88 protein-coding genes, 3 tRNA genes and 1 pseudogene are annotated in these 88,818 nt (G+C 62.9%); 55 read left to right on the plus strand and 37 right to left on the minus strand.

Annotated features, from left to right (window positions below; translation table 11 throughout):
* The 8 genes from AB7F49_RS09320 to trxA all read left to right on the plus strand — a co-directional run.
* On the plus strand, nucleotides 1-230 hold a 230-nt coding region (locus tag AB7F49_RS09320; RefSeq protein ID WP_428521576.1), incomplete at its 5' end, for a dUTP diphosphatase.
* Between the two features lie 62 nt (nucleotides 231-292).
* Nucleotides 293-706, plus strand: coding sequence for an RrF2 family transcriptional regulator (locus tag AB7F49_RS09325; protein ID WP_428521578.1), 414 nt, complete (start codon nucleotides 293-295; stop codon nucleotides 704-706).
* 178 nt (nucleotides 707-884) lie between these two features.
* Nucleotides 885-3,392, plus strand: coding sequence for an ATP-binding protein (locus AB7F49_RS09330; RefSeq protein WP_428521580.1), 2,508 nt, complete (start codon nucleotides 885-887; stop codon nucleotides 3,390-3,392).
* Between the two features lie 40 nt (nucleotides 3,393-3,432).
* Nucleotides 3,433-4,965, plus strand: a complete 1,533-nt coding sequence (gene tsaE, locus AB7F49_RS09335) for a tRNA (adenosine(37)-N6)-threonylcarbamoyltransferase complex ATPase subunit type 1 TsaE (protein WP_428521582.1) — start codon at nucleotides 3,433-3,435, stop codon at nucleotides 4,963-4,965.
* Between the two features lie 31 nt (nucleotides 4,966-4,996).
* Nucleotides 4,997-5,722, plus strand: a complete 726-nt coding sequence (locus tag AB7F49_RS09340; protein ID WP_428521584.1) for a nucleotidyltransferase family protein — start codon at nucleotides 4,997-4,999, stop codon at nucleotides 5,720-5,722.
* Nucleotides 5,723-5,812: 90 nt separating this feature from the next.
* Nucleotides 5,813-8,932, plus strand: a complete 3,120-nt coding sequence (gene addB, locus AB7F49_RS09345; RefSeq protein ID WP_428521586.1) for a double-strand break repair protein AddB — start codon at nucleotides 5,813-5,815, stop codon at nucleotides 8,930-8,932.
* Nucleotides 8,929-12,366: a double-strand break repair helicase AddA gene (gene addA, locus AB7F49_RS09350; protein ID WP_428521588.1), complete on the plus strand. Its 3,438-nt coding sequence runs from the start codon at nucleotides 8,929-8,931 to the stop codon at nucleotides 12,364-12,366. The genes addB and addA overlap by 4 nt, the downstream gene beginning before the upstream one ends.
* Nucleotides 12,367-12,481: 115 nt before the next feature.
* Entirely contained in the window at nucleotides 12,482-12,802 is a 321-nt protein-coding gene (gene trxA, locus AB7F49_RS09355) for a thioredoxin (RefSeq protein ID WP_428521590.1), read from the plus strand.
* A 74-nt stretch (nucleotides 12,803-12,876) separates the two neighbouring features.
* Here trxA and AB7F49_RS09360 read toward each other — a convergent pair whose 3' ends face one another.
* From AB7F49_RS09360 to aroA, 13 genes are all read right to left on the minus strand, one after another.
* Complete coding sequence (locus tag AB7F49_RS09360; RefSeq protein ID WP_428521592.1) at nucleotides 12,877-14,193, minus strand: bifunctional folylpolyglutamate synthase/dihydrofolate synthase; 1,317 nt, start codon at nucleotides 14,191-14,193, stop codon at nucleotides 12,877-12,879.
* An 86-nt stretch (nucleotides 14,194-14,279) separates the two neighbouring features.
* Nucleotides 14,280-15,182, minus strand: coding sequence for an acetyl-CoA carboxylase, carboxyltransferase subunit beta (gene accD / locus AB7F49_RS09365; protein ID WP_428521594.1), 903 nt, complete (start codon nucleotides 15,180-15,182; stop codon nucleotides 14,280-14,282).
* Nucleotides 15,183-15,234: 52 nt separating this feature from the next.
* Nucleotides 15,235-16,218, minus strand: coding sequence for a Bug family tripartite tricarboxylate transporter substrate binding protein (locus tag AB7F49_RS09370; RefSeq protein ID WP_428521595.1), 984 nt, complete (start codon nucleotides 16,216-16,218; stop codon nucleotides 15,235-15,237).
* 40 nt (nucleotides 16,219-16,258) lie between these two features.
* On the minus strand, nucleotides 16,259-17,098 hold the full coding sequence (gene trpA, locus AB7F49_RS09375; RefSeq protein ID WP_428521597.1) for a tryptophan synthase subunit alpha: 840 nt from the start codon (nucleotides 17,096-17,098) through the stop codon (nucleotides 16,259-16,261).
* Nucleotides 17,098-18,315, minus strand: a complete 1,218-nt coding sequence (trpB, locus tag AB7F49_RS09380) for a tryptophan synthase subunit beta (protein WP_428521599.1) — start codon at nucleotides 18,313-18,315, stop codon at nucleotides 17,098-17,100. Before trpB ends, trpA begins: the two co-directional genes overlap by 1 nt.
* Nucleotides 18,312-18,986 (minus strand): phosphoribosylanthranilate isomerase, encoded by a 675-nt coding sequence (locus tag AB7F49_RS09385; protein WP_428521601.1) that lies wholly within the window; start codon nucleotides 18,984-18,986, stop codon nucleotides 18,312-18,314. The genes trpB and AB7F49_RS09385 overlap by 4 nt, the downstream gene beginning before the upstream one ends.
* A gap of 41 nt (nucleotides 18,987-19,027) precedes the next feature.
* Nucleotides 19,028-19,972, minus strand: a complete 945-nt coding sequence (locus tag AB7F49_RS09390; protein WP_428521602.1) for an ornithine cyclodeaminase family protein — start codon at nucleotides 19,970-19,972, stop codon at nucleotides 19,028-19,030.
* Between the two features lie 9 nt (nucleotides 19,973-19,981).
* Nucleotides 19,982-20,353 carry a LapA family protein gene (locus AB7F49_RS09395; protein WP_428521604.1) on the minus strand — a complete coding sequence of 124 codons (372 nt, stop codon included), beginning with the start codon at nucleotides 20,351-20,353 and terminating at the stop codon, nucleotides 19,982-19,984.
* 135 nt (nucleotides 20,354-20,488) lie between these two features.
* The gene (locus AB7F49_RS09400; RefSeq protein ID WP_428521606.1) at nucleotides 20,489-20,779 is read right to left on the minus strand and encodes an integration host factor subunit beta; all 291 of its coding nucleotides are present in this window, start codon (nucleotides 20,777-20,779) and stop codon (nucleotides 20,489-20,491) included.
* Between the two features lie 61 nt (nucleotides 20,780-20,840).
* A complete protein-coding gene (gene sppA / locus AB7F49_RS09405; RefSeq protein ID WP_428521608.1) occupies nucleotides 20,841-21,833 on the minus strand; it encodes a signal peptide peptidase SppA in 993 nt (330 codons plus the stop codon).
* A gap of 165 nt (nucleotides 21,834-21,998) precedes the next feature.
* On the minus strand, nucleotides 21,999-23,717 hold the full coding sequence (gene rpsA, locus AB7F49_RS09410) for a 30S ribosomal protein S1 (RefSeq protein WP_428521610.1): 1,719 nt from the start codon (nucleotides 23,715-23,717) through the stop codon (nucleotides 21,999-22,001).
* 208 nt (nucleotides 23,718-23,925) lie between these two features.
* Nucleotides 23,926-24,561 carry a (d)CMP kinase gene (locus AB7F49_RS09415; RefSeq protein WP_428521612.1) on the minus strand — a complete coding sequence of 212 codons (636 nt, stop codon included), beginning with the start codon at nucleotides 24,559-24,561 and terminating at the stop codon, nucleotides 23,926-23,928.
* The gene (gene aroA / locus AB7F49_RS09420) at nucleotides 24,558-25,874 is read right to left on the minus strand and encodes a 3-phosphoshikimate 1-carboxyvinyltransferase (RefSeq protein ID WP_428521734.1); all 1,317 of its coding nucleotides are present in this window, start codon (nucleotides 25,872-25,874) and stop codon (nucleotides 24,558-24,560) included. Before aroA ends, AB7F49_RS09415 begins: the two co-directional genes overlap by 4 nt.
* Nucleotides 25,875-26,069: 195 nt before the next feature.
* On the opposite strand from aroA, the gene AB7F49_RS09425 reads away from it, so the two are divergent.
* The 5 genes from AB7F49_RS09425 to AB7F49_RS09445 all read left to right on the plus strand — a co-directional run bounded on the left by AB7F49_RS09425 (nucleotide 26,070) and on the right by AB7F49_RS09445 (nucleotide 28,172).
* Complete coding sequence (locus tag AB7F49_RS09425; RefSeq protein WP_428521614.1) at nucleotides 26,070-26,468, plus strand: TIGR02300 family protein; 399 nt, start codon at nucleotides 26,070-26,072, stop codon at nucleotides 26,466-26,468.
* Nucleotides 26,469-26,524: 56 nt separating this feature from the next.
* Nucleotides 26,525-26,600: transfer RNA gene (locus tag AB7F49_RS09430), tRNA-Ala, on the plus strand.
* Between the two features lie 274 nt (nucleotides 26,601-26,874).
* Nucleotides 26,875-27,300 (plus strand): Hsp20 family protein, encoded by a 426-nt coding sequence (locus AB7F49_RS09435; protein ID WP_428521616.1) that lies wholly within the window; start codon nucleotides 26,875-26,877, stop codon nucleotides 27,298-27,300.
* 91 nt (nucleotides 27,301-27,391) lie between these two features.
* Nucleotides 27,392-27,652, plus strand: a complete 261-nt coding sequence (locus tag AB7F49_RS09440) for a DUF1150 family protein (protein ID WP_428521617.1) — start codon at nucleotides 27,392-27,394, stop codon at nucleotides 27,650-27,652.
* Between the two features lie 250 nt (nucleotides 27,653-27,902).
* The gene (locus tag AB7F49_RS09445) at nucleotides 27,903-28,172 is read left to right on the plus strand and encodes a DUF1150 family protein (RefSeq protein WP_428521619.1); all 270 of its coding nucleotides are present in this window, start codon (nucleotides 27,903-27,905) and stop codon (nucleotides 28,170-28,172) included.
* Between the two features lie 30 nt (nucleotides 28,173-28,202).
* Here AB7F49_RS09445 and ptsN read toward each other — a convergent pair whose 3' ends face one another.
* The 7 genes from ptsN to AB7F49_RS09480 form a co-directional block, all read right to left on the minus strand.
* On the minus strand, nucleotides 28,203-28,664 hold the full coding sequence (gene ptsN / locus AB7F49_RS09450) for a PTS IIA-like nitrogen regulatory protein PtsN (protein ID WP_428521621.1): 462 nt from the start codon (nucleotides 28,662-28,664) through the stop codon (nucleotides 28,203-28,205).
* A 192-nt stretch (nucleotides 28,665-28,856) separates the two neighbouring features.
* Nucleotides 28,857-30,395 carry an RNA polymerase factor sigma-54 gene (gene rpoN, locus AB7F49_RS09455; protein ID WP_428521622.1) on the minus strand — a complete coding sequence of 513 codons (1,539 nt, stop codon included), beginning with the start codon at nucleotides 30,393-30,395 and terminating at the stop codon, nucleotides 28,857-28,859.
* A gap of 138 nt (nucleotides 30,396-30,533) precedes the next feature.
* Complete coding sequence (gene lptB / locus AB7F49_RS09460; protein ID WP_428521624.1) at nucleotides 30,534-31,733, minus strand: LPS export ABC transporter ATP-binding protein; 1,200 nt, start codon at nucleotides 31,731-31,733, stop codon at nucleotides 30,534-30,536.
* Between the two features lie 83 nt (nucleotides 31,734-31,816).
* A complete protein-coding gene (locus AB7F49_RS09465) occupies nucleotides 31,817-32,530 on the minus strand; it encodes an LptA/OstA family protein (RefSeq protein WP_428521626.1) in 714 nt (237 codons plus the stop codon).
* Nucleotides 32,527-33,243, minus strand: a complete 717-nt coding sequence (gene lptC / locus AB7F49_RS09470) for an LPS export ABC transporter periplasmic protein LptC (RefSeq protein WP_428521628.1) — start codon at nucleotides 33,241-33,243, stop codon at nucleotides 32,527-32,529. The genes AB7F49_RS09465 and lptC overlap by 4 nt, the downstream gene beginning before the upstream one ends.
* Before the next feature lie 102 nt (nucleotides 33,244-33,345).
* The gene (locus AB7F49_RS09475; protein WP_428521630.1) at nucleotides 33,346-33,960 is read right to left on the minus strand and encodes a ribonuclease D; all 615 of its coding nucleotides are present in this window, start codon (nucleotides 33,958-33,960) and stop codon (nucleotides 33,346-33,348) included.
* A gap of 168 nt (nucleotides 33,961-34,128) precedes the next feature.
* Complete coding sequence (locus AB7F49_RS09480) at nucleotides 34,129-37,533, minus strand: caspase family protein (protein WP_428521632.1); 3,405 nt, start codon at nucleotides 37,531-37,533, stop codon at nucleotides 34,129-34,131.
* 372 nt (nucleotides 37,534-37,905) lie between these two features.
* On the opposite strand from AB7F49_RS09480, the gene AB7F49_RS09485 reads away from it, so the two are divergent.
* The 19 genes and pseudogenes from AB7F49_RS09485 to AB7F49_RS09575 all read left to right on the plus strand — a co-directional run bounded on the left by AB7F49_RS09485 (nucleotide 37,906) and on the right by AB7F49_RS09575 (nucleotide 55,990).
* Entirely contained in the window at nucleotides 37,906-38,961 is a 1,056-nt protein-coding gene (locus tag AB7F49_RS09485) for a sensor histidine kinase (protein WP_428521634.1), read from the plus strand.
* A gap of 1,976 nt (nucleotides 38,962-40,937) precedes the next feature.
* Nucleotides 40,938-42,908, plus strand: coding sequence for a phage tail tape measure C-terminal domain-containing protein (locus AB7F49_RS09490; protein WP_428521636.1), 1,971 nt, complete (start codon nucleotides 40,938-40,940; stop codon nucleotides 42,906-42,908).
* Between the two features lie 36 nt (nucleotides 42,909-42,944).
* Entirely contained in the window at nucleotides 42,945-43,205 is a 261-nt protein-coding gene (locus tag AB7F49_RS09495; RefSeq protein ID WP_428521638.1) for a hypothetical protein, read from the plus strand.
* 116 nt (nucleotides 43,206-43,321) lie between these two features.
* Entirely contained in the window at nucleotides 43,322-43,474 is a 153-nt protein-coding gene (locus AB7F49_RS09500) for a hypothetical protein (protein ID WP_428521640.1), read from the plus strand.
* 507 nt (nucleotides 43,475-43,981) lie between these two features.
* Nucleotides 43,982-44,413, plus strand: a complete 432-nt coding sequence (locus tag AB7F49_RS09505) for a hypothetical protein (protein ID WP_428521642.1) — start codon at nucleotides 43,982-43,984, stop codon at nucleotides 44,411-44,413.
* A 353-nt stretch (nucleotides 44,414-44,766) separates the two neighbouring features.
* Nucleotides 44,767-44,916 (plus strand): hypothetical protein, encoded by a 150-nt coding sequence (locus AB7F49_RS09510; RefSeq protein ID WP_428521644.1) that lies wholly within the window; start codon nucleotides 44,767-44,769, stop codon nucleotides 44,914-44,916.
* Nucleotides 44,917-44,953: 37 nt separating this feature from the next.
* Entirely contained in the window at nucleotides 44,954-45,280 is a 327-nt protein-coding gene (locus tag AB7F49_RS09515; protein ID WP_428521646.1) for a hypothetical protein, read from the plus strand.
* A gap of 196 nt (nucleotides 45,281-45,476) precedes the next feature.
* A complete protein-coding gene (locus AB7F49_RS09520; protein WP_428521648.1) occupies nucleotides 45,477-45,674 on the plus strand; it encodes a hypothetical protein in 198 nt (65 codons plus the stop codon).
* Between the two features lie 191 nt (nucleotides 45,675-45,865).
* Nucleotides 45,866-47,260 carry an Eco57I restriction-modification methylase domain-containing protein gene (locus AB7F49_RS09525; protein WP_428521649.1) on the plus strand — a complete coding sequence of 465 codons (1,395 nt, stop codon included), beginning with the start codon at nucleotides 45,866-45,868 and terminating at the stop codon, nucleotides 47,258-47,260.
* Nucleotides 47,261-47,352: 92 nt separating this feature from the next.
* A pseudogene (locus tag AB7F49_RS09530) lies at nucleotides 47,353-47,655 on the plus strand (ATP-binding protein); the annotation flags it as partial.
* Nucleotides 47,656-47,784: 129 nt separating this feature from the next.
* The gene (locus tag AB7F49_RS09535) at nucleotides 47,785-49,506 is read left to right on the plus strand and encodes a sensor histidine kinase (RefSeq protein ID WP_428521736.1); all 1,722 of its coding nucleotides are present in this window, start codon (nucleotides 47,785-47,787) and stop codon (nucleotides 49,504-49,506) included.
* Nucleotides 49,507-49,522: 16 nt separating this feature from the next.
* Complete coding sequence (locus AB7F49_RS09540; protein WP_428521651.1) at nucleotides 49,523-50,626, plus strand: hypothetical protein; 1,104 nt, start codon at nucleotides 49,523-49,525, stop codon at nucleotides 50,624-50,626.
* A 4-nt stretch (nucleotides 50,627-50,630) separates the two neighbouring features.
* The gene (locus AB7F49_RS09545) at nucleotides 50,631-51,380 is read left to right on the plus strand and encodes a hypothetical protein (protein ID WP_428521653.1); all 750 of its coding nucleotides are present in this window, start codon (nucleotides 50,631-50,633) and stop codon (nucleotides 51,378-51,380) included.
* 575 nt (nucleotides 51,381-51,955) lie between these two features.
* Entirely contained in the window at nucleotides 51,956-52,654 is a 699-nt protein-coding gene (locus tag AB7F49_RS09550; protein WP_428521655.1) for a hypothetical protein, read from the plus strand.
* Between the two features lie 91 nt (nucleotides 52,655-52,745).
* Nucleotides 52,746-53,357, plus strand: coding sequence for a hypothetical protein (locus AB7F49_RS09555; protein ID WP_428521657.1), 612 nt, complete (start codon nucleotides 52,746-52,748; stop codon nucleotides 53,355-53,357).
* 42 nt (nucleotides 53,358-53,399) lie between these two features.
* On the plus strand, nucleotides 53,400-53,762 hold the full coding sequence (locus AB7F49_RS09560) for a hypothetical protein (RefSeq protein ID WP_428521659.1): 363 nt from the start codon (nucleotides 53,400-53,402) through the stop codon (nucleotides 53,760-53,762).
* 408 nt (nucleotides 53,763-54,170) lie between these two features.
* Nucleotides 54,171-54,515 (plus strand): hypothetical protein, encoded by a 345-nt coding sequence (locus tag AB7F49_RS09565; protein WP_428521661.1) that lies wholly within the window; start codon nucleotides 54,171-54,173, stop codon nucleotides 54,513-54,515.
* A 214-nt stretch (nucleotides 54,516-54,729) separates the two neighbouring features.
* On the plus strand, nucleotides 54,730-54,876 hold the full coding sequence (locus AB7F49_RS09570) for a hypothetical protein (protein WP_428521663.1): 147 nt from the start codon (nucleotides 54,730-54,732) through the stop codon (nucleotides 54,874-54,876).
* A 7-nt stretch (nucleotides 54,877-54,883) separates the two neighbouring features.
* A complete protein-coding gene (locus tag AB7F49_RS09575) occupies nucleotides 54,884-55,990 on the plus strand; it encodes a tyrosine-type recombinase/integrase (RefSeq protein WP_428521664.1) in 1,107 nt (368 codons plus the stop codon).
* Nucleotides 55,991-55,998: 8 nt separating this feature from the next.
* Here AB7F49_RS09575 and AB7F49_RS09580 read toward each other — a convergent pair.
* Nucleotides 55,999-56,085: transfer RNA gene (locus tag AB7F49_RS09580), tRNA-Leu, on the minus strand.
* Between the two features lie 120 nt (nucleotides 56,086-56,205).
* Here AB7F49_RS09580 and AB7F49_RS09585 point away from each other — a divergent pair.
* Entirely contained in the window at nucleotides 56,206-57,180 is a 975-nt protein-coding gene (locus tag AB7F49_RS09585; protein WP_428521666.1) for a complex I NDUFA9 subunit family protein, read from the plus strand.
* A gap of 8 nt (nucleotides 57,181-57,188) precedes the next feature.
* Here the strand turns inward: AB7F49_RS09585 and AB7F49_RS09590 are convergent, their stop codons facing one another.
* Nucleotides 57,189-57,992 (minus strand): undecaprenyl-diphosphate phosphatase, encoded by an 804-nt coding sequence (locus AB7F49_RS09590; protein ID WP_428521668.1) that lies wholly within the window; start codon nucleotides 57,990-57,992, stop codon nucleotides 57,189-57,191.
* Between the two features lie 155 nt (nucleotides 57,993-58,147).
* On the opposite strand from AB7F49_RS09590, the gene AB7F49_RS09595 reads away from it, so the two are divergent.
* On the plus strand, nucleotides 58,148-58,849 hold the full coding sequence (locus AB7F49_RS09595; protein ID WP_428521670.1) for a glutathione S-transferase family protein: 702 nt from the start codon (nucleotides 58,148-58,150) through the stop codon (nucleotides 58,847-58,849).
* Nucleotides 58,850-58,866: 17 nt separating this feature from the next.
* Here the strand turns inward: AB7F49_RS09595 and AB7F49_RS09600 are convergent, their stop codons facing one another.
* Complete coding sequence (locus AB7F49_RS09600) at nucleotides 58,867-59,043, minus strand: hypothetical protein (protein ID WP_428521671.1); 177 nt, start codon at nucleotides 59,041-59,043, stop codon at nucleotides 58,867-58,869.
* A gap of 166 nt (nucleotides 59,044-59,209) precedes the next feature.
* Here AB7F49_RS09600 and AB7F49_RS09605 point away from each other — a divergent pair, with 166 nt between their 5' ends.
* Complete coding sequence (locus tag AB7F49_RS09605; RefSeq protein ID WP_428521673.1) at nucleotides 59,210-60,808, plus strand: sulfatase family protein; 1,599 nt, start codon at nucleotides 59,210-59,212, stop codon at nucleotides 60,806-60,808.
* A 172-nt stretch (nucleotides 60,809-60,980) separates the two neighbouring features.
* Here AB7F49_RS09605 and AB7F49_RS09610 read toward each other — a convergent pair whose 3' ends face one another.
* The 5 genes from AB7F49_RS09610 to AB7F49_RS09630 all read right to left on the minus strand — a co-directional run bounded on the left by AB7F49_RS09610 (nucleotide 60,981) and on the right by AB7F49_RS09630 (nucleotide 64,224).
* Nucleotides 60,981-61,808: a Bug family tripartite tricarboxylate transporter substrate binding protein gene (locus AB7F49_RS09610; RefSeq protein ID WP_428521738.1), complete on the minus strand. Its 828-nt coding sequence runs from the start codon at nucleotides 61,806-61,808 to the stop codon at nucleotides 60,981-60,983.
* Nucleotides 61,809-61,814: 6 nt separating this feature from the next.
* Nucleotides 61,815-61,961, minus strand: a complete 147-nt coding sequence (locus AB7F49_RS09615; RefSeq protein ID WP_428521674.1) for a hypothetical protein — start codon at nucleotides 61,959-61,961, stop codon at nucleotides 61,815-61,817.
* Between the two features lie 141 nt (nucleotides 61,962-62,102).
* Nucleotides 62,103-62,552: a DUF2948 family protein gene (locus tag AB7F49_RS09620; protein WP_428521676.1), complete on the minus strand. Its 450-nt coding sequence runs from the start codon at nucleotides 62,550-62,552 to the stop codon at nucleotides 62,103-62,105.
* Nucleotides 62,553-62,688: 136 nt separating this feature from the next.
* Entirely contained in the window at nucleotides 62,689-63,981 is a 1,293-nt protein-coding gene (gene murA / locus AB7F49_RS09625; RefSeq protein ID WP_428521678.1) for a UDP-N-acetylglucosamine 1-carboxyvinyltransferase, read from the minus strand.
* Nucleotides 63,982-64,068: 87 nt separating this feature from the next.
* Nucleotides 64,069-64,224 (minus strand): hypothetical protein, encoded by a 156-nt coding sequence (locus AB7F49_RS09630; protein ID WP_428521679.1) that lies wholly within the window; start codon nucleotides 64,222-64,224, stop codon nucleotides 64,069-64,071.
* Nucleotides 64,225-64,313: 89 nt separating this feature from the next.
* Here AB7F49_RS09630 and AB7F49_RS09635 point away from each other — a divergent pair, with 89 nt between their 5' ends.
* The 4 genes from AB7F49_RS09635 (at nucleotide 64,314) to AB7F49_RS09650 (ending at nucleotide 66,647) form a co-directional block, all read left to right on the plus strand.
* The gene (locus tag AB7F49_RS09635; RefSeq protein WP_428521681.1) at nucleotides 64,314-64,517 is read left to right on the plus strand and encodes a hypothetical protein; all 204 of its coding nucleotides are present in this window, start codon (nucleotides 64,314-64,316) and stop codon (nucleotides 64,515-64,517) included.
* A 114-nt stretch (nucleotides 64,518-64,631) separates the two neighbouring features.
* The gene (locus tag AB7F49_RS09640) at nucleotides 64,632-64,853 is read left to right on the plus strand and encodes a hypothetical protein (RefSeq protein WP_428521683.1); all 222 of its coding nucleotides are present in this window, start codon (nucleotides 64,632-64,634) and stop codon (nucleotides 64,851-64,853) included.
* Between the two features lie 158 nt (nucleotides 64,854-65,011).
* Nucleotides 65,012-65,086: transfer RNA gene (locus AB7F49_RS09645), tRNA-Thr, on the plus strand.
* 124 nt (nucleotides 65,087-65,210) lie between these two features.
* Entirely contained in the window at nucleotides 65,211-66,647 is a 1,437-nt protein-coding gene (locus AB7F49_RS09650) for a methyl-accepting chemotaxis protein (protein WP_428521685.1), read from the plus strand.
* Between the two features lie 81 nt (nucleotides 66,648-66,728).
* On the opposite strand, the gene AB7F49_RS09655 is transcribed toward AB7F49_RS09650, so the two are convergent.
* Entirely contained in the window at nucleotides 66,729-67,124 is a 396-nt protein-coding gene (locus AB7F49_RS09655; protein ID WP_428521686.1) for a DUF6481 family protein, read from the minus strand.
* 260 nt (nucleotides 67,125-67,384) lie between these two features.
* Here AB7F49_RS09655 and AB7F49_RS09660 point away from each other — a divergent pair, with 260 nt between their 5' ends.
* From AB7F49_RS09660 to hemA, 3 genes are all read left to right on the plus strand, one after another.
* A complete protein-coding gene (locus tag AB7F49_RS09660; RefSeq protein WP_428521688.1) occupies nucleotides 67,385-67,969 on the plus strand; it encodes an isochorismatase family protein in 585 nt (194 codons plus the stop codon).
* Complete coding sequence (locus tag AB7F49_RS09665) at nucleotides 67,966-68,562, plus strand: DedA family protein (protein WP_428521690.1); 597 nt, start codon at nucleotides 67,966-67,968, stop codon at nucleotides 68,560-68,562. Before AB7F49_RS09660 ends, AB7F49_RS09665 begins: the two co-directional genes overlap by 4 nt.
* 439 nt (nucleotides 68,563-69,001) lie before the next feature.
* Entirely contained in the window at nucleotides 69,002-70,228 is a 1,227-nt protein-coding gene (hemA, locus tag AB7F49_RS09670; RefSeq protein ID WP_428521692.1) for a 5-aminolevulinate synthase, read from the plus strand.
* A gap of 60 nt (nucleotides 70,229-70,288) precedes the next feature.
* Here hemA and AB7F49_RS09675 read toward each other — a convergent pair whose 3' ends face one another.
* Nucleotides 70,289-71,383: an AbrB family transcriptional regulator gene (locus AB7F49_RS09675; RefSeq protein WP_428521694.1), complete on the minus strand. Its 1,095-nt coding sequence runs from the start codon at nucleotides 71,381-71,383 to the stop codon at nucleotides 70,289-70,291.
* A 125-nt stretch (nucleotides 71,384-71,508) separates the two neighbouring features.
* Between AB7F49_RS09675 and AB7F49_RS09680 the strand changes: the two genes are divergently transcribed.
* Genes AB7F49_RS09680 through AB7F49_RS09690 form a run of 3 tightly spaced genes read left to right on the plus strand, consistent with a single transcriptional unit; the run spans nucleotide 71,509 to nucleotide 74,242 of the window.
* Nucleotides 71,509-72,879, plus strand: coding sequence for a glutamate--cysteine ligase (locus AB7F49_RS09680; RefSeq protein ID WP_428521696.1), 1,371 nt, complete (start codon nucleotides 71,509-71,511; stop codon nucleotides 72,877-72,879).
* The gene (gene ybaK / locus AB7F49_RS09685; protein WP_428521698.1) at nucleotides 72,879-73,349 is read left to right on the plus strand and encodes a Cys-tRNA(Pro) deacylase; all 471 of its coding nucleotides are present in this window, start codon (nucleotides 72,879-72,881) and stop codon (nucleotides 73,347-73,349) included. Before AB7F49_RS09680 ends, ybaK begins: the two co-directional genes overlap by 1 nt.
* The gene (locus tag AB7F49_RS09690; protein ID WP_428521700.1) at nucleotides 73,343-74,242 is read left to right on the plus strand and encodes a DMT family transporter; all 900 of its coding nucleotides are present in this window, start codon (nucleotides 73,343-73,345) and stop codon (nucleotides 74,240-74,242) included. The genes ybaK and AB7F49_RS09690 overlap by 7 nt, the downstream gene beginning before the upstream one ends.
* Before the next feature lie 24 nt (nucleotides 74,243-74,266).
* On the opposite strand, the gene AB7F49_RS09695 is transcribed toward AB7F49_RS09690, so the two are convergent.
* Entirely contained in the window at nucleotides 74,267-75,148 is an 882-nt protein-coding gene (locus AB7F49_RS09695) for a LysR substrate-binding domain-containing protein (RefSeq protein ID WP_428521702.1), read from the minus strand.
* 194 nt (nucleotides 75,149-75,342) lie between these two features.
* Here AB7F49_RS09695 and AB7F49_RS09700 point away from each other — a divergent pair, with 194 nt between their 5' ends.
* Entirely contained in the window at nucleotides 75,343-75,714 is a 372-nt protein-coding gene (locus tag AB7F49_RS09700) for a DUF1127 domain-containing protein (protein ID WP_428521704.1), read from the plus strand.
* A 101-nt stretch (nucleotides 75,715-75,815) separates the two neighbouring features.
* Here the strand turns inward: AB7F49_RS09700 and AB7F49_RS09705 are convergent, their stop codons facing one another.
* Nucleotides 75,816-77,438: a glycosyltransferase family 39 protein gene (locus AB7F49_RS09705; RefSeq protein WP_428521706.1), complete on the minus strand. Its 1,623-nt coding sequence runs from the start codon at nucleotides 77,436-77,438 to the stop codon at nucleotides 75,816-75,818.
* Between the two features lie 176 nt (nucleotides 77,439-77,614).
* Here AB7F49_RS09705 and AB7F49_RS09710 point away from each other — a divergent pair, with 176 nt between their 5' ends.
* The 3 genes from AB7F49_RS09710 to AB7F49_RS09720 are packed head-to-tail and all read left to right on the plus strand — an operon-like array spanning nucleotide 77,615 to nucleotide 79,025.
* A complete protein-coding gene (locus AB7F49_RS09710) occupies nucleotides 77,615-78,157 on the plus strand; it encodes a PAN domain-containing protein (protein ID WP_428521708.1) in 543 nt (180 codons plus the stop codon).
* Between the two features lie 29 nt (nucleotides 78,158-78,186).
* Complete coding sequence (locus AB7F49_RS09715; protein ID WP_428521710.1) at nucleotides 78,187-78,534, plus strand: DUF6152 family protein; 348 nt, start codon at nucleotides 78,187-78,189, stop codon at nucleotides 78,532-78,534.
* Complete coding sequence (locus AB7F49_RS09720; RefSeq protein ID WP_428521712.1) at nucleotides 78,534-79,025, plus strand: DUF6644 family protein; 492 nt, start codon at nucleotides 78,534-78,536, stop codon at nucleotides 79,023-79,025. The genes AB7F49_RS09715 and AB7F49_RS09720 overlap by 1 nt, the downstream gene beginning before the upstream one ends.
* Nucleotides 79,026-79,078: 53 nt before the next feature.
* On the opposite strand, the gene tldD is transcribed toward AB7F49_RS09720, so the two are convergent.
* Nucleotides 79,079-80,506 carry a metalloprotease TldD gene (gene tldD, locus AB7F49_RS09725; RefSeq protein ID WP_428521714.1) on the minus strand — a complete coding sequence of 476 codons (1,428 nt, stop codon included), beginning with the start codon at nucleotides 80,504-80,506 and terminating at the stop codon, nucleotides 79,079-79,081.
* Nucleotides 80,507-80,700: 194 nt separating this feature from the next.
* On the minus strand, nucleotides 80,701-81,384 hold the full coding sequence (locus tag AB7F49_RS09730; protein WP_428521716.1) for a hypothetical protein: 684 nt from the start codon (nucleotides 81,382-81,384) through the stop codon (nucleotides 80,701-80,703).
* A gap of 172 nt (nucleotides 81,385-81,556) precedes the next feature.
* Here AB7F49_RS09730 and AB7F49_RS09735 point away from each other — a divergent pair, with 172 nt between their 5' ends.
* The gene (locus AB7F49_RS09735; protein WP_428521718.1) at nucleotides 81,557-81,997 is read left to right on the plus strand and encodes a helix-turn-helix domain-containing protein; all 441 of its coding nucleotides are present in this window, start codon (nucleotides 81,557-81,559) and stop codon (nucleotides 81,995-81,997) included.
* Entirely contained in the window at nucleotides 81,993-82,568 is a 576-nt protein-coding gene (locus AB7F49_RS09740) for a PIN domain-containing protein (protein ID WP_428521740.1), read from the plus strand. The genes AB7F49_RS09735 and AB7F49_RS09740 overlap by 5 nt, the downstream gene beginning before the upstream one ends.
* A gap of 52 nt (nucleotides 82,569-82,620) precedes the next feature.
* On the opposite strand, the gene AB7F49_RS09745 is transcribed toward AB7F49_RS09740, so the two are convergent.
* Both AB7F49_RS09745 and AB7F49_RS09750 read right to left on the minus strand, forming a co-directional pair.
* Nucleotides 82,621-83,535, minus strand: a complete 915-nt coding sequence (locus AB7F49_RS09745) for a hypothetical protein (RefSeq protein WP_428521720.1) — start codon at nucleotides 83,533-83,535, stop codon at nucleotides 82,621-82,623.
* A gap of 132 nt (nucleotides 83,536-83,667) precedes the next feature.
* Nucleotides 83,668-83,901 carry a HigA family addiction module antitoxin gene (locus AB7F49_RS09750; RefSeq protein WP_428521722.1) on the minus strand — a complete coding sequence of 78 codons (234 nt, stop codon included), beginning with the start codon at nucleotides 83,899-83,901 and terminating at the stop codon, nucleotides 83,668-83,670.
* Between the two features lie 73 nt (nucleotides 83,902-83,974).
* Here AB7F49_RS09750 and AB7F49_RS09755 point away from each other — a divergent pair, with 73 nt between their 5' ends.
* Entirely contained in the window at nucleotides 83,975-84,574 is a 600-nt protein-coding gene (locus AB7F49_RS09755; RefSeq protein WP_428521724.1) for a TlpA disulfide reductase family protein, read from the plus strand.
* Between the two features lie 96 nt (nucleotides 84,575-84,670).
* Here AB7F49_RS09755 and AB7F49_RS09760 read toward each other — a convergent pair whose 3' ends face one another.
* Nucleotides 84,671-85,228 (minus strand): invasion associated locus B family protein, encoded by a 558-nt coding sequence (locus tag AB7F49_RS09760; RefSeq protein ID WP_428521726.1) that lies wholly within the window; start codon nucleotides 85,226-85,228, stop codon nucleotides 84,671-84,673.
* A gap of 399 nt (nucleotides 85,229-85,627) precedes the next feature.
* Between AB7F49_RS09760 and coxB the strand changes: the two genes are divergently transcribed.
* The 3 genes from coxB to cyoE form a co-directional block, all read left to right on the plus strand.
* The gene (gene coxB, locus AB7F49_RS09765; RefSeq protein WP_428521728.1) at nucleotides 85,628-86,476 is read left to right on the plus strand and encodes a cytochrome c oxidase subunit II; all 849 of its coding nucleotides are present in this window, start codon (nucleotides 85,628-85,630) and stop codon (nucleotides 86,474-86,476) included.
* Nucleotides 86,477-86,561: 85 nt separating this feature from the next.
* Nucleotides 86,562-88,184, plus strand: coding sequence for a cytochrome c oxidase subunit I (gene ctaD, locus AB7F49_RS09770; protein WP_428521731.1), 1,623 nt, complete (start codon nucleotides 86,562-86,564; stop codon nucleotides 88,182-88,184).
* A gap of 35 nt (nucleotides 88,185-88,219) precedes the next feature.
* A partial coding sequence (cyoE, locus tag AB7F49_RS09775; protein ID WP_428521732.1) for a heme o synthase occupies nucleotides 88,220-88,818 on the plus strand: 599 nt, incomplete at its 3' end.

Here is an 88,818-nt window from a genome sequence, read left to right on the forward strand (position 1 = left end):
CACCCGGGACCATCGCTGCGGATTATCGCGGTGAGGTCGCGGTTCTGCTCATCAATCACGGCACCCAACCGTTCTCCATCGAACGCGGGATGCGAATCGCGCAACTCGTGATCGCGCCGGTTGTGCGCGCGCATATCCGTCCGGTTGAGAAGTTGAGTGAAACGGCGCGCGGCGACGCCGGATTCGGTTCCACAGGTACGAAAAGTGTCAATACCGCGATGGAGGGGTAGACACGGTCCTGTAATTTACTACCGTTATGCATCATAAACACAATGACGGTGAGTAAATTGGAATGCCGTTGCTGTCCCGGAAAGGCATCTTGGCCATTGCAGCGGTCATCGACGTCGCGCTGAATTCGCACGCCAGGCCGGTCTCGGCCAAAGCTCTTGCATCGCGGCACGGGCTGCCTCCGCGACACCTTGAACCCGTATTGCAGGCCCTGGTGCATGAGGGCATCCTGCGCGGCGTGCGGGGACCGCGCGGCGGGTATGAACTCGGGCGCAAGACTGAAAGCATCACCGCAAACGAAATCCTTCGCGCTGCGGGAACGGTTGAGGATCCGGTCGCGCCCCGCCTGCCCGGATCACGGATGGTCAGCGACGTGGTCCTGCCTTCGCTCGCCCAGGCGGAACGGGCGTTTTCGATCGCATTGTCCACGATCCACCTGGACGAACTCGTAAAGCAGGCGGCGAAGTCATTATCCTGATCCTGGCCGTCGCGCCCGTTCACGGTCTGGACTCTTACCGCGCGACTCCCCTTGAGGGTAAAGTCAAATGATTCGGTCCGCAGCCGCGGTCCGTTTCGTTTTGCGTCCATGACAATACGGGGTTCGCGCCGGACTACCGCCGGCAGCCGGCCGTATTGGGGGCAATGGGTATGCGGGAATGATTCGGTCGACCGGCGGCGTCCGCAGCGCCGATCCGCGGCGCGGCGGATGGCTCGCCGCGCTCGGCACGCTGTGGACGACTTCCGAATCGAGCGCCGCAACGATCCGGGACTCGATGCCGGTCGACCTTTATCTGAGTGCCTTCGCGAGCCTCGATAGCCATGAACTGGCGGCACTCGCCCTGACACTGGGCGTCGTGCTTTTCGCGGTGGTGACCTCGATCATGCTGGTGCGGATGCGCCAGCGCGCGGCTGCTGCCGACGCGGAATCGCGTCGGGACATCGATTCGCTCACCGCCGAAGTCGACCGCGTCAATGCGCTGCTTCTGTCGGAGCCGCAGATCGTCGTCGCCTGGGCGGCCGGGTCCGACGAACCCGACATCACCGGAGACGTGACGATCGTCACGCAAGCCACCATGCCGCAACGGGTGCTGGCGTTCGGATCATGGCTTCCCGCCGATCAGGCACAGCTCATCGAGGCATCGGTCGCGACGCTGCGGGAGCAGGGCGAAGGCTTCGCAATGACGCTGACGACGCTTGGCGGAAAATCGGTGGAGGCGGAAGGCCGCGCCATCGGAGGCCGCGCGGTGATGCGTTTGCGTGACGTCAGCGGCCTCAAGGGTGAATTGCTGGCCCTGACGCTGCGCCACGATCGCCTGGTCGGCGACATGATGGCGCTTCGCACGCTGATCGATGCGCTGCCGTTCCCGGTCTGGGCGCGCGATCACGAAGGTCGGCTCGATTTCGTGAACGCGGCCTATGCCGGCGCGGTCGAGACCCGTGATCCGACCGAAGCGGTCGAACGCAATCTCGAGCTGCTCGACAAGTCGGCGCGCGACGAGGCCGCGCGCATGCGCCAAGACGGCAGCCCGTATCGCGGCCGGGTCCCCGCCGTGATCGCCGGGGCGCGGCGGATGTTCGACGTGGTCGAAGTGCCGACACCGGCCGGGAGCGCCGCCGTTGGTATCGACGCGACCGAAATCGAGACGATTCGCGCCGAAATGACGCGCATGGTCGAGGCGCATCGGCGCACGCTCGATCAGCTCGCAACCGGCGTCGCCATCTTCGGCGCCGACCACACGCTGCGCTTCCACAACGAGGCCTATCGCGCGCTGTGGGACCTCGACGTGTCGTATCTGGATCATGGCCCGACCGACTCCGCCATCCTCGACCGGCTGCGTGCTGCCCGAAAACTCCCGGAGCAGCAGGACTTCCGCATCTGGAAGAGCCAGCTGCACGAAGCCTATCGCAATCTCGAAGCGCGCGAGGAGCTTTGGCACCTACCGGACGGGCGCACATTGCGTGTGGTAACGACTCCCAATACCGAGGGCGGAGTCACCTATCTGTTCGATGACGTGACCGAACGGCTCGACCTCGAACGCCGCTATGATGCGCTGATCCGCGTCCAGGGCGAGACCCTCGACAATCTTGCCGAGGCAGTCGCCGTCTTTGCAAGCGACGGCCGGTTGCGGCTGCACAATCCGGCATTTCAGCAGATGTGGAAATTGCCGGAGGAAGCGCTCGCCGAACGGCCGCATATCGAGGCGGTCATCGCATGGTGCGCGCCGCTGCAGGCGGAGGACCAGACCTTGCGTTCGCTGCGCACCGCGGTCACCTCGATCGGCCAGCGCGACGCCATCAAGGGCCGGCTCGAGCGACGCGACGGCAGTGTGGTCGATCTGGCCACGCTGCCGCTCCCGGACGGCGCGACGCTCGTGACATTCCAGGACGTCACGGACACCGTCAATGTCGAGCGGGCGTTGCGCGAGCGCAATGAGGCATTGGAGACCGCAGACCAGATCAAGATCGATTTCCTGCACCACGTGTCGTACGAATTGCGCTCGCCGCTGACCAATATCATCGGGTTCGCGCATTTCCTCGGCGATCCGGCGACCGGACCGCTCACCGATCGCCAGTCGGAATATCTGGGCTACATCACCGTCTCGACCAACGCATTGCTTGCGCTCATCAACGACATTCTCGACCTCGCCACCATCGACGCCGGCGCCATGACCCTCAATCTCGGACCGGTGGACATCTGCAAGACCATGGAGGGCGCGGCCGAAGGCATTCGCGACCGGCTGGTGAAGGACAACATCACGCTCGAGATCAAGGCCGAACCGGCCGACATCGGCACCTTCTCGGCCGATGAGCGGCGGATCAGGCAAGTGCTCTTCAATCTTCTGTCCAATGCGGTCGGCTTCTCGCCGAAAAACGGCATGGTTCGGCTGCGCGCGGAACGGCACGACGATTCAATCGCCTTTTCCGTCACCGATGAGGGGCCCGGCATTCCGCCCGAGATGAAGGACCGGATTTTCGACTGGTTCGAGAGCCATCCGCTCGGCTCACAGCATCGCGGTGCGGGACTTGGCCTTTCGATCGTTCGTTCCTTCGTGCAATTGCACGGCGGCGCTGTAGACATCGAGTCCGCGGTCGGGCAAGGAACGACGGTGACTTGCACCTTCCCGATCCGGCCTCCGACGCAGCAGCAGATCGCTGCGGCCTGACGCCCGATGCAGACCGCGTCGCTCCGGCTCATCCCCACCGATGGCACCATCCGCTGAATCGCGTTTCACCGTTGCGCTCGAAGACGAGCAGGCGACACAGCACTTTGCCTGCGAAATTGCCAATGCACTCGAAACCGGAGACCTGGTGACGCTGTCCGGCGATCTCGGCGCGGGCAAGACAGCCTTTGCGCGCGCCCTGATCCAGCACCTCGCCGGCGACCCCGCAATGGCGGTTCCGAGCCCGACCTTTACCCTGATGCAGGTCTACGAGACGCCGCGCTTCGCGGTTGCGCATGCCGACCTGTACCGCCTTTCCAGCCCCGACGAACTGACCGAGCTCGGCTTCGAGGAGATCGCTGCAAGCGGCATCGGCCTGCTGGAATGGCCGGATCGTGGCGGCGACCGGCTTCCGCGGGACCGGATCGACATCGCCTTCACGCTGTCGCCTGCACGCGGCGACAATTATCGTGACGCTCGTGTCACCGGCTATGGCAGGCTGGCAGCGCGCGTAGCCCGACTGGACGCCCTGCGCACATTCCTGCACCGGGCCGACTACGCGAGAGCGGCGCGCCACCGGATGCAGGGCGACGCTTCGACCCGCGTCTATGAACGCGTCGTCCGCGACGGACAGCGAGCCATCCTGATGAACGCCCCGCGCCGGCCCGACGGTCCTCCGGTCCGGGATGGCAAGTCCTACAGCGCGATCGCTCATCTCGCGGAAGATGTGCGGCCGTTCGTGGCGATGGCGGACGGATTGCGCAGGCTCGGATTCTCGGCGCCGGAAATCTATGCCGCCGATCTCGAAAACGGCTTTCTGTTGCTCGAGGATTTCGGCATCGAGCCGTTCGTTGCCGGTGCGCCACCCGCGCCGATCGAAGAGCGATATCTCGCCGCCACCGAACTCCTGGCAGCGCTGCACGACCGGCAGATCACGCCGACGCTGCCGTTGCCCGACGGCACGACCTATGCTTTGCCCGGCTACGACAGGGGCGCATTTCTGATCGAGGCCGAGCTGCTGCTGGACTGGTACGTCCCGCATCGCGGGCTGGCCGTCGATGACGCCGCACGCGACGAATTCCGGCAGCTTTGGCTTTCCGCACTCGGGCCCGCACTGTCCGGGCAGCAAACCTTCGTGCTGCGCGACTACCATTCGCCCAATCTGATCTGGCTGCCGGATCGAACAGGATACCGGCGCGTCGGCCTGCTCGACTTCCAGGATGCGGTGATCGGCCCTGCCGGCTATGACGTGGCCTCGCTCCTGCAGGATGCGCGCGTCGACGTGCCCGACCAGCTCGAGCGGGAATTATTCACGCGCTACGTGCGAAAGCGAGGCGAAAGCGATTCCAGCTTCGACCGTGCCGCTTTTGCGAATGTCTACGCCGTGATGGCCGCTCAGCGCGCCACCAAGATTCTCGGCATCTTCGCGCGCCTCGACCGGCGCGACGGCAAACCGCAATATCTGCGTCACATGCCGCGGGTATGGCGCAATCTGCAACGCGCTCTTGGACATCCGGCGCTTTCCGATCTTGCCGCCTGGTACGATACCAACGTCCCGGCTTTCGACCGGCTATGATACAGAAGCAGGCGTTGGAGGGATGATTCGCATGGTGCAAGGCGTTCCGCAAACGGCGATGGTGCTCGCGGCTGGATATGGCGAGCGCATGCGACCGCTGACCGACACGATGCCCAAGCCGCTGGTGAAGGTTTCGGGCCGCGCGCTGCTCGATTACGTACTGGACAAGCTCGCTGCGGCCGGTGTCGCCACTGCCGTAATCAACGTGCACTATCTTGCCGATCAGATCGAAAAGCATGTCGCCGGGCGCAGGGCACCGCGGATATCGATCTCGGACGAGCGAAGCCAGTTGCTCGATACCGGGGGTGGCGTGGTCAAGGCATTGCCCCTGCTTGGCAGCGCCCCGTTTTTCCTCATCAACTCCGACAGCATCTGGCTCGATGGCACGCGCGGCAATCTGGAGCGGCTCGCGGCCGCGTTTGACCCGGCGCACATGGATGCGCTGCTTCTGCTGGCGCCCGCCGCGACCAGCATCGGCTATGCCGGACGCGGCGACTTTGCGATGGCACCGGACGGGCGGCTGCAACCGCGGGCCGAGCGCGAGGTAACCCCCTTCGTCTATGCCGGCGCGGCAATTTTTTCTCCGGCGCTGTTTCAGGACGCGCCGCAGGAACCGTTTTCTCTGAACCGCCTGTTCGTAAAGGCTGCGGAAGCCGAGCGCCTGTTCGGCCTGCGGCTCGACGGCATCTGGATGCATGTCGGCACGCCGGATGCGATCGCGCTTGCGGAACACGCGATTTTGCAGAGCGCGGCGTAACGGTTCGTCCGGACACGGTGGTTTCCGGCGCCGCAATCCACGAACGAGATGCTCGCATTGGCGTGACCGATTGCGCTAGGCTTCCGTGCAATGGCCAGCCGCGAACCCCGCCTGTTCACGCTTCCATCGTCCGTTCCGTTTCTGCCGGCGCTGATAGAGGCGCTGCTCGCGGGACGACTTGTCGACGGCTTCCCGGGCTCGCGCGATCCGATGACGCTCGCACAGGCCACGCTGTATTTGCCGACACGGCGTGCCTGCCGGCTCGCGCGGGATGTCTTCCTGTCTGCAGGCGGCGGTGATGCCGCAATCCTGCCGCGTCTGGTGCCGATCGGCGATATCGACGAAGACGAGATCATTTTCGCCGAATTCGCAGGCGGCCCATTGGCGCCGGAACGGCTGCGGCTTGCGCGCGCGATGGACCCGTTCGATCGCAAGGCGCTGCTGACGCAGATGATCCTGAAATGGGCGGCGGCGCAAAAGCGGGGCGGGGAAGCTTCGCTGATCGCGAATTCGCCGACCTCGGCTTTCGCCATGGCCGGCGAACTGGCGCGGCTGCACGACGACATGATCACCCGCGGCATGGACGGATCGGCACTTGACATGCTGGTGCCGCGCGAAATGGATGAATATTTCAGCTCGACACTCGATTTTCTGAGGATCGTGCGCGAGCACTGGCCAAAGCTGCTCGAAGAACAGGGGCTGATGGACGCGACGGCGCGGCGCGACGCATTGATCGATGCGGAGGCCGCGCGGCTCGCGCGTGACGGCGCGGGGCCGGTGATCGCGGCAGGCTCAACCGCGTCGATGCCATCCACCGCCAAGTTGCTCGCGGCGATCGCGCGACTGCCGAACGGCGCGGTCGTGCTGCCTGGCCTCGACACCGGACTTGATGAGCCTTCCTGGGAAGCGATCGGCGGGACCAAGACGGCCAATCCGGCGCCGGGGCACCCGCAATTTTCCATGCAAGGTTTCCTGCGCGGACTCGGCGTGAAGCGGGATCGGGTCGAGGTTCTCGTGGCCTCCGCCGCCCACGGCCGCGAGCGCCTCGCATCGGAGGCGATGCGTCCGGCGGAAGCGACCGATCGCTGGCGCGACACCCTGACCGATCCCGCATTTGAACAAGACAAGGCCACAGCCCTTGCTGGTCTGTCGCTGATCGAAGCCGCCATCACCGAAGAGGAGGCGATCGCGGTGGCGCTGGCATTGCGCGAGGGTGTCGCCGACGGAAGCCCCGAGTGCGAAGGCCGCACCGCCGCTCTCATTACCCCCGACCGCGCACTGGCGCGGCGTGTGCGCGTCGCACTGGAGCGCTGGGACGTTCCGGTCGACGATTCGGGCGGCGATCCGCTTTCAGAGACACCGGCTGGAGTCTTCGCGCGGCTCGCAGCGGAGGCCGCGCTGAACGGCTGCGAGCCGGTGACCGTTCTGGCCTTGCTCAAGCATCCGCTTTGCCGGCTCGGTCAGCATCAATCCGCGCACCGGCCTGCGATTGCGCTTCTGGAACGGGCGATCCTGCGCGGGCCCCGGCCGCGCGCGGGCGCCGAGGGGCTTGAGCATGCATTGCAAAACCTGCGTGCGGAGCGGGAGACCCTGCATGCGCGAGACCCGCGGCGCCGGCTCTCCGACCGCGACCTCAGCCGCGCCATCGAATTGGTCGGAAAACTGAAACCCGCGCTCGAACCGCTGGCGGCGTTGCGCACGGCGGTTCCGCTTCGCGAGGTCGCGGTCCGCCATCACGCCGTGGTTGCGGCGCTGTCGCTCGATCAGAAGGGACAAGCGGCGGCGTTGATGGAACGCGATGGCAGCGGGCTTGCCGATACCTTTCAGACAATCATCGACAGCGGCCAGGCCGCAGCTTTTTTGGTCGATATGCATGACTACGCTGACCTGTTCCGCGTGATCGCCTCCGATCGCGTCGTGCGCAGGCCCGGCGCCCCCGGGGCGCGCGTGCGCATCTATGGACCCCTGGAGGCGCGGCTGCAGCAGGCGGATCGGGTCGTTCTCGCTGGCCTCGTCGAAGGTGTCTGGCCGCCGGAGCCGCACAACGACGCATGGCTGAACCGGCCGATGCGGCAGGAACTCGGGCTCGACCTTCCGGAGCGCCGCATTGGATTATCGGCCCATGATTTCACCCAGGCTTTGGGCGCTCGAGAGGTAATCCTGTCGCATGCCGCCAAGAGAGAGGGCTCCCCCACCGTGGAGTCGCGCTTTGTCCGGCGACTGGCGGCGGTCGCCGGACCGGAGGCCTGGGACACCGTGAAGCAGCGCGGCGCGAAATATCTTGACTGGGCCCGGGCACTCGACCGCCCGGCCGAGGTGAAGGCGGCGGAGCGGCCAGAACCGCGGCCGCCGGTCGCGGTGCGGCCCAAGCGGTTGCCGGTCACAGACATCGAACATTGGCTGCGCGACCCTTACACGATCTACGCCAAACACATCCTGCGCCTGCAGGCGCTCGACCCGATCGATACCCCGCCGGGCGCCCGCGACCGCGGCACGGTCATTCACAAGGCGATCGGTGACTTCACGGCGCGGTTTGCGGATCGCCTCCCGGACGAACCGCTCGAGGAACTGATGGCGCTCGGACGCGACGCCTTCGCGCCGCTGAACGATTTTCCGGAGGCGAAAGCGTTCTGGTGGCCGCGCTTCGCGCGCATCGCCCGCTGGTTCGTCGACTGGGAGATCGAGCGGCGCAAGACCGTTCAATCCGTCTATGCCGAAGTGCAGGGCAAATTGCAGGTCACCGATGATTTCCTGCTCACTGCACGCGCCGACCGGATCGAGATGCTGAAGGACGGCAGCTTCGCCGTGCTGGATTACAAGACCGGACAGCCGCCGACTCAGAGTCAGGTTGAAAGCGGGCTCGCGCCCCAGCTCACTCTTCAGGCAACGATCGTGCAGCATGGCCAGTTCGAAGGCGTACCAAAAAGCGGGCTGGTTTCAGAACTCATGTATCTGCGCCTCAAAGGCGGCGATCCGAGCGGCGAAAGCATCCCACGCGGATTCAAGAACATGAGCGTCGATCAAGCGGCGGACCGCGCGCTGACAAAATTGCATGAACTGGTCACGAAATTCGCGCTGGAAGAGACGGCCTATCTTTCATTCTGGCGCCCGATGTGGGTGGGACGCACCTATGGCGATTTCGATCATCTCGCGCGCGTGCGCGAGTGGTCGGCGACCGGCGGCGAAGAAGACCCGGATATCCCGACATGAGCGCGCGCAACCCGAGGCGCGAGCTTCCGCAGCGCGTTCTGAAGCCGCAACACGACGCCTCCGACCCCGCGGTATCCGCCTGGGCGTCCGCCAATGCCGGCTCGGGCAAGACGCACGTGCTGACCCAGCGCGTGATCAAGCTTCTGCTGCGCGGCGAGGATCCGGCGAAGATATTGTGTATCACCTTCACCAAGGCCGCGGCCGCGACCATGGCGTCGCGCGTGTTCAACACGCTGTCGGCATGGACCGCGCTCGACGATGAGGAACTGGACCAGGCAATCCGCGAGATCGGAATCACGCCCGACGAAAGGCTACGAACGCGCGCGCGGCGGCTGTTTGCTCTGGCGCTGGAAACGCCGGGCGGGCTCAAGGTCCAGACCATCCACGCCTTCTGCACGCGCCTGCTGCATCAATTTCCGTTCGAGGCCGATGCCGGCGCGGGCTTCGAGGTACTGGACGATGCCACCCAGTCCCAGATGCTGGACAAGCTCACGCTCGCGGTGATGCTGGAAGGCGCCGCGAGGCCGCACTCGCCGATCGGCCAGGCGCTGGCGGATGCGATCAAGGCCGCGGCCGACCAGACCTTCAAGGAGCTGATCGCCGAAGCGGTCCGTGAGCGAGACAGGATCGAGGCATGGGTCGCACGCACAGGATCGGTCGAGGCCGCGGTCACGGAATTGTCGGCGGCGCTGGGCATCGATCCGGGGGATAGCGCGCAACAGATTGAGGACCGCGTATTGGCGGAAGCCGCGTTCGGTATTGCTTGCTGGAACGAATTGTCCGCAACTCTGACGGCTGGCGGCAAAAGCTACGTGGAGCGCGCTAGCGCACTCGCGTCCGCGCTGAATTCATCAAGAGGAACGCAGTTCGACGCGTATGTGCAGATATTCTGCACCGGAAAGCTCGAACCGCGCAAAAACCTCGTGAGCAAGGCGTTGCGTAACAATGACCCGGGATGCGCCGAGCAGCTTGAGCATGAGCAGGAACGCGTCTGCGCGCTTCTCAGCAAATTGCGTGCGGTGGAATGCCGCGACCGCACGAGAGCGCTGATCACCGTCGCCCATGAAGTCATCGTCCGTTACCGGCGCGACAAGGCACGGCGCGGCCTGCTCGACTATGACGACCTGATCGACCGCACCCTGGCGCTGTTCGGCCGCACATCCGCCGCCTGGGTGCTCTACAAGCTTGATCTCGGGATCAATCATCTGCTGCTCGACGAAGCGCAGGATACGAGCCCGAAGCAATGGGAAATCATCCACACGCTGGTATCGGAATTCACCGCCGGCGAAGGCGCGCGCGGCGCGAGGCGCACGATGTTCGCGGTCGGCGACGACAAGCAGTCGATCTTCTCCTTCCAGGGCGCCGCGCCCGAGAAGTTCGGTGAGATGAAGGAGGGCTTCGAGCGCGACTTCAAGGCGGCGAAGCTGGAGTGGCGGAACGTGAAGCTCCTGACCTCGTTCCGGTCTGGCGAGGTCATCCTGCAGGCCGTCGATTCCGTGTTCGCGCAGCCGACAGCCTATGAGGCGCTGTCGTCCGACAAGACACGGACCGTCCACGAGGCCCTGCCCGGCAAGCTGCCCGGACACGTCGACATCTGGCCGCTGGTGCTGCCGGACGAAAAGACCAGCATCGAAGGCTGGGACGCGCCGTTCGACACGATGAGCGAACACAGTACTCAAGTTCGGCTCGCGAAAAAAATCGCGGCCCATGTGAAGCTGTGGCAAAGGGCCGGCACCAGGCCCGGTGACGTTCTCATCCTCGTGCGGCAGCGCGGCCCGCTGTTCGAGGCGATCATCCGTGCCCTGAAGACAGCGGGCATCCAGGTCGCCGGCGCCGACCGCATGGTGCTGCTCAACCATATCGCGGTGATGGACCTCGTGGCGCTCGCCGACGCGCTCCTGCTTCCGGAAGACGATCTCGCGCTCGCCTCGGTTCTGCGCAGTCCCCTGTTCGGAATGAGCGAGGAAGATTTGTTCAGGATCGCCCATGACCGCGGCTTCCTTCCGCTCCGGGCGGCCCTGTTTGGCAAGGCGGGAGAGTTTCCGGAGGCTGCCGGCCGTCTGAAGGATATGACCGACGCCGCATTCCGCGACAGCCCCTTCACCTTTTATGCGCGGCTCCTCGGGCCGGGCGGCGGCCGCAAGCGCATCCTCGCCCGGCTCGGACCCGAGGCGAACGATGCGCTGGACGAATTCCTCAATCTCGCGCTCGAATATGAGCGACGCGAGACGGCGTCGCTGCAGGGCTTTGTTTCCTGGCTGCGCGCCGCCAATGCCGAGGTCAAGCGCGACATGGAGGTCACCCGCGACGAGGTTCGCGTCATGACCGTGCATGGCGCGAAAGGGCTGGAAGCCCATACCGTCATCCTGGCCGACACCACCACACGGCCGCAGGGTTACAAGCCTCCCCGGCTCCTGGACGTTCCGCTCACCGGTGGAGACGGTGTGGTCTGGGCGAAGGCGCAAGATACCGATCCGCCGCTTGTTGCGAGCGCCCGCGGGCTGGCGCGAGAGGAGAGTATCGCCGAGTACAAACGCCTATTGTATGTTGCGATGACGCGGGCCGAACAGCGGCTCATCATTTGCGGGACGACACCCAAGAGCGACGGTGCGCTCGGGATCGATCCGCAATGCTGGTATCGCCTGATCGAAAGCGCGCTGTTGAGCGGCGATACCGCACCCACAATCGAGATACCATCCGAAGATGGCGACGGGCTTGTCTGGCGGCTGCGCAAGGATGTCTTCGACTTTCCGCAACCGGCTCCGAAGGCCAACACGCGCACACCTGTTGCTCTGCCAGCCTGGATCAACAAGGCGGTTCCGGCCGAGCCGTGGCGAACGGTCGCGATTGCGCCCTCGGATGCGGACGGCAGCGAATGGAACCATGGGAGCGGCGAACTCGATCGCGCCCATGCGCTGGAGCGCGGGCGCCTGCTGCATCGCCTGATCCAGTCGCTGCCTGACCTCGCGCCTGATCTCCGCGCCGAGGCCGCGGAGGATTTCCTCGACCGCAATCGCAGAATGCTGTCGCCGGAGGATTGCAGGGTAATCGCAATTCAGGCACACGCGATTCTCAACGAGGCGCGGTTCGCCCCCTTGTTCGGGCCGGGCAGCCGGGCCGAAGTTGCGATTGCCGGAATTTTGCCGCGAGACGGACATCCGTCCTACTCCGTCACCGGACAGATCGATCGGCTGGCCGTCACGGATACCGAGGTATTGATCGCGGACTACAAGACCAACCGGCCGGCGCCCACCGCGCTGGAAGGGGTTCCCCGTACCTATTGCCGGCAGCTTGCGCTTTATCGCGCATTGCTGCAGCGGATCTACCCCGGCAAGATGGTTCGCGCGGCCCTGGTCTGGACCGACAACGCGACGCTGATGGAAATCCCGCAAGATGCACTCGATTCAGCCGTTGCAACCCTCGCCGGCGCATGACGGCGCCCCACCCTTGCGGATCACGCGGCGGTGACGCGGGCTTGACCGGGGCGGAGGCCATTCTTAGGTTCGACCATCGGAATTTCAGCCGGTATTGCGATTCGGAAGGTGTGACATGGCCGTTGGAAAGGTATCGGACGCGACATTCGAGAGCGAAGTCTTGAAGGCCAGCGGTCCCGTGGTCGTCGATTTCTGGGCGGAATGGTGTGGCCCATGCCGCATGATCGCGCCCGCGCTCGACGAAATCCAGAATGCGCTGGGCGAAAAGGTCAAGATCGTGAAGCTGAATGTCGATGAAAATCCCGGGATTGCGTCGAAATACGGCATCATGTCGATCCCGACGCTGATGATCTTCAAGAATGGTGAACTCGCCTCGCGTCAGGTCGGCGCTGCGCCCAAGGCGAAGCTCGAACAATGGATCAACGCGGCGGTGTGATCCGGCCCAGCAGTGATCGACTGGAGATCGCCAGGGCCAACACCCTGGCGATTGTGATTCACGCTCTGCCCGCGCTATTCCGGTGGCGTGCCGTTCCTCCTGAGGACATCGCCGGCAAGGTAGAGCGAGCCGCCGATCAGAATGCGGGGCGGCACTTCGAGCGACAGCGCCTTCACGGCAGAAAGCGCGGCTTCGACGCCGCTTGCGACCTCGGCCGGGATGCCGATCCGGATCGCCGCATCTGCGATCTGCGCCGGTGAAAGGCTGCGCTCCGCACCTGGCACCGGCACCGCGTACAGACGGCGTGCAAGCCCGGTGAAGCAGCGCAGATAGCCTTCGAAATCCTTGGTACCGAGCATGCCGACGATCAAGACGAGCGGCTTCGGCGCGCGTTCTTCAATATCGGCAAGTGAAACCGCGATCGCACGGCCGCCGTCCGGATTGTGGCCGCCATCGAGCCAGATTTCGCTGCCCGTGGGCGCCAACGGCACGAGATGTCCGTTTGTGAGGCGCTGCATGCGCGCGGGCCAGTCCGCCTTGACGATTCCGGCCTCGTAGGCGCTCGCTGGAATTTTCAGCCCCGAAGCCCGCAAGGCCGCGACCGCGAGACCCGCGTTCACGAACTGATGGCGGCCGATCAGCTTTGGCCCCGGCAGATCGAGCAGGCCGTCATCATCCTGGTAAACCAGCCGGCGATGCTCCTCGCTGGCATTCCAGTGCTCGCCTGCGACCCGCATCGGCGCGCGCACGCGCTCCGCTGCGCGCTCGATCGTGGACAGGGCCTCCGGTGTCTGCGGCCCGATCACCGCGCGTACGCCGCGTTTGAGAATTCCCGCCTTCTCCGCCGCGACGCTCTCGATCCTGTCTCCGAGATAGTCGGCATGATCGAGCGACACCGGTGTGATGACGCTCAGCAACGGCGCATCCACCACATTGGTGGCATCGAGCCGGCCGCCGAGTCCGACTTCAAGGAGCAGCACGTCCGCGGGATGCCGTGAGAACAGGACGAGACCGGCCGCAGTGGTGATCTCGAATACGGTGATGGGGTCGCCGGCATTTGCGCGCTCGCATTCCTCCACCACAGCCCTCAGTTCGTCGTCACCGACAAGTTGTCCGCCACCTTCGCCTGCGATCCGAAACCTTTCGTTGAAACGCACCAGATGCGGCGACGTGTAGACATGCACATGATGGCCGGCATTTTCCAGGATCGCGCGCATGAACGCGATCGTCGAGCCCTTGCCGTTGGTCCCGGCGACATGAATGACGGGCGGCAGCCTGCGTTCAGGATGATCCAGGCGCGCCAGGAGTCGCCACATCCGTTCGAGCGACAGATCGATGAGTTTCGGATGCAGCGCCAGCAGGCGCGTCAGCGTGTGGTCGAGAGCGGACATGCAGTTCTGACTATCACGGACCGCTTGTCCACGCGAAACCTGTCGCGTCGGAAAGCGCCGGACTCATGCCTGGGCGGGAATGGCACTCAGGCCGGCGCCGCAGCGCCATTGGTCGCGGGAAGCGCCGCGCGCCCCGCATTGGGCGAAGCCTTTGTCAGAAGCCGACAGATGCGCCCCAGCGTCGACCGCATTTCGTGCCGATGCACGACCATATCGACCATGCCGTGCTCCTTCAGATATTCGGCGCGCTGAAAGCCTGGCGGCAGCTTCTCGCGGATGGTCTGCTCAATCACGCGCGGACCGGCAAAGCCGATCAGCGCTCCCGGCTCCGCAATGTGAACATCGCCCAGCATTGCATAGGAGGCGGTGACTCCGCCGGTGGTCGGATTGGTGAGCACGACGATGTAGGGCTTCTTCGCCTCGCGCAGCATCTCGACGGCAACCGTGGTGCGTGGCATCTGCATCAGCGAGAGGATGCCCTCCTGCATGCGCGCGCCGCCGGAGGCCGCGAACAGGATGAAAGGCGTTGCCCGCTCAATCGCCGTCTCAAGTCCCTTGATAATCGCCTCGCCCGCGGCCATGCCGAGCGAACCGCCCATGAAGTCGAAATCCTGGACGCCGATCACGACCGGCGTACCCTCGAGCCGGCCGAAGCCGAGCTTGATCGCGTCGTTCATGCCGGTCTTGGTCCGCGCATCCTTCAGCCGGTCTGCATAACGGCGCTGGTCCCGGAACCTGAGCGGATCGACCGGCACCTCGGGTACGCCCACATCCAGCCAGGTCTCGCCGTCGAAGACCGATTTCAGGCGCGCGGTCGCGCCCATGCGCATGTGGTAGTTCGAGCCCGGAATAACGAACTGGTTCGCTTCCACATCCTTGAAGAAGACGAGCTGCCCCGTTTCCGGACACTTGATCCAGAGATTTTCCGGGGTCTCGCGCTTCAGGAACGACCGGATCTTCGGCCGGACGACGTTGGAAATCCAGTTCATGCCAGTTCGCTATCTATGTGCATGCTCGCGCTCTTGCCACATGCCTCATGCGTCAATCCGCAACGAAACCCGAGGCCTTCACCACAGGGCCCCAGCGCGCAATATCATCCTTGACGGTAGCGGCGAACTCGGCGGGCGTCTTGTAATCGGGCTCGTTGCCAAGCGCGGAAAGCTTTTGCATCACGTCGGGCGCACTGAACGCGTCCTTGATGACCAGATTCAGCTTCGACACGATTTCCGCCGGTGTCTTCGACGGCACCAATGCGCCGAGCCAGGCTTCGATCACCACGTCGTAGCCGGATTCCTTCATCGTCGGAACATCCGGCAGGAAGGCCGACCGCTTCGCGCTGGTCACAGCGAGCACGCGAATCTTTCCGGTTTTCGCGAAGGGCAGCACCTCTCCAACCGGGTTGACGCTGGACGACACATGTCCGCCGATCAGGTCCTGCAGGGCCGGCGCGCCACCCTTGTAGTGAACCGGGGTCATTTCAACCTTGGACGCCTGCGATAGCATCAGGCCGGCGAAATGCGGCGTACCGCCGGCCGCGGTGGTGGCATGGGTTGCGTTCTTCGGGTTCGCCTTGCACCAGGCGACAAAGTCCGACAGCGTCTTGACCTCTGCCGGAACAGCCGGGCCGACGCTCATGCAGAGCGCCGATTTCGCGACCGTAGCGACCGGTGTAAAATCGCGCAGGGGATCGTAGTTCAGCGACCGGAAGCTGTGCGGATACACCGTCATCAGGAAATCCGGTGTGAACAGCATCACGCTGCCGTCGGCTTCGGCATTCTTCACATATTCGACCGCGATGCGTCCGGCCGCGCCGACCTTGTTTTCAACAATCGTCGTCGGTGCATAAACGCCCTTCAGCTTGTCGGCGAGGATGCGGGCGAGCGTGTCCGTACTGCCGCCGGCCGGGAACGGGATGACCACGCGCGTGGTTTGCTGGATGACCTGCGCACGGGCAGCCGCGAAGGGCAATTGCGTCGCGGCCAGTCCGGCCGCAGCTCCGCTCATCAATGTCCGGCGTGACAGCATGGGTTGTATCTCTCCCTGAAGATTGCGGCTTTTTTGACTGCTATTGCGCAGCGACCCGCCGAACCGAGCGCACGCCGTCGGCGAGTTCCGAAGCAAGCGCGGTCACTGCTTGAACCGTACCGGAGGTCGCCCGGCCCTTGTCATCGAGACTATCGCGCAGCCGGTCGATCAGCGCCGACCCGACCACGACCGCGTCCGCATCCTGCGCGATGTCGCGTGCGTTCTGCGCCGTCCTGACACCGAATCCGACCGCGACCGGCAATCCCGTATGGCGCTTGATGCGTCGTACCGCATCGGAGACGCGCGATGCGTTCGGGGTCGCCGACCCGGTGATGCCGGTGATCGAGACGTAATAGACAAAGCCCGACGTGTTCGTGAGCACCGCGGGCAGGCGCTCATCGTCGGTCGTTGGCGTCGCGAGCCGGATGAAGTTGAGTCCGGCCTTCAGCGCGGGAACGCACAATTCGCCGTCTTCTTCCGGCGGCAGGTCGACGACGATGAGACCGTCCACACCGGCGGCAATCGCGTCGGCCAGAAAGCTTTCGACCCCGTATATGTAGACTGGATTGTAATATCCCATCAGGACGACCGGAGTATCCGGATCGGACATGCGGAATTCGCGCACGAGCTGCAGCGTCTTCTTCAGCGTCTGCCCGGCCTTGAGCGCGCGCAGACCCGCAGCCTGGATCGCGGGCCCGTCCGCCATCGGGTCGGTGAATGGCATGCCGATCTCGATCACGTCGGCACCGGCCTTGGGCAGCGCGCGGACGATCGCAAGCGAGGTGTCGTAGTCAGGATCACCGGCCATCACGAAGGTGACAAGGCCGGCGCGCCCCTCGCGCGCCAGATCGGCAAAGCGGCGGTCGATCCGCGTGGTCATCAGATCGACGTCCCCAGATGTTCGGCGATGCTGGCGAGGTCCTTGTCACCCCGTCCGGAGACATTGACCACCATCAGGTGATCCTTCGGTTTCGCCGGCGCAAGGTCCTTCAGCCTGGCGAGCGCATGAGCCGGCTCGAGCGCCGGAATGATGCCCTCGAGCTTCGAGCACAGCTGCAGCGCCTCGACCGCCTCGTCGTCGGTTGCCGAGAGAAACGTCACGCGGCCCATATCGGCAAGCCATGCATGCTCGGGCCCGATACCGGGATAATCGAGGCCGGCCGAAATCGAATGCGCCTCGTTGATCTGGCCGTCTTCGTCCATCAGGAGATAGGTGCGGTTGCCATGCAGCACACCCGGGCGTCCGCCCGTGACAGACGCGGCATGCCGGCCGGACGGAATGCCGTGGCCCGCGGCTTCCACACCGTAAATCTCGACGTCCTTGTCGTCCAGGAAGGGATGAAACAGCCCCATCGCATTGGAGCCGCCGCCGATGCAGGCGATGAGGGAATTCGGCAGTCTGCCCTCGGCTTCCATCATCTGTGCACGCGTCTCGTTGCCGATCACGCACTGGAAGTCGCGCACCATCATCGGATAGGGATGCGGGCCTGCGACCGTGCCTATGCAATAGAACGTATCGCCGACATTCGTGACCCAGTCGCGCAGTGCCTCGTTCATCGCGTCCTTCAGGGTCTTCGAGCCGGACTGCACCGGCACGACTTCGGCGCCCAGCATCTTCATGCGGAAGACATTCGGCTTCTGCCGCTCGACATCGACCGCGCCCATGTAAACGATGCAGGGCAATCCAAAGCGCGCGCACAGGGTCGCGGTCGCAACGCCATGCATGCCGGCTCCGGTTTCCGCGATGACGCGGGTCTTGCCCATGCGGCGAGCCAGCATGATCTGGCCAAGCACGTTGTTCACTTTGTGCGCGCCGGTATGGTTCAGTTCCTCGCGCTTGAAGTATATTTTCGCACCGCCGAAATGCCCGGTGAGGCGCTCGGCGAAATACAGCGGAGACGGCCGCCCCACATAATGGGCGAGGTAGTAATCCATTTCCTTCTGGAACGCGGGATCATCCTTCGCCTCGGCGTAAGCCCGCTCCAGATCGAGGATGAGCGGCATCAGCGTCTCGGCGACAAAGCGGCCGCCATAGATGCCGAAATGCCCGGTCTCGTCGGGCCCGGTGCGGAAGGAATTCGGCTGCTGGATGGTCATCGGCTGCTCGCAACATTCGCTCGAGCCGCATCCGCATCGCGCACCGCGCGGATGAAAGCCCTGATCTTGGAGGGGTCCTTGACGCCGGGTCCAGCCTCCACCCCGGACGAGACATCGACCGCCTTCGCGCCTGTGATTTCAAGCGCGCGACCGACATTACCCGGATCGAGACCTCCGGAAAGCATGAAGGGCAGTCCCGGATCAAGCGCTTTCAGCAGGGTCCAGTCGAACGGCCTGCCGAGCCCCCCCGGACGGGTCGCGTCCTTCGGGGCGCGGGCATCGAACAGAACGCAATCCGCAGCGCCTTTGTAGGCGGCCACGGCGTCGAGGTCGGCCCTCGCCTCAACCGGAAGCGCCTTCATGACCGGAAGGCGAAAGCGCGCCTTCAGCTCGACGATGCGCGCCGGCGTCTCGTGGCCGTGAAGCTGAAGCAATTCAGGCGCCAGCGCCTCCACGATCGCCGCATGCAGGGCATCGTCGGCATCGACGCTGAGCGCCACCTTGCACGCCCGGCCGCGCACCCGCGCGCCGAGTTCTCGCGCCTGGGCGATCGATATGTTGCGTGGTGACGGCGGAAAGAACACAAAGCCGACGAAGTCGGCGCCCGCATTCAGAGCGGCGTCGAGCGCGTCCAGACTGGTCAGGCCGCAGATCTTGGTCTGGGTGGTCATGATCGGCGCGTTCTAGCGCGCCGGGCCTGCTTTGTCTGCCCTCAGGCCGAGAGCGACTTCCACACCAGCATTGCCGCGGCGAGGTCCTCGATCGCCGTGCCAACCGATTTGAACAGCGTGATCTGGCTCGCGGAGGTACGACCCTTCACCTTCCCCCGGCAGAGATCGAACAGATCTCCCTTGATCGCCTTCGCGTCGATGATCTTCTTCTTCAGCGGAACCACGATGTCGCCCGCCTCCTTGGCGGCACCAGCGCGGGTATCGACGAAGATGCGCGCACGCTTCACCGCCTGGTCATCGGCCTCTCGCATCTTTGGCGTGAACCCGCCGACCAGATCGAGATGCGCACCCTTTTTCAGCCAGGCCCCCCGGATCAGGGGTTGCGCCGCGAGCGTCGCGCAGGAAATGATGTCGGCCTCGCGGACCGCTTCTTCCGCCGTCTCCGCAATATCAACTTCGATGCCGGCAACCGCGATGCCGAAGCCGAGCGACACCGCGCGTGCGCGTGTGCGGTTCCACAGCGTCACCCGCCTGATCGGCCGTACGCTGAGATGCGCGCGGATGAGATGGGGCGCCAGCGCACCGGCGCCCACCATCGCAAGATGCGCGGCGTCCTCGCGCGCGAGATAGCGCGCGGCGAGAGCCGAGGCGCAGGCCGTGCGCCAGGCCGTGAGCGCACGTCCCTCCATCATCGCAAGCGGCTCGCCGGTCTCGCCCGACAGAAGAAGATATTGCCCATAGACCGACGGCCGCTGGATTTTCGCGTTGTCGGGAAAGACGGTGACGATCTTGCACCCGATATACCGCTCGCCGTCCTCCTTCCAGGCCGGCATCACGAGAAGCGTGGCATCGGCGCCTTCGGTGTCGATGGTGTGGTGGTGCCGCACCGGGACGGCGAAATCGGCCCGGAATGCCTCGTCCAGCGCATCGATCAACGCCCGATAGGTCAGGACGCTCTGAATATCATCCGCGGAAACGATACGCATGACGCCCGCCTAACCATGCGCTGGCGGACGATAGGCGAGCCGCGCCGTCGCTTCCGGTGCCGGCGGATCAAACCCTGCTTCGAGCTTCGCGTTGAGGGTTTCGATCTCGCGCCGCAAGGCCGCGACATCTGCGTCATGTCTTCGTGCGACCCGCCGATAGCCGGACTGCCGCAGCCAGGCTGCGACGCCGCCAATGATCACGCCAAGGATCACCAGCACGAAGATCAGAACAAACAGCGGCACACTGATCGAGGCCGCAGGGGCGCTCGCGTTGAAGGGATCGAACGACACCGTCACGATTTCACGGTTCGCGACCGCGAACATGACGATCACGATCGCGAGCGGCACCAAAATCAACCAGAATACGAGTTTGCGGAGCATTTGACCTTGTCCGAATTGACGATGGTCGTTCCGGGGCGCGCGACGAACGCGCGAACCCGGAATCCAGATGCGAGCGAGACTGTAACCGGATTCCGGGCTCACGACCTTCGGTCACGACCCGGAATGACCAATAGCTCAGACCGCGTCGTCGCGGTTCAAACGCTCGCGCATTTCCTTGCCGGTCTTGAAGAATGGGACCGACTTCTCCTCGACCGAGACATGCTCGCCGGTGCGCGGGTTGCGGCCGGTGCGTGCGGGGCGATGCTTGACCGAAAACGCCCCGAAACCGCGCAACTCCACACGGTCGCCGCGCGCCAGCGCCGCCGTGATCTCGTTCAGGATGGCGTTGACGATATTCTCGACGTCCCGCTGGTACAGATGCGGGTTCTGTGCCGCGATCTTCGTAACCAAATCCGACTTGATCATCCACGCCGCCCGGTATGCGCGTCGGTGTTCCCGGCCGCGCCAGGCTGGCCCCGTCCGCCGCTCAATTGACCGGCGAAGGGTGCCAAAGCGCCAGCAGACCGTCAAGATTAAGCCGCTCCACCGCCGCAAAGGCGCCCGACTGTTCCAGACTGCGCGCAAACCCGTCGAGACCCACCGCATGGAGCATCGAGACGGCGGTCAGATGCAGGAACGAGAAGTCCGACAGCCGCGAACGCAGACTGTAGTTGCGGACAGGGGTCTTCGGGTCGATTCCCTTTTCCTTGGCGAGCCAGGCTATTGCGGTCTGCTCGTTGCCGAGCTGATCGATCAGCTTCAGATCCAGCGCCTGGCGGCCGGTGAAGACGCGTCCGTCCGCGACCTTGGCGAGCGGCTCGCCCTCCAGGTTGCGGCGCTTGGAGACGAGTTCCTTGAACCAGTCGTAGGAGTCCATGACAATCGAGGCCAGTGCCGCGCGCGCTTCCGGAGAAGTCGGCTCGAAACCGTTGGGGGCAGCCTTGAGCGGCGAGGATTTGACGTCCTCGACCTTGACGCCGACGGTCTTCAGCAGATCCGTGAAATTCGGAAACTGGATCAGCACGCCGATCGAACCCACGAGCGAGGCGCTCTGCGCAATGATGTGATCGGAGGCCAGGGCCGCGATATAGCCGCCGGAGGCGCACAATCCGTCAACCACGACCACCATTGGCTTCTTGGCCTTCAGGCGCAGCAGCGAGTCATAAAGCTGCTCGGAACCCGCCGTGGTGCCACCCGGGCTGTCGATGTGAACGATCACGGCCTTGGCACTGGAATTGGCCAGCCGTTCGAGCGCCTGAACGCGCTCCTGATTGCCCCTGATCAGCCCGGAAATGGTGACACGCGCGATCTGGCCGGAGGCAACGCCGGTCAGCGAGCCTTGCCGCGACACCGCGGCGACGGTCCCGATGGCGGCGAGGACGACAAGAACCGTCAGCACCCGCCAGAAAGTCAGTTTCCGCCGCAGCCGGCGGCGATCCACGATCTGGTCCGCGTCAAGCGGCCGAGAATCGAGCGACATGGCTTCGCTCCCATTTGATTCGAAAGAGGGTCAATTCTATTGCGCAGGCGCGCATTTGACCCGGGCAATCATTCACATTTCGCAAATCGCTGCGGCGAAATGATGAACCCCGCGGAAACATCCGCGGGGTTCGTTTGAGTCAGGCGTTGCTCGATCCGTCGCCGCCTAGTCGGCTTTTTCCTTGTCGCCGGCGCGCTTCAGCGCCGTGCCGAGAATGTCGCCCAGCGTCGCACCCGAATCGGACGAGCCATAGGCCGCGATGGCCTCCTTCTCTTCCTGCATCTCGAGCGCCTTGATCGACACCTGGACCTTGCGGGCCTTCCGGTCGAACTGGGTCACGCGAGCGTCGACCTTCTGGCCGACCTGGAACCGCTCCGTACGCTGGTCGCCGCGATCGCGGGCGAGATCGGCGCGTCGAATGAAGGTTTCCAGGTCGGTGCCGGCGATCTTCACATCGAGGCCGCCTTCCTTCACGTCGGTGACCTCGCAGGTCACGACATCGCCCTTCTTCAGGTCACCGGCCGCCCCCTCTTCCATCGGGTCGGTGGCGAGTTGCTTGATGCCGAGCGAGATGCGCTCCTTCTCGACGTCCACATCGAGAACGGTCGCCTTCACGATGTCGCCCTTCTTGTAGTCGTCGATCACCTGCTCGCCCGCACGCTTCCAGTCGAGGTCGGACAGGTGAACCATGCCGTCCACGTCGCCATCGAGACCGAGGAACAGCCCGAACTCGGTCTTGTTCTTGACTTCGCCTTCGACGATCGATCCGGGCGGATGCTTCTCGACGAAAACCTCCCACGGATTGCGCATGGTCTGCTTGAGGCCGAGCGAAATCCGGCGCTTGACCGGATCAACTTCCAGAATCTGCACCTCGACCTCCTGTGAGGTCGAGACGATCTTGCCCGGATGCACGTTCTTCTTGGTCCAGGACATCTCCGACACGTGGATCAGGCCTTCGATGCCCGGTTCCAGTTCCACGAATGCGCCGTAATCGGTGATGTTGGTGACGCGGCCGGTGAAGCGGCCGTTGAGCGGATACTTGGCCTCGATGCCCTGCCAGGGATCGTCGAGCAGCTGCTTCATGCCAAGCGAGATGCGGTGGGTCTCGTGATTGATCTTGATGATCTTCACCTTCACCGACTGTCCGATATTGAGCACCTCGGTCGGGTGATTGACGCGACGCCACGCGATGTCGGTGACGTGCAGCAGGCCGTCGATGCCGCCCAGATCGACGAAGGCGCCGTAATCGGTGATGTTCTTCACCACGCCGTCGATGACCTGACCCTCTTCGAGGTTCTGCACCAGTTCCTGGCGCTGCTCCGCGCGGGTCTCTTCCAGCACGGTGCGGCGGGAGACGACGATGTTGCCGCGGCGGCGATCCATCTTCAGGATCTGGAATTGCTGCGGTACGTTCATCAGCGGGGTCACGTCGCGGATCGGACGGATGTCGACCTGCGAGCGCGGCAGGAAGGCAACGGCACCATCCAGATCGACGGTGAAGCCGCCCTTGACCTGATTGAAGATGATGCCCTGAACCTTTTCCTGGTTCTTGAACGCGGTCTCGAGCTTGCCCCAGCTCTCTTCGCGACGCGCCTTGTCGCGCGACAGGACCGCCTCACCGAGCGCGTTCTCCACACGCTCCAGGTAAACCTCGACCTCGTCGCCGATCTTGATCTCGTTGCCGCGGCCGGGTCCGGTGAATTCGCGAAGCTGGACGCGGCCTTCGGTCTTCAGTCCGACGTCGATGATGGCGACGTCCTTTTCGATCCCTACGACAATTCCCTTGATAACCGATCCTTCATGCAGGTTTCCCTGGGTGAAGGACTCTTCAAGCATCGCGGCGAAATCCTCGCGCGATGGTGTGGCGGTGGCAGTCTGGGCCATGAAATCTCCTGCTGGCGAGCGCCGATTGGAATAACGATGTTCCGGACGCACGGGCCAGAGGTCCCGCAAGACCAATGGCACCGCCACGGAGAGGCGGGCCGGCGCGTTGAGCCGTTCGACCGGAACGATGATTGCTTGTCCAAAAGGACGTGTCCAAGGCCTCCGGACGAGGCGGCGGAGCGGGCGTTCCTCCAACGACGAAGGGCGGTTAGGCCGGCCTTCGGCCCGCTCGGACGGCCTCGACAATGTCGATGGCGGCCCGGACCGCGCTGGATATATCCAAATGCGTCGTATCCAGCAAGACCGCATCCTCCGCCTGCCGGAGAGGAGCCACCGCGCGGTTCCGGTCGCGATCGTCGCGCGCTTCGATGTCGGCCAGAACGGCAGCCTCGTCGACGGTCCCGCCCCTGCCGCGGAGTTCGAGAATGCGGCGTCGCACACGCTCCTGCGGCGTTGCGGTAACGAAAATCTTGACCTCGGCGTCCGGCGCGATGACGGTTCCGATATCCCGTCCGTCGATCACCACGCCCGGTTTGGACCGCGCAAATTCATGTTGCAGCGCGATTAGCGCAGAGCGCACCTCCGGGATGGCGGCCACGATCGAGGCGGCCTGAGCGACCTCATCCGACTTCAGCTCCTCCTCGGGAAACCGTGCAGGGTCATAGGATCGCGCCGCCGCAATGGCGGTGGCGCGCTCACCGAGCGTGCCCGCCTGCAGCACCGTGAACCCAACGCCGCGGTATAGAAGTCCGCTGTCGAGATGACGGTAGCCGTAATGCTGAGCCAGACGCCTGGCGATGGTGCCCTTGCCGGATGCGGCCGGGCCGTCGATGGCAATGATCACGAGAAGTCCGCTCCCAGCCCGCGCATCCGTTCAACGAACCCCGGGAAACTCGTCGCGATGAAAGCGGCATCGTCGACGGCAACGGACTTGTTGCTGGCCAGGCCCATGACCAACGCCGACATGGCCAGCCGGTGGTCCATATGGGTGACGACGACACCGCCGCCGGGCACCGTCCCCTTGCCATGAACGATCAGGTCATCATCCTCGATCTCGACCGCAACACCGTTGACGCGCAGCATGTCGGCGGTCGCTGCAAGGCGATCGGATTCCTTCACCCGCAATTCGGCGAGACCCCGCATGCGCGTCGTTCCCTGCGCGAAGGATGCCAGCACGGCGAGGATCGGATATTCGTCGATCATCGAAGGCGCGCGCGGCGCCGGCACATCGACACCGCGCAAGTCCGACGCTCTGACGCGCAGATCGGCTACCTGCTCTCCCCCGTCATTCTTCGTCGACAGCGTCTCGATGTCGGCACCCATCTCCCGCAAGGTGAGAAACAGGCCGGTACGCAACGGGTTCATCATCACGCCTTCGAGCACGATTTCCGAGCCGGGCACGATCAGCGCGGCGGCCAGCGGAAATGCAGCGGACGACGGATCGGCCGGTACCTGCAGCGGCGCAGGAGAAAGCTCCGGTCGCCCGATCAGGGTAATGCGCCGGCCGTGCCCTCCCAGAGCCTCGACGCGAACCTCGGCACCGAAATGGGTCAGCATCCTCTCGGTGTGATCGCGCGTCGCTTCCTTCTCGATCACGATCGTTTCACCCGGCGCCGCGAGCCCGGCCAGCAGTACGGCGGACTTCAATTGAGCGGAAGCAACCGGAGGCGCGTATTCGATCGGGATCGGATCGCGCGCGCCCTGCAAGGTGAGCGGCAGCCGGCCTCCGTCCGCCATTTCGAGCGCTTGCGCGCCGATGCGGGTCAGCGGATCCAGCACGCGCTTCATCGGACGCTTGCGCAGCGACGCATCGCCGTCGAACAAGGCTGTCACCGGACAACCCGCGACCGCGCCCATGACGAGACGGCAGCCGGTGCCGGAATTGCCGAAATCGAGCGGACCGTCTGGCTGGGCGAACCCCGCGACGCCCACGCCCCGCACCGACCAGGCGCCCTCGCCCGTGCGCTCCACGGTCGCACCGAGCGCCCGCATCACCTTGGCGGTGTTGATCACGTCCTCGCCTTCCAGGAGCCCAGCGATCCGGGTCTCGCCCACGGTCATCGCCGACAGGATCAGCGCCCGATGCGAGATCGACTTGTCGCCCGGCACGCGCAGACGCCCCGTCATTGCGGGGGAGCGGCGCGCGGTCAGCGGCATGGCGGGCGACGAATGGCTCACAGCGGTCGATCCGATAGTCAAGGAGGGGGTCGTCCTAGCATGCGGGTGTTTCCCGCGTCATCCGACCCCCGGCGCAATAGCCGCGAAAACGCATACAATCGGTATTGACAGCGGTCGCCCGAGCCGCCAATTCAGCCGCTCATTCGCAAAGCCTCTTCAGGGAACCCCCAGACCGTGGCAAAGCCAGAGCTCGGTACCAAGCGCGTCTGTCCGGTGACCGGCCGCAAATTCTATGACTTGAACAAGAATCCGGTGATCTCGCCCTATACCGGGGAGGTTGTGCCGATCGCGCCGGTTGCGGCCTCACGCAGCCGTCCCGACACCAAGGTCACCGAAACCGCCGAACCCGAGGTCGAGACGGCGGAAGCGGGTGCCGAGTTCGTATCGCTGGAGGATGCGGACGCCGAGGCCCAGGGCAAGAAGGCGGAGCTGCCGGACGCCGTCGACGACGACATCGAAGTCGAGGACGATCCGGGCGACGACGATTCCACCTTCATCGAAGAAGATGAAGAGGGCGACGATGACGTGACCGACATCATCGGCGACGGCATCGAGAAGGACGAGGAGACTTGATCCTCCGCACCATGTAGGATATCCGCCCGCATCCCGCGCGGGCGGACGAAGGTCACGGGGCCATAGCTCAGCTGGGAGAGCGCTTGCATGGCATGCAAGAGGTCGGCGGTTCGATCCCGCCTGGCTCCACCAACCTCGGCGGTCATCCACGAGGCCATCGAGGTCCGACCGACCGGCCATTTGGCGAAGATGCGCTGGGTGATGCGGTACGGCGCGGCAAACAGGTACTGAGCCAGTTCGAGAGGGCGAGCCGGTAGAGCGGCGCGCCTGTTCGGGTTCCATCCGCAGCTTGCGCGGGTCAAATTCCTGCCCATATATCGTTCAGCATCCCGGCGGGTTCGCCGGGCGGCTATTCAGGGGGTGCCTCTTTGGGCCCCGTGTCAAAGTCGCTGGAAAGGACTTTGAGATGTCCCGAATGCCTTCGTTGTCCAGCCCGTTCCTTCTGGGTTTCGACGAGATCGAGCGCGTGCTCGACCGTGTCACCAAGGCGGCGGACGGATATCCCCCCTACAATATCGAGCGTATTGCGCGCGACGACCGCAACCCCGAGCGTCTGCGCATCACGCTTGCCGTGGCCGGCTTCACGCTCGACCAGCTCGAGGTCAGCGTAGAAGAAAGTCAGCTCGTCATCCGAGGTCGCCAGACCGACGACAAGACGCGGCAGTTCATCCATCGCGGCATCGCCGCCCGCCAATTCCAGCGCACCTTCGTGCTGGCCGACGGGATGGAGGTGCTTCGCGCGGATCTCAAGAACGGCCTGTTGTCGATCGATCTTGCGCGACCGGAACCGGCGCGCGTTGTGCGGACCATCTCGATTACACCGCACGAGTAACTATATCCGGTATGTGACCCGGATATGCGACGATCGGCGAACGGAACCGATGGACCATAGGGGCAGTTGAACTGACGAAGGAGTAGCGGACATGACCAACGAACATATCGAAAAGCCGATCATGTCGCCTCAGGCTTTCGCCGTCCTGGGCGGGGGCAAGATCGCGTATGTGAAGCCGATCAAATCCGAGAACGTGCATGAGCTTTATCCGCAGGCGCCGGAAATGCAGCCGGGCATGCAGCTCTTCGCACTCCACGCCGCTGACGGAACGCCGATCCTGGTGACGGATACGCGCGAAGCCGCCGTCGCGAATGCTTGGAACAACGAACTGGAGGCCGTGAGCGTCCACTGACGCTGTCGGGCTGCACCAGGCCGATACGGGCCACGGCCGGCGCCACCGGTCGTGGCCTTGCTGTTTTGGCTCCCGCTCCCGTCCGGAAGCGCTGCTAATCGCCGGAGGGCGGGCCGATCGGGCAATTCCGCGACAGGCACCGCAAGCATGAACGCGAAGCCAGTCCATCGATGGGCATCACTGCGATGTGAGACTCGCAGTCGAACCGCGGTTCCCGGCCGGGCGTCCCAGTAACAAAGGGAGCCTTGTCATGTCCGCGTCCGCCAGCCGCACGATCGCCGCCGCTTCGATGTCCGCCCGCGACCTTGCGACGCTCGCCTGGCGCAACCTCGCCTATGTGCGCGTGGCACGCTCGGAGGACGTTGGTTTCTTCTGCCCGGAAGCGCCATTGCTGGCGCCGGGTCGCGATGTGTTCGTGCTGTACGCCGCCGACGGGACGCCGATCCTTGTCACCGACTCACGGGAAGCGGCGGTCGCCAATGCCGAGCGCGAAGAACTCGAAGCGGTCAGCGTGCATTGACCGGCAGAGAGCAGCCCCGCCGGATGGGAATCAAGCCGCCTGCGATGGAGTCATCGTCAGTACGGCATAGAGCGCATCGGCGTCGCGCGACTCTCGCAGTTTGTTGGCGGTATCCGAATCGCGCAGAAGACGTGCAACCCGCGCCAGCGCCTTCAGGTGATCGGCACCGGCCCCTTCCGGCGCAAGCAGCAGGAAAATCAGGTCCACCGGCTGGCCATCGAGCGATTCGAAATCGATCGGCCGGTCGAGGCGCGCGAACAGCCCGAACAGCCGCTCGAGCTTCGGCAACTTGCCGTGCGGAATCGCAATGCCATGACCGATTCCGGTGGAACCGAGCTTCTCGCGCTGCAACAGCGTTTCGAAAATCGTGCGCTCGCTGAGCCCACTGAGCTCGGCTGCACGCGCCGCGATTTCCTGAATCGCCTGCTTCTTGCCGTTGACCTTGAGTGCCGGGATTACGGCATTCAGTGCCACGATATCGTTAAGCGCCATTGGAAACGGTCCGCGAATCCGCCGGTGAATGAGACGAGTTGAAGTTGTCGGGGCTGAAGAGCGCCGGACCATAAGGATGGCCCACCGCCCCGTCAATGGCTAACGACGGCCATCTGGAATACTGCATGCATCACGGCTCCGGCCCCAAAAGACGAGGTTTTTCAGTGCGCTGCTGGATGCCGGCAGGCCGGGCTAGCGTCCGATCGAGGCACTTTGCTTCTCGCGGCGCCGCTGCACCGAAGAAGCGATGCGCATGCCCTCGCGATACTTTGCGACGGTACGGCGCGCGATATCGATGCCTGCATCGCGCAGCTTATCGACGATCGTGTCATCGGACAGGATATCATTGGGCGTCTCCGCATCGATCAGATGCTTGATACGATGGCGCACGGCTTCGGCCGAGTGCGCCTCGCCGCCATTGGCTGCCGCGATAGCCGAGGTGAAAAAGTATTTCAGCTCGAACATGCCGCGCGCGGTGGCCATATATTTGTTGGCGGTAACCCGCGATACGGTGGATTCGTGCATCGAGATCGCGTCCGCGATGGTCTTGAGATTGAGCGGGCGCAGGTGCTGGACGCCGTGCAGGAAGAAGGCATCCTGCTGCTTCACGATCTCGGCCGACACTTTCAGGATGGTGCGCGCGCGCTGATCGAGCGCGCGGATAAGCCAGGTCGCCGATTGCAGCTTCTCGGCGAGATAGGCCTTGTCGGTCGGATTGGCCGCATTCTTCCAGACGCGCGCGTGATAGGTCTGGTTCAGAAGGATTTTCGGCAGGGTGTCGGAATTCAGCTCGACATGGAAAGAACCATCGGGCGCCGCGCGCACGAATACATCCGGGACGATCGGTTGCACCGTCGTCGATCCGAAGGCTAGGCCCGGTTTCGGATTGAGCCGCTTGATCTCGGCGACCATGTCGACGAGATCCTCGTCGCCGACGCCGCACAGCTTGCGCAAGGTCGCAAAATCCCGCTTCGCCAGCAGATCGAGACGCGACAGCAGCGCCTCCATTGCGGGATCGTAGCGGTTGCACTCCTTCAGCTGGATCGCAAGGCACTCGGTCAGATTGCGGGCACAGACCCCGGAAGGATCGAAGCCCTGCAGCGTCGCGAGCACGGCCTCGACCTCGGCCAACCCGCAACCAAGCTTGTCGGCAATCACCTGCAGATCGCCCGACAGGTAACCCGCTTCATCGACGAGATCGATCAGATGCTGTCCGATCATCCGCCTGACCGGATCACTGATCGAGAGCGAAAGCTGTTCGGCGAGATGGTCGGCAAGCGTACGCTCGGCCGAGACAAAGGCCTCGAGATTGTAATCGCTGTCCTCGCGGCCGCCCGACCCGACGCTCGCCCATTCGGCATGCGCCGCCGTTGCGTCGTCCGCGCGCGCAGAACTCGCGGCAGTTCCGCCGTCCTCGGGAAACACGTTGTCGAGGCGGGTACCGAGGTCATCCTCGATCGTGTTCCGGCTGGTAGCGAGATCCTCACCCAGCCATTCCTTCACCCCTTCGCCGTCTGCGAAGGAGCTGCCCGCTTCCACGGCTTCCCCAAGAAGCGGAGGCGATTCGTCGTCGTTCACCCGTTCGAGCAGCGGATTTTTTTCGAGTTCCTCCTCGACATAGGCCATCAGATCGAGATTGGAGAGCTGCAGCAGCTTGATGGCCTGCATCAGCTGCGGCGTCATCACGAGCGCCTGGCTCTGGCGGAATTCGAGGCGGGTGGTCAATGCCATGGCGGATTCCTAGCCCACCGGCACGATTTATGCATGTGGAAATTAGGCGCACTCCGTTTGTATGGCGAAGTACCGTTCATAAGGCCATTCGAACGGAACATGCCCTAAAATTGGGCACAGCGACCCAGGATCGCTCGTTTAGAGGCGGAACTCCTCGCCCAAATACAGGCGCCGCACGTCCGGGTTATTCACAATATCTTCGGCGCGCCCCTCCATCAGGACCTCGCCCGAATAGATGATATAGGCGCGGTCGGTGAGGCCGAGCGTCTCGCGGACGTTGTGGTCGGTGATCAGCACGCCGATTCCGCGATAGGTCAGGTGCCGGACCAGGGCCTGAATGTCGCCGACCGCGATCGGGTCGATGCCCGCAAACGGTTCGTCGAGCAGCATGTAGCTCGGCCGGCTTGCGAGAGCGCGCGCAATTTCAACGCGCCGCCGCTCGCCGCCGGACAGCGCAATCGAGGGCGACTTGCGCAGGCGCCCGATATTGAACTCCTCAAGCAACGCGTCCAGGTCGCGCGCGCGGCGTTTTGCATCCGGTTCGACGACTTCGAGCACCGAGCGGATATTCTCTTCCACATTGAGACCGCGAAAGATCGAGGCTTCCTGCGGCAGATAACCGATGCCGAGGCGGGCGCGCTGGTACATCGGGAGCGGAGTCACATCGTTTCCGTCAAGCTCGATCTTGCCCTTGTCCGCTTTGATCAGGCCCGTGATCATGTAGAAAATCGTCGTCTTGCCGGCGCCGTTGGGACCGAGCAGGCCGACCGCCTCGCCTCTCCGCACGAACAGGCTCGCGCCCCGCACCACCTTGCGCGCGCCGAAACTTTTCTCGACGCTATGCGCGGCGAGATAGCCATGCGGGACCTGTGCAGGATTTTGCGCCGGCCCCTGCCGCCGCGGTCGCGGTGGCACAAATCGCGGCTCGGCGGCCCGTGGCGGCGCTTCGGTTTGTGCCGCGGCGGAGGCATGTCTTGCCTCGCGTCCCGGCGCTGCACGACGTGAAGGCGAAGACCTTAAGGTTTCGGGATGCAGCGGGTGCTGCCAGAGCGGATTCTGACGCCCCGGATCGCTGACCAGAAATTCGTCGCGGAGCGGCTCGATCTTGAGAGCGTCCGGGAGGGGCGGCTGCAGGACAGGCGGCGGCGCCAGGGCACCGCGTCTTGGGGGGGACTTTGAGCCTGCGGCGGGCTTTGTGCCGGGAGCGGGCTTCGCGTCTGCGCTCTTGCCGACAAGACCGCCGATCTTTTCCAGTTCGACCCGCCAGGTGCCGGTCGATTTGCGCTTTCGCGGCTTCCCGGGCCGCCGGCGGCGGAATATCGACAGGAAATCGAACACCAAGGTCCCTTCAGGCTGAACGGCCGCCCGTTACCGACATAGTCCGACGGAATCGCGGTTGCAACGGAGCAAAGGGACGCCGGTCAGTTGGTCACGGCCTGCGGCGGGGGCGGCAGGGCCGTCGGTTTGTTCCTGACGGCGGGCTTCTGGCCGTCCTTTGACCCACCGAGCAGTCCGACTCCCGGCTTGTCGTCCTTGCCCCCGGTCGCGAACAGGCCCTGCACGCGCCCGCCCTCGACCTTCGCAAAGTTCGTGGTCAGGTCGACCACAAGGCGCTCACCCTTGAGGACGTTGGCGCCCTGCGTGATGACCACGCCGCCCGACAGGGTCACCGTGTTGGTCTTCATCTCAAAAATGCCGGTCGCACCGGTCGCGGTCTGGTCTTTCGAGGTTACGATCACGCCGCCGCGGGCTTCCAGCCTGCGGATGCTCTGCCGCCCGCCGGGACCCGGCTGCGCGGCCTTCATGCTGCCCTTGGCGGCTCCCTTGGCGCCCGCTTTTGGATCGTCCTGGTCGTAGAATACGCGCAGTTCCTTGCACTTCATCACCGTATCGCCCTGCGTGACGACCACGTTGCCGATGAAGACGGCCATCTTGTCCTTGTCGCGCACTTCGAGCGCGGCTGCCTCGATCTGGACCGGCTCATCCTTGTTCTTGGAGAAGCCCTGCAGCGCGTTCGGCACGCCGGTTTCCTGCGGCTTGGGCTTGGGCTGCGACTGTGCCGACACGATCCCCGCGACGAGGACCGCGATGGCGAAAGCGGCCAGCCGGCCGGCTGAAACGCTGCGCGCCATCATTGCGCGTTCGCCTGATTGGCGGTTTGTGACTGCACCCCGCGATTGACCGCTTCCGGAGTCAGCATCATCACGACGCCGCCTTCGAACCGTATCACGGCGCCGGTCTCCGTCACTTCCATGCGATTGGCGTCGAGCGTGCCCTGCGGCATTTTCATCTGCACCGGCTTTTCCGAAACGATACGACCCTTCTTCACCTCGACCTGCGCTTCGGTCAAACGGCCCTGATAGCCGGCGGTCGATATGATGAGGATTTCCTGGTTCAGCTTCAGCAGATCCGCCTTCGTGTCGTACACGCCTTCGACAGCGCTGAGCGTGACCCTGCTCTTGTCCACCATGTCGATGCGGCCGTTGATCTCCTTCATCTCGACGATGGTCGGATTTCTGGTGTCCTGCGACGCGGACGTGGCGGTCACCTCGTATTCGCGTTTGTCCCTGGTGAAGCCGGCAAGCCGGGGCGCCTCCATGGTGATCTTCGATCCCGATATCACGAGCGTACCGAACTCGGTCGGCACCCGGAGCCAGCGCGCTGGATTGAGATAATTCGCAAGCACCAGCCCGCCGAGCGACAGCAGGAGAACCGCCGGGACCGCGATGCGCAGAATCCGTACACGGCGGCTATGACGGCGCGCGCCGGTAATGACCGCCTTCGGCCGTCCCGCGGTCGGTTGGCCTGGCTGGCCCCAGTCCTCCGGTCCGGCAAGCATGCGGTTCATGGGAGCGTCGTCCTGCCCGGATTCGATGGTCACCCGAAGGCCATTCTAGCCCGGGGCCGCAGGAAAATCGCCCGCGAATATGGCCCAGGCACGGCGGCCGGCTCAGGAATGGGAGAAAATGTCCTCCTCCGCCCATCCCAGCAGGTCGAGCCTCGCCCGGTGCGGCAAGAACCGGAAACAGGCCTCGGCCAGTTCGGTCCGGCCCTCCCGCGCAAGCATGGCGTCAAGCTTGTCCTTCACCGCATGGAGGTGCAGGACATCGGAGGCCGCATAGGCGATCTGGGGCTCGGTCAGCACCTCGGCACCCCAATCCGAGGATTGCTGCTGCTTCGACAGGTCGACGCCGAGAAGCTCGCGCACCAGATCCTTGAGTCCGTGCCGGTCGGTATAGGTTCGGGTCAGCCGCGATGCGATCTTGGTGCAATAGAGCGGCGTGGGCCACACCCGAAAAGCATTGGACAGAGCGGCGACGTCGAAGCGCGCGTAGTGAAAGATCTTGAGAACAGCCGGATCGGCGAGAAGCTGCTTCAGATTCGGCGCATCGGCACCTCCTGCCGGGATCTGCACCACGTCCGCCGAGCCGTCCCCCGGAGAAAGTTGCACAACACAGAGTCGGTCCCGATGCGGATTGAGGCCGAGCGTCTCGGTGTCGATGGCAACGGATTGCGTGTAGCGCGACAGGTCGGGCAAATCTCCGCGGTGGAGCCGGATGGTCATTCAGTTCTCGCCATGAGTTCTTGGCCGATTACTAGGGTGAACCGCAGAGCCGTGCAAGAATGTCGCGGGAAGCACCTGCGACCTCCGGGCGCAGGCGGTCCGATGCAACTGACGGATGGAACGGTCCGTGCGCCATGGATGACCACCGAACGCGGAGCCAGGCCGCCGCTAGCGCAGGGGCTCCAGATCGCGCGTGGCGACATAGCCTACCGGACGACCGTCGCGAGCAATGAGCGCCCATCCGGCTTCGCTGCGCACCGCCGTCACCGGTGTCTTTGCCGGCAGCTTGCGAACCCTCCGCGAATCGGGCGACGGCAGCACCAGCAGTTCGGCCTCGCCGACCATGTGGGTCGGCGCGCGGGATATCAGAATGTCGGATGTCGCGTCGGCAACAATCCTGGTCGATCGCCCCAACGTATAATTGCCGGTCATGCGCACCTGCGGCACCTGGCGACGGTTGAACACCTTCTCGCTGAGCAAGGTGACCTGAGCATGGACGTAGGCCGCCAATTCGGAGAGTTCTATCGTCCCGTTCAGGTCGCTGTCGGCTGCTCCCAGCGCTTCCAGAATATTGTAGGTGAACAAGCCGTGCCCCCGATATCCCTCGAAGGCGTCCGCTTTGTCGCTCGTGGCCGTCAGCACGGTTCGGCCCGTCGCGCGGACGAGTCTGTCGTTGGCGGCGCCGCGTTCCAGCGCGCGTGTCTGAGAGGTGTCATCCGTCAACGACCCGCTCTCGCATGTGTCGAAAAGCAGCACGCTTCTCCTCGCCGGTATCGCAGCAAACCAGCGCTGCCACTGCTCCTGCGAAATGCCCTGCTTCAAGACCGAGGCAAGGCCATCAGAGCGGAAATTCTGCGGAATGAAGTAATATCGCCCGTCGATGGTCTTGCCGTGCCCGGCGATGAAGAACACGAACAGGTCGCTCGGCTGTATCTCGGCTGAAAGCTTCCGGAATATTTCGTCAAGGCGCACCTGCCTGACGTCCGCGTCTCGCACAACGGTGAGATTTACCGATTCAAACAGGCCGGCGGCAGCTTTGCGCACCGCTTCAGAGATCGCAATCGCGTCAGGTACGGCATATTTCAGCCGGATATCCGCTTCCTCATATTCGTTCAGACCCACCGCGAGGAGGAACAGGCGCGACCGCGCAGAGGCGCCCCCAACCGACGCCGTGACCGTCGTTCGCGCCGGCACCGAGGCGACGAGGTTCTCGCGGTTGTAGGCAGCGACCTCGATCTCGTTGTCGCCTTCGTCCAGTGCCAGCGTCCGGGTTAGACGAAACGACTGGTTTCCGGGCTGCGGCTGATCAATGCCGACCGTCACACCGTTGACGCGCCATTCGATGCGGCCGGCTCCGGCTGCGCCCGGCAATACGTCAATCACCGCATCGATCGTTCGGGAATTGACCCGCGCTCCATCTCGTGGCGACGCCACGGCGACCGAAGGCGCCTTGCCGCTGGCGATCACCTTCTCCAGATCGAGCCTCGCCGCGGCACCTCGGACCAGGCCCCGGGGATCACCGGACATCTTCTCCTGTACGAGGTCCGGACGGTAGAGAGCCTGATAGAACTGATCGATGGAATACCATTCGGCGCCCTGCACCAATGTCAGGGCCTCCGCCGCCCGCGGGGAGGAAACATCGAAATAGCCCTCAGGCGTAATGACGACCCATTCGCCATTGGCGAAGCTCGCTATTGTGAGAAGCGGCTCGCCATTTTCCGTGCTCCAAATCTTGACCGTGCCGTCGTCGCTCGCGGTGACGACCTGGTGCCCGGAGTTCGAAAAACTGGCGGAACCGACCCGATCGGAATGTCCCTCCAACACGCTGAGGACGGCAAGTGACGCGGCGTCCCAAAGCTTGACCTGTCGGTCCGAGCCAGCAGTAAGAAGCTTGCGTCCGGCGGGATCATAGGCGACCGAATTGACCGCATCCTCGTGCGCGCGAACAGAGCGCAATTGACGGCCAGCATTGACGTCCCAAATCTTCAGCGTCCTGTCGCCTCCGACCGATGCAAGCAACGCGCCGTCCGGTGAAAATGCAACCGAAGCGACATGCTCGGAATGTCCATTGAGGGTGCGGACAAGCTTTCCGGTCTCCATATCCCAGATCTTGATCCACCTTCCGGCCGAGCCGATGGCAATTCTCTTGCCGTCGGGTGAAATGGCAACGCACTGAATCTTCTCCTGGTCTCGGATCGTTCGGACAATCCGATTTGTCTCGAGATTCAGTATCTTTATTGTTTGCGCGTATGTGGCCGCGGTGACGAGATACTTGCCTGCGGGAGAAAAGGCGATCGAGCTGATCTCTCCGTCGTGTCCCATCGCAATGTTCCGGAGAAGCTTGCCCGAGGCCGCATCCCATATCTTGAGGACATCAATTGCGCCGGACGCGACGCGATCGTTGTCCGGAGAAATCGCCACGGGTTCGAGCCATGTCGCGTGCCCGATCAGCGCATGAAGCAGCCTGCCATTGGCCGCGTCCCAGATCTTGACGGTCTTCTGTGGTGTCGCGGTCTTGACCCGTCCCGATGAAAGACCGGAATAGCCGGTCAGCAACAGCTTGCCGTCGGGAGAGAAGTGCGCCGCCAGAGCGTCGCCTCCGTGTCCGGTCAGGCTCCGTACATTCTCCCGGTCCGAAAAGTCGACGACGCGGATGTCGGCGCCGCCGTCGCCGACAAGCATCCGGGTGCCGTCCGGCGACAGACTGATCGAGCCGATATAACCGGACGCGGCGAGCTTGACATTGTCGCGGCTGCCGCTGGCGGCATCCCATACGATGACAGACTTGTCGTCGCTCCCCGTGACGATCCGGCCTCCGTCCCGGGAAATCGCAATTGCGGTCACGTATTTCTGTGCGGAGAAGGAACGTAGGAGTTTGCCGCTTTCCGTGTCGTACAGACGGACGACGGCATTCTTGTTCAGCGACGACTCTTCCAGCGCAAGTCTTCGTCCGTCGGCCGAGAAAACGGCGTGTTCGGCGCCGTCCGGGATCGCTATCTTCGTCGTTCGTTCGACTGTCCCGCTCTGAACATCCCAGAGCTTGATGGTCCTGTCCGCTCCGACCGACATAACCTTTGCGTCTTCATGAAATCTCGCGGCAACGATATGCCTGCCATGACCCGTGAAGGCTCGCACCAGCCGGCCGCTGCCGGCTTCCCAGACATGGATCTTGTCTCCGATCGACAAAAGCAGGCTTGAGTCCGGCGAAAATGCCACGCCTTCCGTGGCGTAATCGCTCGGGGGCAGCTGGATTTCGCGGACCAACTTTCCGCTTTGCACCGCCCAGATACCAAATTTCCGGTTTTCAAGCGGACCCGCAACCCACTCATTGTTGGGCGACACCGCAAGCGCCGAACTGCCCGCCGCCTTTTGAAAGGTGCGCAGCAAACGCCCGGTCGCCTGATCCCAGAGCTTGATCACACCGGAGCCATCTCTCGAGATCACCAACCTGCCGCCATACAGGAATTGAACATTGTCGACCGGCTCCCGGTGTCCGATCGCGATTGTGATGGCAGGTTTTCCTGCATCGGCCCCAGGCTGCGCCCCTGCCGGTCGCACCAAGGCGCCGACCATGACCAAACAGCAAATCGACAGGATGATAACTGGGATTGACCGCCATACCGAAAGCATTGCCGGCTCGTTCCTGAAAATCGGCCGCAGGAATAGTCGATCGACGAATTCCGGCGAGCCTTGCGGCCATATTGGCGGCGTCCTCCCAAAAGGGAAAGCACTTGGGAAAGCACTTGGGCACAGCACTTGGGCACAGCCCGAACGCAGTCGGGCGCCGCCCTGAATCACGCCACCACGTTTCTGGGCAATCCGAAAAACCCTCCAGCCGTTGTCCTGTCGGCGCGAGTATGGTCTGTGGATAGCCGAAGCGACCGGGAACGACGGCTGGCGTCGCCCGAGGGTCATCCGCGGGGCTGAAGCGTGTCCGAACAGCACATGTCTCAGGGCGCACTTGATTTTGCGCATTCGGAACGGGAGCGGCTGATCGCCGCCCTCAAGGCTTCCCGCGCGGGCACCTGGCGGTGGAACATCGCCGAAGACATCGTCGAGTGGGACGATGCCCTGTGTGAAGTCTATGGGATCCCGCCGGAACAGTCGCCCCGGACGTCCCGGGATTTCCTGGCCCTGATCCATCCGGACGACCGCGACATGGCCTGGCGCAGCGTCAGCAATTGCATCGAGACCGGCACCGATGCCGACTATCAGTTCAGGGCGATCGTCGGCGACACGGTGCGATGGATTTACGATCGCAGCGCCATCGTCAGGAATCCGGATGGCAGTCCCGCCTACATGCTCGGTGCGTGCCTCGACGTAACCGCGCAGCGTCGTGTTCAGGAAGAACGGGACGAGGCTTTGAAAAGGCAGACGCTGCTCCTCAACGAGCTCAGTCACAGGGTGAAGAATCACCTCGCGATGATCGTCGGTCTGCTCCGCCTGAAGGGTGCGCGACAGCAGGACCCGCAGGCAAAGGAGGATTTCGCCCGGGCGATCGACCGGGTGTCAACGATCGCCCATCTCCACGAACAGCTCTATCGGGCCGAGGATGTCACGCTGGTCGACGTTCCCTCCTATCTGGGAGAGATCTGCGACAGCCTCCGACGATCGATGCTGACCGACACCAGCATCGTTCTCGAACAAAAGCTCGAATCCGCGTTCCTGCATATCGATCAGGCGGTACCGGTGGGCCTCATCGTCAATGAGCTGGTGACGAACGCCATCAAATACGCCTTCGAGCCCCACGGCCCGGGCCGTATTGTCGTGCGCTTCCGCGTGGTAGGCGAGATTGCAACCCTGACCATCAGCGACAATGGCCGCGGGCTGGGCCTTCCCGCTCCGCGTCAGGGTGTCGGGTCGCGGCTGGTGCGGGATCTCGCAATGCAGATCGGCGCCAGGCTTCGGGTGATGGCGCGGCGCGGGGTGACGTGCTCGTTTCGCTTCAAGCTGCCGCTTGTCGGTGAGGCGGCGAAGCATCAGGCCCGACCGGGAGGCTGATCGGCCGACGCCGATACCGCATGTCGAGAGATGGTGCCCAGGAAAGGGTAGCTGATACCAGCGCCAACTCAAAGACTTCGCTTCAGGTGCGGGCAGATTCGCCCTCATTGAGCCGACAAGAGAATGTTCTGAGCCTCCCGGACCCGCTCATCTTCGCAGAGTGGGAGGCAAAGAACGTCCATGAGTAAACAAAGGGTTACGTCAAAATCGCCAACTGAAAAGCGCCTACGCCGGGCTCGCATCCGGCGCAAGCTCGCGCCGTCGCCGCTGATGCAGGAGTGGCGAACGGCGGGCCGATCCGCGCGTGACCAACTGCTTCGCCACATCTTCGGAGAATTGGTCGGCTCCGCTGTCATAGCGATGAGAAGCGCCGCCAAGGCTCGGGTTGAACCTGCTCGATCTCGAGTGCCTTCGGAAGACGAATCTCAGGCGCATCCGGTCGACGAGTTCTTGGTGACATGCGTGCAGCGGCAGGCAGGCGCGGAGGTCAACGCAGACCGTTTGCATCGCTTGTACTGCGCATTTGCCGCAGCAAGGCAATTGCCGCCCTTTTCCATCATCCGGTTTTCCCGTGAGCTTCAGGCCCGCGGCTTTCGGCGGCGGCGTTCGAACGTCGTATATTGGGTGGGATTGCGGCCGAGAATTTCGGAGGTGGAACGATCATGATCGTTCCATTTCAACTCGCGTGGATACGAGCGTCGGAATTGAGCGGCGGCAGGTTCGCGCAGATTTGCCGCTCACGCAGCGGGCGACTCACTTGCGAACGCGACCTGTCAAGACCGCGGCGCTGTCAACTCTCCCAACCCTCCCATTCTTGGGAGGGTTGGCGATTTTGTAAGTCATTGATTTCGACTGCTTTGGGAGGGTTCGGGGAAGTTGGGAGGGTTTTTGCGCCCTCGGACTCATATGCGCGCGCATGTGCGCGCGCACGTGTAGCGGTCATATACAAAAACCCTCCCAACCCTCCCAACCCTCCCATTTGTTTTTTCTTTCCCTTTGTTTATGGGCATTTCCGATCGAGCGTTGCGTTTGCTGCAACCCTCCCGACCCTCCCAACCCTCCCATTTTGGAATTCTGACTTCTCAGCGGTGGCCAACCCAAAAATCAGCCATCGAGGAGTCCGAGTCAGCCAAACTGAAGCGCACCGCGCTTGCCCGCGCTGGCGTTCGACGAAGTTCCTTGTGAGTCGCAGATCGGCTTTTCGGTCGCCTATCCTCCCATCCTCCCATTTTCGGGAGGATGGCCGCTTCGGCAAGCTATTGATTGCATTGGCATCGGGAGCTTGCGGGTGGAACGGGAGCTTATTTGCACCATCGGACTCACGTGTGCGCGTGTGCGTGCGCGCACGTGAGTCCTCATTGCAAATAAGCTCCCGTTCCTCCCATCCTCCCATTCTTGATCATCTTGCGCCTTATTATCTGCCTTTCGCGATGAGCCTTGCGCATTTTACAATCCTCCCGTTCTTCCCGTTTTTCCAGCTATCCTCCCGTTTTCGATTTCTGCGCCGAGCCGTTCCCCGAGGGTTCGTCGCGCCGCACGCCAAGGGAACGCCGAGCGCAGGTCGCCGCGCGATCTTCGAACAGACCATCTTTGTTCGCTTGTGGGGAAATTCCCCACAAGCTGCGCACGGCAAGTGCGGCAGCGACCCGCTTGAGCCGCGACTATCAGCCCCTCCCGTCCGACATCACTTTCCAACATGGAGTTAGGTCATGAGCAATCGAAGCGCCGGCGATGTAACTTTGAGATTTTCGACTGAGAAGGCCGAGACAGTGCGCAATGCGTTTTCCGAAATCGCGCGTCACGGGGCAAGCGCGGCACGCCAGCTCGTGGACAGCAATTTATTGGTTTCCACGTCGGCCCGCGCAGCGGGGGTCGCCCTGCAGGCGACGGGCCTTGCGGCCCGAGGGGCTTATGCGGCGATAAACACAGCTCCAGGACATGCGGTTTCGGCTGTGGTCGCGCGAGTCCTGGCGCAAGTGGCAGCTTATAAGCTGTTGTCGTCTGCGATTGGAGTGACCCGAGAACAATTGCAGGAGATGGTCGCAATTTCCGACAAGGCTACCGATCGCGGCGTTAGCGGCAATTTCTTTCAGCGCTTTGTTGCCGAGTCCAATCGGCTCAAGGTGAGTGCGAGCGATCTCGAAAACGCGCTGTCTCATGCGTTCGAGGCCACGAAGGAAAAGTCGCCGATTGATCTGTCGGAATGGCAGACCGGCAAGGAAAAAATCACTGAGGTTGAAAAGGCGTTGCGGGTTTTCAACGCAACCGGAACGCAACTGCAGGGCCTGGTGCTGTTCCGCGACGCGCAAAATCAGGACCAAAAGTTCACGGCGATCCTGACCGCCGTGAAAGAGTTGGATGCAGCCGGTCGCAAGCTTGAATCCCTGCAGCTCGCAGAACTCGGGCTTGGCAAGGTGTTGGCCGACCATATCCGCCTCGGAAAAACCAGCGCCGATCAGATGCTCGAAACCCTGCGCCTGACCGGCCAGGCGGCGACTGGGATTTTCTCCGATGAGATGATCAGCCGCGCCAAGGAGATCGATAACCGTCTGTTGGCGGCGCAGGGCACGCTGTCGCGGGAAATGCGCCCGAGCATGGATGTCTTCGCCAAACAGTTGCTCGATATCAAAAACTATTGGGCCGAAATCGTCGAATACATGGCGGCGGCGTTCCGGTTCGGCAATCAGATCGACCTTGCCGTCAAGCGCGATGAGCTGTCGCGGGTCAATCGCGCTATCGAGACCGGGGACAGTCTGATTCCGGGCGTTCCGCGGGTGCCGGAAAGTGTTCGTGCCGCGCTCGGCAAGACCACCACGATCCAGTGGGACCTGATCGAGCGCCGCGATCGTCTGGCCGCGGAGATCGAACATCTGGAAGGCCGGCGGCGTCCTCGAATTGTCGTCAATAGCGGTTCGCGCGGCGCGGGTGCGGCGCCGACGCGCAACACCGACGAGGCGGGCGCGGCCAGCCGGACCCGTTTCGATGGCGCCGTCGACTCGGCCGAGAAACGCATCGCGACGCTGTCGGCGGAAACCGCGGCAATCGATCTTGGCACCGTTGCGCGCGAGCGGGCGAAACTGGTGGCCGAGCTTGAGACCGCGGCCAAACAGGCCAACGCGGCGGCCGGCAAGGACAACACCGCCGTGACCGCGGAACAGGCCGAGGTGATCCAGCACCTGGCCGATCTCTACGGCGCGGCTGCGCAAGCGGCCGAAGCCGCCAAGGGGCCGCTCGCAAGCTACGCCCGCGAGGCGCGCGACCTGAACCGGCAATTGCAGGACGGCGCGGTGAGCGGACTTCGTTCGCTGGAAGACGGGTTGATCGCGGTGACCATGCGTACGGCGAAATTCTCTGATGCCGTCAGGCAGATGGCGAATTCGGTCCTGTCCGACCTGTTGCGGATCGGCATGCGCGGGGCCGTCACCGGACCGCTGGCGGGCGTTGTCGCGGGCATCACCGGCGGCGCCGGTGGCGGCGGTGTTGCCGGTGGGCTGTTCGGCGGTGGCACCGGCTATCTGCACACGCCCGGCGGCTATTCCGGCGCGTTTCCGCAGCCGTTTGCAAAGGGCGGCGTGTTCACCAATCGCATCGTCAACGGGCCGACACTGTTCCGCTTCGCCGATGGCGGCGGCTTTGGCCTCGGCCAGATGGGCGAGGCCGGACCGGAAGCCGTTATGCCGCTGCGGCACATGCGCGGCGGGCGGCTCGGCATCGATGCGACCGGCATGGGCCAGCCCGTAAATGTCATCGTGAAGGTTGAGAATCATGCTCCGAGCGCGCAACCTTCCGTGCGATCGGTGCGTCGTGGAAGGGACGGTCATGTCGAGGTGATCATGATGATCAATCAAGCTGTGCGCGATGTGATCGGCGAGGACTTGTCCCGCAACGGCGAGATTTCGCAAAAGATGGCAAACCGTTTCGGGCTCGATCCGACACGGGGCATGTGATGTATTATTCTGATCCTATACAAGGGGATGCGAGCGATGACCGAAGACAAAATAGTCCCGCCTGGTGGCTATCTTCTACGAGAGAGCCTGCCGCCCGGCTCCACGCTAAGCTACAAGAATGAGATGGCACGGGACCTTGGCATATCCATCGATTTCCAGGACGGCGGATCACTTTACTTCGAACTGCCTATCGGCAGAAGTTTCGAGCACAAGTTGGGTAATGTCAGCGCGTCAATAGCAATCACCCATCTCTCTGATCCTGCTCAGGACAATGAAAAGGATGTACATTTACACTAAATCCCGCGCGCTCCTGTGAGCCGTTTCCCCGTTTGGGCGATGGCCTCCCTGCGGGCGATCCACGATGCACATGACGAAGCGGCCGGAAAAAATGGTTCGGGCTGGACCAACGCATCATGAATAGCGAATCCAGTGAAACAGAAGCACTCCCTCCCGAACTGGTCGCTATCGTAGAAGCCATGGCGCGGCGCGACGCGCGGCGCGATCATGAAGCGGAGCACCGCGCGCGGGCCGCGCTCGAAGCCATTAGCGATCGATCTTCCGAATGAGTATCGCCCGAGCCCCTTCCCCTAGCTCGGTTGGCGCCCGGAAGCGCGCGGCGCAACGTCGGATTGACCCGCACACCTTCCGGGAAATTCCCGGAAGGTGTGCTTCCTCCCCGGTCCCGACAACCGACCGGTTATGGGAATTTCCCATAACCGGTCGCCTCGCTTTGCAATGAGGTCCCTCTTCCCCCTGAAGGGGAATGACTTGCATCAAATTTGCAAATCAGCCTTAATGTCCGAGGGCTTGGAAACCCGGACTCAAGATTGGCGGACCCGGTTGGCGCCGGATGTCTGCCAACTCGCAGGAAGCCATTTGAGCTTGCTGCCCTGGTCGCGCCTTGGCGGGCGCGCCGACCTGGCCATTGTGGCCGGGAGCGGCGTGCCATGTCCAGAGCGAAAGCTTAAAAGCGCGCCGGCCCGTCTCTTGAGCGGGTTTCCAACTCCCGGCTGCCCGGTCCGTGTTCCGGGCGCGGCCTTGGAAAGCCGATCTCAAGAGGAAAAAATTTAGTCATGGATATGCGATCTGGAATGCGCGCCAATCGGCGTGATCCCAACTTCCGCGCGTTGACTCCGTTTACGAGGCTGCCCAGCAATGCTTGCACTTTCTCGGTTGAGAATGATGCTTCGGCTCCTCATCTGTTGAAAGGCGAGTTTGCCGTTGTTGATACTGACGACTGTGAACTGCAGCATGGCGAACTGTACGTCATTCAATACATGAGCGGCCGTCGTGAGGTCGTCCAGGCACGCACGGACCGCACTTTCTGGTGGGTAGGTGATTTGCGAGGCTATAGGCAAACTGGTCTGATCAGCGGCATTCCAGTGTTCGAGGGTCTCGTCGATGGACCTTACGAGCGCGAACACCTCCAATCAAAGCTTGTCGGTCGAATTATCGGATTTGCCTCTATGCCGCTTGGGGCGGTGCTTTCCTCTTATCGGCAATAGGTCGGACTTATCGGGTGCGCGCGTTGTGTGTTCAGCGCGCGCCCGTTCTAGTTCTCGTCGGACTACATCGCGAGCGATAGCGCGCGCGAGTGCTTTCAATGGTTCCGGTGACGAGCGCTGCGTCGTGTCCTCGCCGTCATCTTGCACCATGAAACCTCTCCGGTTTTCACGATATAAATCCTAACCTGTGGCGGCGAAGGTCAGCAAGGGCGGCGGCCCGCGCGGCGTGGGCATCGCACGGGTCCTTCCAGGCTTTGAAAGCAATGTGGTGGCGCAAAGCGCGGGGTTTCGCTAGTCGGACCTGAAAAAAATAAGGTTAAGCCGGTTAAGCCGGTTAATCGCGCCGTTAAACGATGGCACCGAAAACCGCACATTTGCAGGTCGAATACCGGTTAAGCGCCGAGCTTAATCCCTATATCGCCAACGCGCGTCTGCATTCCAACGCGCAGGTCCGCAAGATCGCGGCCTCGATCGAGCGTTCGGCTTCAACAATCCGATCCTGATCGATGCCGGCGACACCATCGTGGCCACGGCCGGTTGATGGCGGCGAAGCTCTTAGGGTTGGCCGAGGTCCCGGTGATCCAGATTGGCCATCTCACCGACGCCGAGCGCCGCGCCTATACGATCGCCGACAACCGCATTGCCGAGGATGCGAAATGGGACATGGCGCTGCTGGAGCGGGAATTGCGCGCCGTCGTCGCCGAAGGCATCGATGCGGTGCAAGTCGTCCCCGCTCTTTTATCGGGACCAAGGCCACTTAGGTCTGGCGATTTGTGGCGGGTGGGAGGCCCCGCCCATTGTGCGGCGATTCCACCGCCGCTGCGGGAGCGCCGCCGGGCGAAGCCTGATCCAGTCACCCTGCCCTAGCGAATTATAGCGGATGAAAGGCGCCCGCCCTTTGTGCCGCGCATCCACCGCCGCTGCGGATGCGCGCGTCGTGGAGCGAGGATTGCGCGCCCTTGTGGCTCTGGGAGGTGGAGGCGCGCCAATCCTCACTTTCAGCGTCTTCAAGAAGCCAGTATAGAGGGCTAGATATCTCGCTATCTCGATAGGGGCAGACTGGATGGCCAAGTTGGCAAAGGAGACAATTGCCCCGTCGAGGCCGGACGGACGGCGGGCGATGCTCGTTTACATGGCTCCCAACACGATCCGAGCGCTTAAGAAGGCTGCCCTGGATGAGGAGCGCAATGCCTACGAGATCGTCGAGGAGAGCGTCACACAATGGCTGACCGCTCGCCGGAAGAAGGTTAAGCAAGCGTGAACAGGCGAAGGCGCGGCCACCGCAGCAAGTCAAGCATCGTAGAAACCGACACGTCGACGTCCATAGGGTTGGGCAATGGGGTTTATTAAATCTCTGGATTTATTGTGTTTCCTTGATCGCGACTATTCCAACAGATTCGCTCGATTTGGGATCAAATCCAAGAGCGGTGGGCTGACGGGGGAGAGGCTCGCATGAAGAGCATCGTCTCTTCCCGAAGCGGTATCAAAAATCTGCGAGAGCTGACCCGCGATTGGGGGGCACGAGAAAAGGTCTCCCATTATCTTGACCGGTGCCAGGTCGACACGCCCTCGGACGTAGTCGAAGCTACATGGCGGCACGTCATTCAGCTTCGCAAGTCGGTCGGTAAGGTTGTGGATTTCGGCGCCGGCGATGGTCGATTCTGTCGCACAGGTAGGTATGCATCCTACATAGGCTACGAAATCGACAGCCGACGATCTCACGGAACAAAGCTTCCAAAATCTGCTAAGATTATCCATCGGTGCGCCTTCTCAGATACGATTTCGGATGCCGACATTTGCATTGGCAATCCGCCGTTTGTCCGAAACCAAGACCTTCCTCTCGGCTGGCGAGAGCGTGTGTCTGCGATCATGCAAGCGCGTACAGGCGTGGCGCTGTCTGGTCTTGCCAACGCCTGGCAGTACTTCTTTCTCTTATCGCTGGTGAGCGCAAAAGCGGACGGTCTTGTGGCGCTTGTTATCCCTTACGAGTGGGTTTCTCGGCCGGCATCACGATTGCTCCGTGAGTATATTGAGGAGCAGCGTTGGGATGTGAGTGTCTATCGCTTGGTTGACACAACGTTCGACAGCGTGCTGACCACCTCGTCAATCACGATTGTCGACAAATCGAAGCGCAACGGCGTCTGGCGGTACTTCGAAGAAAACGCCAGCGGGAAGTTTGCGCAGCTCGCTTCGCCCAGCGGGGCAACAAACGGCGTTATCCCGTATCTTCCCAGGTCGCAAGTCAATAAGCAAGGACCGCGCGCGGTGCGCGGTCTCAGTCCGGGAACGCAAAAGGTCCTGACGCTCACAGAGGGCGAGAGAGTTCGGTTCGGTTTGAAGATCCGTACCGACGTGGTACCTTGCATCACGACGCTCCGAATGCTGCCACAGGACGTTAAACGGCTCAACGATGCGATCTTCCGCGAGTTCTACCGGTTCGCCGGCCAGAAGTGCTGGCTAATCCGCACCGACAGGAAGCCGAGCCGCGCATTGCGCGCTTATCTTAACGCTGTACCCAAGGCCGACTATCAGACCAGCACATGCCTCGAACGCAAGGAATGGTGGAAGTTCAAGATGCCCCCTATTCCATCGCTTCTGATGTCGATGAGCTTCCGCGGGCGTTTTCCGAAGGGAGTGCGCAACGATATTTCGGCACGGGCTGTCGGTGGAGTCTGCGGCATTTTTAACATCACCGCGGCCAACGGCACCGAACTGGTCAACGGGCTTAAAGGAGTCGACATCCGGAGTCGAATAGTCGCCCATTCGAATGGGCTGCGTAAGATCGAGATCAACCAGCTCAACTCGCTTATCGCTACCGCTTCCGGTCGGGGCCGCGCCAAGCAATAGGGATCGACGTGCCCGCTCCTTCCGTTCTCGACAAAGGAACGTTTTCATTCACGATCGAGAGCCGCATTCTTCGCGAGCTTGGTGAACGGCTCGTGAAGCAACCCGAGGTCGCGCTTCTCGAACTTATCAAGAATTCGTACGACGCCGACGCGACCGCATGCACGATCGCTTACAGCCCCGCTCAGTCGATATCCGTAGTGGATGACGGTCTGGGCATGACGCTTCGCCGGTTCCAGAATGGCTGGATGCGGATTGGGACCAGCTCTAAGGCGGGTGATAGCGGCAGCGAGAAATACTCTCGGCTTATCACCGGCGAGAAGGGCATCGGCAGATTCGCTGTTCGATTTCTTGGGCGCCGACTGCACCTGGAATCGGTCGCGGACGACCCTCATTTCAAATGCCGCACGCGACTTGTAGCTGATTTCGATTGGCCCAAGATCGATGAGCACGAGGACCTTGGACGCGTACGAGTCCCATATACCGTCGAGCGAGTCGAGCGTGACGTTCCTACCGGAACCAGGTTGGTGGTGACCAGGCTGCGCGCCGAGATGGAGAGGCTTGACCTGAAGGCGGTGCGAACCGGATCGTTAGGAGTTCTCACCCCTCTGAGGTCGCTGTTCCCGTCCCGCAACGAACGGGAGGAGGATGATTTTGACAACTCCGATGCAGAAGATCCCGGGTTTGTTCTGAACATCCAGCAGGAGGGTATGGAGGAGGAGACTGACGTAGCGGCGACAATCCTCAGCAACTACGTCATTAGGGTGAGACTGCAGGTCCGCGGGGATCGAGTCAGGCTGAGCGTATTTCGCCGCGGCGACGACAAACCGTATATTCGCATCAATGACAGGTTTCCCAACCATCTTGAAAAGGTGTTCGCTGACATTCGGTTTTTTCCGAGACGAGCGGGCACCTTCACTAAAATGCCCGTGAACGGCAAGGTCGCACAAAGGTGGGTCGCTGATAATTCCGGCGTTGCGGTGTTCGATCGCAACTTTCGGGTCAGGCCTTATGGGACCGCGTCCGACGATTGGCTGCAGCTGCAGGCGGACGCGGCCAGGAACCGCAGAGAGCCTAGGTCTCCGCTTGCCATGAAGCACTTTCAAATGAGCGCGCAGGTTAAAGCGTCGCCCTCCGAAAATTGGATGCTTCGTCTTCCGGAATCCGCTCAGCTGGTTGGGCTCGTACAGGTCGACGCGCGCCGGAGCTCCGCGAAAGGCCGTCGCGAGCAGGGCCTGGTCGCTTCCGCCGACCGCGAAGGTTTCGTCGAAAACGAGGCGTTCTTCGAATTACGCGCCGTGGTTCGCGGTGCAGTTGAGGCAATAGCCTATGCGGACCGCAAGATACAACTCGAAAAAGACAGGGCCGAACGCCGCGCGCTAATCGCCAGGATAAGAAAGGAAACACGAGCAGCTATCGACGAGGTGGAGGCCAATCCGAACATTGCTTCGTCCGACAAGACCCGAATCGTCACCGCGCTCGCGACCACTCAGGAACTCGCTGAACAGCACGAACAGACGACGCACGAGCGCGAGCAACAGCTCGAAGTCATGAGTCTTCTCGGTGTCGTCGCTGGCTTCATGACGCACGAGTTCGGGGTCGCACTTCAGGAGCTCGAAAAGGCCCACAAGGAGCTCTTGATTATTGCAAAGTCGCATCCGAAGCTCGCAACTGCCGCCGCATCATTCGCTGGCCACATTAAAAGCTTGAAGGAGTTCGTCACCTATTCTTCGGGCTACATTCAGGGCGCCAAGAACAAGCCGTCCAAGCCCTATCCGGCGAAGCCCCGACTGCTGCAGGTAAAGCGGGTGTTCGGAAAGTATGCTGACGAGCGAAAGATAGATGTCGAGATCAGCGCCGAGAACGACCTTATGGCACCGCTGGTGCCTCCCGCGCTGTATAATGGCTTGGCGCTGAATCTGTACACCAACGCACTGAAGGCAGTGACCGCGAAGACAGGAAATGATGCTGGTACGATTGCGTTTAGAGCGTGGAACGACGACAGGTGGCACTACCTCGAAGTATCGGACACGGGCATTGGAATTCCGACGACTCTGCGCGAGCGGGTGTTCGATCCGCTTTTCACCACTACTGACACTAATCGCGATCCGCTCGGCTCCGGCATGGGGCTGGGTCTTGCATTGGTCCGCCGGGGCGCCGAAGCGTTCGGCGGCAGAGCCGATGTGGTCGAAGCCCCACCCGGATTCGCCACTTGCGTTCGTATTCGTCTGCCGATCGATCGAGACTGATCAGGGGAGTGCAACCGTGCCCGCTACAAACTCAAAAAATGGGCAGGAATCAATATTATTAATCGACGACAATGAAGAGTATCTCGGTGCGCTCGCTCATGCACTTGAGGCCTCAATTAAGGGCGAAGTTGAAGTAAGGACGTGGTTGCCAACGGAGGACGATCCGTTGGTGAAATTGGATTCGCTTGTTGATGACGACACGATTTTGGTCGCGACCGACTACGATCTCACCAGCCAAGTTCGTGGTCTGTTTGGCATGACGATCGTCGGTTGGTGCCAGAAAAGGTTGATTCCAGTCGGTGACTTCTCGCGGAAGAACATCGCAGACCTGCCGAAGGAGCCAAATCTCTTTGAGCTGCGCGTTCCCGCAACGGAAGAGGAAGGTGCGGCATTCATCTCAGCTACCGCGAGCGGGTTTCGAGAGCTTCGGCGGTCTTTGACGGCAAACCCCGAGATCTTGAAGGCGAAGCTCAGTCTTGCCGGAGTGCTGGCCACGCTGTTGCGCAAGCGTGAATTGGAAAGTCAATTCGCGCTCTACATGACCCGACTTGGCGCCTCCAACTCATCTTTGCTCGACCAATTGCGAAGGTTTGCAGGCCCGGAGCAGCCCACAGACGACGAAAAGCGGCAGTTGCTCGCATACGTTCTCGGGCACGTTCTGCCCAATGCAATCCTAAAATATCCTGGACCGATTTTATCTGAAAAGGCGCTGTGCGCCTATATCGCCACTGCGGACGAAGAAGGCGAGGCCCTCGCGCAGATTTTCGAATCTGAGCGATACGCGGGACCGTTCTCCGCGCAAGGGCGCTACTACTGGCGGGATCAAGTGGATGACCGGATCGATGCGTTAGCCGGCAACATCGACTCAGCAAAATTTGAGATGTTCTCGGACTACAATCGTGCCTCGGTCGAGAAGGCGGCCGGGCGAAAACTTGCCAACCACGGCTGCCAAAGGTGCGGTGGCACCAAAGGAGGCTTCCTCTGTCCGTTCATGCGTAGGCCGGTCTGCTTAAGGCCGGATTGTTCGGTCTCGGCTAGTAGCTGGGTCCCTCAGGGCGCTCAGTTGTGCCGCGTGGAGCGTGACTTCTACGACGAGTGGGCACCTTTGTTGGGGCTCTAGCGGCATGCATCCCGACGCGTATCACGTTCAGAAGGAAGTTATCAGTGCGTGGGAGCGCCTGCGCGTCTCGATGCAAAAGATGTATCAGTCCACCGACGTTAGGCCGGGTGCAGGCCATGACATTTTCAAACTGAATGCGAGAGCGCCGGACGACGAGGTCAAGCTCGATATCGGCCCGATCGTGTTCAATGTTCCTGAGCGGGCCGGGAGAGGTCATAATCTTTATGTGGTAGTTAGAGGGTGGCTTTCGTTCGGAGACGGGAATCTCAGGGAACTCCCACTCAAGACGCGCGCCTTCTTCACAGAGGTTGCCTACTTTCGACTGAAAGGCAATGTCCTCCAGCACGTCTACGGCGTTCATTACGATCTGGACGAAAAGCTGCCTGGGCATCCGGTTTTCCATGGCCAGCTCTCTTCCCGTATGGACCTAGCGCCATCCGTACGAGACCATTACCGCGTTGAGGATCAACCTCAGGAGATGTTCACTCCGCTACTTAGGAACATTAGGATACCGACCGCGCAGATGGATGTGTTCTCCACTGTCGTTCAAATTTGTGCTGACCATTTGGTCTTCGAAGGAGCAGATCAGAACGTCCACGAAGCATTTGCAGAAGCACGGTCGATCAATTCATTTTTCCAGGGCGCGGCACACCGCATGCCGTTTCTTAACGAGATGCCGGCGATAGCCTGCTATCGATCCATTCACTGGTACACCCGAGCTCCCCAGGACTCACCAGCGGCACCTGGTAAATAACCCGATTAGCGGGCACGCCTTTTACCACAACGTATTCGGCATGCGCCCTTGTTCGCCGCTTCGCCGGTCACGTGCGTTGATCCGCGCTCGGCTCAGTTGGCCCTGGTTTTAGGCATCGGTCCCGAGTGATCCGTCGCGCAGTCAAGATGATTTTATCCGTGGGCATTTTTGACTTTCCTACGCAGCCGCAGCCGAGCTAGCAGCGGAGTCGGGATTTGATAGCGCCCCGGCGCGAGTTTCTCCGAACTTATCCCGGTGGCTGTGGGGAAAATCCGCCGACCTGCCAGCGCCACGCTATCAACCTCCCTGGGGCCGCTGATGTTTTCAACAGGTGAGTGCAGCGATGCGAACGCATCAAGTATCGAGCAATGACTACCTTCTCAGTCCTTATGCCGGCGAGGGTCGACCGCCGCTACAAATAGAATACCCCGCCGATCCGTTTTCGATGCCGCCGACCATGGTGCGCAAGGGGCGGCTTAGGTCGCCGGCGAAGAGGTGGGTTGCAGTCAACTTGTGGAGGCCCACCGAATCGAGCACGCTTGCATAACCGCTCCCCGTCAAACTGCATACATCACATGATGCACGAAATATCGAATGATCCGCCCGTAGTTCTCGACAGCGATCTCGCGGCTTTTTTTGTTTCTCGCGCCGCGCTGTTACCTAGCATCAATATGATGCCTCTGTCTGACGCACTTTTTGAATATGATCTTGACATCACCGGTCAGCCGCGAGGCATTCGTCCAGGCAAGTCGCTTGCCAATATTTTCCAGATGGTCGGCCGCGAGGATGGACGATGGCTATTCGTTTTGCCGATACTGGGGTCCTATCGCGTTACCAACGATAGAGACCACCCTACCAACACCTTCGCTCACAACACACTTGTTCACATCGACGACCGCACCAGAATAATTGACAGCGTCTGTATTTTCGCGCCTGACGCTATCGATATTTTGCTGTCCGACTTTCGGGTTCAGAGGCGCGACCGAACCGCTGACGGCGATCCTACCGAACCAGATGATGTTCGAGGTTCAGCTATGGACAACATCCGAGTTGAAAATCAACGGAGAGTCGCTGAGGGTATTGCTCAGAACAAATTAATGTTAGAGGCCCGGGGCCTCGCGAAATGGGCGAAGAACAATCTGCCCAAATACTTTCGAGATAGATATTTGAAGCGCTATCCCGACTCGACAGTAGCAGAAGAAAAGTGCGCCAACGCGATTTACCAGCTTCTGCGCAAGATGCGGGATGAGAATCTCAAGGTTATATGTAGTTGATATTGCTAACGAATAGTTTTCTGTAGTTTTTTGTAGCGGACCGACCGCTCAACTTGTGCCACGACGCTCCTAGTCGTTCAGGGAGGGCACAATGACCCAATCCGAAAAGAACCGCTCTGTTAGCGCGGCAGATGAGCTTGAGGAATTGGAGGCCAGCACCACGATCGAGTTGGATGAGGTTATCGACAAGTGCAGGACGCTAGAGATCAATCTGGTCGATGTTGCGATCACCGGGTCGGGCGCTGACAGGAAGATGATCCGCGAGGAGTTGCGGATCGCCCGCGAGGACAAGCTTGAGAAAGAGGCCTTGCTGGCAGCCCTTCCTGAACGCATCAAGGAGGCCAGGCAACGCGAGTCAATGGCGGCACTCGATCTCAAACACCCCGAAGCGAAGGAGCTGCTGAAGCGCGAACTTGCGCTCTATGTCGATCTTTACAAGTTTAGTTCGAAGCTGATGGCGACCCTCGAAGAGCTCGGCAAAACGACGCCGTTGCTCGCGCGGTTGAATACTGAATTCTCCAGCGCAGGCCGGCGTGACCTGTGTGTTCCGTCGGCGGAAGCCATTCTCCGCGGCAAGACCGGAATGGCGTCCAACTATCGTCCGAACGCGATCCTCAATTTCGATGCTTTCCGAGACGTCACCAGGGCCTTCGGTCTTGAGGTGCTGGTGCGTGATTTCGACAAGGGCAATTTTTCGCTTTGATGGCTGCTCTCGGTCGCGGGTAAAGCCATCAGGCGCGGCTAGGTGTTCTCCGTCACCGACAAGCTGCCGACGTTGGTCTGGTTGGTAGTTGCCGCGCCAAACTTTCAAATCGCAACTAAGAGGAATTCTATGAGCCTCACCAACACAGACATCGAACGATTTGCCAACGAACAATTCGGCGCCGATCCGCACGGGGACGGCGTAGCCGTCCGATCTGCAGCGGCTGCAGACCTGTCATCCGCGCAGCGCAGCAAGGTCTGGAAGAACCGCTTCAACAATTCGGGAGCGATCGAGCGCGAATTTTTCTCAGTCGCCGTCTACTCCGCCCACATGGAGAACCTCTTCAACCACCATCTGCGGGGGACAACTCCGAGGATAGCAGGGAAACTAGCGTGTCCAACGTGACTCCCGATCGAGGCCCGAGGCGTGGTGCGCGGCCAGAGGATGTGGTCACCGCCGCTGAAAAGCTGTCGGTCATCGAGCAGATACCCCGCGCTCTTCATTCCTTCGGTCTACCCGAGGAGCGCACCGATGGGGCCAAAGAATAGCTCGGCATCCTCGCTAGAGAGGAACCGCAGTCCGGATTGCGGCGGCCAACCTGGCTGCATAGCAGACGCACGATATCTCGATGATCCGGCTCGACCTGCCGAGCGGGATCAAGCGACGGTCTATCTCCGACTCCGGCGCCGCGTTCGACCCGGGCGGAAAACCTCTTTCGGCGTACGCGCGTGGCGAGCTTTAATCACCGGCACCGCGGGACTGTTGCACCGGATTGCTGCGCGGATCACGCGCCTTCTTGGAGGAGGACTGAAGATGAAAATGTTCGTGGTGCAGGGCGGAGTCGCCGTTGTCGAAGCAGGTGCCGTTGTAAAGATGACGAGAAGCCAATTCGACGCGCGCGCTCATGCCGTTGAGGTGCTTCAAGACAATGGCGAGTTGGTCCTAGCGCGCGCGCTGACGAGCCTGCAGTTCAAGGTCGGGGAGCAGATCGGCCTCGAAGCGTTGCCCCGATATCTGTCTCTGTTCAAGGACGGGTTCGCGCATACGCTCGAGATGCGCCACCAAGGCGCAACGCCCGTCGTGGAGGTCGCGGTGGAAACGCCACTCCGTGCTGATGGCCGCCTCCGGGAGCGCGCTGTCCCGAGACAGTCAAGATAATTTGCAGGGCCGGAAGCCAAATTGCTGAGATGCGTGGACGGGCTTGAGATGGCACAGCTAGCGGACGATCGTAGCCAACCCGGGAAATCCCCCCGCGATGCCGCACATGCCCTGCCCGGCCGGCGCCTTGCATCGTCGCGACGTTCGCACCGAACCGTGTTTTATCGAAGGTGACGCTGTGGCGCGCACACGCTGTCAATTCACTCAGGAGGCCATGACGCGGTTGTTGAAAGCCTCGGCCGCGGCGGGCGTGCCGGTGCGGATCGAGATCGAGAGGGACGGCAAGATCGTGGTCCTTCCCACCGCCGCGCAGGGGCGGCCCGAACCCGAGGCAGAGCCCACGCGCGAGATTGTTCTGTGAGGTGAGTATGCCTAAGCCCCGCCCGCCCCACCTGATACACGAGGCGACCCGCCACGGCCGGCGGAACTGGTACGTGCGCAAGGGCCACGGCCCGCGCATTCGCCTTCGGGCTCCATACGACACACAGGCGTTCTGGGCCGAGTACAGGGCCGCGCTGGAGGGGGCGCCGAAGCCCTCCAAGGCCACGAGGGCGCAAAGCCTTCAATGGGGCATAGACCGCTACCGGGCGAGCTCCGCATGGGCCGCATTGGCCACCGCGACACGCCGGCAGAGCGAGAACATTTTCGGGGCCGTGATCAAGACCGCTGGCGAAGACGCCTTGTCGGCGATCACTGCGGAAACCATCAGGGCCGGGCGCGAGCGCCGGGCCGCTGCTCCGCACGCCGCGAACAACTTCCTCAAGACCATGCGCCGGTTCTTCAAGTGGGCTTCGGACCCGCAAGGCGGGGCGCTGGTGTCGAGCAATCCGACGCTCGGCGTGAAGCTGCTCAAGGGCAAGAACAAGGACGGTTTCCACACCTGGACCAACGAGGAGATCACGCGCTTCGAGGCGCGCTGGCCGATCGGCACGCGCGAACGCCTCGCCCTCGATCTCCTACTCTACACGGGACTGAGCCGGGGCGACGTGGTGCGGCTCGGTCGCCAGCATGTCAGCGGCGGCGTGATAACCTTCCGCATGGAAAAGGAGCGCGGCGACGGCGTGGTCTATCCGCCGGTCCTGCCGGTGCTCGCCGCCACGATCGCCGCGACCAAGACCGGCGATTTGACTTTCCTCGTGTCCGAGCGCGGCTCGCCGATGGTGAAAGAGAGCTTTGGAAATTGGTTCCGTGAGGCCTGTCGCGAGGCCGGCTGCCCCGGCTCCGCACATGGCCTGCGCAAGGCCGGGGCCACGCGCGCTGCAGAGAACGGCGCGACTGTGAACCAGCTCATGGCGCTGTTCGGTTGGCGCACTGAGAAGATGGCCTTGGTCTACACCCGCAAGGCCGATCGCAAGCGCCTCGCCGCGCAAGCCGGGCCGTTGCTGGCGGCAGCACAGATATCGAACGAAAATCTCCCGCACCTTGGGTCCGGTGCGGGAGATAGCGCGAATGATCGCGCCAAATCAGGAGCTTAGAAAATGAGTGGTGCCCAGGAAAGGACTCGAACCTTCACAGCCGTTAAGCCACTGGCACCTGAAGCCAGCGCGTCTACCAATTCCGCCACCTGGGCAATGGGCAGAGACATAAGTGGCGGGGTCCGCCATTGTCAACGATCGGACACCTGTACAGGCCGAAATCCTTGCGGTATCCCGCAGGGACCGCGGCCGCGACGGATTCCGAGACAGCTTTCATGGCCCTCCAGACCAATTCCGACACCCTCATCACCGTGTTCGGCGGCTCCGGATTTCTGGGCCGCCACGTCGTGCGCGCGCTCGCGAAACGGCGCTACCGCGTCCGTGTCGCGGTGCGGCGGCCGGAACTGGCGGGGCACCTGCAGCCACTCGGCACCGTCGGCCAGATCCATGCGGTGCAGGCCAACCTGCGCTACCCGGCGTCGGTGGAATCCGCCGTTCGCGACGCGTCGGCTGTCATCAACCTGGTCGGCATCCTGTTCCAGCGCGGCCGCCAGCGATTCGAAACGGTGCAGCATACCGGCGCCGAGCAGGTGGCGCTTGCGGCCAGCGCGCACGGCGCACGCCTGATTCATGTGTCGGCCATCGGCGCGGACGAGAAGTCTGCGTCGCTCTATGCACGGTCGAAGGCGCTTGGCGAGCAGGCGGTGCGCGCAGCCTCGCCCGACGCGGTGATCATACGCCCCTCTGTCGTATTCGGCCCGGAGGACGATTTCTTCAACCGCTTCGCCTCGCTCGCCCGGTTTCTGCCCGCATTGCCGCTGGTCGGCGGCGGGCATACACGGTTCCAGCCGGTCTTTGCCGCGGATGTCGCGGAAGCGATCGCAACCCTCGTGGAATCCGGACAGGGCGACGGCCGAACCTACGAATTCGGCGGGCCCGAGGTGCGCTCGATGCGCGACATCATGGAATACGTTCTCGCGGTCACGGAGCGCTCGCGGCTGCTCGTGCCGCTTCCGTTCGGGATCGCCAGGATGCAGGCCTGGTTTCTCCAGTTCCTGCCGAACCCGCCGCTGACGCCGGACCAGGTCGAACTGCTGCGCAGCGACAACGTGGTGTCGGAGGACGCAATCCGGGACAGCCGGACCCTTCAGGGGCTCGGCGTCATGCCTTCGTCCTACGAGGCGATCGTCCCGGATTATCTCTGGCGTTTCCGCAAGACCGGCCAGTTCCGCACCGGCCGTTTCGCCTGAAGTGGCGCTCAGAGTCCGATCGCAAGCAGCACCAGCCCGATGGAGCCGACGATCACGCGCCACCAGGCGAACAGCCCGAAGCCGTGCCGCGAGACGTAGTCGAGAAACGTCTTGACCACGAAGTAGCCGGCCACGAACGAACACGCGAAGCCGATCCCGACCAGCAGGACATTGTGCGACGTCATCTGATCGTGATTCTTGATGAGATCGAGCGCGAACGCGCCGGTCATGGTGGGCATCGCCAGAAAGAACGAGAATTCCGCCGCCGACCGCTTGTCGGCGCCGAGCAGCATCGCCGACACGATGGTGGCGCCGGACCGCGACACACCCGGTATCATGGCGAAGCACTGGCAAGCGCCGATGATCAGGCACATCGGCAGCGAAAACTGCATGACGTCGAGGTATCTGGGCCTGAATTCAAGCTGATCCACCCACAGCAGCACAGCGCCGCCGGCGATGAGCGTGAAACATACCACCCACGCGTTGAACAGATAGTCCTTGATGATCGAATGCAGGGCCGCGCCGATCAGCGCGGCGGGCAGGAACGCGACCAGGACCCCGATCACAAAGCGCCGTGCGTTCGGATCGCTGAACATTCCGGTGGCCAGTCGCCACAGCTTGTGGAAATAGATCGACAGAATAGCGAGGATGGCGCCGAGCTGGATCAAAACCACGAAAGTCTTGCCGAAATCCTCGTCGCCGAAACCGAGAAACCGCTGCAACAGCAGCAGATGGCCGGTCGAGGAAACGGGGAGGAATTCCGTGAGTCCCTCGACAATGCCGAGAAGGGCCGCCTTGATCAGGTCGCTCATGCTGAAAAGCCCCAACGCGCGGTCCGGATCAGGAATCGCGCCGTGGCTGTTGTGACGCGAAACCCGTGTACGCGGCAACGAAATTTCCGTGACCCCACCACTTTGCCGCTTTTTCCAGCATTATCGCCGCGGCAATGTCATGATTCGAAGGCCTGATGCTGACCCTCTTCCATCACCCTTTCTGCCCCCATTCCCGGTTCGCGCGTCTGGCGCTCGCCGAGTTCGAACTGGACGTCGATCTGGCCGAGGAACGCGTCTGGGAGCGGCGGGAGGAATTCCTGATCCTCAATCCCGCCGGCCAGACCCCGGTGCTGATCGCCGAGGGATTTCCTCCCGTCCCCGGACCCAATGTGATCGCGGAATTCCTTACGGAGATGCATACATCGCTTGCGGACGGTGTGGCGGACCGCAATCTCATCGGCACCGACCCGCAACAACGCGTCGAGGTGCGCCGTCTCATGGCCTGGTTCTCGGAGAAATTCGCGGACGAGGTCTCGACGCCGCTCGCCAACGAGCGACTGCACAAGCGCTTCATGACACCCGATCAGGGCGGTGGGCCGCCCGACACCGACGTGATGCGCGCGGCACGCCGCAATGTTCGCTACCACCTCGCCTATATCGACTGGCTGACCGGCCAGCGGGACTGGCTCGCCGGCAAGAATCTCACCTTCGCCGATCTGGCGGCGGCGGCACATCTTTCGGTCGTGGATTATCTCGGGGACGTACCCTGGGCTGAGACCGAGCACGCAAAAAGCTGGTACGCTCGAATGAAATCGCGGCCGTCTTTTCGCGCCATACTGTCCGAGGTTTCAGGCGCATTGCCGCCGGCGCCACACTACGCCGATCCGGATTTCTGAGGCCAACCCGCCCCCGTTCAGCTGTGCTCGCGCGCGTTGACCGCGCGTGCCTTGGGCCCTGGTCCGCGCATATAGTGGCGCTCCGGCCGGTATTTCTCATCCGCCTTCACACGCTTCATGAGCGCCTGAAGAGCCGCTGCGATCTTGTAGATCATCGTCTTCGTCATATCGCTGGCGCGGACCGGGGCCCGCATGGTTTACATCTGGTTCGCCCTGTTGGACGCTGTTGACGACGATAGCGTTCAAAGGCGAATGCTGCGTTAAATACCGCGCCCATGACCGCATGATGGCGCAACTCACATGGCGTGCCGCGCGGCCGCCTCGTTTTGTTCGCGATCCCGCCCGCTTGGTTTCATTCCGATGCCCGACAAACGTCCTCCGAATTTCATTTTGATCATTACCGATCAGCATCGGGCCGATTATCTCGGCTGTTACGGGCATCCGATCCTGCGCACGCCGCACATCGACTCCATTGCGGCGCGCGGGACACAGTTCCGGAAATTCTACGTCGCCAGTCCGGTCTGCATGCCGAACCGCGCCTCGCTGATGACCGGCCGGATGCCGGCGGTGCATGGGGTACGCTCCAACGGCATTCCGCTGTCGCAGGACTCCGTGACCTTCGTCGATCTCTTGCGTGACGCCGGATACGATACCGCCCTGATCGGCAAGAGCCATCTGCAGAATTTCACCAAGACGCCGGCGATGAGCTACCCGGCCCCGCCGCGCGAGGGCTATCGCCAGCCCTCACCGGGGCTGCGGCAGGCGATGCGAATCGACCTGACCGGCGAGACCTACCGTCAGGAATTGCCGGCCTATTGGGCGCAGCCGGGCGCCCATATCGCGACCCCGTTCTACGGCTATGGCCATGTGGAAGTCGTGACCGGCCACGGCGATAACGTGGATGGCGATTACCGGGCATGGCTGCGCGACAAGGATCCGGCCGCGCTCGGCCTGCTCGGGCCGGAAAACAGCGCGCCGCACGATTACATCGTGCCGCAGGCCTATCGCACCCGCATTCCGGAAGAACTGTATTCGACCAACTATCTCGCCGAACGGGCCGAGGCGTTCCTGAGCGCACGCAACGCCAATGCCGATCCGTTCTTTCTGACGCTATCCTTCCCCGACCCGCACCATCCGTTCAATCCGCCGGGCAAATACTGGGACATGTACAAGCCGGAGCAGTTTCCGGTCCCGGAAGCGTTCCGCCGCAACGACTGGACACCACCGCCGCATGTCCAGGAGGCAATCGAGGAACGCGCCAGCGGCAAGGCCAATCTTCATGGCATGCGCAGCATCGCAACGACCGCGCGCGAGGCGCAGGAAGCGCAGGCACTGACCTGCGGCATGATCGCCTGTATCGATGACGGCATCGGCCGCGTGCTGCGTGCGCTCGATGCGTCGGGACAGCGCGATAACACGGTTCTGATCTTCACCACCGATCACGGCGACCATCTCGGCGACCACCGGCTGCTGCTGAAAGGCTGCGAGCAATATCAGAGCATCCTGCACGTGCCGTTCATCTGGTCGGACCCGCAGGCGCCGACGGCGGCTGCGACCGATGCCATCGGCTCGACCATCGACATCCCGGCGACGATTCTCGATCGCGCACGGATCCAGCCTTATGTCGGCATGCAGGGCAAGAGCCTGCTGCCCGCCATGGGCGCGGATGGCAAGGCCGTGCGCGACTGCGCTTTCGTGCAATACGAACACCAGATGGCGGACAAGGACGTCGACCACATGCCGCGCTGGCACACCATCGTCGATCAGCGCTACCGGATGACGGTGATGTCCGACGCCGGGCTCGGTGAATTATACGATCTTGCAGCCGATCCCGGCGAGTTCGACAATCTGTGGGACAGTCCCGAACACGCCGCGCTCAAGGCGCGGCTGATGGAGCGGCTTCTTCAACTCGAGATCGAGCACACCGACACGGTGCCCTATCCGACCGGGCGGGCGTAAAGGTCTCGCGTCCCGGACGCGGCGCGGCATGAAATGACGCGCCGCTGAGCCGGGACCCACAATCAATTGAATCGAAGATGGTCCCGGTTCTGCAGCGCACCGCACAGCGCGTTGAAGGCGCGCGTAACCGCGCTCATGCCGCTGCGCTGCGCCCGGGACAGGAGCAGGTTACTCAATTCGCCTTGAAGCCGGTCTCGTCGACGATTTTCCGCCAGCGTTCGATCTGGGTCTTGATATCGGCCGTGAGCTTGTCCGGCCCGGTGATGCCCGTGGCTTCCATGCCCTGGTTCTCGAATTTCTTCTGCACCTCCGGGTCGCTGTGGGCCTTTTCCGCCGCAGCGATATAGGCCTTCACGATCGGCTCGGGCGTCCCCTTCCTGGTGAGCAGGCCGAACCACACCATCGCGGTGAAGTCATCATAACCGAGTTCGGCAAAGGTCGGGACATCGGGGAGGAAGCGGGTGCGCTTTGCGCTGGTGACCGCGATCGGAATGATCTTGCCGGCCTTGATATGCGGCATGGCATTGCCGAGCTGCATGAACCCCATCAGCGCATGGCCCGCCACCATATCCTGGGTCTGCGGGCCGGATCCCTTGTAGACGATATGCGCAAGGTCGAGCCCGAAGCGCTTGTTGAGCTGATGGCCGAGAAACGCCGACGGCGTGCCCGGGCTGAACGATGCATAGCCGAGCTTTCCCGGATTGGCCTTGACCCAGGCGACCAGCTCGTTGAGATTTTTTGCCGGCACACTCGGATGCACCGCGAGGACCAGCGGCGCCTCGACGCCCTTCACGATCGGGATGAAATCGTCGATGCCCCAGCGCAGATTCTTGTAGGCGCTCGGATTGATCTCGGTCATCGCCTGGGTGCCGACCCACATCCATGTGCCGTCGGCCGGCTGATCGACCACATATTGCGCGGCAATGGTGCCGTTCGCGCCCGGCTTGTTTTCCACGATGATGGTGCGGCCAAGCGTCTTGCTCATGTGTTCGCCGACGATGCGCGCCTAGGGATCGAGAATGCCGCCGGCGACCGAGCCCACCATGATCTTGATAACCGGCGGCGGTTCCTGCGCAGGCGCCTGACCCGGCATGGCAATGACGGCGATCGCGGCTGCGGCAACAGCGCAGCCAAGGTGGCGCATGATCAGCATGGAAACGTCCTCCCGGAGCCTGACGGCTTCTCGTTGATGCGCGTCGCCGCGCAGTGTCAGTGTCCTGGGGAGTTTCCGAAAGTCAGCACCGAAAGGCAAGCGAGCGGGCAATCCGCTGCACGCGCGATCGAGCGCAGTGGATCAGGCCTGCGCGACCTCGCCATCGATGGTCTTGTGATCGGGGCAGGCGGCGGCCTGCCAGACCGGTCCCAGATCGACCACTTCGACTTCAAGGCATTCGACTTCGAGCCGCAGGGCGCCACCGCCGGAGAAGGACAGCGTGACCACACCGCCGGGCGCGTCGGTCTCGGCAAATTCAACAGCGAGCAGATTGAGAACCTGTTCCTTGGCGGAACAGTCGAGGCTCTTGCATTTGCAGGACGATACGCGGTCGAAGCGCAGCGCGGCACGCCTGCGCCGGAAGGCGGGAGCCTCGCCAACGGCCGCCTCCCAGTCGAAACGATTGAGCGCAATCACGACGCGATTTTCGTTGGGGCGCCAGAGCACCTCGCCGATCTTCACCACGGCATCCTGCAGATGCGCGGAAACGACTTCCAGATCCTCGCCGTCGAGCGCGATGAGCTTCAGCATGTCCATGACACGGCCTTTTGGGTCGGTCGCTTACGTTTCAGAATTTCGCCCTGCCGGCTAGTTAGGCAACCGCACATGGGGCCGCAAGGGGGCGCTCGTGGTCCGTAGGCGGGAAAACGCGCGGCGAGCCATGCGGTTACGCGCTGATCCGCTCGACCAGCGCCCCGCATGCGCCGAGCTTCTCCTCCAGCCGCTCGAAGCCGCGGTCGAGGTGATAGACCCGGTTCACGATGGTTTCGCCTTCGGCGGCAAGCGCCGCAATCACCAGCGACACCGAGGCGCGCAGGTCGGTCGCCATGACCGGCGCTCCGCGCAAGCGCTCCACCCCTTCGATCGTCGCCTCCTGGCCGTCGAGGGAGATTCGCGCGCCGAGCCGCGCCAGTTCCTGCACATGCATGAACCGGTTCTCGAAGATCGTCTCGGTGATGCGCGAGGTGCCTCTGGCCTTGGTCATCAGGGCCATCAGCTGCGCCTGCAGATCGGTCGGGAAGCCCGGAAACGGTTCGGTCGTGACCTCGACGGGACCCAGTCCCGAGCCGTTTCGTACCACCCGCACTCCGGTATTGGTCTCGGTGACCTCCGCACCCACCTGCCCGAGCAGGTCGAGCGCCGTCTGCAGCAATTCCGGGCGCGCGCCTTCGAGAGTCACGTCGCCGCCGGTCATCGCCACCGCCATCGCATAGGTACCGGTCTCGATGCGGTCGGGCAGCACGCCATGACGCGCCGGGCCGAGCCGGGAGACCCCCTCGATCTCGATCCGCGGCGTACCGGCGCCGGAAATCTTCGCGCCCATTTTCACGAGGCAATCGGCGACGTCCTTGACCTCCGGCTCCTGTGCCGCGTTTTCGATCACGGTCGTGCCATTCGCGAGCGACGCCGCCATGACCGCAACATGGGTGCCGCCGACCGTCACTTTCGGGAACACGATTTCGCCGCCGCGCAGTCCGCCGGTCGGCGCGCGGGCAACGGCGTACCCCGCCTCGATCTCGACCTTCGCTCCGAGCTGTTCCATCGCCATCAGCAACAGGTCGACCGGCCGCGTGCCGATCGCGCAGCCACCGGGAAGCGACACCTTTGCCTCGCCCATGCGGGCCAGCAGCGGCGCGATCACCCAGAAACTCGCCCGCATTTTCGAGACCAGCTCATAGGGAGCGGTGGTGTCGACAATGTTCGCCGCGGAAATCTTCACGGTCTGGCCGGCGTGATCGCTGTCCCCGGCACGCTTGCCGGACAGCATGACGTCGACGCCGTGAAAGTTGAGGATGCGCTGCAACTGCACCACGTCCGCGAGATGCGGGACGTTTTCCAGGATCAGCATGTCCTCGGTCAGGAGGCTCGCAATCATCAGCGGCAGGGCGGCATTCTTGGCGCCGGAAATCGGGATGGTGCCAACGAGCGGCTTTCCGCCGATGATACGAATACGATCCATCAAGTCCCCCAACCGCTACCCGGGCGCCAGCATGGCCCCCGAACCCTAGCGCAAAACGCGTTCCCAAGGGGCGGAAACTCGCTCCGGTCAGCCGTTCCGGTCCGAAACCGTCTCGGCCGGCTTCCCGTCGCCAACGGCACGCTCGCGCGCTTGCGCCTTCCGGCGTTTCAGGTTGTCCCGCAATGCCTTTGCAAGGCGTTCCTTGCGCGGGTCGTTTTTCGGCGCCCCGGTGTTCTCGTTCATGAAGTCGAAAAAGCCGAAATCGGAGCTTCAGGCAAGGGCGGCGAGTGCCCCGCCCAGCGCCACGGCCTGATCGGAAGAAGGAGATACCGATGCGCAATATCCTGCGACTAGCCGCCGCCGGCCTGCTGATGGCGTCGGTCGCTACCGCCGCCCTGGCCCAATCCAGAGGTTCGACGAAAAAGCGGCCGCCCGCGGCGCCGGCGGCAGCCGCATCGCCCTCCAATCCCTACGGGCTTGCGAATTGCAGCGAACGCCCGTTTGCGCGCGACTGCGACCGGCGCGGAACCTGGTGAAATCACGCCACCCCGTTGTGAACGCAAGATCGCAACAGACGTCACAAATTCGGGAAGGCAGCCCTAACCGTCCGTGCCCATCTGTCGCTCATCCCAGTTCGACAGGAGAGGCTCATGCGGACCGTCTTGAGATTGACCATTGCCGGCCTGCTGATCGTGTCGGCCCTGACCGCGGCCACGGCACAGGTCAGCCAGCGCGGCGGCGCGCCCCGCTACCCCGGAGCCGCCAACATCGTATCCGACCCTTACGGCGAGCGCTCGCGCGACCCCAATGCCGTCGCTCCCTGCAGTCAGCGCCCGTTCGCGCTGGGCTGCGACAAGCGGGGCTTTTGGTGACGGGCATACCGGCAGCGGCGGGCCGGACGGCGAACCGCTTGCCGCGCCACGCCGCGCCGGTTATGAACGCCGCCGGGCCGGCCGGAACAGACCATTTGCCACGGTCGGGCTGTGCCTGACGCGCAAGGCGCCGGATCGCCGGGGTCTCTGTCAGCAACGCTGCCGTAGCTCAGTGGTAGAGCACTCCCTTGGTAAGGGAGAGGTCGACAGTTCAATCCTGTCCGGCAGCACCATCATGGCAGCCCGCCTTTCCCGCGGTTGAGCGACACCTCGCGCCCACGCAAGCCGGTCAGATTAACCCTTGGTTAACCATGCTGGCCCAGTCTGCGGTATCTCCGCACGGCAGGAGTCCGAACCATGAGCGAGGCCGTCCTGCGCCGGATCGCACCGGCACACGATTCTTCCGGAGGCGCGCTGTCCGATATTGGCGACCGCAGCGGCCATCTCGGCGTCGAGATCGCCGACATGGCCGGTCTTGTCGGCGATCTGACGGAGCTTGGCCAGCAGCAGGTCCTGCGGGCGCGAGCGGCGGTCGCGGCAGCGCGCGAACTGAACGCCACCAACGCGGATCTGTCAGCCGCCATGGAGAGTGCGCGCTATTCCGCCGATACGACCCGTGCAACCCTGAGCGAGAGTGCGGCCAACGTCTCCGCAACGATTGCCGGCACCATCGAAAAGATCGAGATGCTGGGCGCGGGCGCAATCTCTCTGAAGGACTCGATCCAGTCCGTCTCCGAGACCATCCATCGGGTGGAGCAGGCAAGCGCGGCGATCCAGTCGATCGCGCAGGAGACGCAACTGCTCGCGCTCAACGCCAGCGTGGAAGCGGCGCGCGCGGGCGCCGCCGGGCGTGGATTCGCCATCATCGCCGATACCGTCAAGCGTCTCGCCGACCAGATCAGGCCGCTCTCGATCGACAACCAGCGCAACCTGAAGGAATTGATGCGCACGCTGACCGCCTTGCTCGGCGAGGCCGATTCCAACGCGGCTACCGCGCAGGCCGCGATCACGGAGTCGGGCAAGGCGCGCGAAACCAGCGCGGTGCTGCAGCACCTTGTCGAGACCGCCAACCGCCTTGCCTGCGATATCGACGTGATGGCGCAATCGGTCGACACCAACAGCGCCTGCTATCTGGCAATGCGCAATGAGTTGAAGGGTCTGGTCGCTTCGGTGAAGGACGGCGATGCCAAGCTGTCACAGGCCAAGGCGCGGGTGGAATCGATCCTTGGCATCAGCGAAGACTTCATCCTCTTCATCGCCGAGAGCGGGATCGAGACACCGGACACCCCGATCATCGAACTGTGCCGCGCCACGGCCCAGCGGATCGGACGGATGTTCGAGCAGGCCCTGTCGCGCAGCGAGATCAGCATGGCCGACCTGTTCGACGAGGATTACCGCGCCGTCGCGGGCAGCAATCCGCAGCAGCACATGACGCGCTTCGTCGGTCTGACCGACCGGCTGCTCCCCGAGGTGCAGGAACCCATTCTGAAATTCGACCCGCGTATCGCCTTCTGCGCGGCGGTGGACCGCAACGGCTATCTGCCGACCCACAACCTGATCTATTCGAAGCCGCAGGGCGACGACCCGGTCTGGAACTCGGCCAATTGCCGCAACCGCCGCATCTTCGGTGATCGCACCGGCCTGTCCGCCGGCCGTTCGACGCGCTCGTTCCTGCTCCAGACCTATCGCCGCGACATGGGCGGCGGGAATTTCGTTCTGATGAAGGACGTGTCCGCGCCGATCGCCGTCAAGGGACGGCACTGGGGCGGGTTTCGCATCGGATTTCGCGTGTAGCAGCCCATCCGGAAACGCCGCGACGCTCCGGTACGCTCAGATGCAGGTGGAGCGGAGCCGCGGACGCGGCCCCGGCTGGCCTCACAGACCGCGCTTTTTCTTCTTTTTCGAAGCGGCCTTGCGGGCGGCATAGCGCGCATCGCGCGCCGCCTTCTGCTCGGCCAGCAGCGCCATCATGATGTCGGCCTCTTCCTTGGCCTTGCGGGCAGCCTCTTCTTCGGCGAGGCGTCGCGCTTCGGCTTCCGCGGCCGCGCGGGCGGCAGCCTCGGCGGCCAGCCTTTCCTCTTCGAGCCTGCGGGCCTCCTCGCGCTCCGCCTGACGGATCCGGCGGGCCTCCTCGATCGCAGCACGCTCTAGGCGGCGCTGCTCGAGAACCGGATCTTCCGCCTTTGCGAGGAATTTCTCCAACATCGCCTTCCGTGCTTCGGAGGCATTTTTTTGACGGTCCTTGAGGTCCGTGTCTCGAAAGCTAGCCATTCCAACTCCAGTTCGATCCAGCGCCGGGCATATATGCTATTCGGGCCCCAGGCTTCAACCTCGGACTGGTCAAAAACCGCGGGAAACAACATCTTCTTTCGCCACGAAACTGCTTTCGCTACATGACGAAGGCGTGACCGATCGAGAACAAGTCCATGCATCCGGTCTCCGTCCGGCCTGAAATCATTGCACGCGTCCTGGCGCGCCGCGGCCGCATCAACTGGTTCGACCGGCTCGATCCGGCGCGGACGGCCCTCCTTGTGATCGACATGCAGACCGCCTTTTGCGCGCCCGGCGCGCCGGCCGAAGTGCCTCTCGCGCGCAGTATTGTCCCAGCAATCAACGGGCTCGCCCGCGCATTGCGCAAGATCGGCTGCCCGGTCGTCTGGGTTGTGCACGCCAATACCAGCCGCGCCGGCAGCAGCGATTGGGAGCTGTTCTTCAATCACGTGGTCGGCGACGCGGTGCGCGAAAGCACCATGGCCGCGCTTGCGCCGGGCCAGCAGAGGGTCTGGGATGACCTTGAAGTGTCGCCCGAAGACCACACCGTGATCAAAAACCGCTACAGCGCCCTGATCGCGGGCTCATCCCAGCTCGAACGGCTGCTGCGCAGCCTCGGCATCGACACCGTGCTGATCGCCGGCACGAAAACCAATGTGTGCTGCGAATCGACGGCCCGCGACGCCATGATGCTCGACTTTAAGACCGTGTTGCTGTCCGATTGCTGCGCGGCCCTGTCCGACGACGAGCATCGCGCGGCCCTGGAGAATATTTTCCAGCAGTTCGGCGATGTCCTCACGGCGGACGAGGCCGTGCGCAAGCTTGCCGCCGCCGGGAACACATGACCGACCTGTCTCAGCTGATCGATGTGGTTCGCCAGCATGGCGAAGTGGCATACGCCTTCATCTTCGCCTATGCGGCGTCGCATGCGATGCTGATGGCGCTGTTTGCAGGCTATGCCGCCCAGCTTGGCGTGCTCGACCTCAAGCTGACGATCATCCATTGTTTCGCCGGCAGCTTCGTCGGCGACGTGGTCCGGTTCTGGATTGCGCGCCGTTATGGCGATGGCCTGCTGGCGCGCTGGCCGCGCGTCTCCGCGCATGCCGTGACGGTGAAACGGCTGGTCGACCGGCACGCGCTCTGGCTGCCGCTGATCCACCGGTTTCCCTATGGCATCCGCGGGTTCGGCGCCTTCGCATACGGCCTGTCGAAAATGTCGTGGGGAATGTTCCTGATCCTGAACCTGATCGGCTCGGCAATCTGGGCGGTCTCGATGGTGTTGGCTGGATATGCCTTCGGCAAGGTGTCCGACAAGGTGCTCGGCGACACTGTTTCCGGGCTCAGCCTGGCGTCTCTGGTGGTGTTCCTTGCGATCTCGTGGATGCTGAGCCGAAAGCTCGAACAGGCCATCGAGGCCGATGCGAGGCGCAACCCCTGACGGCTCGGCCCAAACGCCCCCGGCGGAACGCAGAGCCACCCCAGCAACGAGCGGCCAGAGTGTCTGCGCCTCCGAGGGGGTTCGGCTCAGCTCAAGCCGCCGAACAGCCAGATCACCAGAATGATCGGCAGCGGAATGCCGATCAGCCACAGAAGAAGTCCACGTCCCATCGTCCGGCTCCTTATCTTCGATCGGGTGGTGAACGCGAAATCCGGTGACTGGTTCCGCCGTCGGGAATGGCCGGAAAGCCACGGTTTCCGGGCTTTCGTCGGACGAATTGACTGAAATCAAGGCTGCCCTGCAACGAAATGAGCAATGCCATGCCTCGACAAACACCGTTGAACGCTTCTAAAACGAGTACCAAGGAAGTCTGATCGAACGGGCATCGCCGCCGCGACGACCAAGTCTGAGTGCTCCCCTTTCGGGATTCTCTATCGCCATGAATTACAAAGCCTTTTTCGACAACGCCCTGAACCGCCTGCATGACGAGCGGCGCTACCGGGTGTTCGCGGATCTGGAGCGGATCGCGGGCCGGTTCCCGCAGACCGTCTGGCATTCGCCGGAAGGGCCGCGCGAGATCATCGTCTGGTGCTCGAACGACTATCTCGGCATGGGCCAGCACCCGAAGGTCATCGGAGCCATGGTCGAGACCGCGACCCGCATGGGCACCGGCGCCGGCGGCACCCGAAACATTTCCGGCACCAATCATCCGCTGGTCGAGCTTGAGCAGGAGCTCGCCGACCTGCACGGCAAGGAAGCCGCGCTGATCTTCACCTCGGGTTATGTCTCGAACCAGACCGGCATCTCGACGCTAGCGAAGCTCATTCCGAACGTGCTGATCCTGTCGGATGCCTACAACCACAATTCGATGATCGAGGGCATTCGTCATTCCGGCTGCGAGAAGAAGATTTTCCGTCACAACGATCTCGCGCATCTGGAACAATTGCTGATCGAAGCCGGACCGGACCGGCCGAAGCTGATTCTGTTCGAAAGCATCTATTCGATGGACGCCGACATCGCGCCGATCGGTGCGTTCTGCGATCTCGCCGAGAAATACGGCGCCATGACCGATAGCGACGAGGTGCATGCGGTCGGCATGTATGGAAGGCGCGGTGCCGGAGTCGCCGAGCGCGTCGGCGTGATGGACCGGCTCGACGTGATCGAGGGCACGCTCGGCAAGGCATTCGGCTGTTTCGGCGGCTATATCGCCGGCAGCCACGCCATGTGCGATGCCGTGCGGTCCTATGCGCCGGGCTTCATTTTCACCACCGCATTGCCGCCCGCAGTCTGCGCCGCCGCCGCCGCCTCGATCCGGCACCTGAAGGGCTCGCAATGGGAGCGCGACCGGCACCAGGAACGCGTCGCCCGCGTGAAAGGCGTGTTGACCGCCTCCGGCCTGCCCGTGATGCCGAGCGACACGCATATTGTCCCGATCGCTGTTGGCGATCCGGAGAAATGCAAGGCGGCAAGCGACATGCTGCTCGCCGATCACGGCATCTACATCCAGCCCATCAATTATCCGACCGTGCCGAAGGGCACCGAGCGCCTGCGCGTGACACCCTCGCCCTATCACGATGACAAGATGATCGACGCGCTCGCGGACGCACTCGTCGATGTGTGGGAACGGCTCGGGATGAAGCTGAACCGCGCGCTGGCGGCAGAATAGCCTGTCCGTTCCTTCCGTGAGGAAGATCACGGGACGGGAGCGCATTTTTCAGCGCAACCCTCAATCCTCCTGCACTGGTCGCTTGTCCGGCAGTTTCGCCGGGGGTGGCGGCGGCGTCTGCCCGTAGAGACGCACATAGACCGGCAGCGACAGCGACACGAGCACAAAGCGCGCGACGTGGTGCGCGCCGACAAAGATGGGGTCGAGGTGCAATGCCAGCGCGAGGATCATCATCGCATCCAGGCCACCCGGGGCATACGACACCACGACATCCGCGAGTTGAAGCCTGAGCAGCCAGGCGGCCGCCGCCGCAAATACCGCGACGGTCAGCACGGCGACCGAGAAGGCTCCGAGCGCCGCAACGATGTATCGCGCGAGCAGCTTCAGGTCGGTATTGGCAAAGCGCGAGCCAATCAGCGCTCCAAGCCCCACCATCGCGGCATTGACGACCCACCAGGGCATGACGGCATGGATCAGGCCGGTTCCGTGCAGCACGGCGGAGGCCAGCATGGCGCCGAAAATATAGCCTCCCGGAAACCGCACGGCATGGGCGAGCAGCGCGGTGAGACTGGATGCGACCACAAGGATGGCGATTTCGCCGAGCGAATCGGTGACCGCGAAGACCCGCGACGGCGGTCCGGACGGCACCATGCCGGCGAGCGCGAGCCCTCCGGGCACGAAGGCGATCAGGATTGCGGCCCGGATGCTCTGCACGATCGCGATCCCGCGCAGGTCCGAATGATACTGGGTCGCGTAGACGATCACCTGGGACAGCGCGCCGGGCGCCGCACCGAACAGCGCGGACAGCATGTCCCAGCCATGCACGGTGCGCAGATAGAAGGCACTCGCGAAGGTGGCAGCGGTCATGGCGAGACAGAGAAGAACGACGCTCAGCGGCCAGACCGCGATGCCGCGCAGGGTTTCGGGGGTGACCGCTCCGCCTAGCGAAATGCCGATCAGCACGAACACCACCCGCGCGAACGGCGCGGGCACGTGAACCGGGCGGCCGCCGAGCGCCGCTACGGCGACGAAAATCATCGCGCCAGACAGCCAGCCGACCGGGACTCCGAGGAAGCTGAAAATGGCGCCGCCGACGATGCCGAGCAGAAGCGTTTCGCCGAGCCGGCGAAGGCTATCGCGGGAGCCGAGCGTCATCGGTCGGTTATGTCCATTCCGCGGCATCTATCAAGGCAGGTACCGCAACCCATATATGTCCGCAGCCTTGATTGCCCTTTCCTTGGGCGCGCGTGTATGGTCGCGGCCCTTTTGCCGGATTCCTTATGGCCCGTGACCAGATCGACATGACGCCGGTCGAGAGCCGCGACGAACTCGTCGCATGGCTCGAATCGGGCTGCAAGCCGAAGCCGGAATGGCGGATCGGCACCGAGCACGAGAAATTCCCGTTCACGGTGCACCGTCACGATCCGGTGCCCTATGACGGCCCGCGCGGCATCCGCGCGCTGCTCGAAGGCATGCAGCTTCTGCTCGGCTGGGAACCGATCATGGAGCGTGACAACATCATCGGGCTGTACGACGTGACCGGCGGCGGCGCCATCTCGCTCGAACCCGGCGGCCAGTTCGAACTGTCCGGCGCTCCGCTGGAGAATGTGCACCAGACCTGCACCGAACTGATGGCGCATCTGGCCCAGGTGCGCGAAGTGGCACGCCCGCTCGGCATCGGATTCCTGGGCCTCGGCATGAATCCGAAATGGACTCGGAGCCAGATTCCCACGATGCCGAAGGGCCGCTACCGCATCATGACGCAATACATGCCGAAGGTGGGCAATCTCGGTCTGGACATGATGTACCGCACCTGCACGGTCCAGACCAATCTCGATTTCTCTTCCGAAGCCGACATGGTCAAGAAGCTGCGCGTGTCGCTCGCGCTGCAGCCGGTTGCGACCGCACTGTTCGCGAACTCGCCCTTCACCGAAGGCAAGCCGAACGGCTTTCTTTCCTTCCGCTCCGAGGTCTGGCGCGACACCGATCCGGACCGCTCGGGCATGCTGCCCTGGGCGTTCGAGGACGGCATGGGCTTTGAACGCTGGGTCGATTACGCGCTCGACGTGCCGATGTATTTCGTCAAGCGCGGCGACGACTACATCGACGTGTCCGGTCTGTCGTTTCGCGACCTGTTCGCCGGCAGGCTGAAGGAATTGCCGGGCGAGCGGGCCACCATTTCGGACTGGGCGAACCACATCTCCACGATCTTCCCCGAGGTGCGGCTGAAACGCTATCTCGAAATGCGCGGCGCCGATGGCGGGCCGTGGCGCCGCCTGCCGGCGCTGCCGGCTTACTGGGTCGGCATCCTCTATGACGATGCGTCTCTCGATGCCGCCTGGGATCTCGTCAAGGACTGGAGCGCGCAGGAGCGGCAGAAGCTGCGCGACGATGTGCCGGTGCAGGGTTTCGCCGCGACCATCCGCAATCGCGGCATGCTGTCGCTTGCGGAAGAGACGCTGAAACTCGCCCGCGAAGGGCTGACCCGCCGGCGCCGTCGCAATGCCGGCGGTGAGGACGAAACCAAATATCTCGAACCGCTGGACGAACTCGTCTCGCGCGGCGCAACGCCTGCGGAGGAATTGCTCGCGAAGTATCACGGGCCGTGGGGGGGCACGGTCGAACCGGTGTTCAGCGAGTATGCGTATTGATGGCCAGGTCCACGCCCGCGACCACCGCGCTCGAGAAAGCCGGAATCGGCTTCACGCTTCATGAATATGACTACGATCCGAATGCCGCGCGCATCGGCATGCAGGCCGCGGAGGCGCTCGGAATTGCGCCGGAGCGCCTGCTGAAGACGCTGATGGCGAAGGCCGGCCAGTCCGTGGTGTGCGTTCTTGTCCCTTCCGACAAGGAGGTCAGCCTGAAGCGGCTCGCGGCCGCGGCCGGTGCCAAGGATTGCGCGATGATGCCGCCAGCCGAAGCCGAACGGTTCACGGGCTACCACGTGGGCGGAATTTCGCCGCTCGGACAGAGAAAACGCGCAAGCACCTTCATCGAGCGGGCTGCGCTTTCGCACGCAACACTGCTTGTCAATGGCGGGCGCCGCGGCCTGCAGATCGAGATCATGCCATCGGATCTCGTGCGCGCGACCGCGGCGAAGGCAGCCGACCTGTGCTGAGCCGTTCCAGGATCACCCCGTTCGATATCACGCTCTATGTCACCGTCGTCCTGGCCTGGGGATTCGCCTGGATCGCGATTCATTTCCAGATCGGTGCCGTGCCACCGGATGTTTCGATCGTCTGGCGCTTTCTGCTTGCGGGCATCGTCACGGTCGCAATCGCCGCCGCATGGGGCGAGCGGCTCGGCTACGGTCTGCGCGAGCACGCAATGTTCGGTGCGCTCGGGGTAACGCTGTTCTCGGTCAACTTCCTGTTCTACTACCACGCCGCCGAGACATTGCCGTCCGGCCTGCTGTCGATCATCTTTTCGCTGGTCCTGTTCATCAATGTCGGGTTCGGCGCGATGTTCCTGAAGGCGCCGATCGACCGTCGCGTGCTTGCGGGCGGCGTTCTGGGCGTGTTCGGAATGACGGCAATGTTCTACCCGCAATTTGCCGCACACGACTTTCCGGTCGGGGCGCTGATCGCGCTCGGCCTCGCCCTCATCGGCACCGTCTTCTTTTGCGCCGGCAGCATCGTCTCCGCCCTGCTGTCGCGCCGCGAGGTTTCGGTCTTCGCGGCAAACGGTTATGCCATGCTGTACGGAACCGCCGCGACCGCTGCCTATACGCTTGCGCGCGGCAATTCCTTCACCATCGAATGGCGGTTCACCTATATCGCAGGCCTGATCTATCTCGCGCTGATCGCGTCCGTGGTCGCCTTCTGGAGCTATCTGACGCTGGTCAAGCGCATCGGTGCCGATCGCGCAGGCTATGTGACGGTGCTTTCACCCATCCTGGCGCTGGCGGTCTCGACGGTGTTCGAGAATTTCCGATGGGATGCCATGGCGGTACTGGGGCTTGCCGCCGTGCTCGCGGGAAACGTGCTGGTGCTGCGGCCGGCGAAAAGATAGGCCTCGTCATTCAACCGGGGTTCGCTATTCGGCGGCCCGCGCGGCCTCCGACAGGTTGTCGAGTGACGAAATGATGTGCTCGGCGAGCGCATCGGCAAGCGCCGAGCTTTCATGCGGGTTGCGCACGAGGCCCACGCGGCAATAGGGCAGTTCCGGAAAACCGTCGCCGGGCGTCAGTACGCGCATGCCCGGCCGCAGGGTCGATTCCGGAACCACCGACACCGCAAGGCCCGAGAGCACGGCCGCGACATAAGCGCCGGCATTCGAACTCGTATAGATGACGCGGTGCGGGCGCCCGATCCCTTCCAGACATTGGAGCGCCGTGCGGCGCCATGAGCAGCTTTGCTTGCCGAGCGCGAGTGGCAGAGGATTTTCCGTATGCGTCGCGTGCCGCACCGAGGTGACCCAGAGCAGCCGCTCCTGCCGGAACGGCTCGGCACTGCGCTGGCTCTCGGTGGTGGTGATGATGGCGAGATCGAGGTCGTTGGCATCGATCCGGCGCAGCAGATCGACCGAGGGCTCGCACAGCACGGTCAGTTCGACACCCGGATAGGCCCGCGAGAAGCGCGCCATGATTTCCGGCAGATAGCGATCGGCATAGTCGTCGGGCACGCCAAGGCGCACGCGGCCGGAGAGTTCGGGGCCGGAAAAGGCCGCCAGCGCCTCCAGATTGAGCTTCACGATGCGGCGCGCGTAATCGAGCAGGCGCTCGCCGTCTTCGGTGAGCTTGGACGCGCGCCCGTCGCGCGCAAAGATCGGTTTGCCGAGACGCTCCTCCAGCCGCTTCATCTGCATGGAAACTGCGGACTGGGTCTTGTGCACGACCTCCGCTGCCTTGGTGAAACTTCCGGTCTCCGCAATCGCGATGAAGGTCCGGAGCTGGTCGATATCGATCAGAACGGTCATGGCACGTCGCCGGACGGGGCGCCTTCTCATCATCAACTGTGATGCGTGATATTATAAACATTCGTTTCACTTATCAATGGAGCGGTGACATATCAGATTTCGTTCAAAGCATTCGGGCCGGAAATCGGGTCGCGCGGGGTGAGGTCCTGGCGCGAAAAGGAACCGATCCCGGATCGAGCCGACAGGAGCTTTCCATGGCCGCGACTTGCCGTTTCCAGCCGATCCACAGACAACGTCGGGAACCCGCGCTGGTCCGTTCGACCTTCGCATTGGTTCTGAACGGAATGCGGAAATTCGCGCGCGCCCTGAAGAACCGGCGTCGCGCCGGTATGCTTGCCGGACTCGACGACCGCATGCTTGCCGATATTGGCCTCACTCGCAGCGACTTGCGGGATGCCTATGCCGAGCCGCTCTGGCGCGACCCCACTGACATGCTGGCCGGCCGGGCCCGCGACAAGCGCTGCAACCGCCACGTCGGCATGGCGCGCCTGCCGGTTCCCGCGCCCGGCATCGTTCCCGAAGACGGCTTTGCCGCGGCCGGCCGCGCCGCGCGCCCAGCCCTCTGACCGTCCGACCGGCCCTGCCCAGCCGGCCGACCGATCCGCCTGGCGTGTGTCCCCTCGCACGACGCGGATCAAGCGCCCGCCCGGTCCTCCTGGCGGGCGCTTTATCGCGCGCTTCCGAACGGAAGGTTCAGCGCCTTCTGGGTGATGCCGCGCCGATCCTTGACCACGCCGATCGGCACGCCGAACCGTTCGATCGTCGCGATCACCCGTCCGTCGACCAGCCGGTCGCAATTCATCTGGCTCGGCGCGATGAAAAAGTCCGCCTCCAGCCAGCCCGGCGAAGCCTGCAGCCGCTTGTCGGCATAATTCTCGAAGGCGAATTTCTCCCCGCAAACGCCTACCGTGTAGACCCGTTGCGACTTTTCGTTCGCGAGGCCGAGATACTCATGGAGGGCACGCACCGCGTGCGGCATCACGTTGACCCAATAATCCATCTCGTAGCGCCGCGACGCGCCTTCGAGTCCGCCGACCAGCGCGTTGTAGTCCATGTATTCGTAGGGATGCAGCCGCACCAGCACGCTTGCGTTCCAGGCGAAGGCCGCGGCAAGCACCGACGCTACAGTCGCGGCGAGCCAGCGCCGTGGCGACAGCGCGGTCAACAGCGCATCAAATCCGATCCCTGCGAGCACCGCGAGCAGCGGCACCACGAACATGAAATGCCGCATGCCGGTAAAGGCCGGACCCTCCATGATCGATTCCGCGGCAACCGGAAACAATGCGGCAAAGGCAACGAACGCAATCTCGACCTGTCGTCTCGGCACATGCGATACGCCGCCGCGCATCAGCGTCCAGACCAGCACCGCAAGCGCGCAGAGCGCTCCGGCATGGACCACCAGCGGAATCTTGATGGCGAGATAGAACGGGACATACCACCAGGGTACATCCGCCATCCGGTAGACATCACCCGCGACGATGGTGCGGATCTCGTAATGGAAATGCGCGAACGAAAAAATCGCGCGTAGCGGGTTGAGCGGGGCCAGCGATGCCCACGGCCAGGCCGCAATCATGATGAGGTAGCCGATCAGCGCGGCCGGCGCGAGCCGCAGCGCACACCGCGCCAGAAAAACCGACCCATCGGCGACGCGCAGCGGGCGCGGGACCGACAGCAGCACGACCACACCGGCATATCCGATCAGCAGAAGCCCCATGGCCCGCAGCCCGGTTGCGGCGCCCAGCATGACGCCGAAGCCGATGACATCGCGCCAGCGCGGCGCCGGCAGATCGCGCCCGGCGCGCAACAGAAAATAGACCCCCCAGATCATGGCGGCAGCGAACGGAATATCCTTGGTGTGATTGAACATGCCGCCGAAATAGGGCCCGCAGATCGCAAGCGCGATCAGGGCGATCAGGCCCGCGCGCGGCCCGGCCACGAGGCGCGCGGTCGCGAAGGCGCCGGCGATCCCTGCGATGCCGATCATCGCCGACAGAAAATGCCGGATCAGGAAGACGTCGAACGGCAGGATATTGGCGGCACCGACCGCAACAATGTCGAACAGGCCGCCATACAGATAGAGGTTCTTGTAATTGAACAGCGCGCTGTCGCGGAACCCGCTGACATAGTAATTGACGATCAGTTCGCCGTAGCGGTGCTGAACCTCTTCGTCGTTGGAAATCCCGTAGTCACGAAAGAGCAGGATCGCGAGCACGACGAACCCGGCCAGAACCGCAAGCGACACGCGATCGGTATTCGACCGCCATCTGGCCACTTCGGCTTCCCGTTCCATTTCGAATTTCTGCCGTGCCGCACGCGAATTGTCATGCTGCTGTGCACAATCCCCGCTTTTCACGGTCCTCGCGGCCTGCGTTCACGTCTTCGCGTCCGCAGCAATCCCTGCTCGCAAGGGAAAGGTGGAAACCCTAACATGGACGAAAGGGTGGATTCTCCATTTTGGGACAGGGAATGAACCGGCGCCTTGCGACGCTCGTAATCTGTCTGATGGCGCTTGTTTCAGGGGGTGGTGCGGCTCATGCGCAGGTCGGCTTTGACCGGCCCGGGGCCGATTATGCGAGCGCGCCCGTCCGCGGCGGCGATCCGGCAACCTGCGCGGCGCGCTGCGAGCGCGACAATCGGTGCCGCGCCTGGAGCTTTTCCTATCCGCGAACCATCGCCCGCGACGCCATGTGCCGGCTCAAGAACAAGGTTACGGCAGCGAAGCAAGACAATTGCTGCGTCTCCGGCGTTCGCGGCGCGGCCCTGATCGAGCCGAAAACCGGCCCGCGCGAAATCTCGATCGACCGCTACGGCGGCGACTATCGCTCGTTCGACATTGCGGCCGACCCGACCGGCACATCCTGTGCGAAGGCATGCCAGGCCGACGGCAAGTGCCGTGCCTTCACGTATATTCGTCCCGGCTATGCCGGCGCGTCGGCCCGCTGCAACCTGAAGGATCGGATCACGCGGCCGCGCCGCAAACCATGCTGCATCTCCGGCGTTGTCCGGTAACCGGAAAAGCGAGAACGAAAGGAGACACCATGAAAGCGAATCTTCTGGCCGCGGGCGTGGTTGCGATCGCCTGTGGCGGCGCAGCCGCTCACCATGGCTGGGGCAGCTACGATGCCTCCAGGCCGATCACGGTGACGGGCGCGATCCAGACGCTGAAATACGAGAATCCGCACGCCACCATCACGGTGAAGGCGCCCGACAGGGTCTGGACGGTCACGCTGGCGCCGACCTTCCGCATGATCAATCGGGGTGCGGGCAAGGACATGGTTGCGATCGGCAAGACCGTGTCGGCCTACGGCTATGCGTCGACCGCCGAGAAGGACGAGATGCGGGCCGAACGGATCACGGTGGACGGCAAGACCGTCGAGTTGCGCTGATGACCGATGCGGCGCCGGCGATCTTCGTCGCCATCGAGGGATCGGCGTTTGCCGCCGCCGTGCGCCAATCGCCGTATGCCTATATGGCGGCGAATGTCGCGCATATCCTGTCGCTGATGGTGTTCTTCGGCGCGGTCGCGGTCATGGACCTGCGGCTCGCCGGCTTCTTCCCGACCACCTGGCCGGGCAGCCTGCTGCGGCGGGCGCGGCTGTTGGCGATCCTCGGCTTCATCGGGCTGGTTGCCTCCGGCTCGGTGCTGTTCGTCGCCGAAGCGAGCCATATCGTTCTGAACACGGTGTTTCAGGTGAAGCTCGCGCTGATCGGACTGGGACTGATCAACATAGTCTGGTTCGAGTATTTCATCGCGGACCAGGTGCGGGACCTGCAGCCGCACACGCCGCTGCCGGGCAACGCCCGATTCGTCGGCGTGACGTCACTCGCCATCTGGTTCGCGGTTGCCGCCTGCGGACGCCTGATTGCGTATTTCTGACGAAGATGCCGTGCCAGCCAGATCGGCGGCGCGACAGATGAATCGCGCCAGCGTCAACCCGTCCCGCCGACCGTGATCCGGTCCATGCGCAGGGTCGGCTGGCCGACACCGACCGGCACACCCTGCCCGTTCTTGCCGCAGGTCCCGATGCCGTGATCGAGCGCCATGTCATTGCCGACCATGCTGATGCGATGCAGGTCGGTCGGACCATTGCCGATCAGCATGGCGCCTTTCACCGGCGCGCCGATCTTGCCGTTCTCGATCCGGTAGGCCTCGGTGCACTGGAACACATACTTGCCCGAGGTGATGTCGACCTGCCCGCCGCCGAAATTCACCGCATAGATGCCGTTCTTCACCGAGGCGATGATCTCGCCCGGCTCGCGGTCGCCACCCAGCATGTAGGTGTTGGTCATGCGCGGCATCGGCACATGCGCATAGGATTCGCGCCGCCCGTTGCCGGTCGGCTTCATGTCCATCAGCCGCGCGTTCTGCCGGTCCTGCATGTAGCCGACGAGCTTGCCGTCCTCGATCAGCACGGTCTTGCTGGTCGGGGTGCCTTCGTCGTCGATCGACAGCGAGCCGCGCCGGGACTGGATGGTGCCGTCGTCGAGCACCGTGACGCCCTTGGCCGCGACCTGCTGGCCCATCAGCCCGGCAAACGCCGACGTCCGCTTGCGGTTGAAATCGCCCTCGAGGCCATGCCCGACCGCTTCGTGCAGCATGACGCCGGGCCAGCCGGCCGCCAGCACCACATCCATCTCGCCCGCCGGCGCCGGCACCGATTCGAGATTCACCAGCGCCTGCCGGACCGCGTCGTCGACCGCGCCGCGCCAGGCCTGCGTTTCGATGAAGCGGGCATAGCCCTCGCGGCCGCCATAGCCATGGCCGCCGGTTTCCTGCCGGTCGCCCTCGCCCGCGACGATCGACACATTGATGCGCACCATCGGGCGGATGTCGCGATAGATCTCGCCATCGGCGCGCAGGATTTCCACGATCTGCCAGGACGCGCCGAGGCTGGCGCTCACCTGCCGCACCCGCGGATCCTTCGCCCGGGCATAGGCGTCGATCTCCTGCAGGAGCCTGACCTTGGCCTCGAAGCCGGGCGCGTCGAGCGGGTTGTCGTCGCTGTAGAGCCTGACATTGGTCCGGCCGGGTGAGGCGGAATAGGAGCCGGTGTACCCGCCCTTGACCGCGCGCACCGCATCGGCGGCCCGCACCAGCGCCGCTTCGGACAGGTCGGAGGCGTGGGCATACCCCACCGCCTCGTCCTTGACGGCGCGCAGGCCGAAACCCTGCGCGGTGTCGTAGGTCGCCTGTTTCAGGCGGCCGTTGTCGAAGCCGAGCGCCTCGGACTGGCGGTATTCGAGGAAGAGTTCACCATCGTCGGCGCCGTCGAGGCCCGACGAAACGATGGATTTGACGCGCGTGCGGTCGAGGCCGGCGCGGTCGATGAGGGAAGCGGTGGGGGATGTGTCGGTCATGCCGGCAAGATAGGGCCGAGATGCCGGAAGTGCGAGCCTCCGCCGGCCTTCATTGATTTTGGTTGGATCAAATCACCCGCTCGTCCCCGCCAACGGGTCCGCGCGAAGCGCGGCCCGATGACAGGCTCCGGCGGGGACCCAGAGAAAAGACTGGATTCCCGCTTTCGCGGGAATGAGCGGAGATCTTGGTTTCACTACGGCCGCTCCCGCTCCCGCATCCGCGCATGCTCGCGCCAGCGCCGCGACCGGCGGCTGCCGCGCGGCGGCAGGTCCTTTTCGGGCGGCCGCGCGCGATTGGCCAGAAAATCCTCGACCGCCGCGCGCGGCGCGCGGGAAAGGGTCACGCCGCCGATGCAAAGCTCCGCGATCGGGCGAAACGCAGCCACCGGCTCCATCTCGCCCGGCTGACGTTTCGGCCGGCGGCGGGGCTCGGCGGCGAGCCGCGCCATATTGAGAAGTTCCAGCGCCTCGCCGAGCTTGACCGGGTCGACGGGATCGACGCCCGCGCCCTCCTCCAGTTCGCGGAGATGGCGCTCGGCAAGCGCCTGCAGGCGCGCGCCCAGCATGCGGCGCTTGAGCTTCAGGGTGGCGCGCGCCGCCGGTATCGTGTCGCAGGCGCGCGGCGCAAAGGGCGGCCGCTTCCAGCCGCCGTCGCGCTTCCAGTTGGAGATGCTGCCAGTGCTGACGCCGGTGCGGGCGGCAATCTGGCGGTAATTCAGCGTGGTCTGCTCGATCAGCCGGCGCACCGCCGCGACCGCGGCGTCGGTTTGCGGCTGCCGCGGCCCGTATCGCCCGACGATGGCGGGCGGTTTCTCAGGATCGGGCCGCACGCGGAGCCGGAGGACCGGGGAAGAAGGGTGAAAGGGGTAAAGGCGCATGAGAGGAATATAAACCTAGATGCACTGGATTGCAAGAAGGTAGAAAATGATTCTCAATAAAACGAATTGAAAGAATAATATTTCTCAAAATTCCACAAAGCGTTGCCTGTTTCGGATATTGCGTTTACGTTGCTAATGCGTACAGCGCTCCCCTTAGGTCAGGAACCGAATCATGAGTGCACTACTCGATCGACCGACAACCTTGCCCTCAAAGGAAGACGCAGCACTTGCGCAAGAGGCAAGCCGGGTAATTTCCAAGGCTCAACCTGAGGAATTGCGCGTCCGATTGGGGGATCAGGAACTCGTGCTGCCTAAGGCGGCTACGCGACTTATTCAGCATCTCCTTACCGAGATGTCGCTTGGCAACGCTGTGACTATAATTCCGATACATGCGGAACTGACCACTCAAGAAGCGGCAGATTTCCTCAATGTGTCGCGGCCGCATGTCGTTAAGCTGCTTGAGCAAAAGAAAATCCAGTTCCACATGGTGGGAACGCATCGCCGCATTCGCTTTGATGACCTGGTAAAATACAAACGCAATGCGGAAGCGGAACGCCGCGAGGTTATGCAGGAGCTAGCCACGCAGGCCCAAGAACTGGGGATGGGCTATTAAACCATCGAGCTACACCGTCGTCCTCGACGCATGCGTCCTCTATCCAGCTCCGTTACGTGATCTCCTTATGGAGCTTGCCGCAGGGGGGCTTTACCGCGCCAAGTGGACCTCACGCATTCATGAAGAATGGACTAGAAATGTCCTCGAAAACCGCCCCGACATAACCAAGGAGCAACTGGAAAGAACGGTACGTTTGATGAATAAGGCCGCACCAGACGCGAATGTTGAAAACTCTGACACTCTTAAACCAGCGTTGTCATTGCCAGACAAAGACGATTGCCATGTCCTGGCGGCTGCTATTCATTGCAAGGCAGCGGGCATAGTCACTTTCAACCTAAAGCACTTCCCCGAAAGCGCTCTCTCCCCCTACGAGATCATCGCTCAGCATCCGGACGAATTTCTTTATCACCAAATTGGCCTGGATCAGGCTGGCGTTCTCAACGGCGTTCGCCGTATCCGCGAACGTTTAAAAAACCCTCCAATTACAGCAAAAGAATACCTGGAAACGCTCGAAGCTCAAGGATTGCCGGCAACAACAGGCTGGCTGCGAGACTACGCCACCATACTCTAAAACTGCCGACCTCGCTTTTTTCACGAGCCATAAAAAAGAAAGTAGCTGCGGTTTACTTTGCTTGATGCTCCCACACAGCCAGCTCGGGAATAAGCATTTGGCCTGCACCTTTGGCAAGCGTCAGACCAGAATTGCAAATGGTTGCGCCTTCGCCGCCAACGATGCTGATGTCTCCCAACTGGTCAGGAAGCGGATCAGGCCGAATGTATTCTATTGCACATTTCACGCCACTGGCCTGAAGCCTCTTCATTCCCAACGTGACTGCTCTGCAGCCGCTCAACGGTAATGTCACCGCGAATTGTTCGTCGAGATGAAGGAGGCAACCGCCAAAACTCATATTCAAGCGAGTTAGCCTTATTGCGTTAGATCGACGTATTTCAATCTGAGCTCCATATCGGCCCTTCGTCGTAAAAATGGAAATCTTACTTCCTTGCGTGCGAATATCGTGAAGTCCATCGGAAAAAGTGAGTTCGTTATCAATGATACGCAACAACGGCCGCCCTGCCTGATCAAAAATTTGAGCGGAAAGAGAGAGGACAGGAACTTCCGAGATGGTTTCTTGCAAGAAGCCAACTGAAAGCAGCGAGTGTCCATCAATTAGAATTAGATCGGTCGGTACCGAAGTGCAATCAAACAACGCTGCACCTATCTCAATATCCAGGCTACGACCGCTGAGTTTGAGGTTGTAATGCGGCGGGCGGATATTGGAGTTTTCCTGAACGCGCCTGTATGCACTCAAGACTTGCTGCTTCGACAATAAACCTCGCGTGACTTCAGCGTGGTGCGTCGGGCAAAGCAGACAAATGCGATCAGGGTCGTGCGCGCTCGCATCGCTGAAAGGCGGATCAATATGTTCGTATTCGCAAATTAGGCCTCGGCAAATCACGCATCCGAATTTAGAACGCCTACGAACGTCCAGCTTGATGTCTTGGGGAATTGTTCGCGCCAAACCGTGACGATTGATCATGCGCCTGCGTGTCCCGGTCGGAACAAACCTTACGCTAAGTTCTAATCTAGGCCGCATGCGTCGTTAAGCGCATAACGGGCATTCATCATTGCCAAGCTCCCCGCGCCCGATTCAAGCCCGTATCAGTCGGTTTCACCGACGCAAGTCGTAGACGGCCTGCAGATTGAGCCAGAATTGCGCACTGGTCCTGAACCAGTGCCCCAGGCGCAAGGCGGTGTCTCCGGTGATCGCGCGCTTGCCCCGGATGACCTGCGTGATGCGGTTCGGCGGCACCGCGATCTGGCGCGACAGCTCGGTCGGTGTCACGCCGATGTCTTCAAGCTCGCCGGCCAGAATCTCGCCGGGGTGAATGGCGGGGCGGGGCATTGTCGTTGTCCTCCTTGGTCTGGTGGTGGTCGCGCCTTCCCGCTGCCACGGTCCGGGTCTCATAACACACGCCATGCCCGACGACTCGCATTCCACCCCTCCCCGCCTGTCGCGCCGCGGCCTGCTGCGCGGGACGGCGGCTTCCGCAGTCGCAGCCGCGCCGGCCTTCGCCTCCGGCAGTCCACCGCCGATGGAGCGCTACCGGATCGTGCGCCCGGCGCGCAACGTCGGCGATTTTCCGATGGTTGGCCTCGACGGCTCGACCAGCCGGTTCTCCCGCTTCCGGGGAAAGGTCGTCCTCATGAATCTCTGGGCGACATGGTGTCCGGCATGCCGGGTCGAATTGCCCGCACTCGACCGCCTGCAACAGACCATGGGGCGCAGCGGTCTTCAGGTGATCGCGGTGTCGGTCGATCGCGGCGACCGCCGGGCCGTGCAGCGATACGTCCGCGACCGCAGCATCCGGAATCTTCCTGTCTTCGTCGACCCGGAGGCGCGCATCGCCCATTCCGAGGGGAGCGCCGACCGCAACGCTCCATTCGCCCTCTACGGAATGCCGATTTCCTACGTCATCAGCCGGTCGGGCGATATTCAGGGCTACGTACTGGGCGAAGCCGACTGGACCTCAGATGCCGCGCGAAACCTTCTGACTTATTACCTCCAGCACGCGTAGCTCGGATGGAGCGCAGCGCAATCCGGGTCTCTTGCGCATCGTAAAGCTGCCCGGACTTCGCTTCACTCCATCCGGACTACGGCCCTGGCACGATGCCTACGGCAGCTTGTCGAAGCCCTCGCCGAAGCCCTTCAGCGCCATCGGGAAGCCGATTCCCTCTTCCGGGGTCTGGAAGATGATGAAGGTTGCGGTCGTTCCGGAGCGCAACTGCTTGGTCAAATTATCGTCCATCACCACCTCGGCGACACAGCCATTGGGCAGGCAGCGGACGAAGCCGGCGCGGCCGATATCGGTATTGTCGACCTTGAGGCCCAGGCCGGACGGCAGCAGGACGCCCAGCGGGGCGATCACCCGCATCAGGCGGCTCTTGTTGTCGGCGGTCTTCAGCACGATGACCGTGAGCCCGATATTGGCCCGGTCTTCCGCGGTGACGCTCTGGATCAGCGCGCATTGCTCGGCCTGCGCGCCGGGCGGGGTGTCGCAGCGGATCTGCCAGTCGGCATGGACCGACTTCACCGCGCCCTGCGCTCCGGCATACCCGGTCTGCAAAAGCAGGAGGGCAAGAATGCCGGCAAACCGGACGAGTCCGGCAAGTCCAGTGGCTTGCCCCGAATGTAGCCCCGTGTCAGGTCCCGCATGTCGTGAAATCACCATGTCACCGTCCGGGCTGATGATGGCCGCGTTCGCGCAACGGTCGTCGCCGAGCCGAATCGCCGTCCGCGGCCGATGGGCAAGCGTGGCACCACGCGCGCCGCGCGCTGTCAAGCACCGACAGAACGGTGAAAAAGTGCCCTTTTCTGGCCGGAAATGTACAATTTCGACCCGCCTGCCGGATAGGCAGAATGTCTCATTATTTCAATGTGGAGGCGCATTGCGAGGCGGGCCGAATTATGGTTTGAGAAGCCGGGATTTTCCCCGAAATCCTGCCGCGCGTTGCAGCTTTCGCAGGCCCGAATGGTGTCCTGGCGATGCGCGCGCAATCAGGCTGCCGCCGGCCGCAGGGCAAGGGCCGGCATGCCGCGACGGCCGATTTGTCGAAGGAGCGAAAACGACATGCGGGTGCAGAAATTCCTGATCGCAGCGGCAATAGCCGCGGCGACCCTTGTTCCGGTTGCGGCAATGGCCGGCCTCGGGCAGCCCTCGCCCTGGCAGATCGGCTTCCAGCAGGCGGCTTCGCCGATCATGGAGACCATCACCTGGTTCCATGATTTCCTGCTGATCATCATCACCCTGATTACCGTTTTCGTGCTCGCGCTGCTGCTGATCGTGATCTTCAAGTTCAATGCGCGCGCCAACCCGATCCCGTCAAAGACCACGCACAACACGCTGATCGAGGTCGCCTGGACGGTGATCCCGGTGATCATCCTGGTCGCGATCGCGATTCCCTCATTCCGCCTGCTGTTCGACCAGTTGACCATCCCGCCGGCCGACGTGACCATCAAGGCCACCGGCAAGCAATGGTTCTGGACCTACGACTATCCGGACAACGGCTTTTCCTTCGATTCGCTGATGCTGCAGGATGCCGACCGCAAGCCCGACCAGCCGCGCCTGCTCGCGGTCGACAATGAGGTGGTGGTCCCGGTCAACAAGGTTGTCCGGATGCAGGTGATCGGCGCCGACGTGATCCATGCCTTCGCGGTGCCGTCCTTCGGCATCAAGATCGACGCCGTGCCCGGCCGCCTCAACGAGACCTGGTTCCGCGCCACCCGCGAGGGGGTCTATTACGGACAATGCTCGGAATTGTGCGGCAAGGACCACGCCTATATGCCGATCACGGTCCGGGTGGTGAACGACCGCGACTACGCCGCCTGGCTCGATCAGGCGAAGAAGAAATTCGCCTACCGACCCGATCCGCAGGACGGCCTGGCCGTCGCCGCGCAGGACGCGCCGAACGCACGATAACCCGGCTGATGGCTATACATATATTGAAACGCGAATATGTGTGCTAGCCTGAGCAACCGGACAAAGAGGACTGAAGGGTAAGACCATGGCAGCCACGCCGCACACCGATGCCCATGCCGACCATCAGGCGCATGACGCGCATGACCACCCGACCGGATGGCGGCGCTTCGTGTATTCGACGAACCACAAGGACATCGGCACGATGTACCTGGTGTTCGCGATCATCGCGGGCGTGATCGGCGGCGTGCTGTCGATCGCGATGCGGCTCGAATTGCAGCAGCCCGGCATGCAAATATTCGCCGACGCGCATATGTTTAATGTCTTCACGACCGCGCACGGGCTGATCATGATCTTCTTCATGGTCATGCCGGCGATGATCGGCGGCTTTGGCAACTGGATCGTGCCGCTGATGATCGGCGCACCGGACATGGCCTTCCCGCGCATGAACAACATATCGTTCTGGCTGCTGCCGGCCTCGTTCACCCTGCTCCTGATCTCGCTGTTCGTGGAGGGCGAACCGGGTGCTCCGGGCGTCGGTGGCGGCTGGACGCTCTATGCTCCGCTCTCGACAACCGGCCATCCGGGACCGGCGGTCGACTTCGCCATCCTGTCGCTGCATCTGGCAGGCGCCTCATCGATCCTCGGGGCCATCAACTTCATCACCACGATCTTCAACATGCGCGCGCCGGGCATGACGCTGCACAAGATGCCGCTGTTCGTGTGGTCGATCCTGGTGACGGTGTTTCTGCTGCTGCTGGCGCTACCGGTGCTGGCCGGCGCCATCACGATGCTGCTGACCGACCGCAATTTCGGCACCACTTTCTTTTCGCCCGATGGCGGCGGCGACCCGATCCTGTACCAGCACCTGTTCTGGTTCTTCGGTCATCCAGAGGTCTACATTCTGATCCTTCCGGGCTTCGGCATTGCCAGCCAGATCATTGCGACCTTCGCGCGCAAGCCGGTGTTCGGCTATCTCGGCATGGCCTATGCCATGGTCGCAATCGGCGGTATCGGCTTCGTGGTGTGGGCGCACCACATGTACACGGTCGGCATGAACACCGCGACGCAGGCTTATTTCGTCGCCGCAACCATGGTGATCGCGGTGCCGACCGGCGTGAAAATCTTCTCCTGGATCGCCACCATGTGGGGCGGTTCGATCGAGTTCCGAACGCCGATGCTGTGGGCGGTTGGCATGATCTTTCTGTTCACGGTCGGCGGTGTGACCGGAGTCGTGCTGGCCAATGCCGGTGTCGACCGCTCGATGCACGACACCTATTATGTCGTCGCACACTTCCACTACGTGCTGTCGATGGGTGCGGTCTTCACCATCTTCGCCGGCTGGTATTACTGGTTCCCGAAAATCACCGGGTATATGTACAACGAGACCATCGGCAAGCTGCATTTCTGGGTGACGTTCATCGGCGTCAACATCCTGTTCTTCCCGCAGCACTTCCTCGGCCTCGCCGGCATGCCCCGCCGCATCGCCGATTATCCGGATGCCTATTCCGGATGGAATTTCGTGTCCTCGATCGGTTCCTACATTTCAGCGGTTGGCCTGCTGATCTTCTTCTACGGGCTTGCGGTTTCATTCTCGCGCAAGGAAAAGGCTGCGGACAATCCGTGGGGTCCCGGCGCGACCACGCTGGAATGGACACTGTCGTCGCCGCCGCCGTTCCATCAGTTTGAAGTCTTGCCGAAGATCAAGTGATCTTCCGGATGATCTTCATCAAGTGATCGCTGACAATGCCGATTGAAACCAAGATCGCACACCTGCACTTGCCGCTCCCCGCGGCAAAGGCGGTTGCGTATCCGGAACCCAGCCTGGCCACGCCGCGCGACTATTTCGAGTTGCTGAAGCCGCGCGTGATGTCGCTCGTCGTGTTCACGGCTCTCGTCGGCATGGTGGCCGCGCCTGGCGAAATCAATCCGGTGATCGGCTTCACGGCCCTGATCTTCATCGCAATGGGCGCCGGCGCGTCCGGCGCGCTCAACATGTGGTACGAAGCCGATATCGACGCCAAGATGTCGCGCACCGCCAAGCGCCCGATCCCGCAGGGGATCATCGCACGCGGCGAAGTTCTCGGCTTTGCGCTGTTTCTCGCCGTGCTCTCGGTGGTTGCTCTGGGATTGCTCGTCAATCTTCTGTCGGCCTGTCTGCTCGCCTTCACCATCGTCTTCTACGCCGTGATCTACTCGGTCTGGCTGAAGCCTTCGACGCCGCAGAATATCGTGATCGGTGGCGCCGCCGGCGCATTCCCCCCGGTGATCGGCTGGGCCGCCGCGAGCGGCACGGTAGCGCTTGAGCCGGTCGTGATGTTTCTGATCATCTTTGTCTGGACGCC

Source organism: Pseudorhodoplanes sp., assembly GCF_050250235.1.
Taxonomy (GTDB): Bacteria; Pseudomonadota; Alphaproteobacteria; order Rhizobiales; family Xanthobacteraceae; genus Pseudorhodoplanes.

Bases quoted from the DNA above. Each gene is read 5' to 3' on its own strand.
- AB7F49_RS09325 (WP_428521578.1), top strand. From the start codon at position 293: ATGCCGTTGCTGTCCCGGAAAGGCATCTTGGCCATTGCAGCGGTCATC.
- AB7F49_RS09330 (WP_428521580.1), top strand. From the start codon at position 885: ATGATTCGGTCGACCGGCGGCGTCCGCAGCGCCGATCCGCGGCGCGGC.
- tsaE (WP_428521582.1), top strand. From the start codon at position 3,433: ATGGCACCATCCGCTGAATCGCGTTTCACCGTTGCGCTCGAAGACGAG.
- AB7F49_RS09340 (WP_428521584.1), top strand. From the start codon at position 4,997: ATGGTGCAAGGCGTTCCGCAAACGGCGATGGTGCTCGCGGCTGGATAT.
- addB (WP_428521586.1), top strand. From the start codon at position 5,813: ATGGCCAGCCGCGAACCCCGCCTGTTCACGCTTCCATCGTCCGTTCCG.
- addA (WP_428521588.1), top strand. From the start codon at position 8,929: ATGAGCGCGCGCAACCCGAGGCGCGAGCTTCCGCAGCGCGTTCTGAAG.
- trxA (WP_428521590.1), top strand. From the start codon at position 12,482: ATGGCCGTTGGAAAGGTATCGGACGCGACATTCGAGAGCGAAGTCTTG.
- AB7F49_RS09360 (WP_428521592.1), bottom strand. From the start codon at position 14,193: ATGTCCGCTCTCGACCACACGCTGACGCGCCTGCTGGCGCTGCATCCG.
- accD (WP_428521594.1), bottom strand. From the start codon at position 15,182: ATGAACTGGATTTCCAACGTCGTCCGGCCGAAGATCCGGTCGTTCCTG.
- AB7F49_RS09370 (WP_428521595.1), bottom strand. From the start codon at position 16,218: ATGCTGTCACGCCGGACATTGATGAGCGGAGCTGCGGCCGGACTGGCC.
- trpA (WP_428521597.1), bottom strand. From the start codon at position 17,098: ATGACCACGCGGATCGACCGCCGCTTTGCCGATCTGGCGCGCGAGGGG.
- trpB (WP_428521599.1), bottom strand. From the start codon at position 18,315: ATGACCATCCAGCAGCCGAATTCCTTCCGCACCGGGCCCGACGAGACC.
- AB7F49_RS09385 (WP_428521601.1), bottom strand. From the start codon at position 18,986: ATGACCACCCAGACCAAGATCTGCGGCCTGACCAGTCTGGACGCGCTC.
- AB7F49_RS09390 (WP_428521602.1), bottom strand. From the start codon at position 19,972: ATGCGTATCGTTTCCGCGGATGATATTCAGAGCGTCCTGACCTATCGG.
- AB7F49_RS09395 (WP_428521604.1), bottom strand. From the start codon at position 20,353: ATGCTCCGCAAACTCGTATTCTGGTTGATTTTGGTGCCGCTCGCGATC.
- AB7F49_RS09400 (WP_428521606.1), bottom strand. From the start codon at position 20,779: ATGATCAAGTCGGATTTGGTTACGAAGATCGCGGCACAGAACCCGCAT.
- sppA (WP_428521608.1), bottom strand. From the start codon at position 21,833: ATGTCGCTCGATTCTCGGCCGCTTGACGCGGACCAGATCGTGGATCGC.
- rpsA (WP_428521610.1), bottom strand. From the start codon at position 23,717: ATGGCCCAGACTGCCACCGCCACACCATCGCGCGAGGATTTCGCCGCG.
- aroA (WP_428521734.1), bottom strand. From the start codon at position 25,874: ATGCCGCTGACCGCGCGCCGCTCCCCCGCAATGACGGGGCGTCTGCGC.
- AB7F49_RS09435 (WP_428521616.1), top strand. From the start codon at position 26,875: ATGTCCCGAATGCCTTCGTTGTCCAGCCCGTTCCTTCTGGGTTTCGAC.
- AB7F49_RS09440 (WP_428521617.1), top strand. From the start codon at position 27,392: ATGACCAACGAACATATCGAAAAGCCGATCATGTCGCCTCAGGCTTTC.
- AB7F49_RS09445 (WP_428521619.1), top strand. From the start codon at position 27,903: ATGTCCGCGTCCGCCAGCCGCACGATCGCCGCCGCTTCGATGTCCGCC.
- ptsN (WP_428521621.1), bottom strand. From the start codon at position 28,664: ATGGCGCTTAACGATATCGTGGCACTGAATGCCGTAATCCCGGCACTC.
- rpoN (WP_428521622.1), bottom strand. From the start codon at position 30,395: ATGGCATTGACCACCCGCCTCGAATTCCGCCAGAGCCAGGCGCTCGTG.
- AB7F49_RS09465 (WP_428521626.1), bottom strand. From the start codon at position 32,530: ATGATGGCGCGCAGCGTTTCAGCCGGCCGGCTGGCCGCTTTCGCCATC.
- lptC (WP_428521628.1), bottom strand. From the start codon at position 33,243: ATGAACCGCATGCTTGCCGGACCGGAGGACTGGGGCCAGCCAGGCCAA.
- AB7F49_RS09475 (WP_428521630.1), bottom strand. From the start codon at position 33,960: ATGACCATCCGGCTCCACCGCGGAGATTTGCCCGACCTGTCGCGCTAC.
- AB7F49_RS09480 (WP_428521632.1), bottom strand. From the start codon at position 37,533: ATGGTCGGCGCCTTGGTGCGACCGGCAGGGGCGCAGCCTGGGGCCGAT.
- AB7F49_RS09485 (WP_428521634.1), top strand. From the start codon at position 37,906: ATGTCTCAGGGCGCACTTGATTTTGCGCATTCGGAACGGGAGCGGCTG.
- AB7F49_RS09495 (WP_428521638.1), top strand. From the start codon at position 42,945: ATGACCGAAGACAAAATAGTCCCGCCTGGTGGCTATCTTCTACGAGAG.
- AB7F49_RS09500 (WP_428521640.1), top strand. From the start codon at position 43,322: ATGAATAGCGAATCCAGTGAAACAGAAGCACTCCCTCCCGAACTGGTC.
- AB7F49_RS09505 (WP_428521642.1), top strand. From the start codon at position 43,982: ATGGATATGCGATCTGGAATGCGCGCCAATCGGCGTGATCCCAACTTC.
- AB7F49_RS09510 (WP_428521644.1), top strand. From the start codon at position 44,767: ATGGCACCGAAAACCGCACATTTGCAGGTCGAATACCGGTTAAGCGCC.
- AB7F49_RS09515 (WP_428521646.1), top strand. From the start codon at position 44,954: ATGGCGGCGAAGCTCTTAGGGTTGGCCGAGGTCCCGGTGATCCAGATT.
- AB7F49_RS09520 (WP_428521648.1), top strand. From the start codon at position 45,477: ATGGCCAAGTTGGCAAAGGAGACAATTGCCCCGTCGAGGCCGGACGGA.
- AB7F49_RS09525 (WP_428521649.1), top strand. From the start codon at position 45,866: ATGAAGAGCATCGTCTCTTCCCGAAGCGGTATCAAAAATCTGCGAGAG.
- AB7F49_RS09545 (WP_428521653.1), top strand. From the start codon at position 50,631: ATGCATCCCGACGCGTATCACGTTCAGAAGGAAGTTATCAGTGCGTGG.
- AB7F49_RS09550 (WP_428521655.1), top strand. From the start codon at position 51,956: ATGATGCACGAAATATCGAATGATCCGCCCGTAGTTCTCGACAGCGAT.
- AB7F49_RS09555 (WP_428521657.1), top strand. From the start codon at position 52,746: ATGACCCAATCCGAAAAGAACCGCTCTGTTAGCGCGGCAGATGAGCTT.
- AB7F49_RS09565 (WP_428521661.1), top strand. From the start codon at position 54,171: ATGAAAATGTTCGTGGTGCAGGGCGGAGTCGCCGTTGTCGAAGCAGGT.
- AB7F49_RS09570 (WP_428521663.1), top strand. From the start codon at position 54,730: ATGACGCGGTTGTTGAAAGCCTCGGCCGCGGCGGGCGTGCCGGTGCGG.
- AB7F49_RS09575 (WP_428521664.1), top strand. From the start codon at position 54,884: ATGCCTAAGCCCCGCCCGCCCCACCTGATACACGAGGCGACCCGCCAC.
- AB7F49_RS09585 (WP_428521666.1), top strand. From the start codon at position 56,206: ATGGCCCTCCAGACCAATTCCGACACCCTCATCACCGTGTTCGGCGGC.
- AB7F49_RS09590 (WP_428521668.1), bottom strand. From the start codon at position 57,992: ATGAGCGACCTGATCAAGGCGGCCCTTCTCGGCATTGTCGAGGGACTC.
- AB7F49_RS09595 (WP_428521670.1), top strand. From the start codon at position 58,148: ATGCTGACCCTCTTCCATCACCCTTTCTGCCCCCATTCCCGGTTCGCG.
- AB7F49_RS09600 (WP_428521671.1), bottom strand. From the start codon at position 59,043: ATGCGGGCCCCGGTCCGCGCCAGCGATATGACGAAGACGATGATCTAC.
- AB7F49_RS09605 (WP_428521673.1), top strand. From the start codon at position 59,210: ATGCCCGACAAACGTCCTCCGAATTTCATTTTGATCATTACCGATCAG.
- AB7F49_RS09615 (WP_428521674.1), bottom strand. From the start codon at position 61,961: ATGCTGATCATGCGCCACCTTGGCTGCGCTGTTGCCGCAGCCGCGATC.
- AB7F49_RS09620 (WP_428521676.1), bottom strand. From the start codon at position 62,552: ATGCTGAAGCTCATCGCGCTCGACGGCGAGGATCTGGAAGTCGTTTCC.
- murA (WP_428521678.1), bottom strand. From the start codon at position 63,981: ATGGATCGTATTCGTATCATCGGCGGAAAGCCGCTCGTTGGCACCATC.
- AB7F49_RS09630 (WP_428521679.1), bottom strand. From the start codon at position 64,224: ATGAACGAGAACACCGGGGCGCCGAAAAACGACCCGCGCAAGGAACGC.
- AB7F49_RS09635 (WP_428521681.1), top strand. From the start codon at position 64,314: ATGCGCAATATCCTGCGACTAGCCGCCGCCGGCCTGCTGATGGCGTCG.
- AB7F49_RS09640 (WP_428521683.1), top strand. From the start codon at position 64,632: ATGCGGACCGTCTTGAGATTGACCATTGCCGGCCTGCTGATCGTGTCG.
- AB7F49_RS09650 (WP_428521685.1), top strand. From the start codon at position 65,211: ATGAGCGAGGCCGTCCTGCGCCGGATCGCACCGGCACACGATTCTTCC.
- AB7F49_RS09655 (WP_428521686.1), bottom strand. From the start codon at position 67,124: ATGGCTAGCTTTCGAGACACGGACCTCAAGGACCGTCAAAAAAATGCC.
- AB7F49_RS09665 (WP_428521690.1), top strand. From the start codon at position 67,966: ATGACCGACCTGTCTCAGCTGATCGATGTGGTTCGCCAGCATGGCGAA.
- hemA (WP_428521692.1), top strand. From the start codon at position 69,002: ATGAATTACAAAGCCTTTTTCGACAACGCCCTGAACCGCCTGCATGAC.
- AB7F49_RS09675 (WP_428521694.1), bottom strand. From the start codon at position 71,383: ATGACGCTCGGCTCCCGCGATAGCCTTCGCCGGCTCGGCGAAACGCTT.
- AB7F49_RS09680 (WP_428521696.1), top strand. From the start codon at position 71,509: ATGGCCCGTGACCAGATCGACATGACGCCGGTCGAGAGCCGCGACGAA.
- ybaK (WP_428521698.1), top strand. From the start codon at position 72,879: ATGGCCAGGTCCACGCCCGCGACCACCGCGCTCGAGAAAGCCGGAATC.
- AB7F49_RS09695 (WP_428521702.1), bottom strand. From the start codon at position 75,148: ATGACCGTTCTGATCGATATCGACCAGCTCCGGACCTTCATCGCGATT.
- AB7F49_RS09700 (WP_428521704.1), top strand. From the start codon at position 75,343: ATGGCCGCGACTTGCCGTTTCCAGCCGATCCACAGACAACGTCGGGAA.
- AB7F49_RS09705 (WP_428521706.1), bottom strand. From the start codon at position 77,438: ATGGAACGGGAAGCCGAAGTGGCCAGATGGCGGTCGAATACCGATCGC.
- AB7F49_RS09710 (WP_428521708.1), top strand. From the start codon at position 77,615: ATGAACCGGCGCCTTGCGACGCTCGTAATCTGTCTGATGGCGCTTGTT.
- AB7F49_RS09715 (WP_428521710.1), top strand. From the start codon at position 78,187: ATGAAAGCGAATCTTCTGGCCGCGGGCGTGGTTGCGATCGCCTGTGGC.
- AB7F49_RS09720 (WP_428521712.1), top strand. From the start codon at position 78,534: ATGACCGATGCGGCGCCGGCGATCTTCGTCGCCATCGAGGGATCGGCG.
- tldD (WP_428521714.1), bottom strand. From the start codon at position 80,506: ATGACCGACACATCCCCCACCGCTTCCCTCATCGACCGCGCCGGCCTC.
- AB7F49_RS09730 (WP_428521716.1), bottom strand. From the start codon at position 81,384: ATGCGCCTTTACCCCTTTCACCCTTCTTCCCCGGTCCTCCGGCTCCGC.
- AB7F49_RS09735 (WP_428521718.1), top strand. From the start codon at position 81,557: ATGAGTGCACTACTCGATCGACCGACAACCTTGCCCTCAAAGGAAGAC.
- AB7F49_RS09745 (WP_428521720.1), bottom strand. From the start codon at position 83,535: ATGATCAATCGTCACGGTTTGGCGCGAACAATTCCCCAAGACATCAAG.
- AB7F49_RS09750 (WP_428521722.1), bottom strand. From the start codon at position 83,901: ATGCCCCGCCCCGCCATTCACCCCGGCGAGATTCTGGCCGGCGAGCTT.
- AB7F49_RS09755 (WP_428521724.1), top strand. From the start codon at position 83,975: ATGCCCGACGACTCGCATTCCACCCCTCCCCGCCTGTCGCGCCGCGGC.
- AB7F49_RS09760 (WP_428521726.1), bottom strand. From the start codon at position 85,228: ATGGTGATTTCACGACATGCGGGACCTGACACGGGGCTACATTCGGGG.
- coxB (WP_428521728.1), top strand. From the start codon at position 85,628: ATGCGGGTGCAGAAATTCCTGATCGCAGCGGCAATAGCCGCGGCGACC.
- ctaD (WP_428521731.1), top strand. From the start codon at position 86,562: ATGGCAGCCACGCCGCACACCGATGCCCATGCCGACCATCAGGCGCAT.